Annotated in this window: 108 protein-coding genes (2 of these 108 running past the window's edge); 59 read left to right on the top strand and 49 right to left on the bottom strand. The window is 71.7% G+C overall.

Translation table 11 applies throughout. The annotated features are described in order from the left end of the window. From hrcA to ABZV77_RS28085, 17 genes are all read left to right on the top strand, one after another. Positions 1 to 84, top strand: the final stretch of a protein-coding gene (gene hrcA / locus ABZV77_RS28165) for a heat-inducible transcriptional repressor HrcA (protein WP_356262397.1). The gene continues 933 nt to the left of window position 1, outside the view; the window shows 84 of its 1,017 coding nt (coding positions 934-1,017); its start codon lies off the left edge, out of view; its stop codon occupies positions 82 to 84. Next, positions 85 to 1,224 (top strand): molecular chaperone DnaJ, encoded by a 1,140-nt coding sequence (gene dnaJ, locus ABZV77_RS28160; RefSeq protein ID WP_356262395.1) that lies wholly within the window; start codon positions 85 to 87, stop codon positions 1,222 to 1,224. Between the two features lie 156 nt (positions 1,225 to 1,380). Further along, positions 1,381 to 2,454 carry a nitronate monooxygenase gene (locus tag ABZV77_RS28155; protein ID WP_356262393.1) on the top strand — a complete coding sequence of 358 codons (1,074 nt, stop codon included), beginning with the start codon at positions 1,381 to 1,383 and terminating at the stop codon, positions 2,452 to 2,454. After that, the gene (locus ABZV77_RS28150) at positions 2,451 to 3,194 is read left to right on the top strand and encodes a 16S rRNA (uracil(1498)-N(3))-methyltransferase (RefSeq protein WP_356262391.1); all 744 of its coding nucleotides are present in this window, start codon (positions 2,451 to 2,453) and stop codon (positions 3,192 to 3,194) included. Before ABZV77_RS28155 ends, ABZV77_RS28150 begins: the two co-directional genes overlap by 4 nt. Before the next feature lie 21 nt (positions 3,195 to 3,215). Next, positions 3,216 to 3,608 carry a VOC family protein gene (locus tag ABZV77_RS28145; RefSeq protein ID WP_356262389.1) on the top strand — a complete coding sequence of 131 codons (393 nt, stop codon included), beginning with the start codon at positions 3,216 to 3,218 and terminating at the stop codon, positions 3,606 to 3,608. Between the two features lie 165 nt (positions 3,609 to 3,773). Continuing rightward, positions 3,774 to 4,349, top strand: a complete 576-nt coding sequence (locus tag ABZV77_RS28140; RefSeq protein WP_356262387.1) for a hypothetical protein — start codon at positions 3,774 to 3,776, stop codon at positions 4,347 to 4,349. An 81-nt stretch (positions 4,350 to 4,430) separates the two neighbouring features. Next, on the top strand, positions 4,431 to 7,733 hold the full coding sequence (locus tag ABZV77_RS28135) for a S41 family peptidase (protein ID WP_356262384.1): 3,303 nt from the start codon (positions 4,431 to 4,433) through the stop codon (positions 7,731 to 7,733). Between the two features lie 86 nt (positions 7,734 to 7,819). Next, the gene (locus tag ABZV77_RS28130) at positions 7,820 to 8,173 is read left to right on the top strand and encodes a histidine triad nucleotide-binding protein (protein WP_356262382.1); all 354 of its coding nucleotides are present in this window, start codon (positions 7,820 to 7,822) and stop codon (positions 8,171 to 8,173) included. Between the two features lie 15 nt (positions 8,174 to 8,188). Further along, on the top strand, positions 8,189 to 9,094 hold the full coding sequence (locus ABZV77_RS28125; RefSeq protein WP_356262380.1) for a ribonuclease Z: 906 nt from the start codon (positions 8,189 to 8,191) through the stop codon (positions 9,092 to 9,094). A gap of 31 nt (positions 9,095 to 9,125) precedes the next feature. Then, positions 9,126 to 10,127 carry an adenosine deaminase gene (locus ABZV77_RS28120; protein WP_356262377.1) on the top strand — a complete coding sequence of 334 codons (1,002 nt, stop codon included), beginning with the start codon at positions 9,126 to 9,128 and terminating at the stop codon, positions 10,125 to 10,127. 168 nt (positions 10,128 to 10,295) lie between these two features. Continuing rightward, on the top strand, positions 10,296 to 11,483 hold the full coding sequence (locus tag ABZV77_RS28115) for a macrolide family glycosyltransferase (RefSeq protein WP_356262374.1): 1,188 nt from the start codon (positions 10,296 to 10,298) through the stop codon (positions 11,481 to 11,483). 59 nt (positions 11,484 to 11,542) lie between these two features. Further along, on the top strand, positions 11,543 to 12,847 hold the full coding sequence (locus ABZV77_RS28110) for a glucarate dehydratase family protein (protein ID WP_356262371.1): 1,305 nt from the start codon (positions 11,543 to 11,545) through the stop codon (positions 12,845 to 12,847). A gap of 54 nt (positions 12,848 to 12,901) precedes the next feature. Continuing rightward, the gene (locus ABZV77_RS28105; protein WP_356262369.1) at positions 12,902 to 14,005 is read left to right on the top strand and encodes a PfkB family carbohydrate kinase; all 1,104 of its coding nucleotides are present in this window, start codon (positions 12,902 to 12,904) and stop codon (positions 14,003 to 14,005) included. A 136-nt stretch (positions 14,006 to 14,141) separates the two neighbouring features. Then, positions 14,142 to 15,158 carry a PhoH family protein gene (locus ABZV77_RS28100; protein WP_356262366.1) on the top strand — a complete coding sequence of 339 codons (1,017 nt, stop codon included), beginning with the start codon at positions 14,142 to 14,144 and terminating at the stop codon, positions 15,156 to 15,158. Between the two features lie 12 nt (positions 15,159 to 15,170). Then, on the top strand, positions 15,171 to 15,668 hold the full coding sequence (gene ybeY, locus ABZV77_RS28095; RefSeq protein ID WP_356262363.1) for an rRNA maturation RNase YbeY: 498 nt from the start codon (positions 15,171 to 15,173) through the stop codon (positions 15,666 to 15,668). 4 nt (positions 15,669 to 15,672) lie between these two features. Next, a complete protein-coding gene (locus ABZV77_RS28090) occupies positions 15,673 to 16,983 on the top strand; it encodes a hemolysin family protein (protein ID WP_356262360.1) in 1,311 nt (436 codons plus the stop codon). After that, a complete protein-coding gene (locus ABZV77_RS28085; RefSeq protein ID WP_356262357.1) occupies positions 16,980 to 17,336 on the top strand; it encodes an MmcQ/YjbR family DNA-binding protein in 357 nt (118 codons plus the stop codon). The genes ABZV77_RS28090 and ABZV77_RS28085 overlap by 4 nt, the downstream gene beginning before the upstream one ends. A gap of 205 nt (positions 17,337 to 17,541) precedes the next feature. On the opposite strand, the gene ABZV77_RS28080 is transcribed toward ABZV77_RS28085, so the two are convergent. Further along, positions 17,542 to 17,673 carry a hypothetical protein gene (locus ABZV77_RS28080; protein ID WP_356262354.1) on the bottom strand — a complete coding sequence of 44 codons (132 nt, stop codon included), beginning with the start codon at positions 17,671 to 17,673 and terminating at the stop codon, positions 17,542 to 17,544. Positions 17,674 to 18,095: 422 nt separating this feature from the next. Here ABZV77_RS28080 and ABZV77_RS28075 point away from each other — a divergent pair, with 422 nt between their 5' ends. Continuing rightward, on the top strand, positions 18,096 to 18,995 hold the full coding sequence (locus ABZV77_RS28075) for a helix-turn-helix transcriptional regulator (protein WP_356262351.1): 900 nt from the start codon (positions 18,096 to 18,098) through the stop codon (positions 18,993 to 18,995). Between the two features lie 61 nt (positions 18,996 to 19,056). Continuing rightward, positions 19,057 to 19,368, top strand: coding sequence for a DUF397 domain-containing protein (locus ABZV77_RS28070; protein ID WP_356262349.1), 312 nt, complete (start codon positions 19,057 to 19,059; stop codon positions 19,366 to 19,368). Positions 19,369 to 19,402: 34 nt separating this feature from the next. On the opposite strand, the gene ABZV77_RS28065 is transcribed toward ABZV77_RS28070, so the two are convergent. Further along, a complete protein-coding gene (locus tag ABZV77_RS28065; protein WP_356262346.1) occupies positions 19,403 to 20,839 on the bottom strand; it encodes an MFS transporter in 1,437 nt (478 codons plus the stop codon). Between the two features lie 91 nt (positions 20,840 to 20,930). On the opposite strand from ABZV77_RS28065, the gene ABZV77_RS28060 reads away from it, so the two are divergent. Both ABZV77_RS28060 and ABZV77_RS28055 read left to right on the top strand, forming a co-directional pair. Next, complete coding sequence (locus tag ABZV77_RS28060; RefSeq protein ID WP_356262343.1) at positions 20,931 to 21,836, top strand: helix-turn-helix transcriptional regulator; 906 nt, start codon at positions 20,931 to 20,933, stop codon at positions 21,834 to 21,836. Between the two features lie 26 nt (positions 21,837 to 21,862). Then, positions 21,863 to 22,216 (top strand): cytidine deaminase, encoded by a 354-nt coding sequence (locus ABZV77_RS28055; protein WP_356262340.1) that lies wholly within the window; start codon positions 21,863 to 21,865, stop codon positions 22,214 to 22,216. A 265-nt stretch (positions 22,217 to 22,481) separates the two neighbouring features. On the opposite strand, the gene ABZV77_RS28050 is transcribed toward ABZV77_RS28055, so the two are convergent. Together ABZV77_RS28050 and ABZV77_RS28045 are read right to left on the bottom strand one after the other, a co-directional pair. Beyond that, on the bottom strand, positions 22,482 to 22,820 hold the full coding sequence (locus ABZV77_RS28050; RefSeq protein WP_356262337.1) for a P-II family nitrogen regulator: 339 nt from the start codon (positions 22,818 to 22,820) through the stop codon (positions 22,482 to 22,484). Beyond that, entirely contained in the window at positions 22,817 to 24,115 is a 1,299-nt protein-coding gene (locus tag ABZV77_RS28045; RefSeq protein WP_356262334.1) for an ammonium transporter, read from the bottom strand. The genes ABZV77_RS28050 and ABZV77_RS28045 overlap by 4 nt, the downstream gene beginning before the upstream one ends. A 184-nt stretch (positions 24,116 to 24,299) precedes the next feature. Here ABZV77_RS28045 and era point away from each other — a divergent pair, with 184 nt between their 5' ends. Beyond that, positions 24,300 to 25,253 (top strand): GTPase Era, encoded by a 954-nt coding sequence (gene era, locus ABZV77_RS28040; protein WP_356262332.1) that lies wholly within the window; start codon positions 24,300 to 24,302, stop codon positions 25,251 to 25,253. A 15-nt stretch (positions 25,254 to 25,268) separates the two neighbouring features. On the opposite strand, the gene ABZV77_RS28035 is transcribed toward era, so the two are convergent. From ABZV77_RS28035 to ABZV77_RS28020, 4 genes are all read right to left on the bottom strand, one after another. Next, the gene (locus ABZV77_RS28035; protein ID WP_356262329.1) at positions 25,269 to 26,507 is read right to left on the bottom strand and encodes an MFS transporter; all 1,239 of its coding nucleotides are present in this window, start codon (positions 26,505 to 26,507) and stop codon (positions 25,269 to 25,271) included. Further along, positions 26,504 to 27,883 (bottom strand): GH1 family beta-glucosidase, encoded by a 1,380-nt coding sequence (locus tag ABZV77_RS28030; RefSeq protein WP_356262326.1) that lies wholly within the window; start codon positions 27,881 to 27,883, stop codon positions 26,504 to 26,506. The genes ABZV77_RS28035 and ABZV77_RS28030 overlap by 4 nt, the downstream gene beginning before the upstream one ends. 107 nt (positions 27,884 to 27,990) lie before the next feature. Beyond that, positions 27,991 to 28,257 (bottom strand): protealysin inhibitor emfourin, encoded by a 267-nt coding sequence (locus ABZV77_RS28025; protein WP_356262323.1) that lies wholly within the window; start codon positions 28,255 to 28,257, stop codon positions 27,991 to 27,993. Between the two features lie 63 nt (positions 28,258 to 28,320). Further along, positions 28,321 to 29,397: a M4 family metallopeptidase gene (locus ABZV77_RS28020; protein ID WP_356262321.1), complete on the bottom strand. Its 1,077-nt coding sequence runs from the start codon at positions 29,395 to 29,397 to the stop codon at positions 28,321 to 28,323. 291 nt (positions 29,398 to 29,688) lie between these two features. On the opposite strand from ABZV77_RS28020, the gene leuA reads away from it, so the two are divergent. From leuA to ABZV77_RS27990, 6 genes are all read left to right on the top strand, one after another. Next, positions 29,689 to 31,419 carry a 2-isopropylmalate synthase gene (leuA, locus tag ABZV77_RS28015; RefSeq protein ID WP_356262318.1) on the top strand — a complete coding sequence of 577 codons (1,731 nt, stop codon included), beginning with the start codon at positions 29,689 to 29,691 and terminating at the stop codon, positions 31,417 to 31,419. 170 nt (positions 31,420 to 31,589) lie between these two features. Then, positions 31,590 to 32,321 (top strand): TerB family tellurite resistance protein, encoded by a 732-nt coding sequence (locus ABZV77_RS28010; RefSeq protein WP_356262315.1) that lies wholly within the window; start codon positions 31,590 to 31,592, stop codon positions 32,319 to 32,321. A gap of 13 nt (positions 32,322 to 32,334) precedes the next feature. Further along, on the top strand, positions 32,335 to 32,592 hold the full coding sequence (locus ABZV77_RS28005; RefSeq protein WP_356262313.1) for a hypothetical protein: 258 nt from the start codon (positions 32,335 to 32,337) through the stop codon (positions 32,590 to 32,592). Between the two features lie 120 nt (positions 32,593 to 32,712). Then, positions 32,713 to 34,812: an MMPL family transporter gene (locus ABZV77_RS28000; protein ID WP_356262311.1), complete on the top strand. Its 2,100-nt coding sequence runs from the start codon at positions 32,713 to 32,715 to the stop codon at positions 34,810 to 34,812. A 71-nt stretch (positions 34,813 to 34,883) separates the two neighbouring features. After that, positions 34,884 to 36,140, top strand: coding sequence for a histidine kinase (locus ABZV77_RS27995; RefSeq protein ID WP_356262309.1), 1,257 nt, complete (start codon positions 34,884 to 34,886; stop codon positions 36,138 to 36,140). After that, positions 36,137 to 36,814, top strand: coding sequence for a response regulator transcription factor (locus tag ABZV77_RS27990; protein ID WP_356262306.1), 678 nt, complete (start codon positions 36,137 to 36,139; stop codon positions 36,812 to 36,814). The genes ABZV77_RS27995 and ABZV77_RS27990 overlap by 4 nt, the downstream gene beginning before the upstream one ends. Positions 36,815 to 36,818: 4 nt before the next feature. On the opposite strand, the gene ABZV77_RS27985 is transcribed toward ABZV77_RS27990, so the two are convergent. Together ABZV77_RS27985 and ABZV77_RS27980 are read right to left on the bottom strand one after the other, a co-directional pair. Further along, positions 36,819 to 38,057: an MFS transporter gene (locus tag ABZV77_RS27985; protein ID WP_356262303.1), complete on the bottom strand. Its 1,239-nt coding sequence runs from the start codon at positions 38,055 to 38,057 to the stop codon at positions 36,819 to 36,821. A gap of 45 nt (positions 38,058 to 38,102) precedes the next feature. Next, the gene (locus ABZV77_RS27980) at positions 38,103 to 38,696 is read right to left on the bottom strand and encodes a malonic semialdehyde reductase (protein WP_356262301.1); all 594 of its coding nucleotides are present in this window, start codon (positions 38,694 to 38,696) and stop codon (positions 38,103 to 38,105) included. Between the two features lie 175 nt (positions 38,697 to 38,871). Between ABZV77_RS27980 and ABZV77_RS27975 the strand changes: the two genes are divergently transcribed. After that, entirely contained in the window at positions 38,872 to 39,378 is a 507-nt protein-coding gene (locus tag ABZV77_RS27975; protein WP_356262298.1) for a MarR family transcriptional regulator, read from the top strand. 37 nt (positions 39,379 to 39,415) lie between these two features. Here ABZV77_RS27975 and ABZV77_RS27970 read toward each other — a convergent pair whose 3' ends face one another. The 5 genes from ABZV77_RS27970 to ABZV77_RS27950 are packed head-to-tail and all read right to left on the bottom strand — an operon-like array spanning position 39,416 to position 46,049. Beyond that, a complete protein-coding gene (locus ABZV77_RS27970; protein ID WP_356262296.1) occupies positions 39,416 to 40,351 on the bottom strand; it encodes a dihydrodipicolinate synthase family protein in 936 nt (311 codons plus the stop codon). After that, positions 40,348 to 41,394: an ABC transporter ATP-binding protein gene (locus ABZV77_RS27965; protein WP_356262294.1), complete on the bottom strand. Its 1,047-nt coding sequence runs from the start codon at positions 41,392 to 41,394 to the stop codon at positions 40,348 to 40,350. Before ABZV77_RS27965 ends, ABZV77_RS27970 begins: the two co-directional genes overlap by 4 nt. Continuing rightward, positions 41,391 to 43,436 (bottom strand): dipeptide/oligopeptide/nickel ABC transporter permease/ATP-binding protein, encoded by a 2,046-nt coding sequence (locus ABZV77_RS27960; RefSeq protein WP_356262291.1) that lies wholly within the window; start codon positions 43,434 to 43,436, stop codon positions 41,391 to 41,393. The genes ABZV77_RS27965 and ABZV77_RS27960 overlap by 4 nt, the downstream gene beginning before the upstream one ends. Then, on the bottom strand, positions 43,433 to 44,392 hold the full coding sequence (locus ABZV77_RS27955; protein ID WP_356262288.1) for an ABC transporter permease: 960 nt from the start codon (positions 44,390 to 44,392) through the stop codon (positions 43,433 to 43,435). The genes ABZV77_RS27960 and ABZV77_RS27955 overlap by 4 nt, the downstream gene beginning before the upstream one ends. 28 nt (positions 44,393 to 44,420) lie before the next feature. Then, positions 44,421 to 46,049: an ABC transporter substrate-binding protein gene (locus ABZV77_RS27950; protein WP_356262285.1), complete on the bottom strand. Its 1,629-nt coding sequence runs from the start codon at positions 46,047 to 46,049 to the stop codon at positions 44,421 to 44,423. A 160-nt stretch (positions 46,050 to 46,209) separates the two neighbouring features. Between ABZV77_RS27950 and ABZV77_RS27945 the strand changes: the two genes are divergently transcribed. Further along, positions 46,210 to 46,938 (top strand): FadR/GntR family transcriptional regulator, encoded by a 729-nt coding sequence (locus ABZV77_RS27945; protein WP_356262724.1) that lies wholly within the window; start codon positions 46,210 to 46,212, stop codon positions 46,936 to 46,938. Between the two features lie 10 nt (positions 46,939 to 46,948). On the opposite strand, the gene ABZV77_RS27940 is transcribed toward ABZV77_RS27945, so the two are convergent. After that, positions 46,949 to 49,039, bottom strand: a complete 2,091-nt coding sequence (locus ABZV77_RS27940; RefSeq protein WP_356262282.1) for an NB-ARC domain-containing protein — start codon at positions 49,037 to 49,039, stop codon at positions 46,949 to 46,951. Between the two features lie 219 nt (positions 49,040 to 49,258). On the opposite strand from ABZV77_RS27940, the gene ABZV77_RS27935 reads away from it, so the two are divergent. Beyond that, positions 49,259 to 50,416: a PP2C family protein-serine/threonine phosphatase gene (locus tag ABZV77_RS27935; protein WP_356262279.1), complete on the top strand. Its 1,158-nt coding sequence runs from the start codon at positions 49,259 to 49,261 to the stop codon at positions 50,414 to 50,416. Here ABZV77_RS27935 and ABZV77_RS27930 read toward each other — a convergent pair. Next, positions 50,391 to 51,335 (bottom strand): LysR family transcriptional regulator, encoded by a 945-nt coding sequence (locus tag ABZV77_RS27930; RefSeq protein WP_356262277.1) that lies wholly within the window; start codon positions 51,333 to 51,335, stop codon positions 50,391 to 50,393. The two genes, ABZV77_RS27935 and ABZV77_RS27930, sit on opposite strands and share 26 nt — an antisense overlap. Positions 51,336 to 51,437: 102 nt before the next feature. On the opposite strand from ABZV77_RS27930, the gene ABZV77_RS27925 reads away from it, so the two are divergent. Both ABZV77_RS27925 and ABZV77_RS27920 read left to right on the top strand, forming a co-directional pair. After that, positions 51,438 to 52,697, top strand: coding sequence for an MFS transporter (locus ABZV77_RS27925; protein WP_356262274.1), 1,260 nt, complete (start codon positions 51,438 to 51,440; stop codon positions 52,695 to 52,697). Positions 52,698 to 52,810: 113 nt separating this feature from the next. Further along, on the top strand, positions 52,811 to 54,088 hold the full coding sequence (locus ABZV77_RS27920) for an aminotransferase class I/II-fold pyridoxal phosphate-dependent enzyme (RefSeq protein WP_356262271.1): 1,278 nt from the start codon (positions 52,811 to 52,813) through the stop codon (positions 54,086 to 54,088). A gap of 27 nt (positions 54,089 to 54,115) precedes the next feature. On the opposite strand, the gene ABZV77_RS27915 is transcribed toward ABZV77_RS27920, so the two are convergent. Further along, positions 54,116 to 55,348, bottom strand: coding sequence for an FAD-dependent monooxygenase (locus ABZV77_RS27915; RefSeq protein ID WP_356262268.1), 1,233 nt, complete (start codon positions 55,346 to 55,348; stop codon positions 54,116 to 54,118). 85 nt (positions 55,349 to 55,433) lie between these two features. On the opposite strand from ABZV77_RS27915, the gene ABZV77_RS27910 reads away from it, so the two are divergent. Continuing rightward, positions 55,434 to 56,015 (top strand): TetR-like C-terminal domain-containing protein, encoded by a 582-nt coding sequence (locus ABZV77_RS27910; RefSeq protein ID WP_356262265.1) that lies wholly within the window; start codon positions 55,434 to 55,436, stop codon positions 56,013 to 56,015. 271 nt (positions 56,016 to 56,286) lie between these two features. Here the strand turns inward: ABZV77_RS27910 and ABZV77_RS27905 are convergent, their stop codons facing one another. The 4 genes from ABZV77_RS27905 to ABZV77_RS27890 form a co-directional block, all read right to left on the bottom strand. After that, positions 56,287 to 57,759, bottom strand: a complete 1,473-nt coding sequence (locus tag ABZV77_RS27905; RefSeq protein WP_356262722.1) for a PH domain-containing protein — start codon at positions 57,757 to 57,759, stop codon at positions 56,287 to 56,289. A 92-nt stretch (positions 57,760 to 57,851) separates the two neighbouring features. Then, positions 57,852 to 58,403 carry a PH domain-containing protein gene (locus ABZV77_RS27900; RefSeq protein WP_356262262.1) on the bottom strand — a complete coding sequence of 184 codons (552 nt, stop codon included), beginning with the start codon at positions 58,401 to 58,403 and terminating at the stop codon, positions 57,852 to 57,854. A 54-nt stretch (positions 58,404 to 58,457) separates the two neighbouring features. Continuing rightward, entirely contained in the window at positions 58,458 to 59,135 is a 678-nt protein-coding gene (locus ABZV77_RS27895; RefSeq protein ID WP_356262259.1) for an AIM24 family protein, read from the bottom strand. A 14-nt stretch (positions 59,136 to 59,149) separates the two neighbouring features. Further along, positions 59,150 to 59,668, bottom strand: coding sequence for a class I SAM-dependent methyltransferase (locus ABZV77_RS27890; RefSeq protein WP_356262256.1), 519 nt, complete (start codon positions 59,666 to 59,668; stop codon positions 59,150 to 59,152). Between the two features lie 109 nt (positions 59,669 to 59,777). Between ABZV77_RS27890 and ABZV77_RS27885 the strand changes: the two genes are divergently transcribed. After that, positions 59,778 to 60,554: a helix-turn-helix transcriptional regulator gene (locus ABZV77_RS27885; RefSeq protein ID WP_356262253.1), complete on the top strand. Its 777-nt coding sequence runs from the start codon at positions 59,778 to 59,780 to the stop codon at positions 60,552 to 60,554. A 66-nt stretch (positions 60,555 to 60,620) separates the two neighbouring features. Beyond that, positions 60,621 to 61,442, top strand: a complete 822-nt coding sequence (locus tag ABZV77_RS27880; RefSeq protein WP_356262251.1) for an isocitrate lyase/phosphoenolpyruvate mutase family protein — start codon at positions 60,621 to 60,623, stop codon at positions 61,440 to 61,442. Here ABZV77_RS27880 and ABZV77_RS27875 read toward each other — a convergent pair. The 3 genes from ABZV77_RS27875 to ABZV77_RS27865 all read right to left on the bottom strand — a co-directional run bounded on the left by ABZV77_RS27875 (position 61,436) and on the right by ABZV77_RS27865 (position 63,106). Further along, positions 61,436 to 61,825 carry a hypothetical protein gene (locus ABZV77_RS27875; RefSeq protein ID WP_356262249.1) on the bottom strand — a complete coding sequence of 130 codons (390 nt, stop codon included), beginning with the start codon at positions 61,823 to 61,825 and terminating at the stop codon, positions 61,436 to 61,438. The genes ABZV77_RS27880 and ABZV77_RS27875 overlap by 7 nt on opposite strands. 181 nt (positions 61,826 to 62,006) lie before the next feature. Then, positions 62,007 to 62,291: a DUF397 domain-containing protein gene (locus tag ABZV77_RS27870; RefSeq protein WP_356262246.1), complete on the bottom strand. Its 285-nt coding sequence runs from the start codon at positions 62,289 to 62,291 to the stop codon at positions 62,007 to 62,009. Then, complete coding sequence (locus ABZV77_RS27865) at positions 62,273 to 63,106, bottom strand: helix-turn-helix transcriptional regulator (protein WP_356262244.1); 834 nt, start codon at positions 63,104 to 63,106, stop codon at positions 62,273 to 62,275. Before ABZV77_RS27865 ends, ABZV77_RS27870 begins: the two co-directional genes overlap by 19 nt. A 336-nt stretch (positions 63,107 to 63,442) precedes the next feature. On the opposite strand from ABZV77_RS27865, the gene ABZV77_RS27860 reads away from it, so the two are divergent. The 3 genes from ABZV77_RS27860 to ABZV77_RS27850 all read left to right on the top strand — a co-directional run bounded on the left by ABZV77_RS27860 (position 63,443) and on the right by ABZV77_RS27850 (position 65,592). Continuing rightward, positions 63,443 to 63,670, top strand: a complete 228-nt coding sequence (locus ABZV77_RS27860; protein ID WP_356262241.1) for a hypothetical protein — start codon at positions 63,443 to 63,445, stop codon at positions 63,668 to 63,670. A 293-nt stretch (positions 63,671 to 63,963) separates the two neighbouring features. Then, a complete protein-coding gene (gene recO, locus ABZV77_RS27855) occupies positions 63,964 to 64,716 on the top strand; it encodes a DNA repair protein RecO (protein WP_356262239.1) in 753 nt (250 codons plus the stop codon). A 54-nt stretch (positions 64,717 to 64,770) separates the two neighbouring features. After that, entirely contained in the window at positions 64,771 to 65,592 is an 822-nt protein-coding gene (locus ABZV77_RS27850; protein ID WP_356262236.1) for an isoprenyl transferase, read from the top strand. A gap of 108 nt (positions 65,593 to 65,700) precedes the next feature. Here the strand turns inward: ABZV77_RS27850 and ABZV77_RS27845 are convergent, their stop codons facing one another. From ABZV77_RS27845 to ABZV77_RS27830, 4 genes are all read right to left on the bottom strand, one after another. Further along, positions 65,701 to 66,102, bottom strand: a complete 402-nt coding sequence (locus tag ABZV77_RS27845) for a transcriptional repressor (RefSeq protein WP_356262234.1) — start codon at positions 66,100 to 66,102, stop codon at positions 65,701 to 65,703. Between the two features lie 71 nt (positions 66,103 to 66,173). Next, entirely contained in the window at positions 66,174 to 67,064 is an 891-nt protein-coding gene (locus ABZV77_RS27840) for a metal ABC transporter permease (protein ID WP_356262232.1), read from the bottom strand. A 13-nt stretch (positions 67,065 to 67,077) separates the two neighbouring features. Continuing rightward, positions 67,078 to 67,863, bottom strand: coding sequence for a metal ABC transporter ATP-binding protein (locus tag ABZV77_RS27835; RefSeq protein ID WP_356262230.1), 786 nt, complete (start codon positions 67,861 to 67,863; stop codon positions 67,078 to 67,080). A 32-nt stretch (positions 67,864 to 67,895) separates the two neighbouring features. After that, on the bottom strand, positions 67,896 to 68,852 hold the full coding sequence (locus ABZV77_RS27830; protein WP_356262228.1) for a metal ABC transporter substrate-binding protein: 957 nt from the start codon (positions 68,850 to 68,852) through the stop codon (positions 67,896 to 67,898). Between the two features lie 198 nt (positions 68,853 to 69,050). Between ABZV77_RS27830 and ABZV77_RS27825 the strand changes: the two genes are divergently transcribed. Continuing rightward, on the top strand, positions 69,051 to 70,433 hold the full coding sequence (locus ABZV77_RS27825; RefSeq protein ID WP_268771120.1) for a glycine--tRNA ligase: 1,383 nt from the start codon (positions 69,051 to 69,053) through the stop codon (positions 70,431 to 70,433). A 92-nt stretch (positions 70,434 to 70,525) separates the two neighbouring features. After that, positions 70,526 to 70,738 carry a hypothetical protein gene (locus ABZV77_RS27820; RefSeq protein ID WP_306332954.1) on the top strand — a complete coding sequence of 71 codons (213 nt, stop codon included), beginning with the start codon at positions 70,526 to 70,528 and terminating at the stop codon, positions 70,736 to 70,738. Here the strand turns inward: ABZV77_RS27820 and ABZV77_RS27815 are convergent. Beyond that, the gene (locus tag ABZV77_RS27815) at positions 70,671 to 71,555 is read right to left on the bottom strand and encodes a helix-turn-helix domain-containing protein (protein WP_356262226.1); all 885 of its coding nucleotides are present in this window, start codon (positions 71,553 to 71,555) and stop codon (positions 70,671 to 70,673) included. The two genes, ABZV77_RS27820 and ABZV77_RS27815, sit on opposite strands and share 68 nt — an antisense overlap. 78 nt (positions 71,556 to 71,633) lie before the next feature. Between ABZV77_RS27815 and ABZV77_RS27810 the strand changes: the two genes are divergently transcribed. Genes ABZV77_RS27810 through ABZV77_RS27800 form a run of 3 tightly spaced genes read left to right on the top strand, consistent with a single transcriptional unit; the run spans position 71,634 to position 73,106 of the window. Beyond that, positions 71,634 to 72,059: a hypothetical protein gene (locus ABZV77_RS27810; protein ID WP_356262223.1), complete on the top strand. Its 426-nt coding sequence runs from the start codon at positions 71,634 to 71,636 to the stop codon at positions 72,057 to 72,059. Between the two features lie 46 nt (positions 72,060 to 72,105). Further along, a complete protein-coding gene (locus tag ABZV77_RS27805; protein WP_356262220.1) occupies positions 72,106 to 72,753 on the top strand; it encodes a class I SAM-dependent methyltransferase in 648 nt (215 codons plus the stop codon). A gap of 38 nt (positions 72,754 to 72,791) precedes the next feature. Further along, positions 72,792 to 73,106 (top strand): DUF1330 domain-containing protein, encoded by a 315-nt coding sequence (locus tag ABZV77_RS27800; RefSeq protein ID WP_356262217.1) that lies wholly within the window; start codon positions 72,792 to 72,794, stop codon positions 73,104 to 73,106. Here the strand turns inward: ABZV77_RS27800 and ABZV77_RS27795 are convergent. The 4 genes from ABZV77_RS27795 to ABZV77_RS27780 form a co-directional block, all read right to left on the bottom strand. Next, positions 73,103 to 73,690: a TetR family transcriptional regulator gene (locus tag ABZV77_RS27795; RefSeq protein ID WP_356262214.1), complete on the bottom strand. Its 588-nt coding sequence runs from the start codon at positions 73,688 to 73,690 to the stop codon at positions 73,103 to 73,105. The two genes, ABZV77_RS27800 and ABZV77_RS27795, sit on opposite strands and share 4 nt — an antisense overlap. Before the next feature lie 24 nt (positions 73,691 to 73,714). Next, positions 73,715 to 74,731, bottom strand: a complete 1,017-nt coding sequence (locus ABZV77_RS27790; RefSeq protein ID WP_356262211.1) for an aldo/keto reductase — start codon at positions 74,729 to 74,731, stop codon at positions 73,715 to 73,717. 48 nt (positions 74,732 to 74,779) lie between these two features. Then, complete coding sequence (locus tag ABZV77_RS27785) at positions 74,780 to 76,243, bottom strand: MFS transporter (protein WP_356262720.1); 1,464 nt, start codon at positions 76,241 to 76,243, stop codon at positions 74,780 to 74,782. Positions 76,244 to 76,356: 113 nt separating this feature from the next. Continuing rightward, complete coding sequence (locus ABZV77_RS27780; RefSeq protein ID WP_356262208.1) at positions 76,357 to 77,793, bottom strand: MFS transporter; 1,437 nt, start codon at positions 77,791 to 77,793, stop codon at positions 76,357 to 76,359. A gap of 95 nt (positions 77,794 to 77,888) precedes the next feature. Between ABZV77_RS27780 and ABZV77_RS27775 the strand changes: the two genes are divergently transcribed. Together ABZV77_RS27775 and dusB are read left to right on the top strand one after the other, a co-directional pair. Beyond that, positions 77,889 to 78,821 carry a helix-turn-helix transcriptional regulator gene (locus ABZV77_RS27775; RefSeq protein WP_356262205.1) on the top strand — a complete coding sequence of 311 codons (933 nt, stop codon included), beginning with the start codon at positions 77,889 to 77,891 and terminating at the stop codon, positions 78,819 to 78,821. Between the two features lie 31 nt (positions 78,822 to 78,852). Beyond that, positions 78,853 to 79,992, top strand: a complete 1,140-nt coding sequence (gene dusB, locus ABZV77_RS27770) for a tRNA dihydrouridine synthase DusB (RefSeq protein ID WP_356262203.1) — start codon at positions 78,853 to 78,855, stop codon at positions 79,990 to 79,992. A 6-nt stretch (positions 79,993 to 79,998) separates the two neighbouring features. Here dusB and ABZV77_RS27765 read toward each other — a convergent pair whose 3' ends face one another. Together ABZV77_RS27765 and ABZV77_RS27760 are read right to left on the bottom strand one after the other, a co-directional pair. Next, positions 79,999 to 81,270 (bottom strand): cytochrome P450, encoded by a 1,272-nt coding sequence (locus tag ABZV77_RS27765; RefSeq protein WP_356262200.1) that lies wholly within the window; start codon positions 81,268 to 81,270, stop codon positions 79,999 to 80,001. Between the two features lie 30 nt (positions 81,271 to 81,300). Continuing rightward, a complete protein-coding gene (locus tag ABZV77_RS27760; RefSeq protein ID WP_356262718.1) occupies positions 81,301 to 82,644 on the bottom strand; it encodes a glutamine synthetase family protein in 1,344 nt (447 codons plus the stop codon). Positions 82,645 to 82,872: 228 nt separating this feature from the next. On the opposite strand from ABZV77_RS27760, the gene ABZV77_RS27755 reads away from it, so the two are divergent. Then, positions 82,873 to 83,664 (top strand): acetoacetate decarboxylase family protein, encoded by a 792-nt coding sequence (locus tag ABZV77_RS27755; protein WP_356262197.1) that lies wholly within the window; start codon positions 82,873 to 82,875, stop codon positions 83,662 to 83,664. Positions 83,665 to 83,724: 60 nt separating this feature from the next. Here the strand turns inward: ABZV77_RS27755 and ABZV77_RS27750 are convergent, their stop codons facing one another. Further along, positions 83,725 to 85,197, bottom strand: a complete 1,473-nt coding sequence (locus ABZV77_RS27750) for an APC family permease (protein WP_356262194.1) — start codon at positions 85,195 to 85,197, stop codon at positions 83,725 to 83,727. A gap of 207 nt (positions 85,198 to 85,404) precedes the next feature. Here ABZV77_RS27750 and ABZV77_RS27745 point away from each other — a divergent pair, with 207 nt between their 5' ends. After that, on the top strand, positions 85,405 to 85,983 hold the full coding sequence (locus tag ABZV77_RS27745; RefSeq protein WP_356262191.1) for a MarR family winged helix-turn-helix transcriptional regulator: 579 nt from the start codon (positions 85,405 to 85,407) through the stop codon (positions 85,981 to 85,983). Positions 85,984 to 86,401: 418 nt separating this feature from the next. Here the strand turns inward: ABZV77_RS27745 and ABZV77_RS27740 are convergent, their stop codons facing one another. Continuing rightward, positions 86,402 to 87,181, bottom strand: a complete 780-nt coding sequence (locus ABZV77_RS27740; protein ID WP_356262188.1) for a gamma-glutamyl-gamma-aminobutyrate hydrolase family protein — start codon at positions 87,179 to 87,181, stop codon at positions 86,402 to 86,404. Positions 87,182 to 87,416: 235 nt separating this feature from the next. On the opposite strand from ABZV77_RS27740, the gene ABZV77_RS27735 reads away from it, so the two are divergent. Genes ABZV77_RS27735 through ABZV77_RS27715 form a run of 5 tightly spaced genes read left to right on the top strand, consistent with a single transcriptional unit; the run spans position 87,417 to position 92,101 of the window. Beyond that, complete coding sequence (locus ABZV77_RS27735) at positions 87,417 to 88,877, top strand: aldehyde dehydrogenase family protein (protein ID WP_356262186.1); 1,461 nt, start codon at positions 87,417 to 87,419, stop codon at positions 88,875 to 88,877. Further along, complete coding sequence (locus ABZV77_RS27730; protein ID WP_356262183.1) at positions 88,870 to 89,793, top strand: 3,4-dihydroxyphenylacetate 2,3-dioxygenase; 924 nt, start codon at positions 88,870 to 88,872, stop codon at positions 89,791 to 89,793. The genes ABZV77_RS27735 and ABZV77_RS27730 overlap by 8 nt, the downstream gene beginning before the upstream one ends. Beyond that, complete coding sequence (locus tag ABZV77_RS27725; RefSeq protein WP_356262180.1) at positions 89,790 to 90,656, top strand: fumarylacetoacetate hydrolase family protein; 867 nt, start codon at positions 89,790 to 89,792, stop codon at positions 90,654 to 90,656. Before ABZV77_RS27730 ends, ABZV77_RS27725 begins: the two co-directional genes overlap by 4 nt. A gap of 41 nt (positions 90,657 to 90,697) precedes the next feature. Continuing rightward, positions 90,698 to 90,886, top strand: a complete 189-nt coding sequence (locus ABZV77_RS27720) for a ferredoxin (RefSeq protein WP_356262177.1) — start codon at positions 90,698 to 90,700, stop codon at positions 90,884 to 90,886. A 6-nt stretch (positions 90,887 to 90,892) separates the two neighbouring features. Then, a complete protein-coding gene (locus ABZV77_RS27715; protein WP_356262175.1) occupies positions 90,893 to 92,101 on the top strand; it encodes an FAD/NAD(P)-binding oxidoreductase in 1,209 nt (402 codons plus the stop codon). Between the two features lie 52 nt (positions 92,102 to 92,153). Here ABZV77_RS27715 and cyaB read toward each other — a convergent pair whose 3' ends face one another. Beyond that, positions 92,154 to 92,723 (bottom strand): class IV adenylate cyclase, encoded by a 570-nt coding sequence (gene cyaB / locus ABZV77_RS27710; RefSeq protein WP_356262715.1) that lies wholly within the window; start codon positions 92,721 to 92,723, stop codon positions 92,154 to 92,156. A 14-nt stretch (positions 92,724 to 92,737) separates the two neighbouring features. Next, positions 92,738 to 93,595, bottom strand: coding sequence for a helix-turn-helix domain-containing protein (locus ABZV77_RS27705; RefSeq protein WP_356262173.1), 858 nt, complete (start codon positions 93,593 to 93,595; stop codon positions 92,738 to 92,740). 164 nt (positions 93,596 to 93,759) lie between these two features. On the opposite strand from ABZV77_RS27705, the gene ABZV77_RS27700 reads away from it, so the two are divergent. Next, a complete protein-coding gene (locus ABZV77_RS27700) occupies positions 93,760 to 94,290 on the top strand; it encodes a hypothetical protein (RefSeq protein ID WP_356262170.1) in 531 nt (176 codons plus the stop codon). Between the two features lie 167 nt (positions 94,291 to 94,457). Here the strand turns inward: ABZV77_RS27700 and ABZV77_RS27695 are convergent, their stop codons facing one another. The 3 genes from ABZV77_RS27695 to ABZV77_RS27685 form a co-directional block, all read right to left on the bottom strand. After that, a complete protein-coding gene (locus ABZV77_RS27695) occupies positions 94,458 to 95,717 on the bottom strand; it encodes a hypothetical protein (RefSeq protein WP_356262167.1) in 1,260 nt (419 codons plus the stop codon). A gap of 76 nt (positions 95,718 to 95,793) precedes the next feature. Beyond that, positions 95,794 to 96,135: a transposase family protein gene (locus ABZV77_RS27690; RefSeq protein WP_356262712.1), complete on the bottom strand. Its 342-nt coding sequence runs from the start codon at positions 96,133 to 96,135 to the stop codon at positions 95,794 to 95,796. 241 nt (positions 96,136 to 96,376) lie between these two features. Next, the gene (locus ABZV77_RS27685) at positions 96,377 to 96,922 is read right to left on the bottom strand and encodes an N-acetyltransferase family protein (RefSeq protein ID WP_356262165.1); all 546 of its coding nucleotides are present in this window, start codon (positions 96,920 to 96,922) and stop codon (positions 96,377 to 96,379) included. Between the two features lie 103 nt (positions 96,923 to 97,025). Between ABZV77_RS27685 and ABZV77_RS27680 the strand changes: the two genes are divergently transcribed. Beyond that, the gene (locus ABZV77_RS27680) at positions 97,026 to 97,901 is read left to right on the top strand and encodes a LysR family transcriptional regulator (RefSeq protein ID WP_356262162.1); all 876 of its coding nucleotides are present in this window, start codon (positions 97,026 to 97,028) and stop codon (positions 97,899 to 97,901) included. Between the two features lie 570 nt (positions 97,902 to 98,471). On the opposite strand, the gene ppdK is transcribed toward ABZV77_RS27680, so the two are convergent. Together ppdK and ABZV77_RS27670 are read right to left on the bottom strand one after the other, a co-directional pair. After that, on the bottom strand, positions 98,472 to 101,207 hold the full coding sequence (gene ppdK, locus ABZV77_RS27675) for a pyruvate, phosphate dikinase (RefSeq protein ID WP_356262160.1): 2,736 nt from the start codon (positions 101,205 to 101,207) through the stop codon (positions 98,472 to 98,474). A gap of 427 nt (positions 101,208 to 101,634) precedes the next feature. Beyond that, positions 101,635 to 102,885 carry an ROK family protein gene (locus ABZV77_RS27670; protein ID WP_356262157.1) on the bottom strand — a complete coding sequence of 417 codons (1,251 nt, stop codon included), beginning with the start codon at positions 102,883 to 102,885 and terminating at the stop codon, positions 101,635 to 101,637. A 215-nt stretch (positions 102,886 to 103,100) separates the two neighbouring features. Between ABZV77_RS27670 and ABZV77_RS27665 the strand changes: the two genes are divergently transcribed. Further along, positions 103,101 to 104,495: a hypothetical protein gene (locus ABZV77_RS27665; protein ID WP_356262709.1), complete on the top strand. Its 1,395-nt coding sequence runs from the start codon at positions 103,101 to 103,103 to the stop codon at positions 104,493 to 104,495. Next, entirely contained in the window at positions 104,492 to 106,456 is a 1,965-nt protein-coding gene (locus ABZV77_RS27660) for a glycogen debranching N-terminal domain-containing protein (protein WP_356262154.1), read from the top strand. Before ABZV77_RS27665 ends, ABZV77_RS27660 begins: the two co-directional genes overlap by 4 nt. 9 nt (positions 106,457 to 106,465) lie before the next feature. On the opposite strand, the gene ABZV77_RS27655 is transcribed toward ABZV77_RS27660, so the two are convergent. The 3 genes from ABZV77_RS27655 to ABZV77_RS27645 are packed head-to-tail and all read right to left on the bottom strand — an operon-like array spanning position 106,466 to position 109,504. After that, positions 106,466 to 107,326, bottom strand: coding sequence for a carbohydrate ABC transporter permease (locus tag ABZV77_RS27655; RefSeq protein WP_356262151.1), 861 nt, complete (start codon positions 107,324 to 107,326; stop codon positions 106,466 to 106,468). 4 nt (positions 107,327 to 107,330) lie between these two features. Next, positions 107,331 to 108,242 carry a sugar ABC transporter permease gene (locus tag ABZV77_RS27650; RefSeq protein WP_356262148.1) on the bottom strand — a complete coding sequence of 304 codons (912 nt, stop codon included), beginning with the start codon at positions 108,240 to 108,242 and terminating at the stop codon, positions 107,331 to 107,333. Continuing rightward, positions 108,239 to 109,504, bottom strand: coding sequence for a sugar ABC transporter substrate-binding protein (locus tag ABZV77_RS27645; protein WP_356262145.1), 1,266 nt, complete (start codon positions 109,502 to 109,504; stop codon positions 108,239 to 108,241). Before ABZV77_RS27645 ends, ABZV77_RS27650 begins: the two co-directional genes overlap by 4 nt. A 236-nt stretch (positions 109,505 to 109,740) precedes the next feature. Between ABZV77_RS27645 and ABZV77_RS27640 the strand changes: the two genes are divergently transcribed. Both ABZV77_RS27640 and ABZV77_RS27635 read left to right on the top strand, forming a co-directional pair. Then, the gene (locus ABZV77_RS27640; RefSeq protein WP_356262142.1) at positions 109,741 to 110,313 is read left to right on the top strand and encodes a hypothetical protein; all 573 of its coding nucleotides are present in this window, start codon (positions 109,741 to 109,743) and stop codon (positions 110,311 to 110,313) included. 198 nt (positions 110,314 to 110,511) lie between these two features. Continuing rightward, a complete protein-coding gene (locus ABZV77_RS27635; protein WP_356262139.1) occupies positions 110,512 to 110,949 on the top strand; it encodes a group III truncated hemoglobin in 438 nt (145 codons plus the stop codon). A gap of 40 nt (positions 110,950 to 110,989) precedes the next feature. Here ABZV77_RS27635 and ABZV77_RS27630 read toward each other — a convergent pair whose 3' ends face one another. Continuing rightward, a protein-coding gene (locus ABZV77_RS27630) for an oxidoreductase (RefSeq protein WP_356262136.1) crosses the window boundary here: on the bottom strand, positions 110,990 to 111,188 show its 3' portion. The gene runs 728 nt beyond the window's last position; 199 of the gene's 927 nt are visible here — the last part of the coding sequence; the start codon falls outside the window, past its right edge; its stop codon occupies positions 110,990 to 110,992.

Below are 111,188 nucleotides of genomic sequence, written 5' to 3'. Positions count from 1 at the left end.
CCGACCCGCATGGACTATCCGGGAACGATGGGAGCAGTACGCGCAGTGGCACGTTACGTCGGACAGATCCTGGCGGAGTCGTAAGTGGCCACGGACTACTACGCCGTACTCGGCGTGCGCCGCGACGCTTCCCAGGACGAAATCAAGAAGGCCTTCCGGAGGCTGGCGCGAGAGCTTCACCCGGATGTGAATCCGGATCCGAAGACTCAGGAGCGCTTCAAGGAGATCAACGCCGCGTACGAGGTGTTGTCGGACCCGCAGAAGAAGCAGGTCTACGACCTCGGCGGCGACCCCCTGTCCCAGGCGGGCGGCGGCGGAGGCGCGGGTGGCTTCGGCGCCGGCGGCTTCGGCAACTTCTCCGACATCATGGACGCGTTCTTCGGGACGGCGTCGCAGCGCGGGCCCCGCTCGCGCACGCGCCGTGGCCAGGACGCCATGATCCGGCTGGAGATCGACCTCGACGAGGCCGCCTTCGGGACCACCAAGGACATACAGGTCGACACCGCTGTGGTGTGTACGACCTGCAGTGGTGAAGGTGCCGCGCCCGGTACCTCCGCCCAGACGTGTGACATGTGCCGCGGCCGCGGTGAGGTGTCGCAGGTCACCCGGTCCTTCCTCGGCCAGGTCATGACCTCACGGCCCTGCCCGCAGTGCCAGGGCTTCGGCACGGTCGTGCCGACGCCCTGCCCGGAGTGCGCCGGTGACGGCCGCATCCGGTCGCGCAGGACCCTGACCGTGAAGATCCCCGCAGGTGTCGACAACGGCACGCGGATCCAGCTCGCGGGCGAGGGCGAGGTCGGCCCCGGCGGCGGTCCCGCCGGTGACCTCTACGTCGAGATCCACGAGCTGCCGCACGCCGTCTTCCAGCGGCGCGGCGACGATCTGCACTGCACCGTCACCATTCCGATGACGGCGGCGGCGCTCGGCACGAAGGTGCCGCTGGAGACGCTGGACGGTCTCGAGGAGATCGACATCCGGCCCGGCACGCAGTCGGGGCAGTCCGTCCCGCTGCACGGGCGGGGCATCACGCACCTGCGCGGCGGCGGCCGGGGCGACCTCATCGTGCACGTCGAGGTCCTCACGCCGACGAAGCTCGACCCCGAGCAGGAGCGGCTGCTGCGCGAGCTGTCGAAGGCGCGCGGCGAGGAGCGGCCCACGGGGCAGTTCCAGCCGGGCCAGCAGGGGCTGTTCTCACGCCTGAAGGACGCGTTCAACGGGCGGTAGCGCCTTGAGCGGTGGTCTTTGGCCCCCGGCGACGGATTCTTCCGGCGCCGGGGGCTTCTCGTTTGTCTGCGGGTCGTGGGGGCTGGTCGCGCAGTTCCCCGCGCCCCTTACGGGGCACGATTCGGCGGGTGGAGTGGACCGTGGCACGATGCCGTCATGTCCTCCGCACTGACCGATCTCTGCCGCTGTCCGATCGTGCAGGCCCCCATGGCGGGCGGTGCCTCCGGCCCCCGGCTGGCCGCGGCCGTCGCCGAGGCCGGGGGGCTCGGGTTCCTCGCCGCCGGGTACAAGACCGCCGACGGGATGTACCAGGAGATCAAACAGGTGCGGGGCCTCACCTCGCGGCCCTTCGGCGTCAATCTCTTCATGCCGCAGCCCGACTCCGCGGACCCCGCGGCCGTCGAGGTCTACCGCAACCAGCTCGCCGGTGAGGCCACCTGGTACGAGACGGAGCTCGGCGACCCGGACAGCGGACGCGACGACGGGTACGACGCCAAGCTCGCGATCCTGCTCGACGATCCCGTGCCGCTCGTCTCCTTCACCTTCGGCTGCCCGACCCGTGACGTCCTCGACTCCTTCGCCCGCGTCAACACGCTGACCGTCGTCACTGTCACCACTGCGGAGGAGGCCCAGACCGCCCAGTGGGCCGGGGCCGACGCCGTGTGCGTGCAGGGCATCGAGGCGGGCGGACACCAGGGCACCCACAAGGACAACCCCGAGACCGACGGCGCCGGGATCGGGCTGCTCTCCCTCATCACGCAGGTCCGCGAGACCGTGCAGATCCCGATCATCGCGGCCGGTGGCCTGATGCGCGGCGCGCAGATCGCCGCGGTGCTCGCGGCGGGCGCGGACATGGCGCAGCTCGGCACGGCGTTCCTCGTCACCCCCGAGTCGGGCGCGAACCCCCTGCACAAGCAGGCCATGACCAACCCGCTGTTCGTGCGGACCGAGCTGACCCGGGCGTTCTCCGGGCGCCCCGCGCGCGGCCTCGTCAACCGCTTCATGCGCGAGCACGGCCCGTACGCGCCCGCCGCCTACCCCCAGATCCACCACCTCACCAGCGGCCTGCGCAAGGCCGCGGCGAAGGCCGGTGACGCACAGGGCATGGCGCTCTGGGCCGGGCAGGGCCACCGCCTCGCCCGTGAGCTGCCCGCCGGACAGCTCGTCGAGGTCCTCACCGCCGAACTGGCCGAGGCGAAGGCGGCGTCGGCGGCGGAAGGCGCGGCATGACCGCCCCCGTCTTCGTCGTCGAGGACTTCACCGCGGGCGGCGACGGACACTACGTACTCGACGGGCCCGAAGGGCGGCACGCCGTCTCCGTGAAGCGGCTGCACGCCGGTGAGGACGTCGTCCTGACCGACGGCGCCGGACGGTGGGCGCACGGCGTGGTGGTCGCCGCCGAGGGCAAGGACCGGCTCGTGGTGGCGCTGGACGCGGTGGCCGAGGAGGCCGCCCAGTCGCCCCGCATCACCGTCGTGCAGGCCCTGCCCAAGGGCGACCGCGGCGAGCTCGCCGTGGAGACCATGACGGAGACCGGCGTCGACGCCGTCGTGCCGTGGGCCGCGTCGCGCTGCATCACGCAGTGGAAGGGCGACCGCGGCCTCAAGGCCCTCGCCAAGTGGCGGGCCACCGCGCGCGAGGCGGGCAAGCAGTCGCGCCGGGTCCGCTTCCCCGAGATCGCCGACGCCGCGTCGACCAAGCAGGTCGCCGCGCTCCTCGCGGGCGCCGACTTCGCGGCGGTCCTGCACGAGGAGGGCAGCAGCGACCCGCTGGCCACGGCGGACCTGCCCGCGGCCGGGCACATCGTGCTGGTGGTCGGGCCGGAAGGGGGCGTCTCCCCGGCGGAGCTCGCGGTGTTCGCCGAGTCGGGTGCGAAGCCGTACCGGCTCGGGCGTAGCGTGTTGCGCACGTCGACCGCCGGGACCGCGGCGACGGCGCTGCTCCTCGGACGCACCGGCCGCTGGTCCTGACCGAACCCCCCGGGGGATGCGTTGGAACTCGCCCAGGTCCGTCTGCTCGTCGCGGACTTCCCTGCCTGCTACCGCTTCTACGGCGAAGTCCTGGGCCTGAAGCCCCAGTCGGGCGCCCAGGACGGACCGTACGAGAAGTTCGGCTTCACCGTCGGCTCGGCGGGCATCGCGCTGCAGGACCGGGCGATGATGGCCGGGCTCCTCGGCGAGCTGGCCGACGCGGCGACCGGGCACCGTTCGCTCGTGGTGCTGCGGGTCGATGACCTGGACGCGTACTGCGAGGAGATCGTCGGGCGCGGGGCGGTCCTCGCGCACGGGCCCGCGCCGATGACGGAGCGCATGCGGGTGGCCCATCTCAAGGATCCCGAAGGCAATCTGGTCGAGTTGCAGGAGTGGCTGCTGCTGCGCACCTGAGCCGTTTCCGGCCGGGGGGACCCGGTGGACAGATGGCCGCAAGCGGTCTACCGCACGGGCGTGCGCGGTGGCACTCTGCCGCCTATGGGGGCATTGAGGCGGTTACGTGGCCGGGTGTCGGGGATACGGATGCCGAGGACACGGGTGTTGGGGACACGGCGTTCGATGATCCTGTACGCCGTCGGGCTTGCCGGTGCCACCGCGCTGGGAGTCACCGCGTGCGAGCCGGTGGACGGAGGGATGAACACCTCCGCCGTCGCGCTCACCACGGACGAGATGGGCACCAAGGAGCTGGAGCGGCAGGGGGTCGACGTGGCCTGGCTCAGCTGCACCGCCAGCTTCGAGGACAAGGTCACGCCGAGCAGCGGGTCCGACAACACCCAGTCCGTGGTCAAGGTGGACTGCCAGGGCGAGACCTCCGACGGCACGGACATCACCATCAGGGGCCGGGTGTACTCCGTCGTCGACGGGGCCTGTGTACGCGGCAACCTCACCGCCAAGGTGGGGGACAAGGAGTGGTTTCGCGTCGACGTCCTGGGCAACTGCGAGTCCGGCAACGGTGACGGGAACGGCGACGGCAACGGGAACGGAAACGGTGACGGCGGGCACGACGGGGGCGGCCAGCCCTCCACCCCGCCCTCCCACGAAGAGCCCGCCCCCGCGCCCACCACGACCGTCACGGTGACCGCCCCGCCGGACCCGCCGCCCGCCCCGACCTGCAACTGTCTGCCGGGCAAGTGATCCCCGTGCCGCGCGGACCGGCCCCGGGCAAGAGATCCAAACCACTGTCGGCCCGCCCGGAGCCTGCCTAGGCTGGGCGGTGTGACACAGACTGCGTACCTTCGGTTCCCGCACATCCACGGCGAGTTGATCACCTTCACGGCTGAGGACGACGTCTGGGTCGCGCCCCTCGACGGGGGCCGGGCCTGGCGGGTCAGCGCCGACAACATGCCCGTGAACCACCCCCGGATCTCGCCCGACGGCACGACCGTCGCCTGGACCTCCACGCGCGACGGAGCCCCCGAGGTGCACATCGCGCCCGTCGACGGCGGTCCTTCCAAGAGGCTGACGTACTGGGGGAGTTGGCGCACCGCCGTGCGCGGCTGGACCCCCGGCGGACAGGTCCTCGCGGTCAGCACGACGGGAGAGGCCTCACTGCGCCGCAGCTGGGCCCGGGCGGTGCCGCTCGACGGCGGCCCCGCGGCCACGCTCCCGTACGGCATCGTGGGCGACGCCGCGCACGGCCCCGACGGCCGGGTCCTGCTGCTCTCCGCCCCGATGGGCCGCGAGGCGGCCTGGTGGAAGCGGTACCGGGGCGGCACGGCGGGCAAGTTGTGGATCCGGCACGCCGAAGGGGCCGGGGCGGGCCCCAGTGGTGAGGGGACGCCGCACGGTGACGGAGAGGCCCACGACGGCGAGGCCCACGACGGCGAGGAGCCCCGCGCGGGCGGCCCGGCTCCCTTCGTACGCGTACACGAAGGGCTCGACGGCAACATCGAGTATCCGCTCGTCGTCGGCGAGCGCATCGCCTTCCTCTCCGACCACGAAGGCGTCGGCGCCCTCTACTCCTCCCTGCCCGACGGGTCCGACCTGCGCCGCCACACACCGCTCGACCACTTCTACGCGCGGCACGCGGCCACCGACGGCACCCGCGTCGTCTACATGTCCGCCGGTGAACTCTGGCTCCTGGACGACCTGTCGGACGCCGAGCCGCGCCGCGTCGACGTGCGGCTCGGCGGGCAGCGCACCGATCTGCAGCCGCATCCCGTGGCCGCCGCCCGTTGGTTCGGGGCCGCCGCACCCGACCACACCGGACGCGGCAGCGCCGTCTCCGTGCGCGGCTCCGTGCACTGGGTGACGCACCGCGAAGGCCCCGCCCGCGCGCTCGCCGCCGAGCACGGGGTGCGCGCCAGACTGCCCCGCACCTTCCGCGTACAGGGCGAGGAGCACGTCGTCTGGGTCACGGACGCCGAGGGCGACGAGGCCCTGGAGTTCGCCCCCGCCACCGGCCCCGCGCCCGGCGCCACCCCGCGCAGGCTCGCCGCCGGGCAGCTCGGCCGGGTCCTCGGCCTCGCCATGGCCCCGGACGGCTCCCGCGCCGCCGTCGCCTCGCACGACGGCCGGGTGCTGCTCGTCGAGCGCGAGAGCGGCGAGGTCCGCGAGGTCGACCGCAGCGACGACGGCGAGGCCACCGGGCTCGTCTTCTCGCCCGACTCCGCCTGGCTCGCCTGGTCGCACCCCGGGCCGCGCCCACTGCGCCAGCTCAAGCTCGCCAACACCGCCGACCTGTCGGTGGCCGAGGCGACCCCGCTGCGCTTCCGCGACTACGCGCCCGCGTTCACCCTCGACGGCAAGCACCTCGCGTTCCTCTCCGCCCGCGCCTTCGACCCGGTCTACGACGAGCACGTCTTCGACCTCGCCTTCGTCGGCGGCTCCCGGCCGTACCTGATCACGCTCGCCGCGACCACGCCGTCCCCCTTCGGGCCGCAGCGGCACGGCAGGCCCTTCGACACGCAGGACGGCGCGGAAACGCCCGACAGCGAGGGCGCCCCCGTCACCCGCATCGACTTCGACGGACTCGCCGACCGCATCGTGCCGTTCCCTGTCGAGGCCGCCCGCTACAGCACGCTGCGGGCCGCGAAGGACGGCCTGCTCTGGCTGCGGCACCCGGTGCGCGGCGTCCTCGGCGCCTCCCGCGCCACCCCGCACGACCCGGATCCGAGGACCGAGCTGGAGCGGTACGACTTCGCGCAGCACCGCGTCGAGGAACTCGCCGCGGACGCCGACCACTTCTCGGTCACCGGTGACGGCAAGCGGATCCTGCTGTGGACCGACGGCAAGCTGAAGGTCGTGCCCAGCGACCGGCGGGCCTCCGGCGACGAGGACAGCGACTCGAACATCACCGTCGACCTCTCCCGGATCCGCCACACCGTCGACCCGGCCGCCGAGTGGCGCCAGATGTACGACGAGACGGGCCGCCTCATGCGGGACAACTTCTGGCGCCCCGACATGGGCGGCGTCGACTGGAGCGCCGTCCTTGAGCGCTACCGCCCCGTCCTGGCCCGCGTCGCCACCCACGACGACCTCGTCGACCTGCTCTGGGAGGTGCACGGCGAGCTCGGCACCTCGCACGCCTACGTCACACCGGGCGGCGGCGGGGGCGGGATGCACCGGCAGGGGCTCCTCGGCGCGGACCTCTCGCGCGGCGAGGACGGCCTGTGGCGCATCGGCAGGATCCTGCCCTCGGAGACGTCCGACCCGTCCGCGCAGTCGCCGCTGGCCGCTCCCGGCGTCGCGGTCCGCACCGGCGACGCGGTCATCGAGGTCAACGGCCGCTCCGTGGACCCGGTCACCGGACCGGGGCCGCTGCTCGTGGGCACCGCGGGCAAGCCCGTCGAGCTGACGATCTCGCCGTCCGGCGGCGGCGACGCCCGGCACGCCGTGGTGATCCCCGTCGACGACGAGGAGCCGCTGCGATACCACGCCTGGGTCGCCGACCGGCGGGCGTACGTCCACGAGCACTCGGGGGGCCGCCTCGGCTACCTCCACGTGCCCGACATGCAGGCGCCCGGCTGGGCGCAGATCCACCGCGACCTGCGCGTCGAGGTCGCCCGCGAGGGCCTGGTCGTGGACGTCAGGGAGAACCGCGGCGGGCACACCTCGCAGCTCGTCGTGGAGAAGCTGGCGCGCCGCGTCGTCGGCTGGGACCTGCCCCGGGGCTCGCGCCCGCTCAGCTATCCGATGGACGCGCCGCGCGGCCCGGTCGTCGCCGTCGCCAACGAGTTCTCCGGCTCCGACGGCGACATCGTCAACGCCGCGATCAGGGCGCTCGGCATCGGGCCGGTGGTGGGCACGCGCACCTGGGGCGGCGTCATCGGCATCGACAGCCGCTACCACCTGGTCGACGGGACGCTGGTGACGCAGCCGAAGTACGCGTTCTGGCTGGAGGGCGAGGGGTGGGGCGTCGAGAACCACGGGGTCGACCCGGACGTGGAGGTCGTCACCACCCCGGACGACTACGCGGCGGGCCGCGACCCGCAGTTGGACGAGGCGGTCCGCATCGCGCTGGCCGCGCTGGCGGAGAACCCGGCGAAGACGGCCCCGGAGCTGCCGGGCGCGGAGTGACCCCCCAGACGACCTTGCCCCGGCCCGCAGGGACGCGGCCGATAGCATGCCGAACGTACTGATCGTTCCGTTCTAGGAGGCGGCCCATGGCGGGCGAAGCGCAAAGCGACTGCCTGTTCTGCAAGATCGTCGCGGGTGAGGTGCCCGCGACCGTCGTCCGGGAGACCGAGACGACCGTGGCCTTCCGCGACATCAACCCGCAGGCGCCGACCCACGTCCTGGTGATCCCCAAGGTGCACTACCCGGACGCCGCGTCGCTCGCCGCCGCCGAGCCGACGGTCGCCGCGGACGTGCTGCGGGAGGCGGGCGAGGTCGCCGCCGAGGAGAAGGCCGAGAGCTACCGCATCGTCTTCAACACGGGGTCCGGCGCGGGCCAGACCGTCTTCCACGCGCACGCGCACGTCCTGGGCGGCCGCGGCCTCCAGTGGCCGCCCGGATAGCGGGGACCGTCCTCCTTGTCCGCACGTGAACTGGTGGTGCTCGGCACCGCCAGCCAGGTCCCCACCCGGCACCGCAACCACAACGGCTACGTCCTGCTTTGGGACGGCCAGGGCATCATGTTCGACCCCGGCGAGGGCACGCAGCGCCAGATGCTGCGCGCCGGGGTCGCCGCCCACGACCTGCACCGGATCTGTGTGACGCACTTCCACGGCGACCACTCCCTGGGCCTGGCCGGGGTGATCCAGCGCATCAACCTCGACCGGGTCCCGCACCCCGTCACCGCCCACTACCCGGCGTCGGGACAGCGCTTCTTCGACCGGCTGCGGTACGCGACGGCCTACCGCGAGACCGTGCGGCTCACCGAGGCTCCGGTCGCCGCGGACGGTCCCCTGGACGTCACCCCTTCGTACACCCTCGACGCGATGAAGCTCTCCCACCCCGTCGAGTCGTACGGCTACCGCCTCACCGAGCCCGACGGGCGCCGGATGCTGCCGAAGCTGCTCGCCGAGCACGGCATCAAGGGGCCGGACGTCGGACGGCTGCAGAAGGAGGGCAGCCTCGGCGGCGTCACCCTCGAAGAGGTCAGCGAGGTCCGGCGCGGCCAGCGGTTCGCCTTCGTGATGGACACCCGGCTCTGCGACGGCGTGCACGCGCTCGCCGAGGGCTGCGACATGCTCGTCATCGAGTCGACGTTCCTCGACGAGGACGAACAACTGGCCACCGACCACGGCCACCTGACCGCGGGCCAGGCCGCCCGCGTCGCCCTGGACGCGGGCGTGCGCCACCTCGTCCTCACCCACTTCAGCCAGCGCTACCCCGACCCGGACGCCTACGAGAGACAGGCCCGCGCCGCCGGTTTCGACGGTGAACTCACCGTCGCCCGCGACCTGTTGCGCGTCCCCCTGCCCAAACGCACCTGAGTACCACCACAGAACTGAGCGAGACCGCACCATGCCGATCCCCAAGGCCGAACTCCACCTCCACATCGAAGGCACCCTCGAACCCGAGCTCGCCTTCGCACTCGCCGCGCGCAACGGCGTCGAGCTGCCCTACGCCGACACCGAAGAGCTCCGCAAGGCCTACCTCTTCGACGACCTCCAGACCTTCCTGAACCTCTACTACAGCCTCATGGCCGTGCTGCGCACCGAGGCCGACTTCGAGGAACTCGCGGACGCCTACCTCGCCCGCGCCGCCGAACAGGGCGTCCGGCACGCGGAGATCTTCTTCGACCCGCAGGCGCACACGGCACGCGGCGTCCCCATCGGCACCGTCGTCGAGGGCCTCGCCCGCGCCCTGGACCGCAGCGAGGAGCGGCACGGCATCTCCACGCGCCTCATCATGTGCTTCCTGCGCGACAAGTCCGCCGACTCCGCGCTGGAGACGCTGACGGCCGCCGAGCCCCACCTCCACCGCATCATCGGCATCGGCCTGGACTCGGCCGAGGTCGGCCACCCGCCCGCCAAGTTCCGGAAGGTGTACGAGGCGGCCGCCGCCCGCGGCCTGAGGCTCGTCGCCCACGCGGGGGAGGAGGGCCCGCCCGCGTACATCACGGAGGCCCTCGACATCCTCGGCGTCGAGCGCATCGACCACGGGCTGCGCTGCATGGAGGACCCGGCACTGGTGGAGCGTCTGGTCCGCGACCGCGTCCCGCTCACGCTCTGCCCGCTCTCCAACGTCCGGCTGCGCACCATCGACGTCCTGGCGGACCACCCGCTGCCGCAGATGCTGGACGCCGGACTCATGTGCACGGTCAACTCCGACGACCCGGCCTACTTCGGCGGGTACGCCGACGACAACTTCCTTGCCGTGCGCGAGGCGCTCGGACTCGACGAGGAGCGGCTGCGCACCCTGGCCAGGAACTCCTTCGAGGCGGCCTTCCTCGACCGGGACGCGGCGGACGAGGCGCTGCGGGCGCGGTACATCGCCGAGGTCGAGGCTTATTCGTTCGACTGACCGTCGGCGCCGGGGTTAGGGTCCCGGCATGGACTCCTTCGCGCAGATCTACGGCTGACACGGCCCTTTCGGCCCCCGCCCGCCCCGCATGCGTCACCGACCGTGCCCGGGGCCGAGGCGTGGGGCCGCCGTGTCCTCATCCGTAGCTTCTGCACCAGGAGAACTCCCATGTCATCCCGACCCTCACGCCGCCGTGCCCATATCGCCATGGTCGGCGTCCCGATGGTCAGCCACGTGCTGCCCGGCCTGGAGATCATCCGTGAGCTGGTGGCGCGCGGCCACCGCGTGACGTACGCCAACGACCCCGCGACCGCCGGTCTCATCGAGCCCACGGGCGCCGAACTCGTCGCGTACACCTCGACGCTCCCGTTCCGCGACAACATCTGGCCCGAGGACCCGATCGAGGCCAGCGCCCTCTTCCTCGACGACGCGATGGCGGTGCTCCCGCAGCTCCACGCGGCGTACGACGACGACCCCGCGGACCTGTATCTGTACGACATCGGCGCGTACGTCGCCCGTGCGCTCGCCGAGGCGCAGGGGCGGCCCGTCGTGCAGCTGTCGCCGACCTTCGTGGCCTGGGGCAGCTATCAGGAGGAGGTCGGCGCGCACCTCGCCCAACTGCCGGGCGCCGACGCCCTGGAGGCCCGGTTCAAGGAGTGGCTCGCCGGGTGCGGGGCCACCACGCTGGACGTCGGGGAGTTCTCCGGCGTGCCGCCGCGGGCCCTCGCCACCATCCCGCGGGCCATGCAGCCCCACGCCGACACCGTCGACCCCGCGCGGGTCGACTTCGTCGGGCCCTGCCTCGGCGACCGTGCGCGGCGGGACACCTGGACGCGGCCCGCGGGCGCGGAGAAGGTGCTCCTGGTCTCGCTCGGTTCGGCGTACACCGTGCAGCCGGAGTTCTACCGGCAGTGCGTGGCCGCGTTCGGGGACCTGCCCGGGTGGCACGTCGTGCTGCAGATCGGCAAGCACGTGGATCCCGCGGAGCTGGGCGGCGATGTTCCGCGGAACGTCGAAGTCCGTTCCTGGGTGCCGCAGGTGGCCGTGCTTGAACAGGCCGATGCCTTCGTCACCCATGCGGGCATGGGCAGCAGCGGTGAAGGCCTCTTCGCCGGTGTGCCGATGATCGCCGTGCCGCAGGGCGCGGAGCAGCCGATGAACGCGGACCGGCTGGTGGAGCTCGGGGTGGCCCGCCGCGTCGACACGGCGGACGCGACGGCGCAGACGCTGCGTTCGGCGCTGCTCGGGCTGACCTCCGACCCCGATGTCGCCCGCAGGTCCGCCGAGTTGAAGGCGGCGGCCCGCGCCGAGGGCGGGGCCCGGCGTGCGGCTGACCTGATCGAGGCGGAGCTCTAGCACTCCGCGGGCGTGCGCACCATTGACGGTCAACGTTCGCGTACCTAGTCTCCGTTCTCATGTATGGACAGAGTCTCGTCATCGCGGACGTCCGTCTCACGCCCGTCCTCGTCGCCGATCCGCCGCTCCTCAACACCCAGGGCGTGCATCAGCCCTACACCCCCCGCCTGATCATCGAGGTGGTCACGGCGGGGGGTGTGACCGGAATAGGGGAGACGTACGGGGACTCGAAGTACCTGGAGCTCGCCCGGCCCCTCGCCGGGCGGCTCGTCGGGCACGACACGTCCGATCTGAACGGGCTGTTCACACTCGCGGACGACGTGGCCGTGGACGCCGCGCGGGTCGACGACTCCGTGGACGTCGGCGGTCTGCGCGGCGTGCAGACCGCCGACAAACTGCGGCTCTCCGTCGTCTCCGGCTTCGAGGTCGCCTGCCTGGATGCCCTCGGCAAGACCCTAGGGCTGCCCGTCCACGCGCTGCTCGGCGGCAAGGTGCGCGACGCCGTGGAGTACAGCGCGTACCTGTTCTACAAGTGGGCCGGGCATCCGGCGGGTGTCGCGAGCGAGCCGGACGAGGGGTGGGGCGCCGCGCTCGACCCCGCCGGGATCGTCGCCCAGGCCCGGCTCTTCACCGAGCGGTACGGCTTCACCTCCTTCAAGCTCAAGGGCGGCGTCTTCCCGCCCGACGAGGAGGCGGCCGCGATCCGCGCCCTGGCCGAGGCGTTCCCCGGCAGGCCGCTGCGGCTCGACCCCAACGGCGCCTGGTCCGTGGAGACTTCGCTGAAGGTCGCCGCGGACCTCGGCGACGTACTCGAATACCTGGAGGACCCCGCGCTCGGCACCCCCGCGATGGCGGAGGTCGCCGCGGGCACCCGGGTGCCGCTCGCCACGAACATGTGCGTGACGACCTTCGAGGAGATACCGGAGGCCTTCGCGAAGAACGCCGTGCAGGTGGTGCTCTCCGACCACCACTACTGGGGAGGGCTGCGGCGCACCAGGGAACTGGCCGCGGTCTGCCGGACGTTCGGCGTCAGCGTATCCATGCACTCCAACACCCACCTGGGGATCAGCCTGGCCGCGATGACCCACGTGGCGGCCACCGTCCCCGGCCTGGAACACGCCTGCGACTCGCACTACCCGTGGCAGGCCGAGGACGTCCTGACCTCCCGGCTGCGGTTCACCGGAGGGAAGGTCGCCGTCACCGACACCCCCGGCCTCGGCGTCGAACTCGACCGCGACAAGCTCGCCGCCCTGCATGCGCGCTGGCTCGACGACGACTTCCGGGCGCTGCGGGAGCGCGACGACGCGGCGGCGATGCGGGTGGCCGACCCGGGATGGACGACTCCGGCCGTGCCACGCTGGTAGGTCCACGGCCGGTAACCGCGAGCCCCGACAGGCATCGTCCGTTACGTTGCCTGCATGGTCGTACCCGTACAGCCCACCGTCGACCCGCTGAAGGCGGCCCGCAGAGCCGGGGATCCGGCCTGCGACGTCTACCTCACCGGCACGGTCTTCCTCGACATCATCTTCACCGGGCTCGACTCCGCGCCGGTGCGCGGAACCGAGTCCTGGGCCCGCGGCATGGGGTCGAGCCCCGGGGGCGTCGCCAACATGGCGACCGCCCTCGCCCGCCTCGGCCTGCACACGTCGCTCGCCGCGGCCTTCGGGGACGACCACTACGGCGAGTACTGCTGGGACGCCCTCGAACAGGGGGAGGGCATCGACCTGACCCCGTCACGCACCGTGCCCGGCTGGCACTCGCCGGTGACCGTCTCCATGGCGTACGAGGGCGAACGCACCATGGTGAGCCACGGCCACGAGCCGCCGCCGGACGCCGACGCGCCGGACGGGGGCGCCCCGGAGTGCCCGCCACGCGCGCGTGCCGCCGTCGCCTCCCTGACGCCCGGCACCCGCGCCCCCTGGATCGCGCAGGCCGCGCGCAGCGGCACCCGGATCTTCGCCGACGTCGGCTGGGACGACACCGGGCGGTGGGACCTGGCGGGCCTCGCCGACCTGGAGCACTGCGAGGCGTTCCTGCCGAACGCGGAGGAGGCGATGCGGTACACCCGCACGTCCTGCCCGCGCGCGGCGGCACGGGCCCTCACCGAGCACGTGCCGCTGGCCGTAGTGACGCTCGGCTCGGAGGGGGCGTACGCGGTGGACGGCCGGACCGGCGAGACGGCAGAGGTGCCCGCCATCGAGGTCGAGGCGCTCGACCCCACCGGCGCGGGAGACGTCTTCGTCGCCGGATTCGTCACCGGGACGCTCGCGGAGTGGCCGCTCGCCGACCGGCTCGCCTTCGCGGGCCTGACGGCGGCGCTCTCCGTCCAGGAGTTCGGCGGCTCCCTGTCCGCGCCGGGGTGGGCGGAAGTGGGCGCGTGGTGGCGCCGGATCCGCGAGTTCGACGACCAGGACCCCCTGGCGCTGCGGCGCTACGCCTTCCTGCAGTCCCTGCTGCCGGCCGCGAGCCGCCCGTGGCCGCTCCGCAGGGCCGTGCCGACGATCGGCTTCCGGTCCGCGTAGCGGAAAGAGCCGGGAGCGAGGGGTGGAAAAGGCCTACGGCCAGTACCGTGCCGCGTCGTACTCTTGGGGGAGCAAGGCTGTCGAGCGGCCACCAAGCCCCGCACGAGGAGGATGAGCAGGCCTTCAGAGCCGGCCCATGACTCAGACACCCACGACTCACACCGACGCGCAGGACCGGGCCCGAGCCCACTTCACCGTCCCGGCCAACCATCCGATGGTGACGGTTCTCGGCTCCGGCGACGCCCTGCTGCGGGTGATCGAGAAGGCCTTCCCGGCGGCCGACATCCACGTCCGGGGCAATGAGATCAGCGCCGTGGGCAGCGCCCACGAAGTCGCCCTCATCCAGCGCTTGTTCGACCAGATGATGCTGGTGCTCCGCACCGGTCAGCCGATGACGGAGGACGCAGTGGAACGCTCGATCGCCATGCTGAGGGCGGACGAGAACGGCAACGGCACGGAGGAGACCCCTGCCGAGGTCCTCACGCAGAACATCCTCTCGTCCCGCGGCCGCACCATCCGCCCCAAGACCCTGAACCAGAAGCGGTACGTCGACGCGATCGACAAGCACACCATCGTCTTCGGGATCGGCCCGGCAGGTACGGGAAAGACGTACCTCGCCATGGCCAAGGCCGTGCAGGCCCTGCAGTCCAAGCAGGTCAACCGCATCATCCTGACCCGCCCCGCGGTCGAGGCGGGCGAGCGGCTCGGCTTCCTGCCCGGCACCCTGTACGAGAAGATCGACCCGTATCTCCGCCCGCTCTACGACGCCCTGCACGACATGCTCGACCCGGACTCGATCCCGCGCCTGATGGCCGCGGGCACCATCGAGGTCGCCCCGCTCGCGTACATGCGCGGCAGGACGCTGAACGACGCGTTCATCATCCTCGACGAGGCGCAGAACACGAGCGCCGAGCAGATGAAGATGTTCCTGACCCGGCTCGGCTTCGACTCGAAGATCGTCATCACCGGTGACGTCACCCAGGTCGACCTGCCCGGTGGCACCAAGAGCGGTCTGCGCGAGGTGCAGAAGATCCTCGACGGCGTGGAGGACATCCACTTCTCGCGGCTCACCTCCCAGGATGTCGTCCGGCACAAGCTGGTCGGCCGTATCGTCGACGCGTACGAGAAGCACGACAGCCGCGACGGGAAGTAGACCAGCACCACCATGTCGATCGACGTCAACAACGAATCCGGAACCGAGGTCGACGAGCAGGCGATCCTCGACATCGCCCGCTACGCACTCGCGCGGATGCGCATCCACCCGCTCTCCGAGCTCTCGGTGATCGTTGTGGACACCGACGCCATGGAGCAGCTGCACATCCAGTGGATGGACCTGCCGGGGCCGACGGACGTCATGTCCTTCCCCATGGACGAGCTGCGGCCGCCCATGAAGGACGACGACGAGCCCCCGCAGGGCCTCCTCGGCGACATCGTGCTCTGTCCCGAGGTCGCCACCCAGCAGGGCAAGGACGCCCCGACGGAGCACTCCATGGACGAGGAGCTCCAGCTCCTCACCGTCCACGGCGTGCTCCACCTGCTCGGGTACGACCACGAGGAGCCCGACGAGAAGGCCGAGATGTTCGGCCTGCAGGCCGCGATCGTCGACGGCTGGCGCGCGGAGAAGGGCCTGACCGGCCCGTCCCCGGCGCCCACGGTCTCGTAGCGCCATGAATCCTCAGCTGATCGCGGGCGCGGTCGCCCTGGTCGTCGTGGCCTGGCTCGCGGCGTGCGCCGAGGCGGGCATCGCCCGGGTCTCCAGTTTCCGCGCGGACGAGGCGGTCCGCTCCGGGCGGCGCGGCAGCGCGAAGCTCGCGCAGGTCGCCGCCGACCCGACGCGCTATCTCAATGTGGCGCTGCTCGTGCGGGTGGCGTGCGAGATGGCCGCGGCGGCCCTGGTGACGTACGCCTGCCTCCAGGAGTTCACCGAGACCTGGCACGCCCTCGCCGTCGCCATCGGTGTGATGGTCCTGGTCAGCTATGTCGCCGTGGGGGTCTCCCCGCGCACGATCGGCCGCCAGCACCCGCTGAACACGGCCACCGCCGCGGCCTACGTCCTCCTGCCGCTCGCCAGGATCATGGGCCCGATCCCACCGCTCCTGATCCTCATCGGCAACGCGCTCACGCCCGGAAAGGGCTTCAGGCGCGGCCCGTTCGCGTCCGAGGCCGAGTTGCGCGCGATGGTGGACCTCGCCGAGAAGGAGTCCCTGATCGAGGACGAGGAGCGCCGCATGGTGCACTCCGTCTTCGAGCTGGGGGACACGCTGGTCCGCGAGGTCATGGTGCCCCGCACCGATCTGGTCGCCATCGAGCGCTTCAAGACCATCCGGCAGGCGCTCACGCTCGCGCTGCGCTCCGGCTTCTCGCGGATACCCGTGACGGGCGAGAGCGAGGACGACATCGTCGGCATGGTGTATCTGAAGGACCTGGCCCGCAAGACGCACATCAACCGCGACAGCGAGTCCGAGCTGGTGTCGACGGCGATGCGCCCGGCGACCTTCGTGCCCGACACGAAGAACGCGGGCGATCTGCTGCGGGAGATGCAGCAGGAGCGCAACCACGTGGCCGTGGTGATCGACGAGTACGGCGGCACGGCCGGGATCGTGACGATCGAGGACATCCTGGAGGAGATCGTCGGTGAGATCACCGACGAGTACGACCGGGAGCTGCCGCCCGTCGAGGAGCTGGCGGACGACGGCTGCTACCGCGTGACGGCGCGGCTCGACATCGGCGACCTCGGGGAGCTCTTCGGGTTCGACGAGTTCGACGACGAGGACGTGGAGACCGTCGGCGGCCTCCTCGCCAAGCGGCTCGGCCGGGTCCCGATCGCGGGGGCCTCCGCGGTCGTGGCGCTGCCGGACGGGCGGGAGCTGAAGCTCACCGCGGAGTCCGCGGCCGGGCGCCGCAACCGCATCATGACGGTGCTCGTGGAGCCCGTCGGCGCCGAGGCGGGCGCGGAGAAGGCGGGGGAGACCGGGTGACGCCCGAGGGCCTGCGCGCGTTCTGTCTGTCCTTCAACGACGCGGTGGAGGACTTCCCCTTCACACCGGAGACGTCGGTCTTCAAGGTGGCCGGGAAGATGTTCGCGCTCTCGGCCCTCGACGGGCGCCCGCTCACGGTCAACCTCAAGTGTGAGCCGGACATCGCCGACCGGCTGCGGGCCGCGCACCCGGAGATCGTGCCGGGCTGGCACATGAACAAGCGCCACTGGAACACGGTGACGGTCGACGGCGGGCTTCCCGACCGGCAGGTCCGGGAGCTCATCGAGGATTCGTACGACTTGGTGGTCGCGGGTCTGCCGCGGGCGGAGCGGCTGCGGCTCGACCGCCCCTGAGGGGCGCGCGCGGCCGGGAGTGCTTCCGGCGAAGTGTCCCAACAGGCCCTCGCCATAGGGGTGGTGGGACAGGCAGAATGGAGTGACAGGCGGATCCGAAACGCTCCCACTCCGGGCTGCCGGCCAAGGAACTCGGAGTGGAAACGTCTGTGCGATGGCGTCCGCCGCAGCTGGTCCCGGTCTCGAGCCGGGGCCAGTTCGCGTTTCACACGTGAGGCAGGATCCACCTGTCGATGATCTCCTGGACCATCATCAAGAGGCTCACCCACTGGGCCGTCTGTGCGACCCGTTCGGTCCACGTGCGGATGGTGCGGCGCCCGTCAGGCTTCTCGGCCATCGGGCTGTACTCCTTCCTGGTTCCACGCAAGTCGTGGGTACCGCGGCGAGCCACGAACGGGTGGCGCCAGGAAGGGGGAAATCAGCGGTCGACGGCACTCGATGGAGTGACTCCGTGCCGAAACGGCTCCGTTCTCAACCTCCTTGCGGCGGCGGTCAGTTGAGCAAGCTACCCTCTGCCATATCGTAGCCCGGACGTCGCGACATGGGTAGTACTGTCGGACACATTGCGCATCGAAGGCTCGCCAAGTGCGATATAGCTACTCGGCAACTGTCGGCCTCGGTCCGCCCCTGCGGTTGCGCGTCCAAGTGGTTCGGGGTCCCCTGGCAGTGGCGTGAACTGTCGTCCCGGAAGGTCTCGATGAGTAAGCTGCTAGTCTGCTATGTTGCACCTCGCACGGTCCGGTTGGAGGTGGAGCCATCATGAGCGCGCCAAGTGCGGCACTGCAGCGGCTGCGGCTGCGCACCGAGCTGCGAAAGGCGCGGACCGCCGCGCGGCTCACTCAGCGACAGGTCGCCGCGAAGATGGAGTGGAGCCCCTCCAAGTTGATCCGGATCGAGGCCGGCGAAGTCGGCGTCTCCGTCAACGACTTGCGGCCCCTCCTGGATGCGTACGGGATCCGTGACCGCCGCAAGATCGAGGAGCTCCTCGATCTGGCACGGGGCAGCCGGAAGATGCCGTACGCCGAGTACCGCGACCTGTACAGCAAGGAGTTCTTGCAGTTCCTGGCGCTGGAGTCGTCCGCGTCGATCGTGCGGGCGTACAACTCCCTGCAGGTGCCCGGCCCTTTGCAGACCGAGGAGTACGGTCGCGCGATCATGCGGGCGTACGACAAGGGGATCGACGACGAGGCGATCGAGCGGGCCATCGAGGTGCGGCTCTCCCGCCAGGACACGCTGACGTCGGGCGACCGCGAGATCTTCTACATCCTCGACGAGTCGGTCGTGCGCCGGCAGGTCGGCGGACGCGGCGTCATGCGGGCCCAGTTGGAGCGGCTCGCGGAGCTCGCCGCCCTGCCGAAGGTGAACATCCAGATCCTCCCGTTCAGCGTCGGGGCGCACCCCGGAATCCAGGGTCCCTTCACGCTCTTCGAGTTCGAGGCGGACGAGATGCCGGACTCGCTGTATCTGGAGAACCCGCGCGGCGACTCCTACACCACCACCGCTCCCGAGGAGAGCGGGCGTTACCTGGAGCGGTTCTGGGAGTTGGAGGACCTCGCCGTCAAGGAACGCAACGTGGACATGCTGAGGGTGCTGGCGGCGCGGGCCGAGGAGGGAGCCGACGAACTGGAGCGGCTGCTGACGCCCGCCGAGGCGGCCTGACGCCCCATCAGTCACGCTTCTCGCAAGGGACCTTGGCGCGAAAGCAGTCGTTCATATCTGTATGACGCGCCGTTATCCTGGAAGAGGTGCTACGTCCCTCTGCACCAGCCGTGCTGGGCCGGCTGGCCTTCCGCACCCGGGGTGGAGGAGAAGCGTGGTCAGTACATGGGCATGGCGCAAGAGCAGTGCGAGCGGGGATCCTCGAGAAGACTGCGTGGAAATCGCCTGGACCGGCAGGACGGTCCTCATCCGTGACTCCGCGCGCCCCCGGGGCGCGGTCGCCGTGGTGAGCCCGGAGGCCTGGGTCGTCTTCCTCTCCTCGGTCGTCCGAGCCTCGATTCCGACGCGTGACGTGACGACGGCCCGGCCCTGACGGGACCGGGCCGGGTCGCACCGACTCGCGGGGCTCACGCGCGCTTGCGTCGTCCGCCGAGTCCCACCGCCACCGCGGCGGCCGTCGCGAGAACCACTGCGGCGTCTATCGCGAGGACCGTCCGCGTGCCGGTGAGGAGATCGGAGTTCGTCGTCGCGAGGACGCCGAGCACCGGGATGCCGATGGTCAGGCCCACCTGCTGGGTGGAGGTGACCAGACCCGTCGCCAGGCCCTGCTCCTCGTCGGGCACGCCCGACGTCACCGTCACGCCGTACGAGACGATCGCGCCCAGGTGGAACATGCTCGCCACCGAGACCGCGGCCGTGGCGAGCCACACCGACCAGCCGCCCTCGCTGATGCCGAGCAGCGCGGCCCCGAGGAGGCCCTGTCCGACCAGCGAGGCGACCAGCGTGCGGCGTGCGCCGAAGCGGCCGATGACCCTGGGTGCGTACACACCGGCGACCACCGAAAGGACGCCCTGCACGCCGAAGACCAGACCGGTCTCGAAGGCCGAGAGGCGCAGGACCTCCTGGAAGTAGAGGGTCAGCACGAAGACGACCGTCGACATCATCGAGAACGTGACCAGACCGCCGAGGTTGCCCCACGCCACGGTGCGGCGGCGCAGCATCGGCAGCGAGACGAGCGGGGATGCGGCGCGCGACTCGACGTATCCGAAGACCGCGAGCAGGAGCACGCCCGCCACCAGCGTGACGATGACGTCCGTGCCGCCGAAGCCGCGCTGGGCCGCCGTGGAGAGGGCGTAGATCAGGGCGAGCAGGCCGCCGGTGACCGTGACGGCGCCGGGGATGTCCAGGCGCGGGCGGTCCGGGGTGCGGGACTCGGGCAGCAGGCCGGGCGCCAGCGGCAGCACGATCAGCGCGAAGAGGGTCAGCAGGCCCATCGTGGAACGCCAGCCGAGGGTGTCCGTGAGGACGCCGCCGAGCACCATGCCGACCGTGAAGCCGAGCGAGAGCAGCGTGCCGGAGATGCCGAGCGCCCGGTCGCGCTGCGGGCCCTCGGGGAACGTGGTCGTCAGGAGGGACATGCCGGTCGGCACGATGGCCGCCGCGCCCACGCCCTGCAGCGCGCGCCCGGCCAGGAACGACGCCGGGTCCCACGCGAACGTGGCGAGCAGCGAGGCCAGGCCGAAGAGCGCGAGACCGGCGAGGAACAGCTTGCGGCGCCCGAAGAGGTCGCCGGTCCTGCCGAAGAGGAGCAGGAAGCCGCCCGAAGGCAGCGCGAAGGCGGTCACCGCCCACTGCAGTGCGGAGTGGCTCATGCCGAGGTCGGGGCCGAGCACGGGCAGCGCCACGTTCAGGACGGAGAAGTCCAGCGCGACCATGAACTGGGCGGCGCAGAGCACGAAGAGGACGAGCTTGTCGCGGGTGGAGAGCTTGGGGCCGTGCGGCTGCGGCTGCGGAGCCGGTGGCGCGGTCTGGGGGGACGGGGCAGTGGTGGTGTCGATCGCCATGGTCAAGAGCTTGCGTCGGCCGGAATAGACGTGGGGAGCGGGAACTTATGCTGGTGGTCGGAACACCAGTCAGGGCTTGGGGGAGCGCCACATGGCAGCAGCAGTGCCGGTCACGTCGGACACGGACGCCTCGAAGGCGCGTCGGCTCGGGGAGCTCCGGGAGTTCCTGATGAGCCGCCGCGCACGCGTCAGCCCCACGGAGGCCGGGCTCCCCGACGGTGGCGCCCGCCGACGCACGCCGGGCCTGCGCCGCGAAGAGGTCGCCGTGCTCGCCGGGGTCGGGGCCTCCTGGTACCAGTGGCTGGAGCAGGGCCGCGACATCTCCGTGTCGCCGCAGGTCCTGGACTCCGTGGCGCGCGTCCTGAAGCTGAGCGGCGCCGAGCGGCGCCATCTGTACGTGCTGTCCGGGCTCAACCCGCCGCGGCCCGAGGTCGCCAGGGACGACCAGGCGATGTGCGAGGGGCTGCACCGGCTCATCGACACCTGGATGCCGCAGCCCGCGCACATCATGGACGCGTACTGGAACTGCGTGATGTACAACGACGCGGCCGCCTCCGTGCTCGGCATGCGCTCGGAGACCGCCGAGAACTGCCTGCTCACCTTCTTCACCGACCCCATCTACCGTGCCCGCGCGAAGAGCTGGCAGCTCAACGCGCCGCAGGTCGTGGCGATGTACCGGGCCGCGTGCTCGGAGCACCCCGACGACGACGGCTTCGCCGCGGTGATCGCCGAGGCGAAGTCGGTGAGCCCGGAGTTCGTGGAGCTCTGGGAGCGGCGGGACGTCCTGCCCGGCGGGCAGGTCGCCAAGGAGATCGAGCACCCGGTGGTGGGGGCGCTGTTCCTGGAGTCGACGCAGCTGAAGGTCCCGGCCAGGCCCGACCTCACGATCGTGCTGCACACGCCGATGCCGCACGCCGAGGCGGACACCGCGGGGAAGCTGGCCTGGCTGGCCTCGCCCGAGGGGCGGCGCGGGTCGATCTATCCGGTGGCGGTGTAGCGGAGGCTGCTCCGTATGCTCGGGGCATGACTGAGAGCACCGCGCTGGACCCCGAGGACCGCAAGATCGTCACCCTGGCCCGTTCCGCACGGGCCCGCAACGGGGTGCCCGAGGGGGCGGCTGTGCGGGACGAGACGGGGCGTACGTATGTGGCGGGGACCGTTGCGCTGGACTCGCTTCAGCTGTCCGCGCTGAGGACTGCGGTGGCGATGGCGGTGGCGTCCGGGGCGGAGTCGCTGGAGGCGGCGGCGGTCGTCTCCGGGGCGGAGGCGCTCTCCTCGGAGGATCTTGCCGCTGTGCGGGACCTCGGTGGGGCCGGGACGCCGGTGTTTCTCGCGGGGGCGGATGGTGAGGTGCGGGTGCGGGGCGAGGCGGGGTGAGGTTCTGGCCTCCGGCGGTTCTTCCCCGATCCCGCCCCTTCCCGAAACCGGGGCTCCGCCCCGGACCCCGCTCCTCAAACGCCGGAGGGGCTGAAAGCTGAAACCCGTGCCGGAGGGGCTGAAAGCTGAAACCCGTGCCGGAGGGGCTGAAAGCTGAAACCCGTGCCGGAGGGGCTGAAAGCTGAAACCCGCGCCGGAGGGGCTGTGAAAGCTGAAACCCGCGCCGGAGGGGTTGAAAGCTGGAGTCACCGGTCCGTTCGGTGGCTTACACCGCGTCCGGGCCCCGTTCGCCCGTCCGTACCCGCACCACCGTGTCCACGGGGACCGACCACACCTTGCCGTCGCCGATCTTTCCCGTGTGCGCCGCGCGGACGATCGCTTCGATGGCCGGGTCCGCGTCCAGGTCGGTGACCACGACCTCGATGCGGACCTTGGGGACCAGGTCGACCTGGTACTCCGCGCCCCGGTACACCTCGGTGTGGCCGCGCTGGCGGCCGTAGCCGCTGGCCTCGGTGACCGTCAGGCCCTGCACACCGAGTTCCTGGAGCGCCGACTTCACCTCGTCCAGGCGGAACGGCTTGATGATCGCGGTGATCAGCTTCATGCGGCGGGGCTCCCCTTCTTGACCGATGCGGAGCCCACGGGGCTCGCCAGGACGCCGTGATCGTAGGCGCTCTCGGCGTGCTGTGTCTGGTCCAGGCCCGTCAGCTCGTCCTCGGCCGGTGCCCGGAAGCCCATCAGTTTGTCGATGGCCTTTCCGAGGGCGTAGGTGACGATGAAGGTGTACGTCGCCACCACCGCGACCGCCACCGCCTGCCTGCCCAACTGCGCCGCGCCGCCGCCGTGGAGGAGCCCCTCCGGTCCTTCCGTCATCGTGGCCGTCGCGAACAGGCCGATCAGCAGCGTGCCGACGACCCCGCCCACCAGGTGCACGCCGACGACGTCGAGCGAGTCGTCGTAGCCGAGGCGGAACTTCCACGCGACCGCGTACGAGCAGACGACACCCGCGGCGAGACCGATCACCGCCGCGCCCAGGATGTCGACGACCCCGCACGACGGGGTGATCGCGACGAGCCCCGCCACCGCGCCCGAAGCCGCGCCGAACGTGGTGGGGTGCCCGTCCCGCTTCTGCTCCACGAAGAGCCAGCCGAGCAGGCCCGTGCAGCCGGCAACCAGGGTGTTGAGGAGGGACGCCGCGGCGAGGCCGTTCGCGCCGAGCGCGGAGCCGCCGTTGAAGCCGAGCCAGCCGAACCAGAGCAGGCCCGCGCCCATCAGGACCATGGGGAGGTTGTGCGGACGCATCGCCTCCTTCCTGAAGCCGATGCGCGGTCCGAGGACCAGACACAGGGCCAGGCCCGATGCGCCCGACGCGATCTCCACGACCAGGCCGCCCGCGAAGTCGAGGGCGCCGAGGGAGCTCGCGATCCAGCCGTCGGGACCCCACACCCAGTGCGCCACGGGAACGTATACGACGAGGGTCCAGACCGGTACGAAGACCAGCCAGGCCGCGAACCGGGTGCGGTCCGCGATCGCCCCGCTGATCAGCGCCGCCGTGATGACGGCGAAGGTGAGCTGGAAGGTGGTGAAGAGGAGGGTGGGGACCGTGCCGGTGAGCGAGTCCGGGCCGATGCCCGCCATGCCGAGGTGGTCGAGGCCGCCGATCAGGCCCGCGAAGGTGTCGTCGCCGAAGGCCAGGGAGTAGCCCGCGAGCAGCCAGACCACGGTGACCAGGGCGATCGAGACGAACGACATGAGCAGCATGTTCAGGACGCTCTTCGTGCGGACCATGCCGCCGTAGAAGAGGGCGAGGCCCGGCGTCATCAGGAGGACGAGCGCGGTGGCCGCGAGCAGCCAGGCGGTGTCGCCCGTGTCGAGGTGGGGGGCGGCGGAGGTCGTCATGGGGGGAGAGCGTCACGGGTGCGCGTTTCGTATCGGGCACCCACGGGTTTCCGCCGTGTTTCGTGTTGCGGAGGGGTTCGGAGGGGTTTCCGTGTGCTCATCGGTCCCGGCTTCCGGGCGTGTGCCGTGGGTCCGTGGGCCGGTCGGTGCGGCGGGGCTCCGGGGATCAGGGACAATGGGCGCCATGAGCGTTCGTACCCCGTCATCAGCCGAGCCGTCCGAGGCCGCCCACCGCGCCGGCTTCGCCTGCTTCGTCGGCCGCCCCAACGCGGGCAAGTCCACCCTCACGAACGCTCTGGTCGGCAAGAAGGTCGCGATCACCGCGAACCAGCCGCAGACCACGCGGCACACCGTGCGCGGCATCGTGCACCGCCCGGACGCCCAGATGATCCTGGTGGACACCCCCGGCCTCCACAAGCCGCGCACGCTGCTCGGCGAGCGGCTCAACGACGTCGTGCGCACGACGTGGGCCGAGGTCGACGTGATCGGCTTCTGCCTGCCCGCGAACGAGAAGCTCGGCCCCGGCGACCGGTTCATCGCCAAGGAGCTCGCCTCCATCAAGAAGACGCCGAAGATCGCGATCATCACCAAGACCGACCTGGTCGACAGCAAGACGCTCGCCGAGCAGCTCATCGCCATCGACCAGCTCGGCAAGGAGCTCGGCTTCGAGTGGGCCGAGATCGTGCCGGTGTCGGCCGTCGGCGACCAGCAGGTCGGGCTGCTCGCGGACCTCATCGTGCCGCTGCTGCCCGAGGGCCCCGCGCTCTACCCCGAGGGCGACCTCACGGACGAGCCCGAGCAGGTCATGGTCGCGGAGCTGATCCGTGAGGCGGCGCTCGAGGGCGTGCGGGACGAGCTGCCGCACTCCATCGCGGTCGTGGTGGAGGAGATGCTGCCCCGCGAGGACCGGCCCGCGGACAAGCCGCTGCTCGACATCCACGCGTTCGTCTACATCGAGCGGCCCAGCCAGAAGGGCATCATCATCGGCCCGAAGGGCAAGCGCCTCAAGGACGTCGGCATCAAGTCCCGCAAGCAGATCGAGGCGCTGCTTGGCACGCCGGTCTTCTTGGACCTGCACGTGAAGGTCGCCAAGGACTGGCAGCGGGACCCGCGCCAGCTGCGCAAGCTCGGATTCTGAGGCGCCGCCGCCCCGCTACTTCACCCCTCTGATCCGCGTCACCAGCACCGATCCCGCCGCGCCGACCACCGCCGCCGTCAGGTACAGGGCGCGGTAGCCGCCCAGGTGGGTCACGATCGGGGCCGCCAGGACGGGGGCCGCGACCTGGGGCAGGGAGTTGGCGATGTTGATGATGCCGAGGTCCTTGCCGCGGTCCGTGGCGGTGGGCAGGACGTCCGTCATCAGGGCGAAGTCCACCGACGTGAAGACGCCGAAGCCGATGCCGAGCAGCGCTGCCGCGACGATCGCGCCCGGCCAGGTCTGCCAGAGGGCGAGCAGGCCCGTCGCCGCCGCCATCACCGCCCCCGACCAGATCACGAAGGGCTTGCGGCGGCCCACCCGGTCCGACCAGGCGCCGCCCACCACGACCGTGGCGAGCATCGTGGCGCCGTTCACGGCCGTCAGGATCAGCACGCCCGCCTCCGGGTCCGCGCGGTCCAGGCGGTCGCGGAGGAAGTAGAGAAGGTAGAGCAGCACCAGCGAGTTGCTGACGTTGATCAGGAAGCGGGTCAGCCACGCCCAGGCCAGGTCCGGGTGGCGGCGCGGGCTCAGCCGGAAGCCCGCGAGGAACTCCCGCCGGGACCACGGCGGCCGGTAGGACCCGGCCAGGCGCAGGTCCCGGTGGCGTACGACGTAGGGCAGGACGCCGGTCAGGGTGAAGACCGCGCAGGCCGTGTATCCCGCGACCGTCCCGCCCACCGCCGTCGCGAGCCCCGTGCCGACGACCACGCCGAGCAGCTGCGCCGCGCCGAGCCAGCCGCCCACCGAGCCCCGCTGCAGCCGCGGCACGCGGTCCGGCACGGCGGCCGTCACCGCGGCGAACGCGGCGTTCAGGGTGAGCTGGACCAGGCACCAGCCCGCCGTCAGCCACCACACCGAGTCCGCCGCGGAGAGCAGCAGGAGCGAGGCCGCGCCGCCCGCCGCCCCCGCCACGATCCACGGCGTGCGCCGCCCCCAGCGGGACGTGGTGCGGTCCGAGAGCGCGCCGAAGACGGGGTTCGCGGCGAGGGAGACGACCGCGCCGATGCCCGTCACCCAGGCGAGCACGGTCTCCTTGGAGGTGCCCGCGGGCGCGAGGTCCTCTGCCTGGACGGCGAGCAGGATCTGCAGCGGGCCGTACCAGCCCACCCAGATCGCCCCGTTGGCGACCGAGAGCGCTGCCGTCCAGCCGCGGCCGACCCGTTCGGTCGGCTCCCGCAGCGCGGTGGTGGTCATGGGCGCCGCGCCGACAGGGCCTCGCGCAGCCAGTGGTACGACGCCTTCGGGGTGCGCACCTGCGTGGTGTGGTCGACGTGGACGAGGCCGAAACGCTGCCGGTAGCCCTCCGCCCACTCGAAGTTGTCGATCAGCGACCAGACGAAGTAGCCGCGCACGTCCACGCCCGCCGCCATCGCCCGGTGCAGTGCCCGCAGATGGCCGTCGAGGTAGGCGATGCGGTCCTGGTCGTCGAGTCCCTCGTACGAGCAGCCGTTCTCGGTGATGACGAGGGGCGGGAGCCGGTCGCCGTAGCGGTCGCGGAAGGCGGTGAGGAGTTCGGGGAGGGCTTCGGGGACGACCGGCCAGCCGAAGTCCGTGACCGGATAGCCCTCGATCTGCCGCGGGGAGAAGGGGAGTTCGGGCGGGATCGTGATGCCCGCGAACTCGGTGGCCGTGCCCCCGGGGAGCGGTGCCCCCACCTTCGTCGGCTGGTAGAAGTTGATCCCGTACCAGTCGAGCGGCTCGGAGATGACCGACAGGTCGGAGCCGAGGTCGTCCGACGGCATCAGCTCGCCGATGCCCTCCGGATAGCGGCCGAGGAGCAGCGGGTCCGCGAAGAGGCGGTTGAGGAGCAGGTCGTAGAAGTCCGCGGCGCCCGTGTCGGCCACGGCGTCGGAGGCGGGCCAGGTCGGGCCGTGCGAGTTGGCGATGCCGATGTCCCGGGCCCCGGCCGCGCGCAGCGCCCGTACGGCGAGGCCGTGCGCGAGGAGCTGGTGGTGGGCGACGGGCAGCGCGCCGAAGAGGAGCCGTTCACCGGGGGCGTGCTGGCCGAGCGCGTGGCCGAGCAGGGTGTGTTCCGCCGGTTCGTTGAGGGTGATCCACTTGGTGACGCGGTCGCCGATGCGGGCCGCGACGACGGCCGCGTACTCGGCGAACCGCTCGGCGGTGTCCCGGTCCAGCCAGCCGCCCTTCTCCTGCACGGCAAGCGGGGTGTCCCAGTGGAAGAGGGTGGGGACGGGCCGGATGCCCGCCGCGCACAGTTCGTCGACGAGGCGGTCGTAGAAGTCCAGGCCCGCCGGGTCCACCTGGCCCGCCCCGGTGGGCAGCACGCGCGGCCAGGAGACCGAGAAGCGGTACGCGTCCACGCCGAGGTCGCGGACGAGCGCCACGTCCTCGCGGTAGCGGTGGTAGTGGTCGCAGGCGACCGCGGCCGTCGAGCCGTCCTTCACGTTCCCCGGCACGGCCGTGAACGCGTCCCAGACCGAGGCGCCGCGCGCGTCGGCGGCGCCCTCGATCTGGTGGGCCGATGTGGAGACGCCCCACAGGAAGTCGCGGGGGAACTCGGGGAGCCTGGGGAACGGGGGGATTGCCGGTGTCGCCGCACTCGCTGCCATGGGCGGGATCTTCCGTACCGTCGAGTACGGAAGTCAATGGGCGTGCGCGGAAAAGGTGAACAATCCTCAGGTTCGCTGTTCCTCAGGTTCGCCGGTCCTCAGGCTCCCTACGCACCCTCCTTCAGCACCCGCGAGATCAGTTTCCGCTGCGGCTCCGTCAGCCGCGGGTCCGAGCAGTACACCGTCTGCTCGTCCACCGTCAGCTGGTAGTTGAAGCCGTCCGGCACCCCTATCGGCGGGGCGCTCCGTCCCTCCGCCACGGCCTGTTCGGCCAGGGCGTGCCACTCCGGGGCATCGGCCAGCTGCGAGGTGTCCACCTCGGCATGCCGGTCGATGCCCGCGAATCCTCCGGTCCGCTTCACCTGGATGCGCATGGGTCCTGTCTACTCCACCGGGCGGGCGGCCGGTAGCACGTCATCGGCCGGTCATCCGAACCGTCAGTCGGTCGCCGGGACCTTGACCGTGGACCAGGCGTCGATGACGGCCTTGAGCTCGTCCCCGTCGCCGTACTTGGCGCGCGCGGCGGCGACCGTCAGCTTCGCGAAGTCGGTGAAGGACGCGTCCTGTGCCAGCTCGCCACCGGTCAGCACGGCGTACCAGATCTGTCCCGCCCGCTCCCACGAGTGACCGCCGAGGGCGTCGGCGGTCAGGTAGAACGCGCGGTTGGGGATGCCGGAGTTGATGTGCACGCCGCCGTTGTCGCGGCCCGTCCTGACGTAGTGGTCCATGTCGGCGGGCTGCGGGTCCTTGCCGAGCACGTCGTCGTCGTACGCCGTGCCGGGCTCCTTCATGGAGCGCAGCGCCTTGCCGGTGACGCGCGGGGCGAGCAGCCCGGCGCCGATCAGCCAGTCGGCCTCCTGGGCGGTCTGGCCGAGCGTGTACTGCTTGATCATCGATCCGAAGACGTCCGCCATCGACTCGTTCAGGGCGCCCGGCTGGCCGAAGTACGTGAGGTTCGCCGTGTACTGCACGACGCCGTGGGTGAGCTCGTGGCCGATGACGTCAACGGGGATGGTGAAGTCCAGGAAGATTTCGTTGTCGCCGTCGCCGAACACCATCTGCTCGCCGTTCCAGAAGGCGTTCCCGTACTCCTCGCCGTAGTGGACCGTCGCGTTCAGCGGGAGGCCGCTGCCATCGATGGAGTTGCGTTCGTATGCCTTCTGGTAGAGCTCGAAGGTCGCGCCGAGGCCCGCGTACGCACGGTTGACGGTGGCGTCCTTGCCGGGCTTGTCGCCCTCGCCGCGCACCTTGCGGCCCGGGAGCTCGGTACGGTGCTTGGCGTCGTAGATCGTGCGGTGCGGCTTGCCCGCCGCGGCCTCCTTGGGCGCGGAGACGCTGGGTGCGCCGATGACGGTCGTCAGGCGGCGGTGGGTGCGCTCGATGGCGTCCCGCTCCAGCGTGCGGCGGGCGGGCGAGGCGAGCGCGGGGTCCTGGTTCTGGGCGAGCGTGTCCAGGACGTGGGGCGGGACGATGGTGCAGAAGACGGGCTCGAAGCCTCGTGGGTTGACGGTCATGGCGGCAATGTGGCACTGGGTCATGCCGCTGTCACTACCTGCAACCATGATTGCTGAAATAGAGGGATTGATCACCACTAGGGGTTTATCCGGCCACGGTCCCGCATACTGATACGGGCCCGCGCACAGAGGGCGGCTCGGCTAGGCTGCGGCACATCATGCGATTCGGGTTGCTTCTCCTTAGCTGCCGCGGCGAGGGCCTGTAGACGAGGCCGACCCCCTCCCCGCGGAGTTCGGCGTTGCGCTAAGACCGTCGGCCGTCCTTCAGGACACTCCCGAGGAGCCCCGCACATGCCGAACTTCCAGCGCCCCACTTCCATGCCGATCCACAAGTACGGGCAGTACGAGCAGGTCGACATCCCCGACCGCACCTGGCCGGACCAGCGGATCACGGTCGCTCCCCGCTGGCTCTCCACGGATCTGCGCGACGGCAACCAGGCGCTGATCGACCCGATGTCCCCGGCCCGCAAGCGCGCCATGTTCGACCTGCTGGTCCGCATGGGCTACAAGGAGATCGAGGTCGGCTTCCCCTCGTCGGGCCAGACGGACTTCGATTTCGTACGGTCGATCATCGAGGACGAGAACGCGATCCCCGAGGACGTGACCATCTCCGTCCTGACCCAGGCCCGCGAAGAGCTCATCGAGCGCACGGTGGAGTCCCTGAAGGGCGCCCGGCGCGCGACGGTCCACCTCTACAACGCGACTGCGCCCGTGTGGCGCGATGTCGTGTTCCGCGGCTCGCGCGACGCCGTGAAGCAGATCGCCGTCGACGGCACGCGCCTGGTCATGGAGTACGCGGACAAGCTGCTCGACGACCGCACGACCTTTGGCTACCAGTACAGCCCCGAGATCTTCACCGACACCGAGCTGGACTTCGCCCTGGAGGTCTGCGAGGGCGTCATGGACGTCTGGCAGCCCGACGCCGACCGCGAGATCATCCTCAACCTGCCCGCCACGGTCGAGCGCTCCACGCCTTCGACCCACGCGGACCGCTTCGAGTGGATGTCCCGCAACCTGTCCCGGCGCGAGCACGTCTGCCTCTCCATCCACCCGCACAACGACCGCGGCACCGCGGTCGCCGCCGCCGAGCTGGCCGTCATGGCGGGCGGCGACCGCGTCGAGGGCTGCCTGTTCGGCCAGGGCGAGCGCACCGGCAACGTCGACCTGGTGACGCTGGGCATGAACCTCTTCTCGCAGGGCGTCGACCCGCAGGTCGACCTCTCCGACATCGACGAGGTCCGCCGCGTGTACGAGTACTGCACGCAGATGGAGGTCCACCCCCGGCACCCGTACGCGGGCGACCTGGTCTACACCGCCTTCTCCGGCTCCCACCAGGACGCCATCAAGAAGGGCTTCGACGCGATGGAGGGCCGGGCCGCGGCCGACGGCAAGACCATCGACGACATCGAGTGGGCCGTGCCGTACCTGCCCATCGACCCCAAGGACGTCGGCCGGTCCTACGAGGCCGTCATCCGCGTCAACTCGCAGTCCGGCAAGGGCGGCATCGCGTACGTCCTCAAGAACGACCACAAGCTGGACCTGCCGCGCCGCATGCAGATCGAGTTCTCCAAGATCATCCAGACGAAGACGGACGCCGAGGGCGGCGAGGTCACGCCCGGCGCGATCTGGAGCGTCTTCCAGGACGAGTACCTGCCGAACCCCGGGAACGCCGAGGCGCAGTGGGGTCGTATTCAGGTCAAGAACGGCCAGACGACGACCGACACCGACGGCGTCGACCGGCTGGCCGTCGAGGCCACGCTGGACGGCGAGGACACCGTGCTGACCGGCTCCGGCAACGGTCCGATCTCCGCGTTCTTCGACGCGCTGCAGGGCATCGGCATCGACGTACGCCTCCTGGACTACCAGGAGCACACGATGAGCGAGGGCGCGTCCGCGCAGGCCGCCTCGTACATCGAGTGCGCGATCGGCGACAAGGTCCTCTGGGGCATCGGCATCGACGCCAACACGACGCGTGCCTCGCTGAAGGCCGTCGTCTCCGCCGTCAACCGCGCGGCGCGCTAGTCCGCCGACCGTTTCTGCCCGGCCCCGTCCGCCCCTCCGGCGGGCGGGGCCGCGTCATCTCCCGGCCATGTCGGGCTCGCTCTCCTGTGCGAGGTGCTGACGCCACATCATCGATGTGGCTAACATCACGCCAACGCGGCAATGCAGCCGGGGAGTTACGGAGGTGCGTGATGCTGCCAGATCGGGAACGAAACGGTCGGAATGCCTGCATCCCCGTCAAGTCTGTCTCGCGCGGGCGGGCGCTGTGCAGGCGCATGGTCGGCATGAACACGGCCTGGGACGCCGTCGGCGACGGCGAATTCTTCTGCCCGGCCTGCGGCGGCGACCGCAACTACCAGCGCCTCACGGGCCGGCGCCGCTTCGTCCTGCTCGGCCTGCCCGTCGTGCCGCGCGGCACCCGCGGCCCCGTCATCCAGTGCGCCGCCTGCCAGGACCTGTTCGACCCGGACGTCCTGGACCACCCCACCACCACCCGGCTCTCCGCGATGCTCCGCGACGCCGTGCACACGATCGCCCTCGCGGTCCTCTCCGCGGGCGGCACGGGCTCGCGCACGGTCCTCGAAACGGCCGTCTGCGCGCTGCACGGCGCGGGCTACGACGACTGCACCGAGGAGCAGCTCGTCGCCCTCGTCGACGCGCTCGCCACCGACGCCGGACGCGCCACCGAGCCCGACTGCGGCCCCGGCCTCGCCATCGAACTCCACGAGGCGCTCGGCCCCCTGGCCCCGCACCTCGCCCCCGCGGGCCGCGACGCCCTGCTCCTCCAGGGCGCCCGCATCGCGCTCGCGGACGGGCCCTACACCCCCGCCGAGCGCGATGTGCTCAGCACGGCAGGGTGCGCGCTGACAATCTGCTCGGAGGACGTGACGCGCCTCCTGGCGACGGCGCGGACGCCTTCCTGAGCCGAACTCCGGCGTGCGTGTGCACAAGGACGGGGTTCGCTGGGCGGCCGTGATCTCCTGGACGCCGGCCCAGCGGGACCGGTGGGCGGCCAGTGCCCTGCGCTGCTCCGGCCGCAGGCGCGAGGCGCTCACCGCCCTGCGGGAGCTCGCCGCCGACTACGAGCGCCGCCTGCACTGCCCCGACCACACCTGGACCCGGCAGGCCCGCACCAGCCACGCCTGCGCCCTGCAGTGGTCCCTCCGCGTCCTGCGCGTACTCCGCGGGGAGTAATCCCGGCCGCCCGCCTCCCCGAGCCGTATCCCCCAACTCGGCCCCCAGCCCGACGGATCGGGCGCCCGGCAGCGGAAAGGTGGGGCGTGAACCTGTCACCTCTGCCGAAGGGGGCCCGTCATGGGGGCCGAACAGACCAAGGACGCACCGGTGCGGCGGCGGCGTGCCGTGCCCTGGGTGCTTCTGGGGCTGTGGATCGTCGTGCTCGCGGTGGCCTCGCCGTTCGCGGCGAAGCTTGCCGATGTGCAGAAGGACCGAGCCGTCGACTACCTGCCGGCGAGTGCCGGGTCGACCGAAGTCGCGAAGATCCAGGAGCAGTTGCCCGGCGGCGAGGCCACCGAGCTCGTGCTCGTCTACCACCGGGACGGGGGGCTGACCGCCGCCGACCGCAAGGCCGCGGCGGATCAGGTCGGCGAGATAGCGGGCGCCCACAAGCTCGTCGGGAAGCCCGCGGCCGTGCCCTCCAAGGACGGCACCACCCTCATGTACCCCGTGGCAAGCACCGAGCCCGGGCAGGACGAGGACAAGCGGGACGCGCTGGTCAATGATGTGCGGGACATCGCGCGCGGTGAGGGCGGGCTGAGCGTCGATGTCGGCGGGGCGGGGGCCCTCGACACCGATGCGAGTGAGGTCTACAACTCGCTCGGCGGGCCGCTGCTCTACACCACCGCGGGCGTTGTCGCGCTCCTGCTCATCCTTATTTACCGCAGTCCGTTCCTGTGGCTCGTGCCGCTCGCCGTCGCGGGTGTCGCCGACTATCTCGCGATGGGGGTCGCGTACGGGCTGAACCAGGCCTTCGGGACGTCCGTCACCGGGCAGAGCTCGGGCATCATGACCATCCTCGTGTTCGGCGCGGGGACCGACTACGCGCTGCTCCTCGTCTCCCGCTACCGGGAGGAGCTGCGCAGGGTCGAGCGGCCCTACGACGCCATGGTCGCCGCCCTGCGCGGCTGCGGGCCCGCCGTGCTCGCCTCCTCCGGGACCGTCGCCGCCGGACTGCTCTGTCTGCTCGCCGCCGACCTCAACAGCAGCCGGGGCATGGGCCCGCTCGGCACCGTCGGCGTGCTGTGCGCGCTGGTGACCATGCTGTCGCTGCTGCCCGCCGTGCTCGTACTGCTCGGCAGGCGGGTGTTCTGGCCGCTCGTGCCCGCCTTCGGGAGCGTGCCCAAGCAGCGCCGCAGCCTCTTCGCCGCGATGGGTAGCTCCGCGGGACGCAGGCCGCTCACCGTGCTCGCGAGCGGAGCCGTCCTGCTCGGTGCGCTGGCCATCGGCGCGCTGAACCTGCCGGGCGCGCTCAAGCAGGAGGACTCCTTCACCAAGACGCCCGAGTCGGTGTCGGCCATGGAGACCCTCGCCACCGCCTATCCCGAGCAGGGCACCCAGCCGATCACGGTGATGACGCCGGACGGCCGGGCCGACGACTCGCTGGCGCGGATACGGGACACCGACGGCGTCGGCCGTGCGGAGCGGGGACGTACCGCCGGAGGCTGGACCGAGATCTCCGTGACCGCGACCTCCGCGCCCGAGTCCGCGGGCGAGACCGCGACCATCAAGGCGCTGCGCGACGGGCTCGACGACTCGTACGTGGGCGGCGCGAGCGCACAGCAACTGGACCTCCAGGACACCAACAACCGCGACCGGAACATCGTCGTGCCCCTCGTCCTCGGCGCCGTCCTGCTGGTCCTCGTCGCCCTGCTGCGCAGCGTCGTCGCGCCGCTGCTGCTGCTCGCCGCGGTCGTCGCGGTGTGGGGCGCCTCGCTCGGCATCGCGGGGCTCGTCTTCGAACCGCTCTTCGGGTTCGAGGGCACCGACCCGGGCCTCGGGCTCCTCTCGTTCGTCTTCCTCGTCGCACTCGGCGTGGACTACGGGATCTTCCTGATGCACCGGATGCGGGAGGAGTGCCTCAACGGCGCCGAACCGGGAGCGGCCGCGCTCACCGCCCTGCGCACCACCGGCGGCGTCATCGCCTCCGCGGGACTCGTCCTCGCCGCCACGTTCGCCGTGCTGACCAACATGCCGCTCGTCCAACTCGTCGAGCTGGGCTTCGTCATCGCCGTCGGCGTGCTGCTCGACACGTTCCTGGTCCGCACATATCTGGTGACGAGCGCGAGCGTGGCGCTCGGCAGGAAGGTGTGGTGGCCGGGTCCGCTGTCCCGGCCCGCCGCGCCGACCACGCCAACGGCCCCTGAGGCAGAGCCCGTCCGGGTCTCCTCGCCTTGAGCCGGACCTCCAGGATGCCCAGGGTGCCCCTCCTCTCCCGGAGGGGCACCCGCGTGCCGGAAGATGGAGCGGTGGAATTTCCCGAGACCGGCCGGGGCGCGGAGCGCGGCTCCGTCCGACGCAACCTCATCGAGCGCGTCCTCGGCCCGGCCGCGCCCGGCCAACGGCTGCGCACGGACGCCCTGTTCGCCCTGGCCATGGCCGTCAGCGCCGTCGTGATCGTGCAGGTCGTGCGGGACAACGGCCATGCGCCGGACGTGCCGGGCTGGGCGCTGCTGCTCGTCGCCCACGTCGCCATCGTGTGGCGGCGGCGCGCCCCGATACGCGTCATGGCCGCCCTGATGGTCATCCTGCTGGCCTACCACTCCCTGGACAACAACCACACCGCGCCCATGGCGGTGTCGATGGCCGCGCTGTTCACCGTGGCCTCCCGCACCAGGCCCCGCAACACGGCCCTCATCGGTGTCGGCGTCATGGGCATCATGCTGGGCGTGAAGTTCCACGAAGGCATGGCCGAGGGAGCGCAGTCGCTGCGGATCTCCGGCTGGATCGTCGCCTTCCTGCTGCTCGGCGTGTACGTGCGCATCCACCGGCAGTACGTCGCCTCCGTGGTGGAGCGGGCCGAGCGCGCGGAGCGCACGCGCGAGGAGGAGGCCCGCCGCAGGGTCGCCGAGGAACGGCTGCGGGTCGCCCGCGACCTGCACGACCTGCTCGCGCACAGCATCACGCTCGTCGGCGTCCAGACGTCCGTCGCCGCGCACGTCCTGGCCGCCTCCCCGGACCGCCTGGACCGCACCGCCGTGGCCAAGGCGCTCGACGACGTCGCCGACACCTGCCGCTCGGCCCGGGGCGAACTCCGCGCCACGTTGCAGGTGTTGAGGTCCGGAGCCGACGACGGGTCCGACGAGGCGCGCGGGCCGCTGCCCGGCCTCGACGGCCTGCCCGACCTCGCCGACGCGGCCCGCACCGCGGGCGCCCGCGTCGAACTCGCGGTGGCGGACTGCCGGGCACCGGCCGCCGTGGGCGCCGCCGCCTACCGCATCGTGCAGGAGGCGCTCACCAACGTCGTACGGCACGCAGGGCCCGGCAGCACCGTGCGGGTGTCGGTGCGCACGCAGGACGCGGCGCTGTGCGTGCGGGTCGCGGACGACGGCACCGGCGGCCGGGGCCGGGAGCGGGACCACGCGGCGGGGTTCGGGCTCCTCGGGATGCGGGAGCGGGCCCGTACGGTCGGCGGCACCCTGGACGCGGGGCCGCGGCCCGAAGGGGGTTTCATGGTGTCGGCCGTGCTGCCGCTCGCGCCCGTGTCCCTGGGAGGTCTGTCATGACGGTGCCCATCCGTGTGCTGCTCGCCGACGACCAGACGCTGGTTCGTGCCGCGTTCGCGATGCTCGTCGACTCGGCGCCCGACATGGAGGTCGTGGGGCAGGCGGGCACGGGGCGCGCGGCGGTCGACCTGGCCCGCTCCGAACGCGCCGACCTCGTCGTCATGGACATCCGCATGCCCGATCTCGACGGCATCGAGGCGACGCGGCTGCTCGCGGCCGACGAGGACCTGGCGGGGGTGAAGGTCCTGATGCTGACCACGTACGACACGGACGAGCACGTCGTCGACGCGCTGCGCGCGGGCGCGTCAGGATTCCTGGTCAAGGACACCAGGCCCGCCGAACTCCTGGACGCCATCCGCACGGTGGCGGCGGGCGACTCGCTCCTCTCGCCCGGTCCCACCGCCCGGCTGATCGCGCGGGTGCTGCGGGCGCCGGACGCCGGGCTGCCCGTCACCGGTGGGCCCGAAGGGCTCTCGGAGCGGGAGCGGCAGGTCCTGCGGCTCGTCGCGCGCGGCCTGAACAACCAGGAGATCGCCGACACGCTGGGCCTCAGTCCGCTGACCGCGAAGACGCACGTCAGCCGGATCATGGGGAAGCTGGCCTCCCGCGACAGGGCCCAACTGGTCATCATTGCCTACGAGTCGGGGCTGGTCGCGCCGGGATCCGTGGTCTAAGGCCCTAGCTCAGGGCTATCGCGGCGGCGACGGCCGGGCCGAAGGCGCCGCCCAGCTGGTAGCAGAGGCTGAACAGGCCGATGGCGGTGGGGCGTTGCGCGGCGGGCGTGGCCGCGGTCGCGTACACCGCGAGCGTCGCCTGGCCCGCGCTGGTGGTGAAGACGGCCAGGGCCGCGACGAGCAGGAGCAGCGGCGCCCAGGGGGTGAGCGCGGCGGTGAGCGGAGCGGCCGCGCCGAAGGCGAGCAGGATCGTCAGGACACGGGGGCGGGTCATCCGGGCCGCGGCGGCGGCCAGCGCCATGGAGAGCGCCGACCCCGCGAGGAGGGCGACGAGCTGACCGGTGCCGATCGTGGCGGACGACCAGTCGGTGCGGTCGCGCAGCAGCTGCGGGACGGTGAAGAGCAGCGCGAAGTACGAGGTCGCGAGGGTGCAGGCGAGCGCGGCGGAGAGGACGAACGCGCGGGAGCGCAGGAGCGCGGCGGGCACGAAGCCGGTGGGGCGGGACCTGATGTGCAGGGCCAGGAGCACGGCCGACACCACCGCGGCGGCGATGGCGGGCAGCGGCCACCGGGGGACGAGCACCAGCGCGGTCGCCGTCAGGACGAGCAGGGCGGCGCCCCGGCCGTCGAAGGGCGTGGGGTGGTGCGGTGCCGACAGGTCGGCGCGGCGCACGACCGCGGGCACGGCGAGGAGGGCGACCGCGCCGACGGCCAGGGACACCCGCCAGGACGCGGTGCTCGCCAGCGTCGAGCCGAGCAGCGGCCCGACCGCCCCGAGCGTGCCGAAGCCCGCGGTGATCACGCCCATCCGGCGGACCGAACCCGCCAGGCTCATGGCCGCGGTGATCAGGCCCGCACCGCCCGCGGCCTGCGCCGCCCGGCCCGCCATGGCCAGCGGCAGCCAGGGCGCGACGGCGAGCACCGCGGTGCCGGTCACGATCAGGGCGGCACTCAGCTTGAGTGCGGCGCCGAGGCCCCGGCGCCGCAGCAGGCCCGCCATCAGCGGGGTGCCGACGGCCATCGCCCAGGCGAAGACGGTGACGAGCCAGGTCGCGTCGGCCGTGCGGACGCCGAGCGAGTGCGCCATGTCGGGCAGGATCAGGACGGGGCTGTTGCCGCCCGCGGCGACCGGCGCGGCGAGCAACGCCAGCCAGATGGCGTGGACTTGGCGGCTCGGGGTGACGGTCGTGGGCCGGGCCTTCGGCGGGGTGGCGGGGTGTGCTTGGAGGGCGGTCGGGGACATGGCGGCGGCTCCGGGAGGTGGCAGGGCGGGGCGGGCGGTGGTGGCTCAGACGGTGGTGACGACCTGGTCGTACGAGAGCCGCGGTGAGCGCGGGAACCAGGCGTCCGGGCCCGGGCGGCCGATGTTCACGACCATCAGCGGGGTGTGGTCGTCGTCGAGGAACTCCTTCTGCACGCCCGGGAAGTCGAACCCCGTCATCGGCCCGGCGGCGAGCCCCGCCGCGCGCACGCCGAGGATGAAGTAGGCCGCCTGGAGCGTCGCGTTGAGGTGCGCCGACTCCTCGCGGACCGGACGCTCGGCGAAGAAGAGGTCCTTGGCCTGCGGGAAGTGCGGGAGCAGCGCCGGGAGTTCCTCGTGGAACTCGTTGTCGGCGGCGAGGATCGCGACGAGCGGGGCCGCCAGGGTCTTCGCCCGGTTTCCCCCGTCCATGAGCTCCCCGAGCCGCTCGCGGCCGTCGGCCGAGCGGACCAGGACCACGCGCAGCGGCGACTGGTTGTAGGCGGTGGGTGCGTACTTGACCAGGTCGTAGACCGCCTGGAGCCGTGCCTCGGTGACGGGCTCGGCGGTGAAGGTGTTGGCGGTGCGCGCCTCGCGGAAGAGGAGGTCCTGGGCGGCGGGGTGCAGGGCCAGCTCGGACATGGGGAGCTCCTGTCGTTCAGTCTCGACAATCTCAACACTGAGATAAAAGCAGTCGACTCTCCCAGGGTCAAGTATCTCGAATCTAAGAGATCTAAGATTGAGAGACTCGAAACTAAGAGGATCACCGCTGATAGGGTCCCCGCTGAGAGAGTCCGTACCGAGAGGAGTGACGGCGATGAGCGATGCCGTGGACGCGGTCATCGGCCAGTGGGGCACCGAGCGCCCCGACCTGGTGGACGGCCTCTGGCCGGTCGAGCTCTTCGGGCGCATCCAGCGCATGGGCGTGCTGGTCGACAGGACGGTCAAGGCCACGGCCGCCCAGCACGGCCTGGACGTCGGCGAGTTCGACGTCCTCACCACGCTGCAGCGCTCCGGGCCGCCCTACGCCCTCACCGCAGGCACCTTCCTCAAGGCCTCCATGGTGTCCTCCGGCACGATCACCAACCGCATCGACAAGATGGAGGCCAAGGGCCTGGTCGTACGGGTGCGCGACGGAGCGGACCGGCGCACCGTCAAGATCCACCTCACCGAGCGCGGGCACGAGGTCACCCGGGCCGCCTTCGCCGACCACTTGGAGAACTACGCGCGGCTGCTCGCCGACGTGGACCGCGAGCTGGTCGAGAAGGCCGCCGACGGGCTCCGTCAGGTGATGGAAGCGCTCGGGGACACGTCCATCAAGTAGGCCCCGGCAGGGCTTTCAAGCAACCCCCGGCAGGGCTCTACAGCAGCCCGGCCGTCGCCAGGTGCTTGCCCACCCGCTCGGTCTCCGCCGCCGACAGCGGGATCTGCGGCTCCGCCGTCGCCGGGCAGTCGATCACCCCGCGCAGGTGCAGCGCCGCCTTGAACGCGCCGAGCGCCGCGGAACTGCCGCCCATCCGCCCCGTATCGCCCACCGCCACCATCCCGAACAGCCCGCACAGCCGCTCCTGTTCGGCCCGCGCCCGCGCCCAGTCACCGTCCCGGCAGGCGCGGTGGAGGCGCACGTACCCCTCGGGGTCGACGTTCCCGAGGCCCGGCACGACGCCGTCCGCGCCCATCGCGAGCGCCGAGTCGACCGTCACCTCGGACCCCGTGAGGACACCGAACCCCGCGAGCCCCGGCGCCGCCCGCTTGCCGAGGACGACGCGCCGGAAGGCGCCCTCGTCGCCGCTGGAGTCCTTCAGGCCCGCGAGCACACCGTCTCCGGCCAGCTCCAGAACCAGCTCCGCGGGCAGCTTCGAGTGCACGGCCATCGGAATGTCGTACGCGACGACGGGCACCGCGCAGCCCCGCGCGACCAGCCGGAAGTGGCGGGCGATCTCGGCCGGGTGGGTCCGGGTGTAGAAGGGCGCGGTGACCACGACCGCGTCCGCGCCCGCCTCGACGACGGCCCGCGCGCGGTCGAGCACGCGGGGCGTCGTCATGTCGATGGCGCCCGCGAGCACGGGCAGTTGCCCGCCCACGTGCCGGACGACGGTGTCGACGACGAGCGCGCGCTGCCGGTCCGTCAGATACGCGACCTCGGAGGTCGAGCCGAGCAGGAACAGCGCGTCGACGCCGCCCGTGACCAGATGGTCGACGAGCCTGGTGAGGGAGGAGATGTCCACCTCGCGGTCCGGTGTCAGCGGGGTGCAGACGGGCGGGACGACACCGGTCAACGGAGTGGGAATGGTCATGGGTGCTCCCTGGGGGTGGCGGTGGCCGTGGCGGCGGCCCGGGTGACGAGGTCGTGCGTGGACTGTCCCTCCTCGACGGGGTGGAAACACCGGAACCGGTGTTCCGCGCCTGCGGACCGGATGTCCGGCATGGCGGTGGCGCACACCTCGTCCGCCTTCCAGCAGCGGGTGCGGAACGGGCAGCCGCTCGGCGGGCGGGTCGCCGACGGCACGGGACCGACGAGCGGGATCGGGTCGATGGGGTCGAGCAGACCCGGCGTGGCGGAGAACAGGGCGCGGGTGTACGGGTGCCGGGCGCGGTCCAGGATCTCCCCGGCCGGTGACTCCTCGACGATCCGGCCCAGGTACATCGTGACGACGCGGTCGCTCATCCTGCGTACGGTCTGGATGTCGTGGGAGACGAACACGAGCGCGAGACCCAGGCGCTCCTTCAGATCGAGGAGCAGATTGAGGATCTGGGCGCGGACGGACACGTCGAGGGCGCTCGTCGGCTCGTCGGCGACCACCAGGTCGGGTTCGAGCGCGAGGGCGCGGGCGATGGCGACGCGCTGCCGCTGACCGCCGGACAGCTGTCCCGGCAACCCGTCGGCGAGGCTCCCGGGCAGGCCGACCAGCGCCATCAACTCCCGTACCCGCTCGTCCCGTTCCTTCGGAGTGCCGCGTTTGTGTACGTCGAGGGGGTCCCGGAGGATCCGGCTCACCGGGAGGCGGCGGTTCAGGGCCGTCGAGGGGTCCTGGAAGATCATTCCGGTGCGGGTGCCGATGGAGGTCCGCCGTTCGGCGGGCGGCATCGTCCACAGGTCCCGGCCGCGGAACGACACGGTTCCCGCGGTGGGCCGCTGCGCGCCGACGAGGACCTTGGCCAGGGTCGACTTGCCGCAGCCGGATTCGCCGACGACGCCTACGGTCTCGCCGGGGGCGAGGGCCATGTTCGCCTCGGTCAGGGCGTACACGCTGTCCCGGGAGAAGAGGCCTCCCGAGCGGGCCCTGTGCACTACGTGCACGTTGTCCAGTTCCACGATGGGGGGCTTGGGGGGTGTCATTTCGGCTCTCGCTCCGTCGTGGCTTGTCGCGCAGTTCCCCGCGCCCCTGAAGCGCCCCCCGGGGGCGCCCCCAGGGCGGTCGTCGGTTCCGCCGGGTGGTGGCAGGCCGTGGCGTGTGCGGGTGTGCCTGCGAGCTCTGGTGTCGTATCGCGGCACACCTCGCTCGCCAGCGGGCAGCGGTCCGCGAATCTGCAGCCCGCCGGGAAGTCCGCGGGGGAGGGCACCACGCCCTTGATCTGCGTGAGGCGCTGCGCCGCCGACTCCAGCGAGAGGACCGAGCCGAGCAGTCCGCGGGTGTAGTGGTGTGCGGGGGACTCCACCAGGTCCGCCGTCACGCCCGTCTCGACGATCTGTCCGCCGTACATCACCACCACCCGGTCGGTGACGTCGGCGACGAGCGCGAGGTCGTGCGAGACGAGGATCAGCGCGAAGCCCCGCTCCTCGCGCAGCCGCAGCAGGAGCTGGATGATCTGCGCCTGCACGGTGACGTCCAGTGCGGTCGTCGGCTCGTCGGCGACGATCAGCCGGGGGTCGCGGGAGAGGGCCATGGCGATCAGGACGCGCTGGCGCTGGCCGCCGGAGAGTTCGTGCGGATAGCTGCGCAGGGTGCGTTCGGGGTCGAGGCCGACCTGTTCGAGGAGTTCGGCGGCCGTGCGGCGGCCGCCTCGGCGTACGACCTGTTTGAGCTGCGCGCGGACCGTCATCGCGGGGTTCAGCGACGACAGGGCGTCCTGGTAGATCATCGCCATGTCGTGGCCGAGCAGCCTGCGCCGGGCGCGCATCGGCAGGCCGGTCAGCTCCTGCCCGGCGAAGGTGACACGGCCGCCGACCCGGGCGCCCTTGGGCTCCAGGCCCATCACGGTGAGCGCGGTCAGCGACTTTCCGCAGCCCGACTCGCCGACCAGGCCGAGGACTTCGCCGGGCCGCACGTCGAAGCTGATTCCGTCGACGATGTCCACGCCCCCGTGGCGCTGCGGGAAGGAGATGGTCAGGCCGGTGACGTCCAGGACAGGATCGCCCGTGGGGAGGGGGCGGGCGCGGGAGCGGAGGCGGTGGGCCGCCTGGGGCAGGCCGGGCAGTTCGAGGACGTGGCCGCTGCCGGGCTCGGGGGCCTCCAGGCGGTCCTGGGTGCGGGCCGCGCCCGTGACGTCCCGCCCCGAAGGCGCCGCCCACGCGTCGGACACGCCCTCGGAGAGGACGTTCAGGGCAAGGACGGTGATCAGCATCAGGAGTCCGGGGAAGACCGTCGCCCACCAGCCGCCGATCAGGACCATGTTCTTGCCGTCGGCGATGACGCTGCCCCAGGACGGGTCGGGCGGCCGCACGCCCGCGCCGATGAAGGAGAGCGAGGCCTCGAAGACGATGGCCTCGGCGACCTGCACCGTGCAGAAGACCAGGATGGGCGCCGCGCAGTTGACGGCGACGTGGCGGATCAGGATGTGCGGGGTGCGGGCGCCGACGATGCGTTCGGCGACGACGTAGTCCTCGCCGTACTGGTCCAGGACGTTGGCCCGTACGACACGCGCCACGGGCGGTGTGAACAGGAAGGCGATGGCGCAGATCAGGACGGTGATGCCGCCGCCGAAGACCGCGACGAGCACGGCGGCGAGCGCGATCCCGGGGAACGCCATGACGACGTCCAGGCAGCGCATCAGCGTCTCGTCGACGGCCTTGCGGGAGGTCGCGGCGACCGCGCCGATGACGGCGCCCGCGACGAGGGCGAGCAGCGTGGCGCCGAGCCCGATGGCCAGCGACCAGCGCGCCCCGTACATCAGCCTGCTGAGGATGTCGCGGCCCAGGCTGTCCTGGCCCATCCAGTGGTCGGCGGAGGGGGCGCCGGTGCCGCCCACCTGCGGCTGCTGGTCGAGCGGGTCGTGCGGGGCGAGCAGCGGCGCGAAGAGTGCCACCAGGACGACGAGGGCGACGACGCCGACCGCGACGCGGGACAGGACGGGGAGCTTGCGCAGGGAGCGGAGCCGGATGCCGGGGACGGACAGGCGTTCGGCCAGTGCGGTGCGCGAGCGGCGCGGGACGTGGGTCAACTCGTCTCCCTCAGGCGTGGGTTGACCAGCAGGTAGAGGATGTCGATGACGAGGTTCACGACCACGAAGCCGACGGCGGTGGTGATGACGACGCCCTGCACGACGGCCGGGTCGCCGTTCTTCACGGCGTCGATCATCAGCTTTCCCATGCCGGGCAGCGAGAAGATCGTCTCGATGACGACGGCGCCGCCGAGCAGATAGCCGACGCGCAGACCGAGGACGGTGAGCGGGTTGATGAGGGCGTTGCGCAGGACGTTGCGGCCCACGACGACGACCGGCGGCAGACCGTTGCCGACGGCCGTGCGGACGTAGTCCTTGTCGAGCTCCTCGACCACGGCGGTCCTGATGATGCGGGTGAGGCCCGCCGCCACGGGCAGCGAGAGCGCGAGGGCGGGCAGCGTCATCGTCTTGAGCCAGCCGGTGAAGGAGTCGGCGGGGTTGATGTAGCCGCCGGTCGGGAACCAGCCGAGGTCCACGGCCAGGTACTGGATCATCAGCAGCGCCAGCCAGAAGCCGGGGGCCGCGACGCCGGTCAGGGAGACCACGCGGATCAGCTGGTCCGGAAGGCGGTCGCGGTAGATCGCCGCGGTGATGCCGAGGGTGAGGGAGAGCACCACGGCGATGCCGAGGCCCAGGAAGGTGAGCTGCATGGTGAGCGGCAGCGCGGTGGCGATCTGGTCGACGACGGAGGAACGGTTGAGGACGCTGATGCCCATGTCGCCCTGGAGCAGGTCGCCCACGAAGGCGGCGTAGCGCACGGGCAGCGGGTCCAGGAGGCCGTTCTCCTCCCGGAACCTGTGGAGCTGCTCGGGGGTCGGATTGGCGCCCTGGAAGAACGCGGACGCCGGGTCGACGTCCGAGAAGCGCATCACGAGGAACACGAAGAGCACGATCCCGAGCAGCAGCGGGACGAGCAGGACGACACGGCGGGCCAGGATTCTGAGGACGGCTGTCACGGCGTACGACTCCTGAACTGGTGCTCTGTCATACCCACTTGGCCTGCAGAAGATTGATCCCCGGATACGGCTGGGCCTTGACGCCGGTGATCTTCTCGGGGTCCCAGGCGGTCATCAGCTCGTTGTGCACGACCGGATAGAGCACGGCCTGTTCGGCCACGGTGTCGATGTAGTCCTGGATCATCGCCCGCTTCTTGGACGCCTCGGGCTCGCGGGTGGCCTGGTCCATGTCCCTGAAGAGCTTCTTGGCGACAGCGTTGTCGGCCCAGCGCGCGTAGCCCATCCAGATGTTCTCGGGGCCGTAGTTGTAGTGCATGATCAGATCGGCGTCGAGGCCGAACTGGTTGGGGTTGGAGGCGGCCGCAACGATCTGGAAGTCCTTCTTCTGGTCCAGTTTGGTGAAGACGGCGGTGGTCTCCTGCGGGTCGAGGGTGACCTCGACGCCGAGCTTCTCCCAGCCGTCCTGGATGGTCGGCAGACAGTCGACGATCCAGCTCACGTTCACGGCCATGAGGTTGATCTTCAGCCCGTCGACCCCGGCGGCCTTCAGGAGCTTCTTCGCCTTCGCCAGGTCGTAGCCGTAGACGGTCTTGGCGGGCCGGTAGGAGGGGTTGGCCTCGTTGAGGAAGGACGTCGAGGCCCTGCCGTGGCCCTTGAGGGCGGCCTGGATCATCTTCTCGCGGTCTATGGCGTAGTGCAGGGCCTGGCGGACGCGGACGTCGTCGAACGGCTTGTGCGCGGTGTTGAAGAGCAGGAAGAGGTTGTTCATCCCGGCGCCGCCCTCGACGGTCATCCCGCCCTTCTTGAGCTGCTCGATGTTGGCGTACGGGATGTTGTCGGAGATCTCCGCCTCGGGGCTGCTGCCGGAGATCTTCGCGACGCGCGGCGCGGCGTCCACGATGGTCAGCCAGTTCATCTTCTTGAACGCGGCCTTGCGCGGGCCGTTGTAGTCGTCGAAGGCCTCGAACGTCGTGTTCGACTTCGGGTGGTGCGCGGCCATCTTGTACGGTCCCGAGCCCACCGTCTTCCCCTTGGTCGCCTCGTCCCAGGCGCCCGGCTTCGAGAAGACGTGCTTCGGCATGATCTTGGCGAGGGAGAGGCGGGCGGCGCCGTCGGGGAAGGGGAACTTGAGGATCAGCTCGACGGAGGTCGCGTCGGTCTTCCTGACCTCTTTGAGCCAGCCCTCGAAGAAGCCCTTGGCGAGGGTCTGGGTCTTCGGGTCGAGGATCCGTTCGAAGACGAACACCACGTCGTCCGCGGTGACGGGCTTGCCGTCGTGCCACTTGGCACCCGGGCGCAGCGTGAACTTCCACGTCGTCGCCTTCAGGTCGGCCGGGATCGCGGTGGCGAGCGCCGCGTACGGCTCACGGCTGATCGGGTCCGTGCCGAGCAGGCCCTCGTAGATGTGCTCGTTGCCCGCCATCGCGAAGGCCGACGCGGTCTGGGTCGGATCCCAGCTCCCGTCGTTCCCGTAGCCGATGACGGCGGTGAGCGTCGCGCTGCCGCCCTGGCCGCCGTCTCCGGTCTCGTTGGTGGACTCGGGCCCCGAGGAGCAGGCGGAGAGCGTGGAGGTGACGGCCGCGGCCGCGCCCAGCGCACCCGTGTACTTGAGGAAGGACCGGCGGTCCGGCGCGGTCCTAGGGATCAGATCACTCACGGTGTGTCTCCCTTGCCTCCCTGAGAGGTCCCACGTCCTACGTCGTGGGTGGCGTGGCGACCATAGGAGCGGCGGGGGACCCGGTCAAGGGAGCGCGCAGGGATCCGATCGGGACGAAGTCGTGCCGGAGGTGGGACGTGGGATGTCCGACGTGTCTACGATGGCGCACATGGCTGAGGAGCCGATCCGAGAGCGGCGTGTGAGCGGTCAAGTGCGGCGTGAGGTCGTCGAATTGATCCTGGAAAGAGGGCTGCGGCCGGGCGCGCCGCTGCCCACGGAGACCGAGCTGATGGCCGCGCTCGGCGTCAGCCGCAACTCCGTGCGGGAGGCGCTCAAGGCCCTCCAGGCCCTGGACATCGTGGAGATCAGACACGGCCACGGGACCTATGTGGGGCAGGCGTCGCTCACCCCGCTGGCCGACGGCCTGACCTTCCGGGCGCTCGTCAGGCTCCGCGACGACACCCGGGCCCTGGTGGAGATCCTGGAGCTGCGCGAGGTCCTGGAGGAGGGGCTGATGCGGCGCGTCGCCGGGGCGCTCGGCGAGCCCGAGCTGTCCCGTCTGGAGCTGCTGGTGCGCGGGATGGAGGAGGCGGCGGCCGCGGGCACGGCCTTTCCCGACCTGGACCGCGAGTTCCACGAGACGCTGTACCGCCCGCTCGGCAACGAACTGGTGCCGCAGCTCCTCGGCGCGTTCTGGCACGTCTTTCACCGGGTGGCGGGGGTGCGGGGCTGGGCGAGCGACCCGGCGCCCGAGCTGACGGTGGCCAGGCACCGGGAGATCGTGGCCGCGCTGCGCGCGAACGACGCGGGGCGCGCGCAGCGGGCGATGGCCGACCACTTCCGGGGGATCGGGGCGCGGGCGGGGCAGGGGATGCGGGGGGTGGGGTAGCGGACGGGGGCTACTCTCCGTCGTCCCCCGGAGGGGCGGCGAGGGCGTAGACGAGGCCTTCGGCGGTGCCGGTCTCCAGGCCGGAGCGGTACTCCTCGTCGTACGCGGTGTCGCCGATGGACGTCCTGATCGCGCGCTCGGACTCGGCGCGGGCGGCGATCAGCTCGGGCATGCCCAGCTGGGACGGGCCGATGGCCTGCCACATGCGCTGGCTGATGCCGAGCAGACGCGCCGCGTGCCTGCCCCGGTCGGCCGCGGCGGACGCCGAGGCCAGCACGTCGATGGCCATGACGGCGCCGACGTTGTCGTGGAGCAGCGCCTTGCCCTCCAGTGCCCTGCGGGCGTGGCACGCGGCCTCGGCGGGAAGGCCGAGTCCGGCGGACGCCAGGGCCCGGGTGTACCCGGCCCAGGCGCCCATCCACCGTTCGCCGAGCCGCTCGGTCCTGGCGCACAGTTCGTCGGCGTGGCCGGCCGCGTCGGCGAAGTCGCCGCGGTGGACGTGCACGAACGCGCGCGTCACCTTGAGCAGGAGCCAGGCCTCGGGGAAGGGGCCCGTCAGGTCCGGGAGGTCCGGCGCCGTGTCGAGCAACGCGATGGCACCCTCCTGGTCTCCTTGCAGGGTCAGCGCGGCGACTTCGAGGTAGACGGCGGCGTGGGCGCCCGGGGCATCGGCGCCGCCGAGTGTTCCGCGCAGCGCGTGCGCGAGCCGTCGCACGGTGTCGAGGTCGCTCTGCACGATGGCCACGAGAGCGCAGGCCCACTGGGCCCTGGCGCGCTCGGGGCCCGGCTCGGCACACAGGTCGAGCGCCCGTCCCAGATAGTGCCTGCCCTCCCGGGGGAACCCGCAGGCGAACCAGAAGAACCACAGCGCCCCGCCCGTCTCCAGCGCCGCGCGGCCGTCACCGCGCGACAGAGAGAACTCCAGCGCCGTACGGAGGTTGGCGTGGTCGGCGGAGAGCCGTGCGGCCCAGGCGACCTGGCGCGGCCCCAGCCACTCGGCGTCGGCCCGCAGCGCCAGGTCGCGGTAGAAGTCCCGGTGCGCGCACCGCGCCCGGTGCTCCTCGCCCAGCTCGCGCAGCCACTGCGCGCCGAACTCCCGCACCGTGTCCAGCATGCTGAACCGCGCGGTGCCCGCGTCGTCCACCCGGCAGCGTACGAGGGACTTGGCCACCAGGCCGCCCAGGACCCGCACGACCTCACCGGCCCGGAGCGGGCCGCCCGCGCCCACGGCCCGGGCGCCGTCCGCCTGGAAGCCGCCGCTGAACACGGAGAGCCGGGCCCACAGCAGCCGCTCCAGCGGCTCGCACAGCTCATGGCTCCAGCCGATGGTGGTGCGCAGGGTCTGGTGGCGCGGCGGGGCGGTGCCAGGGCTCCCGTCCCGGACGGTCAGTGCCTCGAAGCGGTGCTGCAGCCGTTCGGCGAGCTCCTCGACGGAGAGGCCGGGCAGCCGGGCCGCCGCCAGTTCGATGGCGAGCGGGATGCCGTCGAGGCGTTGGCAGACGGTCGCGGCCGAGGTCCGCCGTGCCCCGTCGAGCGACAGGCCGGGGGCCGACGCGGCCGCCCGGTCGGTGAAGAGCGTCAGCGCGTCGCCGGACAGGGCCGCCGTGTCCGCGTCCGCGGGCGGATGTGCCACCGACAGGGGATCCACCTCGAAGCACCGCTCGCCGAGCATGCCGAGGGGCTGTCGGCTGGTGACCAGGACGCGCAGCCCCGGGGCGGCGTCGAGCAGGGTCCGCACCATGTCGGCGCACGCCGCGACGAGGTGCTCGCACGAGTCGAGCATCAGCAGCAGCTCTTTGTCGGCGAGCCACTGGGTGACGACTTCCTCGGCGGACCCGCCGATCCGGTCGGCCAGGCCGAGCTCCTCCAGGAGGACCTGCGCGAGCAGGGACGGTTCCCGCAGCGGGGACAGCTGGGCCAGATGCACCCCGTCGGCGAAGTGTTCCGCCGCCTGCCGGGCGGCGCGCAGCGCGAGCCGTGACTTGCCCACACCGCCCACGCCGGTCAGCGTCACGATGCGGTCGGACTCCAACAGGGAACGGACGGCGCGCAGTTCGCCCGAACGGCCGACGAAACTGGTCGTCTCGGAGGGGAGATTCACGTCGCACAGTGTGCTCCCCTCCGGTGCCGCGGGGCCGCGATTGCCCCGAGATTGACCCGACATGAGTGACGCCTTGGGCAGGGCGCGCAAAAGTCGGCACGAGGAGATCATCACCGGTCATCGGCCTGCCTGCTCCGGACAACAGGTCGTGCAGCCCCGGACTTTCGGCCATAGTGGCCGTTCACTGCGCGGGGTTACGGAGAGTCAGGAGGCCTGCCCATGGCCATCCTCAAGGGGTGGCGTGAGCGATGGAGGGCCTGTGCCGATCGCGCACTGCCCTGGGCCGTCTGCTCCGCCCTCGCCGCCCCTGGCGCGCTCGCGGGGCTCTGGACGCCCGCGGCGGCCACGCTGCTCCTCGCCCCGCTGGCGGCCTGTGTGCGGTTCGGTGTCCGGCAGACGGCCGCCGTGGCCTGCGGGACCGTGCTGCTCGCGCCGACGATCTGGGCGGCGCACGGCTTCGCCGCCTCGCCGCACTTCTTCCTGGACTTCCTCGCCCTGTCGGCGGGCGGCGCGCTCACCGTCCGTGCCGCCGCCCGGCACGCGTCGGACACGGCCGCCCTGGCCTGCGTCACCGAGGTGGCGCGGGCGGCGGAAGGGGCGATCCTGCGCCCCGTCGCCACCCACCTCGGCGGGGTGGAGGTGTGCACGCAGCACCACTGCCCCGTCCAGGGGGCGACGGTCGGCGGCGACGTGTACGACGTCGCGCACACGCCGTACGGCCTCCGGGTGCTGATCGGGGACGTGTGCGGCCACGACCTGGCGACGCTGCGGATCACGGCCGAGGTCATCGGCGCCTTCCGCGACCAGGTCTACGTCACTCCTGACCTCTCCGACCTGGTGCGGACGGTGGACGCCCGGATCTCCGCGGTGCTCGGCCCCGAGGACTTCGTCACCGCGCTCTTCGCCGAGTTCACGCCCGGCGAGGTGCGGATCGCCAACTGCGGGCACCCGGCGCCGCTGCGGGTGGGCCAGCGGACCAAGCTGCTCGAACCGCCGGAACACGCGCCGCCGCTGGGGCTCGGTCCGGCGCCCACGGTGCACCGCGCCTGGCTGCAGCCCGGCGACCGGGTGCTGTTCTACACGGACGGGCTCAGCGAGGCCCGCGACGCGAGCGGCACCGACTTCCCGCTGCTCGAAGGGGTCTCCCAGGCGCTGGGGGAGCCGCTGCCCGCCGACGCGCTCGACGCGCTGTACGCACGGCTGACCGGGCACACGAAGGAGCCGCTGACCGACGACGTCGCGTTCGTGCTCTGCCAGCCCGCCGAGCGGCCGTCCGTCCTGGGGGAGGCGGGCTCGTGCGGTCCTGCGGGGCGGGGTATCGGGGCGGGCGGGGGCCATGTGCCGAGCCCGGTCAGGGGCGCACGCCCTCGCTGTTGATGACGGGACCCAGCTCCCGCGCCAGCGCCACCGCGAGCGCGCGGAAGATCCGCACCTCGGGGTTCTCCTCGTCCGCGCGCACCGCGAGATAGCTGCTCTCCCACGGGGCGTCGAGCACCGGCACGAAGACGGCGCCCGGCCACGCGTAGTAGCGGGCGAAGGACTTCAGCCCCGACCCCGCCGCCCGGCCCGTGATCACCCCGGTCAGCACCTCCTGCGGGGTCACCGCGAAGTCCGTGCTGCGGCGCTGGGCCTCCTCGCCGAAGTAGAGGTAGTCGGTGAAGGTGCGCGGGGTGTGGCCGGGCACGCGGACGAAGGGCAGCCCCGCGATGTCCGCGACCGTCGCGCCGCTCACCCTGGCCTCCGCAAGCGGGGAGCCCGCGGGGACGACCACGATGCGCTGCTCCGTCGTCAGGACGTCGGCCACCACTCGCGCGTCGTCGGGCCCCGGGCGTACGAAGGCCACGTCCACGCGGTCCTCCGTCAGCGCCGTCACGTGCTCCGTGAAGTCCAGCTGGCGTATCTCCACCCGGACGTCGGGACGGGCCCGCCGGTAGGCGTTGATCGCGGCCGGGGTGAGCTCGGCCGAGCCGTGGCCCATGATGCCGACCCGCAGCGGCCGGTCCACCGCGCCCGTGCCGAGGCGGAGGGCCTCGGCCATGTCGTCCACGGCGGCGTTCGACGCGGCGAGCAGGACGCGGGCGTGACCGGCCAGGCGCACGCCCGCGGGGGTGGGCACCACCGGGCTCGCGCTCCGGTCGACGAGGAGGGCGCCAAGGTCCGTCTCCAGTCGGCGGACGTGCTGGGTGACGGCGGGCGGCGAGAGGAAGAGCCGGGCCGCGGCCCGGCCGAAGTGTCCCTCCTCCACCACCGCGAGGAACGACGACAGAAGTCGTAGATCGAGCGGTGCGGAGGACATGCGTATCAGCGTAGACCCGGAGGTCAGCGGCGTGCGCGCCGTCTTCACGAATCGTGAACGCGGGCGACGCGCGGGCGCGCGGAGCGCCTACAACTGGGCGTCATGAGCATTACCACCACCCCGCCCGTCCGCCCCTTGCGGCGGGCCGCTCCCACCCCTCCCCGCCGCTACGGGCTGCGGGCCGCCTGGATCATGATGGCCTCCGGCTGGAGCGCCAACCAGTTCTCCGCGCTGCTCGGCGCCTACCGCTCCGAGCTCGGTCTCTCCGAGTCCGCCGTCACCGGTCTCTTCGCCCTGTACGTCGTCGGGCTCATCCCCGGCCTCCTGGTGGGCGGCCCGCTGGCCGACCGCGTCGGACGCCGCCCGGTCGCGCTGACGGCCCTCGCGCTGAACCTGCTCTCCACGGGCGTGCTGATGCTGGGGGCGGGGGCCACGGAGTGGCTCTGGCCGGGGAGGTTCGTGACGGGGGTGAGCGCGGGGGCGCTGCTGGCGGCGGGCAGCGCGTGGATCAAGGAACTGTCCTCGGCACCGCACGCGCCGACCGGGGCCAGGACGACGTCGACCGCGTCGCGCCGGGCGGGCCTGTTCGTCTCGGCGGGCTTCGCCTCGGGCGGCCTCGCGGCGGCACTGATCGCCCGGTGGGCACCGGCGCCGATGGTCACGGCGTACCTACCGCACGTGCTGCTGGCGGCGGGGGCGTGCGTGGCTGCGCGGACGGCGCCGGAGACGGGGGCCGGGAGCCATGAGCCGAGCAGCGACGCCAAGAGCGACCTCAAGAGCGGCATCAACGCCGCCACCGGCACCGGACCGCGCTTCCGCCGTGGGATCCTCCCCGTCGCCCCCTGGGTCTTCGCCGCCCCCAGCGTCGGGTTCGTGACGTTGCCCGGGCTTGTGCACGGAGGGCTCGTCTACACCGGTGTTGCCACCGCCCTCGTGCCCGGCACCGGGCTGCTCGTGCAGCCTCTTGCCCGGCGCGTGGCGAAGCGGCATCGGCTGGCGACCGCCGTTGTGGGGCTGCTCGTCGTCACCCTCGGCTTCGGGGTCGCCGCGCTCGCCGCCGGGAGCGGGAATTCCGCCTTGGCCCTCGTCGCCGCCGTGGTCCTGGGCGCGGGCTACGGCTTCGTACTCACGTACGGGCTCACCGAGGTCGCCGTCCTCGCGCCGCCGCACCGGCTCGCCCGCCTCACCGCGTACTTCTGGACGGCCGCGTACGTCGGGATGTTCGCGCCGTACGTGGTGACGCTGCTGTCCGGAGCGGTGCCGCCCCCGGCCCTGCTCGGCGCGGCAGCCGTCCTCGCGGCCCTCTCCTGTGTGCTCCTGATCACCCTCCACGCACGGCGTCCGAGCCCCCCGCGGGGGTAGCAGCGTGGCGGAGCCGCGGTCTCGCGGTGCGGTCGCGCGCGCCGCGTACCCGCACCGCTTTGTATCCTCGGCAGGCTCCACCCACCGAAGACGCACCTGCGAGAGGCACCACGATGACCACCGAGCTGAGCCCCGACGCCCCGGCCCTGGACGGGCTGCTCGAGCAGGCGCGCAAGGACTACGACGCCCTCGCAGGGCGCGGGCTCTCCCTCGACCTGACCCGGGGCAAGCCCGCGCCCGAGCAGCTCGACCTCGCCGAGGACCTGCTGAGCCTGCCCGGCGGTCGGCACACCGCGGCCGACGGCACCGACGTGCGCAACTACGGCGGGCTCCAGGGGCTCCCCGAGCTTCGGGAGATCTTCGCGGAGCTGCTGCAGGTGCCCGCGGGCCAGCTGCTCGCGCTCGGCAACTCCAGCCTGGAGCTGATGCACGACTGCCTCGTGCACGCCCTCCTCGGTGTGCTGCCCGGCGCCGGGTCCCGCTGGGCGGACCAGGAGCGCATCGCGTTCCTGTGCCCCGTGCCCGGCTACGACCGGCACTTCGGCCTCTGCGAGCGGTTCGGCATCGACATGATCCCCGTGCCGATGACGGCCGAAGGCCCCGACATGGACGAGGTCGAGCGGCTCGTCGCGGAGAACCCCGCGGTCAAGGGCATCTGGTGCGTGCCCAAGTACAGCAACCCCGACGGCGTCGTCTACAGCGACGAGACCGTGGCGCGCCTGGCCGCGATGCCCACCGCCGCCCCTGACTTCCGGATCTTCTGGGACAACGCGTACGCCGCCCACCACCTCACCGACGAGCCCGCCGAGATCGCGGACCTGCTGGCAGCCTGCGCCGCCGCCGGGCACGAAGACCGCACGTTCGTCTTCGGCTCCACCTCGAAGATCACCGCCGCGGGCGCGGGCGTCGCCTTCTTCGGCTCGTCACCCGCCAACATCAAGTGGCTGCTTGCCAACAACCAGAAGCGGTCGATCGGCCCCGACAAGGTCAACCAGCTGCGGCACGTCATGTTCCTGAAGGACGCCGACGGCGTACGCGCCCACATGGAGCGCCAGCGCGCCCTGCTGCAGCCCAAGTTCGAGACCGTCGCGCGGATCCTGGAGTCCGAGCTCGGCGGCACCGGCCTCGCGACGTGGACGTCCCCCAAGGGCGGCTACTTCGTGACCCTGGAGGTCCCGGACGGCTGCGCCAAGGAGGTCGTGCGCCGCGCCGCCGCCGCGGGCATCGTGCTGACCCCGGCCGGGGCGACCCACCCGCACGGCAACGACCCCCGCGACGCCGTCATCCGCGTGGCACCCAGCTACCCGCGCCCGGAGGAGCTGGAGGCGGCCATCAAGGGCCTCACCACGTGCGTCCGCCTCGTCGGCTACGAGCAGCAGGCCGCCCGCTAGGGCCGCCCGACAGGGCCGCCTGGCCGCTCAGGCGGCCGGGCTCGTCCGGGGCTCGCCCACGGGGGCGCCGCTGCGGCCGTGCTCGGAGTCGGCGAAGGCCTTGCGGACGAGCGGGCCCGCGGCCTTCGACTGGAGTGCGCGCATCACCAGCGCGTTGACCCGGATTCCCAGCGCGGACTTGGGTGCCATGGACGCGACCCGGCCGGGCGGCAGTTGCTGCGCCGACGCGGTCCTGGGCCGCATGGTCCGCTCGAAGGCGGCCAGCGCGGCGGGCGTCCGCGAGGTGTCACCGGGCGCGCCCGCGGCGCGCAGCGCGGCCGCCAGCTCGGCGGCGCCGCGCAGGGCGAGGGCGGTGCCGAGTCCGCTGAGCGGGCTCGCGCACCAGGCGCTGTCGCCGAGCAGGACGATCCGGCCGGTGCTCCAGCACGGCACGTGCACCTGGTCGAAGGTGTCCAGAGCGAAGTCGTCGGCCTGCCGGGCCGCGGCCAGGAACTCGGCGGTGCGCCAGCCGACACCGGCGAACGTCCGCTCCAGCAGAGCGAGCTGGGCCTCGCGGTCGTGCCGCGAGGGCAGCGTGTCGGCGGCGAAGGTCAGGCCCACCTCCTGCTGCCCGGGGTGGCCGGGGCGGGCCTCGACGCCGCGGCGGCCGGGTGCGTTGTGGGTCAGGAACCAGCCGTCGAGGGACGGCGTCCCGGGCCGCTCGGTGAGCGTGAACCAGGCGTGGGCCAGGCCGAGGGGCCTGCGATAGTCCTCCTCCGGTCCGAACCGCAGCGCGCGGACCCGTGAGTGCGCGCCGTCGGCGCCGACCACCAGGTCGAACGTCTCCTGCGTGCCGCTGCGGAAGCGGGCGAGCACTCCTGCCCCGGTGTCCTCCAGCGCCTCCACGGTCTCGCCGAACCGGTGCGTCACGCCCGGCCCGGCCGCCTCGTGAATGATCCGGGCGAGGTCCGTGCGCAGCAACTCCTCATGGGACACGTAACCCCGCCCGTCGAACGCCTCCACCGGCATCTCGGCCAGACGCCGCTCCCGCGCGTCGATCCAGGCCGCGCCGCGCTGCGGCACCAGGCAGTCCAGCGCCTGCTGGAGCAGTCCGGCGCGCTCAAGGACCTCCCGGCTGTCGCCGCGCAGGTCGACGGTCTGGCCGCCCTTGCGCAGGGCCGGTGCGATCTCCGCGACGGTGACCTTCCAGCCGTCCCTCTCCATGAGCAGCGCGAGTGTGTCCCCCGCGATTCCAGCGCCGACGACGAGTGCGTGAGCCACGACATCCTCCCTCATGCGAATGTTTCGCATTTAGAGTAGCCATGCCGACGGCCCTAATGCAAGAGTTTCGCGATAGGGTGAAGTGGTGACGCAAGCATCAGGGACAGCCCGCCCCGGCGGCCGTACCGCCCGCACCCGTGAGGCCGTGCGCGCGGCCACCCGCGAGCTGCTGGCCGAATCGGCCGACGGCACCGTCGACATCGCGGAGGTGTCGGCCCGCTCGGGCGTCCACCTCGCCACCATTTACCGCCGCTGGCGCAGCGCCGACGGCCTGATCGTCGACGCGGTGGTGGACGAGCTGGGCACGCGGTCGCCGCTGCCCGCCACCGGCGACCTGCGGGCCGATCTGCAGGCCTGGATCACCAAGCTGCTCGGCGACCTGACCGACCCCGGCCAGCTGGCCTTCTTCCGGGCCCTGCTCCGGGCCGGCGGCGAGGGGCAGGATCCGCGGATCTTCGCCGAGCCCCGCATCCAGCAGATCCAGGCCACCCTGGACGCCGCCGGTGCCACCGTGCTGACCTGGATGGACATCTTCGAACTGGTGCTGGCACCGGCCTATGTGCGGGCGCTGCTCGCCCTGCCGATGGACCCGGCGACCGAGGCCGCGCGACTGGTCGACAACGTGCTGGCGGTCAGGGCGGCGCGCGAGCGCGAAGCGGCGGAGTGAGCGTGCGGCCGCCCGCCGACGGACGGGCCGGGTACGGCGGACGGGCCGGGCATGGCGGACGGGCCGGGTGCGGCGGACGGGCCAGGCATGGCGGATGGGCCAGGCATGGCGGACGGTTCGGGTACGGCGGACGGGCCGGGCAGGGCGACCAGTGTTCACGCCGGTCCCTGGGCGCAGGGTCGCGGAATCTCGTTCATCGCCAGGGCGGGCAGGTCTCCGCCCGCCCGCCGCGAGCGGGCCGCGGCCACGATGCGGTCCGGCGAAGGCTCGCTCAGGGAGCGGTGCGATCCCGGCGTTCCAGGAACGGGGCGAGCAGTCCCGGCACCGCTCGCTCCGCGAACTCAAGACCCTCTGCTTCCCCCACGTCGTACGCCGCGTACGCCTGCGCGCCCGCGGCCGTCGTCGCGCTCAGCGTCACCAGGCCCGCCCGGCGCTGCAGCACGGACTGCTTGACGGTCCAGCCGATGACCCCGCCGCGCCGCAGCGCCACCGTGGAGCGGCGCAGGGTCCCGGACCGCACGACCAGATAGTCGGCGTCCAGCGCGTGCCCCAGGCTGCGGTACGCGTCGCAGGCGAGCGCCACCGCGACCGGCACAAGCACCACCGCCGTGCCCGCCCCCAGATACGTGAGCACCCGCACGTCGAGAAGCGCCCCGAGCAGCACCAGGACCAGCGCGGGCGCCAGCGCCGCCGACACCGCCCAGCGGATCCGGCGGGCCCGCGCCGCCCGCGGATGCGGCGCCAGCTTCGTCGCCGTGGGCGTCACCGGCTCCCGCAGGACCTGCGCCGCCACCTCGTCGGCGAGCCGTCGCGGCGCGGCGGGCAGCAGCGTGCTCGGCCCCGCCTGGTCCTCCTCGTCGCGCCGGGACAGGCCCGTGGCCACCGCGTCCACGCGGGCCGCACCCGACAGCCGCAGGCCCAGCGGCTCCACCAGGTCGACACCGCGCAGCCGTGCCTCCTCCAGGGAGATCGAGCGCGTCGTGAAGAGCCCGCGCCGCACCCGCAGCGTTCCGCCGGGCTCCCGCTCCAGGCGGTAGTTCCACCACATCTCGATCCAAAGACCGAGCGCCCCCACCGACCCGGCGGCAAGACCGATCGCGATCAGCGCGAGCACCATGCCCGTCACGGACATCCCGCGGAACACGTCACCCACCCACTCGATGACGTCCTCCTGCACCCCGAACCACTCGCTGACCTGCATCACCGCGCCGCCCGCCGCGGCGGCGAGCGCGGAGGTGACGAAGGACAGCGGGGCGTACCGGATCCAGCGCGGGTCGAGGGAGGCGAGGGTGCCCTGCGCGTCCGACGCGCCGCCCGTCGCGGCCCGGCTCAGCAGCTCGCGCCGCAGCCGTTCGCCCTCCGCCCTGCGGACGGGCCGGAGTTCGAGGGTGGCCTCCTGGCCCCCGCTCTGCTCGCCGGTGCCTATCCGGACCTCCACCAGACCGAGGAGGCGCAGCAGCGGGTGGGCGACGAGGTCGACGGAGCGGATGCGTTCGCGGCTGAGGGAGCGGTGCTTGGCGAAGAGGATGCCGCTGCGCAGCTCGGCCCGCTCGGGGCCGACGCGGTAGCGGCTGTGGCGCAGCCGCAGCGCGTCGAGGCCGACGCCGCTCGCGATCAGGAGCAGGCTCAGGCCCACCGCCCAGGCGATCACGGGCCCCATGGCCACCCAGCCCTGGAAGCTGAGGGTGATCGGCAGGCCGATGGCGGTCACCACACCGCCCGTCATCTGGACGGTGACGAGCAGCGAACGCCGGTCGAGCCGCCGCCAGTCGGCATCCGCGTCGACCTCGGGGGCGGTGCCCGCACCTGTCGACGGTTCGGCCGCCGCGACCCCGCTCACGTCGCGTCCCCCGGCGTCGCCTGGGTGACGAGCGCCAGCCGCTCGGCGAGTTCCGCGGCGGTCGCGTGGTCGAGCCCCTTGACCTTCAGGGCGCCCCGCGCGGACGCCGTCGTCACGGTCACCGTGGTCAGTCCGAAGACCCGCTGGACGGGCCCGCGCATCGTGTCGACGGTCTGCAGCCGCGACATCGGCGCGATCCGCCCCTCCATCCAGAAGAACCCGGTCCGCACGTACACCGCGTTGTCGGTGACCTCCCAGCGGTGGACCTTGTACCACCACAGGGGCAGCAGCACCCCGACGAGCAGCCCCGGCACCGCGATGACCACGGCGGGCAGCAGCAGCCAGAAGCGGGCGGGTGCAATGAGGGCGCCGAGCAGGCCGAGGACCGCCACGGGCGCGGCCACCGTCAGCAGCAGCTGCGTGCGCCACCAGGCGACGGCACGGCGGTCCAGGGGATTGCGCGGCGGCCGCAGCCGCACGCCGTCCCTGTCGCCCCCCTGGCCTCCTCGTTCGCCTCGTTCTCCGCGGTCTGCTTGGTCAAGAACCATGAGACGAAAGGTACTTGTTGCCGGTCGAGGCCCGCTCAGCGCGGTGGTGCGCGGTCAGTGCTGCTGCGCCTTCTGCGGCGTCGCCTCGCTCGGCCGCACGATGACGTGCCCCTCGCCCTCCAGCTTCAGCTGCACGGCCTCGCCGGAGCCGCCGCGGATCATCGAGCCGATCGACTGCGAGCGGTGCAGGGTCGTGGTGAGCTGGGCGGTCCAGCCGACCACCGCGTCCGTGTCGACGTACACGGGCTCCTTCGGCGAGACGGGGATCACCAGCGGCGTGCCCTCACACACCAGGCCGAGGCGGCCCGCGCCGGTGAAGACGCTGTTGAACAGGCCGCCGCCGGTCATGCCCGCGCCCTTCACGGTCTTGATCTCGTACGAGAGGGTCGCGTCGAAACAGAGGACGTTGCGGCCGTTGACGGTGAGGACGTCGCCGGGCTCGACGTCGACGATGAAGCAGTTCTGCGCCTCGTGCGCGAACCACGCCTCGCCTTGGCCGCGCACGGCCATCAGCGGCAGCCCTTCGCCGGTCACCGCCCGCTTGAGCATGCCGCCGACGCCCTGGCTCTTCCGCTCGAACTGGAGGTTGCCGCGGTAGGCGATCATCGCGCCCTGCCGGGCGTGCATCTCGCCGTTCACCGCATACTTGATGGACTTGGCGCTCTGGAGGGTCATGCCGGGCACGTGGGCGGGCTGGGCCATGTGGTCGCTGGAGAACAAGTCACTCTTCATGCCCACATCTTGGGCTACGCCTTGTGCGCGCGGAAGCGCAGCGCCCCACTCCGTGGATGCAGATCGACGGCCACTTCCGTGAAGCCCGCGGCCTTCAGCCGGTCGGGGAGTCCCGTCGGGGAGACCGTGTTCCGGGTGTCGCGGATGTGCAGCAGCCGGAAGGCGAGGCTCGGCTGGCCGTCGCTGCCCGCGAAGACGCCGCCGGGGCGCAGCACGCGGAACGCCTCGGCGAAGATGCGGTCCTGGAGCTCGTCCGTCGGGACGTGGTGCAGCATCGTGAAGCAGACGACGGACGAATGCGCCTCGTCCGGCAGCGGCATGGCCGCCCCGTCCGCGTGCAGGATCCGCGCGCGGTGTCCCCAGCGCCGCTCCAGGAGCCGCGCGGTCTCCGCGTCGATCTCCACGGCGGTGAGGCGGGGCGTCAGCTCGACGAGCGCGCGCAGATTGGCCCCGTACCCGGGCCCGATCTCCACGACGTCATCGCCCAGTTCGACACTCTCAAGTGCCCAGGGCAGCACGTGTTCCTCGACCATCCGCGCCCATTTCTCGGAGCTGCAGAATTTCCGGTGAGCGAAGTTCATCGGCATACGTCGACGCTAGGTCCGGCCCGCCGGGGGCCACCACGGGCTAGGCTGCCGACCCATGTCGCGGAACGGACAGCCGCCCGCGGGCCCGAGCGCCCTCACCGCGCTCTTCATCGGCGACTTCCCCATGCCGCGCGGCCACGCCCTTCCCCCGCACCAGCACACGGATCACCAACTCGCCTGGCCCGTAAGGGGACTGCTGCGCTTCCGTACCGGCCGGGGCTCCTGGCTGCTCCCGCCCTCCCTGGCCCTGTGGATCCCCGCAGGCCTGCCGCACGCGCCGGAGTCGGAGGGCGACGCGGTGCTCGGGAGCCTCTATCTGCCGCCGTCGGGCTGCCCGCCGACCACGGCCTGGGCGGAGCCGACCGTACTGGCCGTCGGCCCACTGCTCCGCGCGCTCCTCGACCACCTCGTACGCGACGACTTGGCGCCGCAGGCCCGCGCCCGCGCGGAGGCGGTCCTCTTCGACGTGCTGCGCCCGGTGCCCGTGACGGACGTGTCCGCGCCCGAGCCGACGGATCCGCGCGCCCGCGAGGTCGCCCGCGCGCTGGCCGCCGACCCGTCGGACGGCCGCACGCTGCGGGAGTGGGGCAGCCGGGTCGGCGCGAGCGAACGGACCCTGGCGCGGCTCTTCGTGACCGGGACGGGCCTCGCCTTCGGCCAGTGGCGCGAACGGCTGCGCATGCGCGCCGCGATGCCGCTCCTCGCCGAGGACCTGCCCGTCGAGTCGGTGGCCCGGCGCGTCGGCTACGCGTCGGCCAGCTCGTTCGCCGCAGCCTTCCACCGAGTCGTCGGACTCACGCCCCGGCAGTACTTTCCCGTCCACGAGGAGTGACGGGCCCCCCACCGTGCCGCGCACGCTTCGGTCCGCGCCGAAGCGTCGCGCCCGTACGGTCGTGTCATGACACTTCGGTACGAGGAGTTCCGCGACCTGCACCACCGCGCAGGGGTGCCTCTGGTCCTGCCCAACGCCTGGGACCACGCCTCGGCTGCCGCGCTCGTCGCCGCGGGGTTCCGTGCGATCGGGACGACCAGCCTGGGCGTGGCCGCCGCCGCGGGGCTGCCGGACGGGACGGGCGCCGCCCGCGCCGAGACCGTACGGCTCGCCCGTGGGCTGGCCCGCACCGACGCCCTCGTCACCGTCGACATCGAGGGCGGCTTCAGCGACCGGCCCGAGGAAGTCGCCGCTCTGGTCGGCGAGTTGGCGGGCGTCGGTGTCGTCGGCGTGAACATCGAGGACGGCCGCCCCGACGGCACCCTGCGCGATGCGGAGCACCAGAGCGAGATCCTCCACGCCCTGCACGAGGCCGTGTCCGGGCGCCTCTTCGTCAACGCCCGCACGGACACGTACTGGCTGCCGGACGCCGGACAGGCGGCAAGCACGCGTGAACGGCTCACCGCCTACCAACGGGCGGGTGCTGACGGGGTGTTCGTGCCCGGACTGCGGGATGTGCACGCCACCGCGGAACTGGCCGCGGGGCTCGACGTCCCGCTGAACGTGCTGCACGCGCCGGACGGTCCCTCCGTCGCCGAGTTCGCCGCGGCGGGCGTCCGGCGGGTCAGCACCGGGTCGCTGCTGTTCCGCGCGGCGCTGGGTGCGGCGGTGGCGGCGGCCGCGTCGGTGGCCCGGGGCGTCCCGGTGCCGGCCCGCGTCCCGTCGTACGCCGAGACGCAGGCCCTGTCCGATGCGGCTGCCGTGGGGAGGTCGGCTCCGGGTCAGTAGGCGACCTTGCCCGTTCCGTTGTTGCCGCCGGAGAACTCCAGGTAGAACTCCCACCCGTTCGGCACGTCGTCGTCGAGCACCTTCCACTGGCCCGCCTTGGCGTACTGGTAGTCCCCGCAGCCGTGGCGGTAGCAGATCTTGACGTGCCGGTTGTAGTTCACCTTGATGTTGATGTCCGCGCAGTTGCTGGTGGTCCTGGCCCAGGCGGTACCGGCGGGCCAGATCGCCGTGCTGCCGTCGCCCACGGCCGTGTAGTTCTTCGCGCTGCCGTAGCAGGACTGGATCTGGGCCCCGGCCTTCGGCACGTCGGCGCTCGCCGTCGCGGCGGTCGCGGCGGCCATTCCTCCCCCGAGCAGGACGGCGGTCATAGCGATCGGAGCCATGCGTGAACGTATGCGCACGAGTGTTTCCCCCGTTTCATCCGTGGTCGTCGGCGTGGTCGCCGACGAGCGGAGAAGTTACGCGGGGGAGAGTCGGGACACGTCAACCCATGGGTGTCGATGAGGGGTAAACCTGGGCGTTAGGCGGGTGGTGGGGTAAACCACGGGGGCAGTGGACTCCCGGTCAGCCGTCACTAGACGCGGCATGCGCCACGAACGCGGACCAGGCGGTGGCGCCGATCACCAGGGCGGGGCCCTGGGGAACCTTGCTGTCCCTGACGGGCACGACGCCCGGGACTCCGTCGGCGACCTCGACGCAGTTGTCGCTGTCATCGCCGCTGCTGTAGCTGCTCTTGCGCCAGCGGGCGGCGCCCACGAAGTCGTGAGCGACCTCGACGCAGCTGCCGCCTTCGCCGTTGCTGTAGCTGCTCTTGCGCCAGCGGGCGTTGCTCAGGTCGTACTCGCGCATCGTCTGTAGTCCTCCGCCGCCGATTCGATCAGGGCGAGGGACGCCTCCGGCGACAGTGCGGCACCCCTGAGCAGATCGTATGCGCGCTGCGCGCGCATCACCACTGCCGGTTCGTCGACGAGAGTTCCCGAAAACGACGTCTCTGTATAGGCGGTTGGCGGTGCGTCCTCGAACCCCATGAGCGTCAGCATCCCGCCCATCGTGGCGTGCGCCCCCGCGGCGTAGGGGAGTACTGCCACCAACACCTGCCGCTCCCGCATCAGCGTCGCCACGTGGTCCAGCTGCTCGGCCATCGCCGCCGAACCGCCCACCGGGATGTACAGCACGTTCTCGTGCAGGACCACCCAATACTCGGGCCTCGTAGCGTCCTTGAGGATCCCCGCCCGCTCGAGTCGCCCAGCGACGATCTCCTCCACGTACGCGTCCGTGACGAACGGGTTGGCCGCGAGCGTCACCGCTCGCGCATAGGCGGCGGTCTGCAACAGGCCCGGGATCAGTGTCGGCGCGAACTCGCAGATCCGCGTCGCCAGCTCCTCCAGCTCCACGACCGCCGCGAAGTAATCCGCGTACCGTTTGTCATCGATCAGCTTCCGGCACATTCGCTCGAAAAAGCCATCGGTTTGTAGCACCTCATCAATACGTTGAGCCACATCAAGCTGAGGTTTTCGAATGGCCTGCTCGAACTGGCCGATGTAGCCACCGGAAACAAAGACCCGCACCCCCAGGGCCGACTGGCTGAGCCCCGCGTCCTCGCGCCTCCGCTTCAGCTCCGCGCCGAAGAACTCCCACGCCGCCTGCCTCGAACCATTGGCCATGGCCAACCGCCTTTCGCTGCCTCGCAGTTGTAGAGGACAGACTCCTGCCGAGTGTAGGTGGCGTGCGTCACCGTAGGGGCGAGAAGAGTGAAATTCGGAGGCAAAGGGGAGCCACGTGAAGGCGGACGGAAAGCATCACGCAGTGGCATGTATCGAACAGGCGGAGGACACCGTGAAGGAATTGCGCGCCGCACTCGCACGGGTGGGAATTACCTTGCCGTCATTGAGGATCGACCCCGCGTCAGAGGCGCGGGAAGCCCCGTGTCCGAGGGTCGAATTGGGAGGTTGTTCCGTCGATGTGGCGGCGCGTCTGGCCGCCGCGCTGAGGAGTGCGCCATGAACCTTCCGCTGAACCTGCCCGTAGGGGCGTACGTCGTGGACACCCGCAGTGGACGCGTGGGCCGCGTCATGGGCCACGAGGGGCCGTACGTCCAGCTGCGCCCCTACGGAGGCGGCCGTGAGTGGGACTGCACCCCGGAGGCCGTCCGCACCGCGACGACCGCGGAGCGGCTGCGCGCGGCGACGGCGTACGCGAACGCACGGAGCCGGGGCGAGGTGCCTTGAGGATCAGCCGTACCAGGTGATGTCAGGACCAGTCGGTCACAGACCGGCCTCCGCTTCCGCCGCGTCGCGAATGCGGCGGATCTCGGCGATGGCGTCCGTGGGGTCCTGCTCGGCCGCGTTCACCAGCCCTTCCAGTTCGCGCAGGGGGGCCAGGCTCCGCGTCTGCTGGGCGTTCGTCGTCGTTTCGAACAGGTGCTGGGTGAGCGCGGGAACCCGGCTGGGTTACGAGGCGAACGCGCCCCGGATGCGCACCCGGGCCCTGCGACCCGTCTGCGTACGCGAGAATGGACCCCATGAGCCTGTTCCGCGACGACGGCATCGTGCTGCGCACCCAGAAGCTGGGTGAAGCGGACCGCATCATCACCTTGCTCACGCGCGGTCACGGACGCGTGCGGGCCGTCGCGCGTGGGGTGCGGCGGACGAAGTCGAAGTTCGGGGCGCGGCTGGAGCCGTTCTCGCACGTCGACGTGCAGTTCTTCGCGCGGGGGAGCGAACTGGTCGGGCGCGGGCTGCCGTTGTGCACGCAGAGTGAGACCATCGCTCCGTACGGTGGCGGCATCGTCACGGACTACGCGCGCTACACGGCCGGGACGGCCATGCTGGAGACCGCCGAGCGGTTCACGGACCACGAGGGCGAGCCCGCGGTGCAGCAGTATCTGCTGCTCGTCGGCGCGCTGCGCGTGCTGTCCCGGGGCGAGCACGAGCCCCACCTCGTCCTCGACGCCTTCCTGCTCCGCTCCCTCGCAGTGAACGGGTACGCGCCGAGCTTCACCGACTGCGCCAAGTGCGGCATGCCGGGACCGAACCGTTTCTTTTCGGTCGCCGCGGGCGGCTCGATTTGCGTCGACTGCCGGGTGCCCGGCAGCGTCGTCCCGTCGGCGGAGACGCTCACGCTTCTCGGCGCGCTGCTCACCGGCGACTGGGAGACGGCGGACGCGTGCGAGGCGCGGCACGCCAGGGAGGGCAGCGGGCTTGTTTCCGCCTATCTGCACTGGCACCTGGAGCGCGGACTGCGCTCTTTGCGGTACGTAGAGAAAAGTATGTGAGCAGCAGTATGTGAACAGCAGTGTGTGAACAGCTAGGTAGGAGAGAGACCCCCCATGGCACGACGCGGAATCCTCGGACGGTCCCGCCGCGAGTACCAGCTGCCCGAGCCCCACCCCTCGGGCGCGCGACCGCCGAAGATCCCCGGCGAGCTGGTCCCGCAGCACGTGGCGATCGTCATGGACGGCAACGGACGCTGGGCGAAGGACCGCGGCCTGCCGCGCACCGAGGGCCACAAGGTCGGCGCCGAGCGCGTCCTCGACGTACTGCAGGGCAGCATCGAGATGGGCGTCGGGGCGATCTCGCTCTACGCCTTCTCCACCGAGAACTGGAAGCGGTCGCCGGAAGAAGTGAAGTTCCTGATGAACTTCAACCGCGACTTCATCCGCAAGACCCGCGACCAGCTGGACGGCCTGGGCGTGCGGGTGCGCTGGGTGGGGCGGATGCCCAAGCTGTGGAAGTCGGTCGCGAGGGAGCTGGAGATCTCCCAGGAGCAGACCAAGGACAACGACAAGCTGACCCTGTACTTCTGCATGAACTACGGCGGCCGCGCCGAGATCGCGGACGCGGCGCAGGCCCTCGCGGAGGACGTGAAGGCGGGGCGGCTCAACCCGTCCAAGGTCAACGAGAAGACGTTCGCGAAGTACCTGTACTACGCGGACATGCCGGACGTCGACCTCTTCCTCCGCCCGAGCGGCGAGCAGCGCACCTCCAACTACCTCCTCTGGCAGAGCGCCTACGCCGAGATGGTCTTCCAGGACGTCCTGTGGCCGGACTTCGACCGGCGCGACCTGTGGCGCGCCTGCCTCGAATACGCCTCTCGCGACCGCCGCTTCGGCGGGGCGATCCCGAACGAGGAGCAGATCGCCAACAGTTAGCGGACAGCGGACAGCGGACAGCGGACAGCGGACAGCGGACAGCGGACACGGCATGCGAGAGGGCCCGCCCGTCGGAATGACGGTGCGGGCCCTCTCGCGTACGTACGCCTACTTGTTCGCGCACTCCTGGCACGTGCCGAAGATCTCCACCGTGTGCGCCACGTTCACGAAGCCGTGCTCCGTGGCGATCGCCTCGGCCCACTTCTCGACCGCGGGGCCCTCGACCTCGACGGCCTTGCCGCAGACGCGGCAGACCAGGTGATGGTGGTGGTCGCCGGTCGAGCAGCGGCGGTAGACCGTCTCGCCCTCATTGGTGCGCAGGGCGTCGACCTCGCCCGCGTCGGCCAGGGACTGGAGGGTGCGGTAGACCGTGGTCAGACCGACCGAGTCGCCCTTGTGCTTGAGCATGTCGTGCAGCTCCTGCGCACTGCGGAACTCGTCCACGTCGTCGAGTGCCGCGGCCACCGCCGCACGCTGGCGGGTCGACCTGCCTCGAACCGGGGCTCCCACGGTTGCCTCCTCGCGTCTGCGCTCTGGTCTGGGCCTGCCGGGCCATTGTGCCAGGTCGGCCTGGACGCAGGTCAGGTCTTGGCCACCGACTGGGCCGGTACCGAGCACTCCGCGGGATCCCCGGCCGCCTCCGCCGCGGCGGCCGCCCGCGCTCTGCGCCTGGCCAGCGGCGTCGCGAGGATGGTGAGGGCGATGAAGACGCCGATGGTGAGCAGCACGATCGTCGCGCCGGGCGGCACGTCCTGGTAGTACGACGTGACCGTGCCGCCGAGCGTCACCGCGATGCCGATCGCCACCGAGACCGCGAAGGTCGCCGCGAAGCTCCGGGTGAGCTGCTGGGCGGCCGCCACCGGCACCACCATCAGCGCGGAGACCAGGAGCAGGCCCACGACGCGCATGGCGACGGTGACGGTGACCGCCGCGGTGACGGCGGTGAGCAGGTTCAGGGCACGGACCGGGAGGCCCGTGACGCGTGCGAACTCCTCGTCCTGGCTGACCGCGAAGAGCTGGCGGCGCAGGCCCACCGTGACGAGGACCACAAAGGCGGCCAGCAGGCAGATCGCCGAGACGTCCTCCTCGGAGACCGTCGAGAGCGAGCCGAAGAGGTACGACTGCAGGTTCGCGTTCGAGCCACCGGGGGCGAGGTTGATGAACATGACGCCGCCCGCCATGCCGCCGTAGAACAGCATCGCAAGCGCGATGTCGCCGCGCGTCTTGCCGTACCAGCGGATCAGCTCCATGATCACGGCGCCGACGATCGCGACCGCCGTCGCCATCCACACGGGAGACGTCGAGAGCAGGAAGCCGAGGCCGACGCCGGTCATCGCGACGTGGCCGATGCCGTCGCCCATCAGGGCCTGGCGGCGCTGGACGAGGTAGATGCCGACGGCGGGCGCGGTGATGCCGACCAGGACGGCGGCGAGCAGGGCCCGCTGCATGAAGGCGTAGTTGAGGAGTTCCATGACTCTTGCGTCCTCAGGTGAGCAGGCCGGTACGGACCGGCTCCGCGTCGGCGGTGTGCGGGTGGACGTGGTCGTGGCCGGGCAGCGCGTGCTGGCCGACCGCGCGCGGAGGCGGGCCGTCGTGCAGGACGCAGCCGTCGCGCAGGACCACGGCACGGTCGATCAGGGGCTCCAGGGGACCGAGCTCGTGCAGGACGAGCAGCACGGATGCGCCGCCCGCGACCTGCTGGCGCAGGGTGGCCGCGAGGACCTCCTGGCTGGCCAGGTCGACGCCCGCCATCGGCTCGTCCATGATCAGCAGCTCCGGCTCAGAGGCCAGTGCGCGGGCGATGAGGACCCGCTGGTGCTGGCCGCCGGAGAGGGCGTTGACGGAGTCCTTGGCGCGGTCGGAGAGGCCCACCAGGTCGATGGCGCGGGCGACGGCCTCGCGGTCGGCCTTGCGCATGATCCCGAGGCGGGCGCGGGAGAGCCGCCCGGAGGAGACGACCTCGTTGATGGTGGCGGGGACGCCGCCCGCGGCGGTGGTGCGCTGCGGGACGTACCCGACGCGGGCCCAGTCGCGGAAGCGGCGGCGCGGGGTGCCGAAGATCTCGACCTCGCCGCCGGTGACGGGGACCTGCCCGATGACCGTGCGCACGGCCGTGGACTTGCCCGAGCCGTTGGCGCCGAGCAGGGCGACGACCTCGCCGCGCCCCACGGTGAGGTCGATGCCGCGCAGCACGGGGCGCGAGCCGAGCTCGGCCGTCACCTTGCGCAGGGATATGACGGCTTCGCCAGTGTCGTCGTGCTTGCTGCTCATGGCTCGTCCCTCCGTAGCCGCGGGGGTGGGGGTCACTTGGCGCCCAGGGCCTTCTGCAGTGCCTTGAGGTTGGACTCCATCACCTGGATGTAGTCGTCGCCCTTGGAGTCGTCGGTGATGCCCTCGATCGGGTCGAGCACATCGGTCTTGAGGTCCGCGTCCTTGGCGAGGGTCTTCGCCGTCTTGTCGCTGACGAGCGTCTCGTAGAAGACGGTGGTGACGCCGTCGGCCTTCGCCATCTTCTGGAGGTCCTTGACGCGCTTGTTGCTGGGCTCGGCCTCGGGGTCGAGCCCGCTGATGGCCTCCTCGGTGAGGCCGTAGCGCTCGGCGAGGTAGCCGAAGGCGGCGTGGGTGGTGATGAAGACCTTGGAGTCGGTCTTCTTCAGGCCGTCCTTGAAGGACGTGTCCAGGCCGCCGAGCTTCTTCACGAGCTTCGCGGTGTTCTTCTTGTACGTCTTCGCGTGGTCCGGGTCGGCCTTCTCCAGGGCCTTGCCGACGCCCTCGGCGACCTCGGCGTACTTCACCGGGTCGAGCCAGATGTGGGGGTCGGCGCCTTCGTGGGAGTGGTCGTGGCCGTGGTCGTCGTGCTCATCGGCGTGCCCGCCGACCTCGTTGCCGTGCTTCTCCATGCTGGTCAGCGAGGCGGCGTCGACCTTGGTCTTGATGCCGGACTGGTCGATGGCGTCGTCGACGGCGGGCTGCAGGCCCTTGAGGTAGAGGGCGACGTCGGACTCTTCGAGCTCCCCGCGCTGCCGGGCGGAGACGTCGAGGTCGTGCGGCTCCTGACCGGGCTCGGTGAGGGTGGTGACGGAGACGTGGTCGCCGCCGATCTGCTCCGCGAGGTACTGCATGGGGTAGAACGACGCCACCACGTCCAGCTTGCCGTCCTTGTCGTCCGCGGCGGACGTGGAGCAGGCGGTCAGCGCCGTGAGGCCGAGGACCGTGGCGGAGGCAAGGGCGGCGGTGGGTATGAGGCGTCGTACGTTCATGACACTCATTTTCAACAAATATGGAAACGATTGTCAACAAGGCCTCCGTGAGGGCCTGCGCGGGGACGTGCGCGAGGACGTACGCGGGGAACCGATTTGATTAGGGGGGTAAGGCCGCCGGTAACCTGAAGCATTCGCTCCCGAAGCCGCTGCTCCGGCAGTACTTGCTTCGTCCGCCGTCGTAATGAAGAGAGCACCGTGGCCGCCGACAAGATCGACACCATCGTCAGCCTCAGCAAGCGCCGTGGCTTCGTTTTCCCCTGCAGTGAGATCTACGGCGGTCAGCGCGCCGCCTGGGACTACGGACCGCTGGGCGTCGAGCTGAAGGAGAACCTCAAGCGCCAGTGGTGGCGCTACATGGTCACCTCGCGCGAGGACGTTGTCGGTATCGACTCCTCGGTGATCCTGGCGAGCGAGGTCTGGGAGGCCTCCGGCCACATCAAGACCTTCTCCGACCCGCTCACCGAGTGCCTCTCCTGTCACAAGCGCCACCGCGCCGACCACCTGGAAGAGGCCTACGAGGCCAAGCACAACCGCCCCCCGGCCAACGGTCTCGCGGACATCAACTGCCCCAACTGCGGCACCAAGGGCCAGTTCACCGAGCCCAAGCAGTTCTCCGGCATGCTCGCCACGCACCTCGGCCCCACGCAGGACAGCGGCTCCGTCGCCTATCTGCGCCCCGAGACCGCGCAGGGCATCTTCACCAACTTCGCCCAGGTCCAGCAGACCTCGCGCCGCAAGCCGCCGTTCGGCATCGCGCAGATGGGCAAGTCCTTCCGCAACGAGATCACGCCCGGCAACTTCATCTTCCGGACCCGCGAGTTCGAGCAGATGGAGATGGAGTTCTTCGTCAAGCCGGGCGAGGACGAGAAGTGGCAGGAGTACTGGATGGAGCAGCGCTGGAACTGGTACACCGGCCTGGGCCTGCGCGAGGAGAACATGCGGTGGTTCGAGCACCCGAAGGAGAAGCTCTCCCACTACTCCAAGCGCACCGCTGACATCGAGTACCGCTTCCAGTTCGGCGGCAGCGAGTGGGGCGAGCTTGAGGGCGTCGCCAACCGCACCGACTACGACCTCGGCGCGCACTCCAAGGCGTCCGGCCAGGACCTCTCGTACTTCGACCAGGAGGCCGGCGAGCGCTGGACTCCGTACGTCATCGAGCCCGCGGCGGGCGTCGGCCGCACGATGCTGGCCTTCCTCCTCGACTCCTACATCGAGGACGAGGCGCCCAACGCCAAGGGCAAGCTGGAGAAGCGCACGGTCATGCGCTTCGACCACCGCATCGCCCCGGTGAAGGTCGCGGTCCTGCCCCTCTCGCGCAACCCGGAGCTGTCCCCGAAGGCCAAGGGCCTCGCCACGGCCCTGCGGCAGAACTGGAACATCGAGTTCGACGACGCGGGTGCCATCGGCCGCCGCTACCGCCGCCAGGACGAGATCGGCACGCCGTACTGCGTGACGGTCGACTTCGACACCCTCGACGACAACGCGGTGACGGTGCGCGAGCGCGACACCATGAAGCAGGAGCGCGTCTCCCTCGACCAGATCGAGGGCTACCTCGCGACGCGTCTCGTGGGCTGCTGACGCTCGTAAGCCTGTACGTGCGCTGAGGCGAGCCACGGGAAGCCCCCGGTTCCGGGTTATGGAACCGGGGGCTTCTGTGCACACTGATGCGCATGCTTCCAAAGACCACGAGCAAGGTCAGGCGCTGGGACCAGCACGGGCGCGAGCACGTCGTCGAGGTCCAGAAGGCGGGTGCGCAGCGGCAGTTGAGCTGTGGGACGTGCGGATGGAGCAGGAAGGCGCAGTTCCTGCCGTGGCTCAAGGCCGAGGAACACCTGACGGAGGAGCATCAGGCGACGGTGGATCCGTCGGCTCCGGCGTCGTAGCGGGGCCGTGGGGCGTCTGTACGAGGATTGACGCGTCCTGGGGCCGCGGGGTGAGCAGCAGCGTCATGCCGTACGTCCGCGGGGTGCGCTCGCCCTCCGGCGTGAGCTCGACGGTCCGCGAGGCGAAGTCGCCCACTGAACGGCACGCCCACCAGGCCGCCAGGTCGGGCCGCACGGAGTCGAGCCGTCCGGTGAGCCGTCGGAAGCTCTCGTCGTCGGGGCTGCGGTCCGCGCGGGTGCGCAGGTGCCGGTAGAGCTCCGTGGCGACGGACTCCCAGCCGGGCAGCACGCGCTGGTGCGGGGCGTCCCCGACCAGCAGGAGCAGCAGATTGCGCCGGTCCTCGGGAGTGCGGGCGGGGTCGGGCCACACGGCCGTGTACGCGCGGTTCCAGGCGAGGATGTCCAGGGCGGGGCCGAGGAGCAGCGCCGGGCTGTCGGGCCAACTGTCCAGCATGGCGCGGAGGTCCGGGTCGTACGAGGCGGTCCTGTCCGCCGCGGCGGGGGCGAACCCGGCGAGGGCCAGCGCGTGCCGATGGGCGTCGGCGTCGAGGCGCAGCGCGCGGGCGACCGCGTCGAGGACCTGCCGGGAGGTGTCCACGCGGCCCTGCTCCAGCCAGGTGTACCAGGCCACGGAGACGCCGGAGAGCGCGGCGACCTCCTCGCGGCGCAGCCCTTTCGTGCGGCGGCGGGCGGTGCTCGGGAGTCCGACTTCGGCGGGGGAGAGGTGCTCGCGGTAGGCGCGCAGGAACCCGCCGAGCTGCTGCCGGAGGGCGGTTGCGGTGCTCTCCCGGGGCTCTGTGATCTCCGTGGTGGCCATGACCCCAGCCTATGACCTGGACTAACCCCCATGAATGCCTGGCTGGTTGAGGTGCTGGTCGGCCACGAGGCTTGACCCATGACTGAGACACCGACGATGTGGCGCCGCCGCAACGACTCCACGGACCTGCCCGAGCCCCGCCCCCTGATCCGCGTCTACACAGGACCCGGCACGCTGGACGCCGTCGCGGCCTCCTACGAACGCCTGCTCGGCACGGAGCGGGACATGTGGTTCGCGTACCCCGAGAAGGGCCTCAACCTCGCGGTGGTCGGCGCCTTCCTCCTGATCGAGGGCGCGGAGGAGACCCTGGCCCCCTTCCGCGCCACGCACGGCACGCTGCTGGTCGACTCGGCGCAGAAGTACCTGGACCGCCTGGCGGCGGAGGGCGCGACCATCACGGACCCCCTGATCAAGGTCCCCACGGGCTCGGGCTTCACGGCCCGCCACCGGGACGGCACGCTCATCGAGTACGTGGAGCACCGGCCGACGGCGGAGGGGCTCTAGCGGCCGGTGGGGGGTGACTGTCAGAGGCACCCCCTAGGGTCCGCCCGTGACTACTTCCTCCACTCCCTCCACCTACCTCACCGACACGGCGGACGCCTACGACGCGATTGCCACGGTGTACGCCGGGATGGCCCGGGACGACCTCCACGGCCCGTCCCTGGACCGCTCGATGATCACGGCGTTCGCCGACCACGTCCGGGCCGACGGCGCGGGGACCGTCGCCGAACTGGGCTGCGGCCCCGGCCCGGTGACGGCCCTCCTCCGTGACCTGGGCCTGGACGCCTTCGGCGTCGACCTGTCCCCGGCGATGATCGACCTGGCCCGCGAGGCCTACCCGGACATCCGCTTCGAGGTCGGCTCCATGGACGCCCTGGACCTGCCGGACGCGGCCCTCTCCGGCCTCGTCTCCTGGTACTCGGTGATCCACACGCCGCCGCGGGAACTGCCGCCGTACTTCGAGGAGTTCCATCGGGTCCTCGCCCCCGGGGGCCACCTCCTGCTCGCCTTCTTCGAGGCGGAGGGCGGCCCGCTCACCCCCTTCGACCACAAGGTGACGACGGCGTACCGCTGGCCGATCGACGACCTCGCGGGGCTGGCGGCGAAGTCCGGCTTCAAGGAAATCGGCCGGATGCTCAGGGAGCCCGGGGAGGGCGAGCGGTTCCGCAGGGGGCACCTGCTGATGCAGAAGGAATGACGCAAGAGGAATGACGCAAGAGGAATGAGGACCGGAAAGTGCCTGCTTACGCGATAGTCACCATCGATGTGCTGGACGAGGAGGCGGCGTTGGCCTACGCGCAGGTGGCCCAGAGGTCGATCCTCGACCACGGCGGCCGCTACCTGGTGGCGGGCCCCACCCCCGAGCCGGTCGAAGGCACGTGGGACTCCTCCCGGCTGGTGGTCCTGGAGTTTCCGGACATGGCCCGGCTGGAGGAGTGGTACGACTCCCCGGAGTACCGCGAGGCCCGCCGGATCAGGGAGGGCAAGGTCCGGGTGGCGCTGCTGTTCGCCGAAGGGTCGCCCCCCGAGGGCTTCTCCCTGCCGGTTTAGGGGCGAAGGCCGCGCAGGGTCAGGTCGAGCACCGCCTCGAAGGCGGTCTCGATGCCGGGGCGGGACCAGTGCGCGGCGTAGGACGGGTCGTGGAAGCGGCTCGTCGCGTCGAAGACGGCGCGGGCCGATGTGGCGGGGTCGGCGGAGGCGAAGTCGCCGCCGGTCACGCCCTCTTGGACGATCGCCGTCAGCTGGCCCGTGAGGTCGGCGATGTGGGCGTCGACCACGTCGCTGTTCTCGTCGACCAGCACCGAGTACGTGGCGAAGAGCTCGGGGTCGTCGCCCGCCTTGTGCTGCTTGGCGGCGAAGAGGCCCGCGAGCCAGTGGCGGAGCTTCGTCTCGGGGGGCTCGGTGCCGGTGACGATCGTCGAGAGCGACTGCGACGTACGGTCCAGCCAGCGCCGCGTCACCGCGCCGCGCAGCTCCGCCTTCGTGCCGAAGTGGCGGTACACCGTGCCGTGGCTCACCCCGAGGGCGCGGGCCACGTCGACGACGGTGGCCTTGGCCGCGCCGTGCCTGCGCAGCACCTCCTCGGTCGCTTCGAGGATGCGCTCGGGGGTCAGGGGCGCCGCGGTTGCTGCCATGGCTAGACCGTACCCGTGGGCGGATCAGTGCTCGCTGTCGAGGTGTGCCATCTGGGAGTCCGGGTAGCGTGCCCCGGCCGCCGCGCCTGCGGGGACGGCCGCCTCGATCGCCGCGAGGTCCGCCTCGTCGAGCGTCACGTCGAGCGCGCCGAGCGCCTCGGTAAGACGGTCCCTGCGGCGGGCGCCGACCAGCGGCACGATGGCCGCGTCGTGCCGGGGGCCCTGTGCGAGCACCCAGGCGATGGCGGTCTGCGCGACGCTGACGCCCTTCTGCTCGGCGATCTTGCGCAGGGCGTCGACCAGGTCGAGGTTGCGGTCGAGGTTCTCGCCCTGGAAGCGGGGGCTCATCGAGCGGAAGTCGTTCGCGGCCAGCTTGCGGTCGCGGGTGAAGTGGCCGGAGATCAGGCCGCGGGAGAGGACCCCGTACGCCGTCACGCCGATGCCCAGCTCGGCGGCGGTCGGCAGGATCTCCGCCTCGATGCCGCGCGAGATGAGGGAGTACTCGATCTGCAGGTCGGAGATCGGGGCGGTGGCCGCGGCGCGGCGGAGCGTGTCGGCGCCGACCTCGGAGAGGCCGATGTGCCGGACGTGCCCCTTCTCGACCAGTTCCGCGATGGCGCCCACCGTCTCCTCGACGGGCACGTCGGGGTCGATGCGGGCGATGCGGTAGACGTCGATGTGGTCGACGCCGAGACGCTGGAGGGAGTACGCGGCGAAGTTCTTGACCGCGGCCGGGCGGCCGTCGTAACCCGACCAGCCGCCGTCCGGGTCGCGCAGGGCGCCGAACTTGACGCTGGTCAGCGCCTGTTCGCGGCGGGCGGCCGGGGCGGTGCGGAGGGCCTCGCCGATCAGCATTTCGTTGTGCCCCATGGCGTAGAAGTCGCCGGTGTCGAGGAGCGTGACGCCCGCTTCGAGGGCGGCGTGGATCGTCGCGATGGACTCCGTACGGTCCGCGTCTCCATAGAGCGCGGACATTCCCATGCAGCCGAGGCCGAGGGCGGAGGTCCGGGGGCCGTTGTTTCCGAGAGTGAGAGTGCGCATGCCTCCACCATGACATGACAGATGACAGATTTCAATATCTGTCATCTGTCATCTGTCATTCGCCACCGGAGGGGGCGGCGCCGCGTGTTCGTCGGCCTCCGTCGTCAGGCGCTCCGCCGTCCTCCTCGCCGTCTCCCGCGCCCACCGCCCGCTCGTCACCGCCCCAAGCACCAGCACCGCGAGTCCGCAGCCCGCGATGATCCACCAGGCGGGACGGCTCGCCTGGGTGAAGTCCTTCGCGTACGAGGAGGAGGCGACGCCCGACGCCAGGACCGCGCCGATCACCGCGACGCCGAGGGTCGTGCCGATCTGGCGGCTGGTGGAGGCGACCGCCGCGGCGACGCCCGCCTGGGTGCGCGGCATCCCGGAGACCGCGGTGTTGGTGATCGGCGCGTTCACGAAGCCGAAGCCGAGGCCGAAGAGGACGTAACCGATCAGCCGCGTGCCGTCGGACGCCGCCGCGTCGAACGCGGCGAACAGGACGCCCGATGCCGTCATCGTCACCCCCGCGATCAGCAGCGGGATCCGCGGGCCCCGGCCGCCCACCAGACGGCCCGACAGCGGCCCGCAGACCAGGGCCATCGCCGCGATCGGCAGCATCCACAGGCCGGCGTGCAGGGCGTCGAGGCCGAGTACGTCCTGGAGGTAGAGCGTCGAAAGGAAGAGGAAGCCGCTGAGCGCGGCGAAGGCGCAGACCGCGATCACCGTCGCCCCGCTGAACGGCGCCGACCGGAAGAAGCGCAGGTCGATGAGGGGCTCGGCGCGGCGCGGCTCGTACCGGAGCAGTCCGGCCAGGCCGAGCGCCGCCGCACCCGCGAACCCGAGGATCAGCGGTGACGTCCACCCGGCGCGGGGCGCCTCGATGATCGCGTACGTCAGCGCGCCGAGCAGCACGATCACGAGGAGCTGGCCCACCGGGTCCGGGCGGCGCGGCTTCGGGGCGCGGGACTCGGGGACGTACCGCAGGGTCAGGAAGAGCGCCGCGAGGCCCACCGGCAGGTTGACCAGGAAGATCGAGCGCCAGCCCACCGAGTCCACGAGCACCCCGCCGACCAGCGGGCCCGCCGCCAGCGAGATGCCCGCGACGCCGCCCCAGACGCCGATGGCGCGAGCCCGTTCGCGCGGGTCGGTGAAGGTGTTGGTGATGATCGACATCGCGACCGGGTTGAGCATGGAGCCGCCGACGGCCTGCACCATGCGGAAGACGACGAGGAGTTCGAGGCTGGGGGCGAGCGAGCAGAGCACCGAGCCGAGGGTGAAGATCACCAGGCCTGCCACGAAGATCTTGCGGCGGCCGATCCGGTCGGCGGTCGACCCCGCCAGCATCAGGAGCGAGGCGAGGACCAGCGTGTACGCGTCGACCGTCCACTGCATGCCCGAGACGCTCGCGTCGAACTCGCGCTGCAGGGTGGGCAGCGCGACGTTCAGGACCGTGTTGTCGAGGGTGACGATCAGCAGGCTCGTGCAGCAGATCGCGAGGACGAGCATCCGCCGACGGTGGTCGAGGCCCATGTGGGGGGCGACGCCCTCGCGGTGGTTGAGTTCATCGGGCATCTTTCGACGGTAGTCCGCCCGGAGGTCCGGGGCCCGGCCGCGCCGGGGGTGGCGTACGGGACCGGACCTGATCAGGCCATCCGCCGCGGCAGCCGCAGACTCAGCGCCGCAAGGCCGAGCAGCCCCGCGAGCTGCACCCCGAGCGCGGTCACGAACGCGTCCCGCATGCCGAGGCCGGGCACCAGCGACAGGAAGAGCGAGCCGACTGTCGCCACGCCCACGGCCAGGCACGACTGCTGCACGGTCGCCGCGAGACCGCTGCCCGCGCCCGCCCGCGCGGCGGGCACGGCCGCCAGCGCGACCCGGTAGTAGAGCGCCAGCTGGACGCCCTGGCCGAGCCCGCACAGCAGCAGCCCTGGGGCGAGCGCCAGGGGGCTCAGGGCGGACCACGGCGCCGACCACAGCATCGTCAGGCCCAGCACCGCGAGGCCCGCGGCGTGCACCAGGGCCGCCCGGGTCATCGCACGGCTGCCCCAGCGGCGCACCAGACGCGGCACGAGCAGCGCGGCCGGGATCTGCGTGAGGCCCATGGGAATCACGGTCAGGCCTGCCTTCAACGCCCCGTAGTGGAGGCCCTGTTGGAGGACGATCGCGAAGCCGAACATGAAGCCGCTGAACCCGACGAAGATCGGCAGGCCGAGGACCAGGCTCTTGCGCACGCCGGGCTCCCGCAGCAGCGACGGGGGCAGCAGCGGGCTGCCGCCGGTGCGCTCGGCGCGGCTCTCCACGGCCCCGAACGCCCAGCCGAGCAGCGGCGCCGCGACCAGCAGGAGCACGGACCACAGCGGCCAGCCCGTCGCCCGCCCCTCCGTCAGCGGCAGCAGGAGCGCGGTCAGCGCCCCGGCGAACAGGACGGTGCCGAGGACGTCGCCCCGCGCGGGCCGCTCGGCGCGGCTGTCGGGCACCGTGCGCACCCCGACGAGCAGGGCCGCCACGGCGACGGGCACGTTGACGAGGAACACCGCGCGCCAGCCGGTGCCGCCCGGGTCGGCGGCGACCAGGGCGCCGCCGAGGGCCTGGCCGAGCAGGCCCGCGACCCCGCTCACGGCGCCGTACAGGGCGACGGCCCGCGCCCGGCGCTCGCCCCGCGTCGTCGCGTGCAGGGTGCCGAGGACCTGCGGCAGCATCAGCGCGGACGCGGCGCCCTGCGCCACCCGCGCCCCGACCAGCCACCACGCGCCGGGCGCGAGCCCGCAGGCCAGCGAGGTCAGGCCGAAGGCGGCCACGCCCCACAGGAAGAGCCTCCTGCGTCCGTACGTGTCGCCGAGCCGACCGCCGAGGACGAGCAGCACGGCGTACGCCACCGCGTACCCCGCGACGACCATCTCCAGCGTGGCGGGGGAGGCGTGCAGGTCGCGCTCGATGCTGGGCAGGGCGACGTTGACGATGAAGAAGTCGATGCTGGAGAGGGAGGCGCCGAGGAGGAGGGTGAGCAGGCCGAGGGGGGTGAGGGCGGGCGCGGTACTTGTGGGGGACTTGTCGGTGCTGGTCGGGAGAGTCACGTACATGACGATGTTCCTGCTCCCAGGGGGGTACCAGAGCCTCCTTATCCTGGTACCAGGCGAACCTGGAAACAGGCTGAGCGATGGCGCAGCCTAGGCCTGTGACCGATACCGCGCCGATCGACGCCACGCAGGCCGACACCGCCCCCGCCGACATCCGCCGCCAAGAGCTCGCCGCGTTCCTCCGCAGCCGCCGCGAGCGCGTCACGCCCGAGCAGGTGGGCCTGGTCCGCGGCAGCAGGCGCCGCACGCCGGGGCTGCGCCGCGAGGAGGTCGCGCAGCTGTCGAGCGTGGGCGTCACCTGGTACACGTGGCTGGAGCAGGCCCGGTCCATCAAGGTGTCCGCGCAGGTCATCGACGCCATCGCGCGGGCGCTGCTCATGGACCCCAGCGAGCGCGCGCACCTCTTCGCGCTCGCCGGGGCCATCGACACCCGCCCCGAAGCGGAGTGCAACGCCCTCTCCGCTGAGGTCCGGCGGCTGCTGCGCCGCCTCGCGCCCTACCCGGCCACCGTGCAGAACGGCCGCTACGACGTCCTCGCGCACAACCGCTCCTGGAACCACGTCTTCGGCGACTTCGACGCCATGCGGCCGCGCGACCGCAACTGCCTGTGGCTCCTCGCCACCAGCGAGAGCTGGCGGGAGACCTTCCTCGACCGGGACGAGATGCTGCGCGACCTGATCGCCAAGTTCCGGGGCTCCATGGCCGAGCACGGCGCCGAGCCCGCCTGGAAGGAGCTGCGCGACCGGCTCGTCGGGGCGTCCGCGGAGTTCCGCGAGCTGTGGGAGCGGCACGAGGTGGCGACGATGTCGCCGCACGTCAAGCGCTATCAGCACCCGCAGGTCGGGCTGCTCCGCCTGGAGCACCGGATGATGTGGATGGCCCCGCTGATGCAGGCGTACCGGCTGATCGCGTACGTCCCCGCCGACGACGCGACCGAGGAGCGCCTGGAGCGGCTCGCGGAGCTTTCGGCGGCGGACGGGACCGTCGTACGAGGAGGGTGGGACGGCCGCTCGGGGAGTGAGGGACAATAGAGGGTCCCGTCGTCCGTCCCGGAGATCATTGATGCCGTCCCAGCCGCAGCCCCTGTCGATCGGCCCGCACACCGTGCAGCCGCCCGTCGTGCTCGCCCCCATGGCGGGGATCACGAACGCGCCGTTCCGGACGCTGTGCCGGGAGTTCAGCGGCGGCAAGGGTCTCTTCGTCAGCGAGATGATCACCACCCGCGCCCTGGTGGAGCGCAACGAGAAGACGATGCAGCTGATCCACTTCGACGAGACGGAGAAGCCCCGCTCGATCCAGCTGTACGGCGTGGACCCGGCGACCGTCGGCAAGGCCGTCCGCATGATCGCGGAGGAGGGCCTGGCCGACCACATCGACCTGAACTTCGGCTGCCCCGTCCCCAAGGTGACCCGCAAGGGCGGCGGCTCCGCCCTCCCGTACAAGCGCCCGCTGCTGCGCGCGATCCTCCGCGAGGCCGTCAGCGGCGCCGGGGACCTCCCCGTCACCATGAAGATGCGCAAGGGCATCAACGACGAGCACATCACCTTCCTCGACGCGGGCCGCATCGCGGTCGAGGAGGGCGTGACGGCCATCGCCCTGCACGGCAGGACGGCCGCGCAGCACTACGGCGGCACGGCCGACTGGGACGCCATCGCCCGCCTCAAGGAGCACGTGCCGGAGATCCCGGTCCTCGGCAACGGCGACATCTGGTCGGCGGCGGACGCGGTCCGCATGATGAACGAGACGGGCTGCGACGGCGTCGTCGTGGGCCGCGGCTGCCTCGGCCGCCCCTGGCTCTTCGGCGACCTGGTCGCCGCCTTCGAGGGCACGGGCGCGCCCAAGGCGCCGGACCTGCGCGAGGTCTCGAAGGTCATGCTGCGCCACGCGACCCTGCTCGGCGAGTGGATCGGCGACGAGGCGCGCGGCGTCATCGACTTCCGCAAGCACGTCGCCTGGTACCTGAAGGGCTTCGCGGTCGGCTCGGAGATGCGCAAGCGCCTGGCGATCACTTCGTCCCTCGCCGAACTGGCGGACGGGCTCGGCGAGCTGGACCTGGACCAGGCGTGGCCGGTCGGCGCGGACGGCCCGCGCGGCCGTACGTCGGGCAACAACCGGGTCGTCCTCCCGGACGGCTGGCTGAAGGACCCTTACGACTGCGCGGGCATCAGCGAGGACGCGGAGCTGGACACGTCGGGCGGCTGAGCGGGGCTACGCCAACGTCACCGTCACCGGCAGTTCCTTGATCCCGTTCACGAAGTTGGACCGGACACGCCGCACCTCACCGGCCACGCGGATGTCCGCCAACCTCGGCAGCAGCTCCTCGAACATGATCCGCATCTCCAGGCGGGCCAGGGAGTTGCCCAGGCAGAAGTGCGGGCTGCCCTTGCCGAAGGTGACGTGGTCGTTGTTCTCGCGGGTGACGTCGAAGCGGTACGGATCGGGGAAGACGTCCTCGTCGCGGTTGCCGGAGGCGAACCACAGCACCACCTTGTCGCCCGCCCTGATCAGCTTGCCGCCGAGCTCGACGTCGCGGGTCGCCGTCCGCCGGAAGTGATAGACGGGTGAGGCCCACCGCAGGCACTCCTCGACGGCGTCCGGGATGAGCGAGGGGTCGCGGACGAGCCGCGCACGCTCCTGCGGATGCTCGATGAGCGCGAGCATGGAGTGCGAGATGGCGTGCCGGGTGGTCTCGTTCCCCGCCACGACGAGCAGCAGGAAGTAGTTGTCGAAGTCGGTGGGGGAGAGCGGCACCCCGTCCTTGGGCGAGCTGTTCACCAGCGCGCTCACCAGGTCGTCCCCGCTGCCGCCCCGCCGCCGGGCGGCCAACTCCCGCCCGTACGCGAAGACTTCGAGGGAGGCGGGCGACCTGAAGGGCAGATTGCGGTACTGGTCGCTCTCCGCGCTCTCCAGGAGCACATCGGCGTAGTCGGGGTCGGTGTTGCCGATGATGCGGTTGCCCCAGTCGATGAGCTGCTGCGTGTCCTCCTCGGGGACGTCGAGCATGCGGGCGAGCACGTTGATGGGGAAGTCTGCGGAGACCTCCCGCACGAAGTCGAAGGTGCCGAGCGGCAGGGCCGCATCGAGGGTGCGCGCGGTCAGCCCGCGCAGGAACGTCTCGTACGTCGCGACGGCGCGCGGCGTGAACCGCTTCTGCAGGATGAGCCGCATGGCGCGGTGCCGGAGCCCGTCGGTCTCCAGGAGGGACCGGCGCAGGGCGATGTAGTCGTCGTCCACCTCCTCCAGGTTGGTGAACATCTCGGAGGTGAAGGTCTCGGGGTCGCGGTCGACGCGCACGATGTCGGCGTGCCGGGTGACCGCCCAGAAACCGGAGTTGGGCGGGGGTTCGGGCTGCCAGTGGACGGGGTCCTCGCGGCGCAGCACGTCGAACATCCGCCAGGGCAGCGCGCGGTCGGTGAACCGGTCGTTGTCGGCGAGGTCGACGTCGGCGAGGGAGAGGGGCAAAGCGGCGGCCGTACGCATGAAACGCACTCCTAGCGAGGTCAGATGAGATCAGATGAGGAACGCGTACTCGCCGAACTCCCAGTCGGTGACGGCGTGTTGATAGCGCTCGATCTCGTTGCGCTTGTACGTCAGGAAGGCGCGGGTGAAGCCGTCGCCGAGGAGGTCGGTGAGCGCCTCGTCGGCCTCCAGCGCGTCGAGGGCCTCGGGGAGGGTGCCGGGCAGGCGGGGCGCGGCGGTCTCGTCGTAGCCGTACCCCTCCAGCGGGGCGGGCGGGTCGGGTGTGTCGCGCAGGCCGAGCAGGACGGCGGCGACGGTGCCCGCGACGAGGAGGTACGGGTTGGCGGAGGCGTCGCCGAGGCGCAGCTCCAGGCGGGTGCCCGCGCCGCGCTCGGGCGGGATGCGGACCATGGCGCTGCGGTTGTCCAGGCCCCAGTCGATCAGCCAGGGGGCGAGGGTGTCGGGCCCGAAGCGCTTGTAGGAGTTGACGGTGGGGTTTAGCAGGGCGGCGAGCGCGGGCGCGTGCCGCAGGACGCCGCCGATGGCGTGCCGGGCGGCGGCGGAGAGCCCGCCCTCGCCCTGCGGATCGTCGAACACGTTCCGCCCGTCGCCGTCGACCAGCGACAGGTGCACGTGGAACCCCGACCCGCCGAGTCCGTTGAACGGCTTGGCCATGAAGGTGGCGAGGCGGCCCTCGTGGCGCGCGGTCTCCTTGACGGCGGCCTTGAAGAAGAAGGCGCGGTCGGCGGCGTCCAGGGCGTCGGAGTGGTGGAGGTTGATCTCGAACTGCCCGCCGTCGAACTCGTGGTTCCCCGCGATGGCGCCGATGCCGAGCGAGTCCAACTGCCGCAGGGTGCGCAGCAGATGACCGTCCGGGTCGCCGCGCCGCCCGGCGCTGTACACGTTCCCGGTGGCGCCGCCGTAGGGGGTCCAGCCGGACGCGGCACCGGGGGAGGCGTCGCACAGGAAGTACTCGAGCTCGGGGCCGACGACGGGGGAGAGGGCGTCGTCGCCCGTGCACTCGCCGACGCGGGCGAGCACCCGGCGCAGCACGGCGCGCGGCGACTCCGGGGCGGGTTCGCCGGTGAGGGGGTCACGGGTGTCGCCCAGGCACCAGGCGACGCCCGGCTCCCAGGGCAGCGGCTTCAGGGTGTCCAGGTCGGGGTGGACGCAGACGTCGGGCAGCCCCGCGTCGAGTCCGCCCGCGACGGGGACGACGTCGCCCCGGGGGGTGGTGTGGTAGACGGCCCGGCAGAAGGAGAGGCCGTGTCCGCAGGCGCTCGGCAGGTGGTCGACGAGGACGTCGCGGCCGCGGTCGGCGCCGATGAGGTCGGGGTAGACGACGCGGACCACGTCCGTGTGGTTGGCGCGCAGTTCCTCGACGGTCCCGGCAATGTCTGGTGCGCTCGCTTCACTCACCCGTGGTCAGCCTCTCTGCGGGGTGGAGCGGGACGGTGTCGCCGTCATGTTGTTCGACAGTTGTTTGACCTCAAACGGTATGGCGGGGTGGGGGGTTGTGCAAGGGGTCGCGCACCCTGTGCGGCGGGGGGCGTGACCGCCCGTGACATCGCGGCGGTCCCGGCGTATCGTACGGGCCCAAACGAAGAGTGAAGGGGCCTGGTCATGACCGGAGTTCAAGGATTCCTTCCGCCCAAGAGCGCGACCGGAAGAGCCGCCATCGTGCCCGCACCGCCCTGGCACTACTCCGGCGACCTCCTCACCGTCGAGTACCGCACGGACCCGGCCCGGGTCCGCGAACTCCTCCCCGAACCACTGGAGACGGCCCCCGACGACCCCGGCGCCGTCGCCCTCATCTGGGCCGACTGGCAGTCCTGCGGCGCCGACATGACGGAGCTCCTCGACCCCGTCCGCGCCCAGTACAAGGAGTGCTTCGCGGTCGTCCGCTGCGCCTACCGCGGCCGTACCTACTCCCGCTGCGTCTACATCTGGGTCGACAAGGACTTCGCCATCGCCCGCGGCAACCACCAGGGCTACCCGAAGAAGCTCGGCTCCATCCACCTCACCCGGCCCCATCCCTACGGCCCCGCTCCCCGCATCGAGCCCGGCGCGGTCTTCGGCGCCACGCTCGCCGCGGCCGACCGCCGCCTCGCCCAGGCGGTGGTGACCCTGCGCGAGCCCTCCGGGACCAACGGCTTCGTCAACGCCCACCCCATGGCCCACCACCGCCAGCTCCCCGCCATCGACGGCAAGGGCCTCGCCCTCGACGAGCTGATCGCCTCGGGCGCCGCCGCCTTCGAGGGCGGCGAGGCGTGGCGGGGTGACGCGGACCTCACCCTCTTCGAGGCGCCCACGGAGGAGCTGGCCGCCCTGACGATCGACGAGCCGATCGGCGCGTACTACCGCCAGGTGGGCGTCACTTGGGACGGCGGGACTCTGCTGGAACGGGGCCTTTAGCGGCGGAGGGCCACCCGTTCTCCGGGCTGCTGCCCGTCCCCCTCCCGCACTGCTAATCGCTTAATCGCTCCCCGCCTTCGACCCGATGCCTGCGTACGCAGCCGGTCGCGCCGCCCGCAGCCACAGCCCCCACCCGCACCCCGCCGCCGCGGCGGCGAGGATGAGGCCCGGCAGGATCCACCGCAGCGGGTTGTCCGACGAAACCCCCAGCTGGACGCTGAAGTTGGTGAGTGCGAGCCAGAAGATGACGGCGAGCGCGGCGCCCGAGAGGAGCGGCGCGATCAGCCGGTGCCACAGCGGCTCGGTCAGCTCGGGGCGGTGCCTGAAGTACGCGACGACCGACGCGGACGTGGCGAACAGGAGCAGGATCACGCCGAGCGCGCCGAGGTTGGTCAGCCAGGTGAAGACGTCGGCCACGGGGTCGCGTCCGGCCAGCGCGAAGATGCCGATCACGATGACGGTGACCGCGGTCTGCAGCAACGAGCCGCGGTGCGGCGAGGTGTGCCGGGGGTGCAGCATGCCGAGCCCGCGCGGCAGCACACCCTCCCGGCCCAGCGAACGGACGTACCGCGCAACGGCGTTGTGGAAGGAGAGCAGCGCCGCGAGCAGACTCGTGATCAGGAAGAGCTGGGCGTAGTCGGAGAAGACCGTGCCGAGGGTCGAGGAGCTGAGGGTGAACATCATCTGCGGTCCCTCCTCGGCCGCGACCCGCGTCGCCTGGTCCGTGCCCGCGCCGGTCACCATGGCCCACGCCGTGGCCGCGTAGAAGACACCGATGAGCCCGACGGCGATGTACGTGGCCCGCGCCACGGTCCGGCGCGGATCCCGGCACTCCTCGCTGTACAGCGCGGCCGACTCGAACCCCATGTACGCGGCGAACACACAGCACAGCGCGACGCCGAGCGAGCCGTCCGTGGCGGCGCCCCAGGTGAGCGGCGTGGTCGAGACGCCCTCCGGGGCGTGCGTGAACTGGCCGATGTCGAAGACGAGCACGGTGCCGAACTCCAGGACGAGCAGCACGGCGAGGACGCGCACCCCCACGTCGACCCGCCGGTAGCCGAGCGCCCCGACGACCGCCGTGCACGCCAGCACGAGGACCCACCAGGGGATCTCCACGCCGGTCCGGGCGTCGATGAACTCGGCGGTGGTGGCGCCGAAGAGGCCCGCGATGCCGATCTGCATCGCGTTGTACGACAGCAGCGCGACGAAGGCCGCGCCCACGCCGGGGGTGCGGCCGAGCCCCTGCGCGGTGTACGCGTAGAAGGCTCCGGCGCCGGTGATGTGTCTGCTCATCGCCGCGTACCCGGCGCTGAACAGGCCGAGGACGACGGCTATCAGGAGGTAGAGCAGCGGTATCCCGAGGACGCCCGTGACGGCGAGGGACTGCGGGACGCCGCCCGCGGCGACGGTGAGCGGCGCGGACGCGGCCACGACGACGAAGACGATGCCCGCGACGCCGATGCGGCGTTCCGGGGCGGCGGGGGCGGGGAGGGGTGGTGCGGGCGAGGCTGAGCCTTGATGGTCGAGAGCCATGCCGGGCCTCCGGGGAGGGGAGGGCGCATCCATGCGGGACGCGTTATCGTTTGAGCCCGTACGAACTTGAATGGCGCCGATGGTACGGACGCCCCGGTGCCCGGGCAAGAGGCCTCAAGAGGACTTGGCAGACTGAAGACCCGAGCCACTACCGACGACGGACCACCACCGCACCACCACCCCACAGGAACAGGGAGACACACGGACGTGACGGGCAACCGCTCCATCCGCGACACCGAGAAGGCGGTCAGGGCCAAGCTCGGCGGCACGCCCGTCGAGTACGAGCAGATGGCCGCGGTGTCGAACATCTACCGCGCGGCCGCGGCCGTCCGTCAGCACTTCGAGAACTCCGTCCTGCGCGGCGCCGAACTGACGTGGACGTCGTTCGTCGTGCTCTATGTCGTCTGGATCTGGGGCGAGATGGAGACCCGGTACGTCGCCGAGGAGGCCGGTATCTCCAAGGGCACGCTGACGGGTGTCGCCCGCACGCTCATGGGCCGCGGCCTGATCGAACGCCGCGGCCACCCCGACGACGGCAGGCTCGTCCTGCTCCGGCTCACGGACGAGGGCGAGCGCCTGATGGGCGAGGTCTTCCCCGCCTTCAACGCCGAAGAGGCCTTCGTCACCGAGGGCTTGACGGACACGGAGTGCGAGACGCTCGCGGACCTGCTGCGCAAGATCGTCGTACGGACGGAGGAGAAGGGCGACGACCGCAGGCAGAACCTCCTGAACGGCGCGGCCCCGACCCCCCGCCGCAGCGGCCGCAAAACCAAGCCCACCCTCTGACCCGACCCTGGCACTCACCGGGCTCAGCCCTCGCCGGGCTCACCTCTCTCCCGGCTCAGCTCTCGCCGGGCCGCACTCCTCGCCCGACCGGACCTCTCGCCCGGCCGGATCTCTCGCCTGGCCGCGCCCCTCGCCTGGCCGCGCCCCTCTCCCGGCCGCACTCCTCGCCTGGCCGCACTCCTCGCCTGGCCGCGCCCCTCGCCTGGCCGCACTCCTCGCCTGGCCGCACTCCTCGCCTGGCCGCGCCCCTCGCCTGGCCGCACTCCTCGCCTGGCCGCGCCCCTCTCCCGGCCGCCCCCCTCACCTGGCCACGCCCCTCACCTGGCCGCGCCCCTCACCCGGCCGCACTCCTCACCCGGCCGCCCCCTCACCTGGCCGTCCTCCTCACTCGGCCGCGCCTGTCTCCCGGCCGCCCCTCTCACCCAGCCGCCCCCCTCACCCCCGCCTCCCACTCCACGGCCGCCCGCACCAACCCCCCGAACAACCCCTGCTGCCCCGCGTCCACCGCCGCCGTGTCCTCCGGATGCCACTGCACCGACGCGAACCAGCCCTCCCCGTCCGGGAGTTCGAGCGCCTCGATCGTGCCGTCGGCTGCCCATGCCGTGGGGACCAGGCCACGGCCGGGGAGGTCCACGCACTGGTGGTGGTAGCAGGACGCCTCCGTCTTCGCGGCACCCAGCAGGCGTGCCACCGTGGAGCCCGCGGCCACCCGCACCGGATGCACCTTGTGGCGGTGCTCCGATTCGGGGCCGCCCATGTCCTGCCGCAGCGTGCCGCCGAGGGCGACGTTCACCACCTGCATGCCGCGGCAGACCGCCAGCGTCGGCAGGCCGCGGGCCAGTGCGCAGTGGGCGAGGGCGAGGTCGAAGGCGTCCTGCGCGTCGTCGACGTCGTACACGGTGCCGTGCACGTCCGCCCCGGCCGCGTACCGCCAGGGCGCGACGTCCCCGCCGCCGGGGAGCAGCAGTCCGGCGCAGCGCGCGAGCCGTGCGGCGGCCTCGTCCGGCTCCCCGGGATGCATCATGAACGGCTCGCCGCCCGCGCGGAACACGGCGTCGGCGAGGGCGCGCGCGGTGACGACGGCGGCGTAGCGCAGGGCGGAGGTCGTGGCGGCGTACCGCTGGGGGAGGGCGATCAGGGGGCGGGGGAGCGGAGGGCGGGCGCGAGGCGCGGGCCGGGGCATCGGCGGCATCGGCATGGCGGACTTCCGGAAGCAGGCCTGTCGTTCGGGTTGTCGTTTGGGTTCAAACAATATCTCAACGTCGCGGCCCCTACGAGGGGTTGACCCCGCACCGGGCCCCTCCTAATGTTGTTTGGGTTCAAACGAACTGGAGGCAGTGATGGCTCCTCCCGCCCCCGTCCCCGCATCCCCGGGGACACCACACACAGGCGCCCCACACACGGACGCACCACACACGGCGACCGTCGCCGCCGTGCCCGTCGACACCCGGCACTGGATCGGCGGCGCCCGCGTCGCCTCCCCGGCCACCTTCACCGACCACTCGCCCGTCGACGGCGCCCCGCTCGCCGAGATCGCCCGCGGCGCGGCCGCCGAGGCCAGGGCCGCCGTGGCCGCCGCGGACGCCGCGTTCCCCGGCTGGGCCGCGACACCCCCGGCCGAGCGCGCCCGGCTGCTGCACGCCGTGGCCGACGGGGTCGACGCCCGTGCCGAGGAGCTCGCCGCCGTCGAGACCGCCGACAACGGCGCCCTGCTCCGCTCGCACCGCCGCGGCGTGCTGCCCCGCGTCGCCCACAACTTCCGCTACTTCGCCGACCGCCTCCTCGCCCTCACCCACGACGACTTCGACACCCGCGGCCACACGAACCACGTCACCTGGGACCCGGCGGGCCCCGCCGTCCTCATCACGCCGTGGAACGCCCCGCTGATGCTGGCCACCTGGAAGATCGCCCCGGCGCTCGCCGCGGGCGACACCGTCGTGCTCAAGCCCGCCGAGTGGACCCCGCTGACCGCCTCGCTCCTCGCCGACATCACGCACGAGGCGGGGCTGCCGCCCGGGGTCTTCAACGTCGTGCAGGGGTACGGCGACGAGGCAGGGGCGCCACTCACCGCCGACCCCGCCGTGCGCCGCATCAGCTTCACCGGCTCGGTGCCCACCGCCCACCGCATCGCCGCGGCCGCCGCCGCACGCCTCGTCCCGTGCAGCTTCGAACTCGGCGGCAAGTCACCGCTGCTCGTCCTCGCCGACGCGGACCTCGACCTCGCCGCCGACCTCGCCGTGGAGCAGTACGACAACGCGGGCCAGGTCTGCCTCGCAGCCACCCGCATCCTCGTCGAGGAGTCCGTGCGCGACGCCTTCCTCGGCCGCTTCCTCGACCGGGTGGCGAAGCTGACCCAGGGCGACCCGCGCGACGAGGCCACCGACATCGGACCGAACATCCACCCCCGGCACGTCGACCGCGTCGACGGATTCGTGCGCCGCGCCCTCGCGGCGGGCGCGGAAGCCGTCGTCGGCGGCGCCCGCAACACCGCACTCGACAGCGCCCTGGGCGGGCAGTACTACCTCCCCACCCTCCTCACCGGCGTCGACCAGGACTCCGAGATCGTCCAGGAAGAGGTCTTCGGCCCCGTCCTCACCCTCCAGACCTTCCCCGACGGCGACGACGACGAGGCGGTGCGCCTCGCCAACGGCACCCGCTTCGGCCTCGCCGCCACCCTCGCCGCGGGCGACCGCGACCGCGCGGCACGCATCGGCGCGCGGCTCGTCGCGGGCACGGTCTGGGTCAACTGCTTCTACGTACGCGACCTCTCCGCACCCTTCGGCGGCTCACGCCGGTCCGGCGTCGGGCGCGAGGGCGGCGACTGGTCCTTCGACTTCTACTGCGACCTGAAGAACACGGTGACCGCAACGAAGGGCTGGGCCGACCATGGGTGAAATAGTCGGAGCGGGCCTCCTGGCCCACGTCCCCACCATCGTGCTGCCCGAACCGGTCCGCAAAGAGCTCAACGAAGGCCGCGAGATCAGCCTCGTCCCCGGCCTGCGCAAGCTGCGCGCCGACGTCTTCGAGACGCTCGACTACGACACCGTCGTCGTCCTCGACTCGCACTGGGCGACCACCGTCGAGTTCGTGGTCACCGCACACCCGCGCCGCGCAGGCCTCTTCACCTCCGAGGAGCTGCCGCGCGGCATGTGCCGCATGCCGTACGACTATCCGGGCGACCCCGAACTCGCCGCCTCCGTCGCCCGTTTCGCGGAGAAGCACGACACCTGGATCACCCCGATCGACGACCCCTTCCTGCCCGTGTATTACGCCACGATCAACCTGTGGACGTACCTGGGCCACGGCCTCCCCGAGAAGAAGTGGGTCTCGATCGGGGTCTGTCAGACCGGTGACGCCGAGGACCACCTGCGGCTCGGCCGGGCGCTCGCCGACGGCATCGGCGCGCTCCCCGGGCGCAAGGTCCTGCTCATCGCGTCCGGCGCCCTCTCGCACACCTTCTGGCCGCTGCGCGAACTGCGCGCCCACGAGTCCAGCGACCCCGCCCACATCCGTACGCCCGAGGCCCGAGCCGCCGACCTCAGGCGCATCGAGTGGTTCGAGCGCGGCGACCACGCGCAAGTCCTGCGCACCATGCCGGAGTTCCTCACCCACAAGCCCGAAGCGCGCTTCGGCCACTACCTGATGATGATCGGCGCTCTGGGCGAGGAGCGCTGCACCGCCGCGGGGCGCGCCTACAGCGCGTACGAGAACTCCATCGGCACGGGCCAGATGCACCTGTGGTTCGACCGCCCGGCGACCGGGTGGACCGGCACGGGCGCCGACACCGACCCGAGCGAGGCGACGGCATGAAGGCGCACAGGGCGACCACCATCGAGTACCGCCGCGTCCTCCTCGACGGGGCAGCCGTCCAGGTCGTGCGCGAGGGCGACGAGCTGGTCGCAGCCGACGGGCGCCGCCTCAAGACGTCCGAGGCGCACCACTTGCCACCCGTGCGCCCGTCCAAGGTGATCGCCGTCCACCTCAACCACCGCAGCAGGGTGACGGAGTTCGGGGTCAAGCTGCCGCCCGCGCCCACCTACTTCCACAAGCCGATCTCCGCCCTCAACAGCCACGGCGGCGCCGTCGTGCGCCCCGAAGGCTGCAAGTACCTCAACTACGAGGGCGAGATCGGCATCGTCATCGGCCGCACCTGCCGCAACGTGGCGCCGGACGAGGCGGGCGCGTACATCGCGGGCTACACCGTCGCCAACGACTACGGCCTGCACGACTTCCGCGACACCGACGCCGGTTCGATGCTCCGCGTCAAGGGCTCCGACACGCTCTGCCCACTCGGCCCCGGCCTCGTCACCGGCTGGAACTTCCACGGCAAGTACCTGCGCACCTACGTCAACGGCGAGCTCGCGCAGGACGGTTCGACCGACGAGATGCAGTGGGACATGCACTACCTCGTCGCCGACATCGCCCGCACGATCACTCTGGAGCCGGGCGACGTCCTGCTCTCCGGCACACCCGCGGGCTCCCGCCCGGTCCGTCCCGGCGACGTCGTCGAGGTCGAGGCCGAGGGCCTGGGACGCCTCACCAACCACATCGTCACCGGCCCGACGGCAGTCCGTGCCGACGTCGGGGCCCAGCCCACCGAGTCCGAGGAGGTCCTCTCCACGGCCCTCGGCGGCGACTGGGAGTTCCGCGGCGTCAGAGCACCGCGCCGCTGAGAACTGTTCCACCCAACATGCACAGCAGAGGAGTCAGACCCATGAGGGTGATCGTCGACCTGGACGTCTGCCAGGACCACGGGCAGTGCGTCTTCGCCGCGCCGGACATCTTCCGGCTCGACGGCGAGGGCCACCTCGCGTACGTGGACGCGCCCGACGAGGCGCTGCGCGCCGATGTCGAGGACGCCGCCGACGTGTGCCCGCTGCAGGCGATCCGGGTCGAGGGCTGAGACGCCGTGGAACGGACCGGGCGGGCCGGGATCGCCGTCGTCGGCGCGTCCCTCGGCGGCCTGCGCTCCGCCGAACAGCTCCGCGCCGCGGGCTGGCAAGGCCCGATCACCCTCTTCGGCGACGAGCTCCACCTCCCCTACAACAGGCCCCCGCTGTCCAAGGGGGTGCTCGCGGGCGCCGCACCCGCGTCCGGCACGGAACTGCGCAGGCGCCCGAGCATCGAGGACGTCGAGTGGCGGCTCGGCTCGGCCGTAGCCGCCGCCGACCTCGCGGCGCGCACGCTCACACTGACCGACGGATCGGTCCACATGTACGAGGGTCTGGTGGCCGCGACGGGGGTGCGGCCACGCAGACTCCCGATGCCCGGGGGCCCGCCCCGGCACGTCGTCCGCACACTGGAGGACTCGGCGGCCCTGGCCGTCGGCCTGGCGGCGGGCGCCCGGGTGCTCGTGATCGGATCGGGTTTCATCGGCTGCGAGGTGGCGGCCACGGCGCGCACGGCGGGCTGCGCGGTGACCGTCGTAGCGCCGGAGGCGGAGCCAATGATTCTCGCGGTGGGCCCGCACCTGGCACGGGCGCTGCGAAGCCGCCACGAGGCGCGGGGCGTCCGCTTCCGGATGGGCCGCCTGGCCGCGGAATTGACGCCTGAGGGCGCGGTGCTTGACGACGGCACGGAACTCCCCGCGGACCTGGTGGTAGAGGCGGTCGGCTCACTCCCCAACACGGAATGGCTGACGGCGACCGCGGGCCTGGACCTGACCGACGGCATCCTCTGCGACGCCCACCTGCGCATAGGCGGCATCCCGCACGCGGTGGCGGTCGGCGACGTCGCCCGCTTCCCGAACCCGCGCTACGGCCCCGTGCCCCGTCGCGTCGAACACTGGTCGGTCCCCGGCGACACGGCCCGCCACGCGGCCCGCACCCTGATCGCCGCCCTCACGGGCACCCCCCGCGACCCGGCCCCCTGCGCCCCCCTCCCCTCCTTCTGGAGCGACCAATACACCCTGCGCCTCCAGTCCTTCGGCCAGCCCGCACTGGCCGACCGCTGCGAACTCCTGGAAGGCGACCCGGACGCCCCCGAAGGCGACCTCCTCTACGCCTACTACCAGGGCCCCCGCCTCATAGGCGTGGCGGCACTGGGTGGCCCGGCGGCAACGGCAGCGGCGGCCCGCCACCGCGCCCACCTCATGACGCTGCCGGAGCCGGTGACCTGACCCGGCACAGGTATGCCAAAGGGGCAGCACCTCTGCACGGGGTGCTGCCTCGTTACCTGATGACGTCTGACCGTCGTTGCTGTGCGACAGCGTCTGTGTATGTCCCGCGTGTCAGATCAGCATCGCTGATGCCCAGGTCGGCCAAGACGGCACGGATGTCGCTCAGGGCCTCAGCCACGGCACCCTCGTCGACGAGGGTCTCCAGCTCAAGGAAGGTGCCGTCGATCTCCGGCACGCGTACCAAAGTGGCCAGCATCTGCCGACCGCACGCCTCGAACCCGTAGTTGCGGCACTGCTTCTCGAACGCGATGGCCTCGACGTACCCGAGCCCTCGCAGGATGGCGTGTGCCGCCTCCGCGTTGTCGACGTCCGTCTCGTGCTCCGGCTTGGACCCGGACGCCGCGTCGACTGCGGCGGCTTTGAAGGTGAGCACGGTACGAGTGCTGTCCTCCCCGTGGATCGTACGTACCCGTAGTTCTTCGTCGGCCGCGGCGAGGGGCCCGTCGGGCCGGTCGTAATACGTGTCCCGGTACACCTCGCTGCGCGCCCGCGCCCGCTCGTCCAACCGCGTCAGCACAGTCTCCGGTTCCCGGACCCACGCCTTCAGCTCGGCCTCGATCACGTCCTGCTCACCCCTCACACCGTGCGCTGTGCCCCTGCCAGGATCGCGTCGAACATTCGCCGGAACCCGCGGAAGAGTGGGCCGTGCGGTGTCGCCATGACCTTGTACGTGGCCGAGGTATGCCCTTCCCAACCCGTGTCGAATGCCCCCACAAAGAGGGTGTCGTCGGCGCGGATCAGGCGCCAGGTCGGCAGCATCCCGTACCGGAACGCGGTTACGTCGCGTCCCTCGGCCTGCAACTCCCGTAGCCGGGCCTCCGCCAGCCGTACTCCGCCCGCCAGGGACTCGGGTGACTCGCCGATCTCGACGGCCCGTTGTTTCAGGGCCTCGCTGTCAGGGTCGAGCAGTGCGACGCGAACGCGGAGCCCTGTGCCGCCCTGCTCACGGGGCAGGCAGGCAGAACGCAGGAGGCTGTCGTTCAGGCCGATCAGGCCCAGGCCCCGCACAGCAAGGACATCCAGTTCCTTGGCACGGCCCGCGTTCTCCCGGATCTCCTCGGCGGCTGACGCCTGTTCCGCATAGACGCGGACGACCTCGGGGAACGCCGCGAGATCGAACGCGGCGCCGTCCCGCTTCCTCTCGCGGTTGGCTGCGAGGCCGAGCAGATGACGTGCGTCGTCGGGCATCAACAGTCCCTCGGCGATGCGCTCGTACACAGCCAGGCGAGACACCTCCCGGCGGCCGTTGATGACCTCGTTGACGCGAGCCTGCGTCATACCAGCCGCCGCGGCGATACGGGCTTGGCTGGCACCGGAGTACTGCTGCACGAACCGGAAGACAGCACCCATGTCCCGCGCGCGGAGAGCTTCACGGACCTCGGCCCGCTCCCAAGCGCGGTCGGGGAGAGCGATTGGCCCGATGGCGGTCGACATGGCGCGGCCCCCGTATCCGGAAGTGGATGGGAAGTCATCCCACGGTGAGATTACCGCTGGGGGATCGCTTCGACACCGTCTGTCACAAGAAGCTGGCCAGACCGATAGAGCCCTGACAGTTGCGTGACCGGCTTCAGGGCATGGCCGACTGACCAGGAGCCGACATGAGCGAGATGACGGGCAGCGACCTGAGCGCCCGCAGCGCGGAAAGTGCCGCATCCCCGCGGCTGATGGGCGCGGCCTTCGACTGGCTGGCGCGGGCTCAGCAAGAGCCGCGCCAGGCCCAACAAGCCTGGGCGGAACAGGGCATCGCCTTGTTGCCGCTCGGGACGAGGTTCAACACGGTGTGCCTGCCCGCCCGGCTCGTGCACTCGGCGGTCGGAACCGATGACCTGGGGTCGGTGACCGCGACGCTGGCCGAACTACTCAACGGCCCGGTGATCCACAATCACCCGCAGCACCAGTACTACGCACTCGTCGACTGCGCGCCCACCCTGCGCTGGACGCGGGAGTACGGCGAGGCGCCGATGCTGGGGGTGGGCCACTTCCTGACCGTCCCGGCGTCCGACCTCCGAGGCCCGACCGGCCTGTACTGGGCAGTACTGCCCCGCATCGTCGGAGACCTGTGCCCCGTGCCATCCGTCGCCGCCTTGGTGCACATCGCCCGGAGCGACGCGCGAGGGAGGCAGCGGTGATCCCGCCCGAGGCGACCACGGAGCAACGGCAGGCACAGCGGGCGTACGGGGATCTCCTCGCCCACTTCGACGACTGTGCCCCCTGCCGGATCGAGGACTACTGCGAGGTGGGGGAGCGCCTGCGCCGCACGCACCGGGCCACTCGCGCCGCGCTGTGGGTCACCAGGTCACCTGACCGGGGCGGTCCACCCGTCGACGATGTCCAAGATCGTGCCCAGCGTGCGGATGGGGAAGTACTCGCGGCCCCGCGCGGACTTCTCACCGGCGTCCCGCATGGCGGCGATGCACATGTTCTCCAGCTTCCGCGCCTCGGGGTTGCCTTCGATCAGGCGGACGACGTGATCGAACCCGTCACGCTCGTGCTGGGAAAGGCGCAGGCGCGGGTTGCCGGAGGTGATGCCGAACTTCACGACGTCGTTGATGTCATCCGTGACGACGTAGAAGACGTCCCATGACTTGCCTGCGCAGGTACGGCATATACCGCCCCCGGCGCGCACATTGCTCGGTGTGGGCGTGCCGGTGTGTCCCTTGGCGCACCGCACCCGGTGCGGCCTGTCCTTGCCGAGCCACGTGGGTTCGAGGACGGCCCCTCCCAACGCGGTGACACGTGCGCGGAAGGCGGCCTCGGCCGTCTTGGGATCCTTCCCGGCGCAGACACGGCAGATGCCCTGCCCCTGCTGGACACTGGCCGGCCACGGAGCGCTCAGGTGCCCCTGGGCGCAACGGACTCGGTGCGGTGTGGTCGCCCCGAGCCACACGGGCTCCAGGACAACGCCCCCCAACTCCGCGATGCGAGCCCGGAAGTTCGCCTCGGCGACCTGCGGATCGCGCCCGGCACAGGCACGACAGATGCCGTCCCCGCGCCGCACCTGTGCCGGTCTGGGTCGGCACTCGTGCCCGGCGGCGCACTGCACCCGGTGCGGTTCGTTCGCGCCCAGGTACACCGGCTCCAGGAGCCTGGCGCCGATCTTCGCGAGGTTGTCCCTGAAGGCCGCCTCACTCGCCCGACTGTCGTTCCCGGCGCAGGTGGAGCAGATGCCGCACCCCTGCTGCACATGACTAGGCCTCGGGGTGCACAGATGACCGTTGACGCAACGAGCGCGGTGAGCCTGATGGTTGCCGAGCCACTTCTCCTCCAGAACGACCCCGCCCAGCGCGGCCACACGGGCCCTGAACGCCGTCTCGGCGTCCAGGGAGCGCATGTCTGCGACACAGGTGCGGCAGATGCCGTGCCCCTGCTGGACGTTGGACGGGAACGTGGCGCTCTCGTGCCCTGCCGCGCACCGCACACGATGCGGCTTCCTGCTGCCCCGCCACTCCTCTTCGAGGACTTCACCCCCCAACTCGGCGATGCGCGCCCGGAACGTCGCCTCGGCCCGCATGGACGGCGCGGACTGCTTCCTCGAAGTCTTCGCGACCCTCACCATCGGGCGGCCCCCCACACAGATCTCCCCATAACCGGTGATCTTTCCACGGCCCACTGACAGTGAGCCTTTTCCAACTTCAAGTTGAGCTGGCCAGATGGAGAGTGAGGACGGCCTGGACGAGTCTCGTGATTCGGGTTGTCGAGCAGCGCGATGGCTTGCTCGACCAGTGCTCGGACTTTCGCGTGGGACTGGTTGACGGCTTGCTGACCGGCGGGGGGCTGTCCCATCGGTCGCGGTAGGGATGGCGGACGCTGCTGCCTGCGCCCTGGTGGCCCCTGTCCGCCCAGCAGTTGATGCCGGCCCGGGCGAGGGCTTCGATGACGCCGTGTTCACGTGCGGCCCGGACGTCATGGACAGCACCGGCCAGGGCCGGTGAAGCCCAGAGCAGGCGTCCTTTGGGGTCGGCTATGACCTGCACGTTCATCGCCGGGCGGTCGGCGAGGAAGCGGAGGGCAGAGCTGGACACGTTGACCCCGGACGGGCACAAACCTGCGAAGCCTCTGGTGGAGACGGTCCTCTTGGCGGGAAACCGACTTACCAGGGCTTTCACCTGTCTGTCACGCCAACTGACCGAGCGGCTCAACAGGTTGGGGAGAGACCACCTGCCCAGCCGCTCGTTGGCGGCACCGGGTCCTTCGAAGCCGCGATCACGGAACCAGTCAGCTCTGGTCCGTTCCCGGGAACGGAGTGGACTGCAGGCGTTGCATCCACAGGGAGCTCAGGTACTGGCCCTTCTTCACGGCGTACTCGTGGAAGGTTCCGATTTCGGCGAAGCCGAACTTGCGGTGCAGGGCCACCGACGCGTCGTTCGGCAGGGCGATGCCGGCGAGGGCGACATGCACCGGTTCGTCGGCCAGGAGGCCGAAGAGCGCACGGTAGAGGGCGGTTCCCAGCCCCCGTCCTCTGCTGTCCTCGCCGAGTCCGATGCTCACCTCGACCGTTTCCCGGAAAGCGTCCTGATCGCGGTAGCACTGGCTGCAGGCATAACCGAGAACCTGGTTGCCGCGCCGGGCGACGAGCATCCGGTACGGACCCGTCTCCGCGAACTGAGCGAACCAGTCCTGCCGCTCCTCCAGGCGATGCGGTCTGGTGGCGAACCGGGCGTGCGAGGTCGCGGCCGTGTGATTCTGGATGGCGACGATCCCGGGCAGATCGTCCGTAATCGCGGGGACGAGTTCAACAGCGGCCTCGTAAATCTCGTGCACGAGAGGCTCCTCACCTCACGGGGGATGTCACACCGGCACGCTATGGCCGCCGTCGGCCACATAGAACCCCATGATCCGAAGGCACTGGCCATAGGCTGCACCTATGGCCCTGGAACTCGCGGACCTGCGCGTCTTCGTCACCGCCGCATCCGTCGGCTCGTTGTCCGCCGCAGCACGTGAGCTGCGCGTCGCGCAACCGTCCGTCAGCGAGCGGCTGCGCCGACTGGAACGGCTCGTCGGTCAGCCACTGCTCGACCGCTCCAGCCGAGGAGTGTCGCTGACGCCCGCGGGGGAACGGCTGCTGCCCCACGCGGAACGGTGTCTGGATCTGGCGGCCCGAGCCCTGGACATTGCACGGGAGGACGACACCCAGGGCACCCTGCACGTGACCACCCACGCCAGCTACGCACCGCTGGCCGTCCCCTTCGTCATCGGTGCCCTGCAGCCGCTCAGATACGCCGTCGTGGTCGACGACCAGCACAGTCAGGACGCACTCCAGCGGGTGGCCTCGGGCGCGACCGACATCGCCATCACACTGCCGATGCCGCACGCTCACGAGGTACGGCTGCACACGTTCCACAGTGAGCCAGTCATCGCGGTCTGTCACCCGGACCACCCGCTCACGGCGCGCCCCTGCGACACGGCAGGACTGAGCGGCCATCCCCTCGCCGTGAACCTCTGGGGCAGCGGTGCTCAGCTCTTTCACGAACTGCTCCTGGACGCCCCCACCCGCGCGCATCAGCTCTACCGCATCAGTTCCGCCGAGACGGCAGCCGATCTCGCGCGCTCCGGGCAGGCCGTCGCCGTCCTCACCCGCGCCACGGTCGAACGTGACCTCGCCGCCGGCGTCCTGGTCGAACTCGACGTGAGCGACATGCCCGAATGGCACGTCCACCTCATGGCAGCCCACCACCGCGAACGCGCCGCCGAGCCCGCCATCGCTGCCGTGATCAACGCCCTGGGCCACCCCAAGTCCTGACCCACCGCCCCCACGGACACCACCACGCGGGAAACACCCTGCCCCCACGCATCACCAGCCTCGTCCAAACCGTTCTCACTCTGCACCTGACCAGCTCTGACTGAAGTGGGAAAAGGCTCAGTCCGTGAGGTGCTCGATGACGTACGAAGGGGCAGCACGCGCGCATCGGGCGTACGAGCCGACTTCTGGACTCAGGAGGTCGCCTCCGCCCATAACTGTCGACTACGACTTAATCAACGGTCGGCGTATTCGCCGAGCCTTGCTAAGGAAGTCACCTGGCCCCGTTGTCACTACCACCCCGAAGCGCACCTTCCATGTAAATGTGCGCGCGCTCGGACGCCGCCCAGGGACGCCCCTGAGCACCTCACCTCCCCAGCCCCCTCGCCCAACCGCCCCCCAAACGACAAAAGAAGGGACGACACCCCCGCACAGGGTGTCGCCCCTTCATCGTGAACCGGAACCGCCGCCGCATCGGTACTGAGGGTCGGGGACACCGCGGCGGTCCCGGGGTCTGGTTGCCGGTGGGTTGCCGGTAGACCATCGGTGGTCTACCGGCAGAGCACCGGCGCGCTACCGGTGGTCGCTCCCCGTGGAGTGGGAAGCCGCGCGACCCGCCTCCAGGCGGGCCACCGGGATGCGGAACGGGGAGCAGGAGACGTAGTCCAGGCCCACCTCGTGGAAGAAGTGCACCGACTCGGGGTCACCGCCGTGCTCGCCGCAGACGCCGAGCTTGAGGTCGGGGCGGGTCTCGCGGCCCGCCTTGACCGCGTCGCGGACCAGCTTGCCGACGCCGTCCTTGTCGATCGTCTCGAAGGGGGAGACGCCGAAGATGCCCTTCTCCAGGTAGGCCGTGAAGAACGAGGCCTCCACGTCGTCGCGGGAGAAGCCCCAGACCGTCTGGGTGAGGTCGTTCGTGCCGAAGGAGAAGAACTCCGCGGCCTCCGCGATCTGGTCGGCCGTGAGGGCCGCGCGCGGGAGTTCGATCATCGTGCCGAGCGCCAGCTTCAGCTCGACGCCGGTCGTCTCGACGACCTCCGCGATGACCTGCTCGGCCTCCTCGCGGACGATCTCCAGCTCCTGGACGGTGCCGACGAGCGGAATCATGATCTCCACGCGCGGGTCGCCCTTGGCGGTCTTCCGCTCGGCCGCGGCCTCGGCGATCGCACGGACCTGCATGGTGAAGAGGCCGGGGATGACCAGGCCGAGGCGTACGCCGCGCAGGCCCAGCATCGGGTTCTGCTCGTGCAGGCGGTGGACCGCCTGGAGCAGGCGCAGGTCGTTCTCGTTGGCGTCCTTGCGGGACTCGGCGAGGGCGACGCGGACCGAGAGTTCCGTGATGTCGGGGAGGAACTCGTGCAGCGGCGGGTCCAGGAGGCGGACCGTGACCGGGAGGCCGTCCATCGCCTCGAAGAGCTCGACGAAGTCCCGCTTCTGGAGGGGGAGGAGTTCCTTGAGGGCGTCCTCGCGGGTGTCGTCCGCGTCGGCGAGGATCAGCCGCTCGACCATCTCGCGGCGCTCACCGAGGAACATGTGCTCGGTGCGGCACAGGCCGATGCCCTGGGCGCCGAAGCGGCGGGCGCGCAGGGCGTCCTCGGCGTTGTCGGCGTTGGCGCGGACCCGCAGGCGGCGTACGCGGTCCGCGTAAGCCATGACGCGGTGCACGGCGGCGACCAGCTCGTCGGCGTCGTCGGCGCCCGCGTGCATGCGGCCCTCGAAGTACTCGACGACGGGGGAGGGGACCACCGGCACCTCGCCGAGGTAGACCTTGCCCGTCGAGCCGTCGATGGAGACGACGTCGCCCTCCTCGACGACGGTGTCGCCCACCGTCATGCGGCGGCGCTTCGTGTCGACCTCCAGGTCCTCCGCGCCGCACACACAGGTCTTGCCCATGCCGCGGGCGACGACCGCCGCGTGGGACGTCTTGCCGCCGCGGCTGGTCAGGATGCCCTCGGCCGCGATCATGCCGTCGAGGTCGTCGGGGTTGGTCTCGCGGCGGATCAGGATGACCTTCTCGCCCGAACGCGACCACTTGATGGCGGTGTACGAGTCGAAGACCGCCTTGCCGACCGCGGCACCCGGTGACGCGGCGATGCCGCGGCCGAGCTGCTCGACCTTCGCGGACTCGTCGAACCGCGGGAACATCAGCTGCGCGAGCTGGGCGCCGTTGACGCGCTGCAGCGCCTCGGCCTCGTCGATCAGGCCCTGGTCCACGAGCTGCGTCGCGATGCGGAAGGCCGCACCGGCGGTGCGCTTGCCGACGCGGGTCTGCAGCATCCACAGCTGGCCGCGCTCGATGGTGAACTCGATGTCGCACAGGTCCTTGTAGTGCGTTTCGAGGGTCTCCATGATCTGCATGAGCTGGTCGTACGACTTCTTGTCGATCTGCTCGAGATCGGCGAGCGCGACCGTGTTGCGGATGCCCGCCACCACGTCCTCGCCCTGCGCGTTCGTCAGGTAGTCGCCGTACACGCCCTGGTGGCCGGAGGCCGGGTCGCGGGTGAACGCGACGCCCGTGCCGGAGTCGGGGCCGAGGTTGCCGAAGACCATCGAGCAGATGTTGACCGCGGTGCCGAGGTCGCCGGGGATGCGCTCCTGGCGGCGGTAGAGCTTGGCGCGGTCGGTGTTCCACGACTCGAAGACCGAGCGGATCGCGAGGTCCATCTGCTCGCGCGGGTCCTGCGGGAAGTCACGCCCGGCCTCGGTCTTGACGATCTTCTTGAACTTCGTGACCAGCTTCTTGAGGTCGGCGGCCTCGAGGTCGGTGTCGACCGTGACCTTCTTGGCGGCCTTGGCCGCCTCGAGCGCGTCCTCGAAGAGCTCGCCGTCGACGTCCATGACGGTCTTGCCGAACATCTGGATGAGGCGGCGGTAGGAGTCCCACGCGAAGCGGTCGTCGCCGGACTGCTTGGCGAGCCCGGTGACCGACTTGTCGGAGAGGCCGATGTTCAGGACCGTGTCCATCATGCCCGGCATCGAGAACTTGGCGCCCGAGCGGACCGAGACGAGCAGCGGGTCGTTCGCCTGACCGAGCTTCTTGCCCATGGTCTTCTCGAGGGCGTCGAGGTGCGCACTCACCTCGTCACGCAGCTCGACGGGCTCGTCACCGCTGTCGAGGTACGTCTTGCAGGCCTCGGTGGTGATGGTGAAGCCCGGAGGGACGGGCAGCCCGAGGTTGGTCATCTCGGCGAGGTTCGCGCCCTTCCCGCCGAGAAGGTCCTTGAGCTCCTTGTTGCCCTCGGTGAAGTCGTAGACGAACTTCACGCTCTCGCTCGTGTGAGCTACGTGGGGATCTTTGTTTTCCGACACGGGTCTCGACTCCTCGAGAGCTCGGTGGCTGCCCTGACGGCGAGGAACATACCCAGATCGAAGGCACCTGGGTACGTCCACTTGTGCGTCATGCGGCCGTAACCACCCGTCCGCCGCTAGATCGAAAGTGACTGAGCGGTAGCCGAGGAGGACGGTATTCGTTCAAGTCTTGAAGGCTCAGCCCTCCCAGCACCCACAAAACGCTCAGATGAGCGGAGTAGACTCAGATGTGAGTTCACCTCATGAATGATCGAGCAGTGGCACTGAGTGCCACCCCTTGGAGAAGTGCAGTCGCCCACGAAGCGCTCATCTGAGCGCAACCCCCATCAGGGGTGGCGAGAATCACGCCGTTTGAAGCGGCCGGATGTCAGCATCCGGACCCCGTGACGGACGTCCGGCCGGTCCCGGAGGACGCCTCGCCGACCCGCTACACGCCCAGCGCGACGAGCCGCTCCTCCACCCGCTCCGGCGCGTACAGGTGCTCGACCACCAGCGTTGCCGCCCCGACCAGCGCCGCGCGCTCGCCGAGGCGCGAGGTGACGACCTCCAGATGAGCGGTGGAGCGGGGCAGCGCCCGCTGGTAGAGCAGTTCGCGGACGCCGGTGAGGAAAGGTGTTCCGGCCAGATCTCCGGCGATCACCAGAACGCCCGGGTTCAGGAGGGTCACAACGGTCGCAAGCACCTCGCCGACGTGCCGCCCGGCCTCCCGCGCGAACCCGACGGCGGTGGGGTGCCCCGCCTCCAGAAGCCCCCGCACGTCCCAGCCCGACTCCGCGGCGACCCCCGCCTCCGTCAGCCTGCGGGCCACCGCCCGGCCGCCCGCCACCGCGGCCAGGCAGCCGTAGGACCCGCACCTGCAGAGCGCGTCCGCACCCGCCGGCACCCGGATGTGCCCGATGTCGCCCGCGCCCCCGTCGATGCCCCGGTAGACGTCGCCGCCGACCACCACGCCCGCCCCGATCCCCGTGGAGACCTTGACCAGGGCGAAGGCCGAGCAGTCCGGATAGTGGGTGCGCTGTTCCCCGTACGCCATGAGGTTGGCGTCGTTGTCGACGAGGACCGGCACCTCGGCGGGCCCGCCGGTCCGCTCCGCGAACGCGCGGCGCAGCCGTCCCCGTATGTCGTAGCCGTCCCAGCCCGGCATGATCGGCGGCTGCACGACGCGCCCCGTCTCGCTGTCGACGGGCCCCGGCACGGCGAGCCCGATGCCGCACACGGACCCGGCCGGACGCCCCGCATCGCGCAGCAGCCCGGCGAAGCGGACGCCCAGCTCGCCGAGGACCGCGTCGGGCCCGTCCTCGACGGAGAGGGGCGCCGCGTGCTCGGCGAGGATCTCGCCGCCGAGGGTCAGCAGGGCGGTGCGGGCGTGCCGAGTCTCCAGGTCGGCGGCGAGGACGACGGCGTGGGCGTCGTCGAACTCGAGGCGGATCGCGGGCCGCCCGCCGAGTGGCGACCCCACCGGGCCCCCGGCCCCCTCCCGCAGCCACCCCGCACGGAAGAGCCGGTCGAGCCGCTGCCCGACCGTGGCCCGGGACAGGCCCGTGGCCTGCTGCAGGGCGCCGCGGGTGGTGGCGCGGCCGCTGCGCACCAGATGGAGGAGGTCTCCGGCGCCCTCGGCCCGCAGGTGGCTCCGCGTCCCCGGGCGTGCCCCGGCCCGCCCCCGATGTCCCGTCGTCATGCGCCCTCCCGCGCTCCTGTGCCTCTTGTGCGCCCCAACTCGACACCACACACTGGGTTTTGCGTATCGAGCAGACGTAACTCTAAGGTGGAAAGCACCGAACTGACAGGGCGCTGCCGAAGCGCTCGCAGGGCGCCGAGTCTCCCGGGGAGAATCGCGTGGACCGCAGTACGACCACCCGGCCGTCCGCCTCCCGCGCCGCCGCGTCGCGGCGCGTGCTGCGGGAGCGGGCGGCCGCGGTGCTCCGGGCCAACTGGACGGGGACGTCCACCGTGCCGTCCCGTGCGCTCTATCCGCACCAGTGGTCCTGGGACTCCGCGTTCATCGCGATCGGGCTCCGCCATCTCTCGCCACTGCGCGCCCAGTTGGAGCTGGACACGCTCCTCGCCGCCCAGTGGGGCGACGGCCGCGTCCCGCACATCGTCTTCGACGACACCGTCCCGCCCGGCGCGTACTTCCCGAGCCCCGACTTCTGGCGCTCCACGACGGCGGGCCGCGCCGCGGGCGCGCCCGCGGCCGTCCAGACCTCGGGCATCGTGCAGCCGCCGGTGCACGCGCTCGCCGCCTGGCTGGTGCACCGCGCCGACCCCGGCCTGTCCAGGGCCCGCTCCTTCCTCGCCCGCGTCCACCCGCGCCTGGCCGCCTGGCACCGCTACCTGCTGTCCGCGCGCGACGCGGGCGGCGCGGGACTCGCCGCCGTGCTGCACCCCTGGGAGCAGGGCATGGACAACAGCCCTTGCTGGGACGCCCCGTTGAGCCGCGTCGAGCCCGCGGAGCCGGGGGCTTTCCGCCGCGCGGACCTGGACCACGGGGCGCCGGAGGACCGGCCGACGGATGCGGACTACGGCAGGTACGTGCGGCTCGCGGCGGAGTACCGGGACCGGGGGTACGCGGACGGCGGCGGCCTCGGCGCCTTCGCGGTCGAGGACCCCGCGTTCAACGCGCTGCTGATCGCCTCGGAACGCGCGCTGGCACGCATCGAGGACGAGCTGGTCATGGAGGCAGGCCGCGAACGGACCACATACAAAGCTCAGTTGGAGAAGCGCGCTCGCGAGCGTCGCGAGCGCTCCGAGGCGCTGACCGAGGCCCTGGTCGCTCGCCTCTGGGAGCCGCGGCGCGAGCTCTTCCTCTGCCGCGATCTGCGCGCCCCGGGCCCCGACGGAGAGCTCGTCCCCGAGCGGGGCGTCACCGGCCTCGTCCCCCTCGTACTGCCCGCGCTCCCGCCCGGCACGGCCGCCGCGCTGGTGCGCACCGCGTGCGGCCCGCACTTCGGCCTCGGTGGGCCGTCGCGGCTCGTGCCGAGCTATGACCTGAAGGGGCCCGCGTTCGACCCTCGGCGGTACTGGCGCGGGCCCGCCTGGTTCAACACCAACTGGCTCGTGGTGAAGGGCCTGCGGCTGCACGGCGAGCACGAGCGGGCCGACGGGCTGCGGGACGCGCTGCTCGACGCGGCGGTGACCTCGGGATTCGCCGAGTACGTCGATCCGCGCACCGCCCGGGGGAGCGGCGCGCGCGGCTTCGGCTGGACCGCGGCGCTGGCGCTGGATCTGCTGCACGACGACGGCCGGACCGAACGGGGCGGGCTCCCGGAAGAAGAGGTGTGGGCATGAGCGATCGGCATCGACTCCTGGTGCGGGGACGGACCTTCGTGGCCGTCGGCGCGGGCGGCGACATCAGCGGCGTCGACTCGGCGCGCGGCGCCGCGGCGGGCCCCGGCGGCCTGTTCGTGCGGGATGCGCGGCACCTGAGCCGCTGGCAGCTCACCGTCGACGGGGCGGTGCCCGAGACCCTCGCCCCGGTGGCGGCAGCGGCCGACGCGGCTGACGCGGCGCGCTGCGTCCTGGTGCCGCGCGGTGGCCGCCAGGAGCCGCCCGCGTACACGCTCTTCCGCGAACAGGCCGTCGCCGACGGGGTGTTCCTGGAGACGCTCCGGTTCCTGAGCAATCGGCCGGTGCCGACCCGGGTGGCGCTCGCGCTGACCGTGGACGCGGACTTCACCGACCAGTTCGAGCTGCGCGCCGACCACCGCACGTACGCGAAGCCGGGCGCCGTCAGGTCCCGGCTGCCGCTCGACGGGGGCGAGGGCGTCGAGTTCACCTACCGGCGGGGCGAGTGGTGCTCCCGTACGACGGTGACCGCCGACCCTGCGCCGGACGGCATCGAGGAGACAGGCACCGGCGCGCGACGTCTCGTATGGACCCTGGAGCTCGACGCCCATGGATCCCTGGAGGTGGCACTGCGTGCCGTGGCGCGGCCGCACGGGGAGCCCGAGCCGCACGCCCCGCGGTCCCCGGCGGAGGCCGTGCGCCAACTCGCCGCCATCGAGGAGGAGTACACGTCCGACGTGGTGCTGCCCACCACCTGGCCCGAGCTCGCGGCGGCCTGCGCGCACGGCCTCGCGGACCTCGCCGCGCTGCAGGTCCCGGCGCGGGGTCCGGACGGGGAGGAGCTGCGGGTGCCCGGCGCCGGGGTGCCGTGGTTCCTCACGCTGCTCGGCCGCGATGCCCTGCTGACCTCTCTCTTCGCCCTGCCCTATCTGCCGGGTCTGGCGGCCGCGACGCTGCCCGCACTCGCCGCGACGCAGGCCACGGAGGCCGTGGACGGCGCGGTCGCCGAGCCGGGCAAGATCGCCCACGAGGTGCGGCACGGCGAGCTCGCGCACTTCGGCCAGGTCCCGTTCGGCCGCTACTACGGCTCGGTCGACGCGACGCCCCTCTTCCTGGTGCTGCTCGGCACATACACCGAACAGACCGGCGACACCGCGCCCGCCCGCCGCCTGGAGACGCACGCGCGGGCCGCCGTCGGCTGGCTGCTCGACCACGGCGGGCTGGCCTCCCGCGGCTACCTCGTCCACCGCCCGGACGCGGGCGGCCTCGCCAACCAGAGCTGGAAGGACTCGCCCGGCGCGATCTGCTCGGCCGACGGCAGCGGCGCGTCGGGGCCCGTCATGGCGGCGGGCGCGCAGGGCTATGCGTACGACGCCCTGCGGCGCACCGCCCGGCTCGCCAGGACCGTCTGGTCCGACAAGGTGTACGCGGATCTGCTCACGCAGACCGCGGCCGACCTGCGGGACCGCTTCCGGCGCGACTTCTGGATGCCGGAGCACGGCTTCCCCGCGCTCGCGCTCGACGGCGAAGGCCGCCAGGTCGACGCGCTCGCCTCGGACGCGGGCCATCTGCTGTGGTCCGGGCTGCTCGACGAGGAGTACGGGGAGACGGTGGGGCGGCGCCTGCTGGAGCCCGACTTCTTCTCGGGCTGGGGCGTACGGACGATCGCGGCCGGTCAGCCCGCATTCCATCCTCTCGCCAGTCACCGCGGCTCGGTATGGCCGCACGACAACGCCCTGATCGCCCTCGGCCTGGCCCGCTACGGCCTCCACGACGAGGCCCGCGCCCTGGCCCGGGGCCTCGCCGCCGCGGCCACGGCGGGCGACGGCCGCCTCCCGGAAGTACTCGCCGGTTACGACAGGGAGGCGTATCCGGTGCCGATGCGGTATCCGCACGCGTGCCTGCCCGAATCACGGTCGGCGGCGGCGCCGTTGGCGTTGCTGGCCGCGGTGGGCGGGGCGTAACTAACCCCCTCAGTCGTCGATCCCCGACCTCTCCACCCCCGCCACGATCCACCGCTGGAAGAACAGGAACACCACGAGCAGCGGCACGATCGACACCGCCGCCGCGATGAACAGCACGTGCAGGCGGATGACCTGGGACGTGGTGAACGTGGCCAGGGCCACCTGGACCGTCCAGGCGTCGCGGTCCTGGCCGATGACCAGGGGCCACAGGAAGGAGTTCCACGCGCCGATGAACACGATCGTGCCGACGGCCGCGAAGACGGGGCGGGAGTTGGGCACGACGACCCGCCAGTACGTGCGCCAGTAGCCGAGCCCGTCCACGCGCGCCGCGTCCTCCAGTTCCCGGGGGAAGCCCAGGAAGTACTGGCGGAAGATGAAGCAGGCGAAGGCGGAGAACAGGGTCGGGACGATCAGGCCGCGCAGGGTCGAGACCCAGCCGAGCGACGAGACGAGGACGAAGCTCGGTACGAAGGTGACGGCCGCCGGGACCATCATCGTGCCGAGGATCGCGTAGAAGACGTGGTCGGCGTAGCGGTAGGGGATGCGGGCCAGGCCGTACCCGGCGAGGGAGGCGAGGAGGAGCGTGCCGAGCGTCGTCGCGACCGCGATCAGCGACGAGTTGAGCAGGGCGCGTGCCATCGGCACCGTCGGGTCGTCGAAGAGCTCGGAGACGTTCGACCAGTGCAGCGTGGAGGGGAAGAACGTCCAGTCGGGGGAGGTGATGTCGTCCTCGGACGCGAGGCCGTTGCGTACGAGGAGGTAGAAGGGGATCAGGAACAGCAGCGCGAGGGCGATGAGCAGCACGACGCGCAGTGCTCGGCCCGCTCTGACCAGGGAGTCGTCCGTGGACCTGTTCGGGGGTGCGGTCATGGGGTCAGTCCTCCTTCCTGCCGAGGCCGAACCAGCGCGCCTGGCCGATCGTCACCACCGCGATGATCAGCGCGAGGAGCACCGCGCCCGCGCTGCCGAGTCCGAGGTTCTGCTCCCGGCCGAGCGCCGTGTAGTAGAGGTAGACGAGCGGCGGCCGGGCGTGCGGCGGATAGCCGCTCGAGGTCGAGAGCAGGTTGTAGAACTCGTCGAAGGCCTGGAAGGCGTTGATGACGAGCAGCAGCGTGACGGCGACGGAGGTCGCGCGCAGCTGGGGCAGTGTGATGTGGCGCAGGACCTGCCAGCCGGGCCGGGCGCCGTCCACCGCCGCCGCCTCGTAGAGGGTGGGGGAGATCCGCTGGAGGCCCGCCAGGAACAGGATCATGTAGAAGCCCGCCTGGAGCCAGAGCCGCACGGTGACGATGACCAGCCAGTACCAGGGCGGATCCGTGGTCGAGAGCCAGGCGGTCTGGTCGGCGCCGAACCAGCCGAGGACGGTGTTGGCGAGCCCGAACCGCACCCCGTTGAAGATCGACAGCTTCCAGATCATCGCCGCCACGACGTAACTGCACGCCGCGGGGAGGAAGAAGACGGAGCGGAAGAACGCCTGGGCGCGGCGCAGGCGGTTCACCATCAGCGCGAGCGCGAGCGACAGGACGAAGGTGGTGGGCACGATGAACGCCGAGAAGACCGCGAAGGTGACGAGGCTGTCGGTGAACGCGTCGTTCCGCAGCATCGAGGCGTAGTTGTCGAAGCCGATGAAGTCGTCGGGCGAGACGGTGTTGTGGGCGTCGAAGAAGCTGAGGTACACGCTCCAGCCGAGCGGCACGTACGTGAAGAGGATCAGGCCCAGCGCGAAGGGGCCGACGAAGACCCAGAACCACAGGGTGCGGTTCTGGGTGCCGAGGAGCCTGCTCACGACTTCTTCTTGACCCGGTCCAGCTCCGCCCGCACCTTGCGCACGACGGATTTGAGCTCGCTCGCGGGGTTCGCGCCGGACTTGATGATCCGGCTCAGCGCGTCCTGGTACGCGGTGCGGCTTGCCGGTGTCCACAGCAGCGGCTCGGAGTAGCCGTAATCGGTGGAGTAGCGCACCGCGTCCGCCGCCGCGCCCTCCTTCAGCTTGCCGGCCTTCTTCGCGAGGGAGAGCCTGGCGGGGATGTGGAAGCCGTAGGAGAGCGCGAAGTCCTCCTGGTACTCCGTCCCGTCGATCCACAGCCACTTGAGGAAGTCCTTCGCCGCCTCCTTGTGGTCGCTGCGGGCGCTCACCGCCGCGCCGTACGACCCCACGGGCAGCGACGGTCTGCCGTTCGGGCCGTCGGCGGGCAGCGCCAGTACGCCGAAGTCGTCGCCCAGTTCCTTCTTCACGGCGGGCAGCGCCCACAGACCGCACCACTGCATCGCGGTCAGCTCCTGGACGAACGCCGACGGGTCCGACCAGTCGGCGGGCGCGCCGAGCAGCAGCGACTTGTCGGCGTACAGCTGGTGCAGCTTGCCGAGGGTGCGGGCGGCCGCCGGGTCGTCGAAGCCGACCTCCCCGTCCTCGGTGACGGCGCTCAGGCCCGCCGCGTACAGGGGCGTGATGCCGAGGGCGCCCGCGCCGCCGTCGTTGCCGAGGAAGAGGCCCTTCACGTCCTTCGTGGTGAGCGCCTTCGCCGCGTCGACCAGCTCGTCCAGGCTCTTCGGCGGCCGCACGCCCGCGTCGTCGAGCAGGCTCTTGCGGTAGTAGAGCAGATGCATGTCGACGACCTGCGGGACCGCCCAGATCTTCCCGTCGTGGGTCTTGGGAGCCAGCACCGCCGGGTTGAAGTCGTCCTTCACCCCGTCGAACAGGTCGGTGAGGTCGACGACCTGGCCGTTCAGGATCTGGTCCAGGGACGGGCCGTTGACCTCGAAGACGTCGGGCCCCGAGTCGGTGAGGAGCGCCGCCGCGGTCTGCTCGTCGTAGTTGCCGGGGCGCCACTGGACGCTGACGTTCGCCTTCTTGTACGCGGCGGCGTACCGCTTCACGGCCTGCTCGGTGCCCGCCTCGCCGTACTGGTGGTACCACTGCGCGAGCTGCGGGCCCTTGCCGCCCGAGCCGCCGCCGTCGCGCCCTGTGTTGGACCCGCACGCGGTGAGCAGTCCGAGCGCGGCGCCCGTCGCACCCGTCCCGAGCAGTGTCCTGCGGCTGATGGCCATGCTGGTCGTCCCCCTGGGTGACGTAGGTGTGTGCCGGGCCCAACGATCAACCATGCAGAGGGATTACGACAGGGGTGTTGCGGCCGAGTGTCGGCCCGTCAGTGCTCCGTGAAGCCGTCCGGACTCCGTGTCCGGCTCCGTGAATCCGTCAGCACTCCGTAAAGGCGGGCCCATCGCGTGTATGCACCACGTCAAGGGGGACGACGTGGCGCGGCGGACGTTCTACGGTGCCGCACATGGGACACAACAGGACGAGACAGGGCGACGCGCGGTCCGTGGCGGGAGGGCCCTACGGGCGGGAGACGCCGGACGCGACCCTCTCGGACCGCAGCTGGGCGCCCGACGTGCGGGCCGCCGTCTTCTGCGCGGTCGCGCTCTTCGGGCTCGTACTCCTCATCGACTGGGCCAACGGCACGCTCAGCCCGCTCCGCGTCTGTCTGTGGGTCCCGCTCTCCGGGCTGCTCTATCTGGTGCTGCATCCCGTACGGGTGACGGCGGGGCCCGGCTGGCTGGCCGTGCGGGGCCTCGGCCGCCGCAGGCACGTCTGCACCTGCCTGCTCACCGCCGTGCGGTACAGCGAGGGCGTCGCCGCGCGCCTCGTCCTGAGCGACTCGCTGGGCAACCGCGTCGAGCTCGACCCGCAGCTCCTCGTCGACAACCCGCTGCTCCTGCACCGCCTCGACACCGGCGCCCGCTTCGCCCTTGAGGCCGGGCTGCTCAGGACGGGCCGCACCGAACTGCAGCGGCTCATCGAGCGCGCCGACAACGCGGTGGCGAAGGGCGTCTTCGAGGCGTCGGACCTGTACTGAGCGGGACCTTCGGCCCTGGGAGCGGCCGAGCGTGCGGCGGACCGTGGAGACATGGACGCCCCGCACCTTCCGCACCTTCCGCACGCCCCGCGCATCCCGCAGAGCCCGCGCCCCCCACGCGCTCCGCGCGCCTCGTACACCCCGGGAATCCCGCATTCCGTCGACGCCCCACCCGCAGCCCGTGCCACAGTCGTACGTGTGGACATCGCTTCCCGCGCCGACCTCGATGCGCTGCTCCGCCGCTTCTACACGGCGGCCTTCGCCGACCCGCTGATCGGCCCCTTCTTCACGGAGATCGCAGGCACCGACCTCGACGTGCACCTGCCGCGCATCACCGACTTCTGGGAGCGTGCGCTCTTCCGCTCCGCCGACTACCGCCGCAACGCGTTCGCCCCGCACGCCGCGCTGCACTCCGCCCGCCCCCTCACCGCCGAGCACTTCGGCCGCTGGGTACAGCTGTGGCACGCCACGGTGGACGGTCTGCACCAGGGGCCGAACGCGGAGCGCGCGAAGGCGCAGGGGGAGCGGATCGCGGTCGCCATGCTGCGTCGCCTCGGCGGCAAGGACGCGCCGACCGCGGGCGAGGGCCCGGGGTTCGTCCCGCTGGTGGCGCTTGAGCTGCGCAGGGCGGCGTAGCGGCCCAGTGTCCCTGGGCCAGCTCAGCCCTTGAGCCAGCTCAGTCCTTGAGCCCCTCGTACCGCACGCCCGTCAGCCCCTCGGACGCCGCCCAGAGCCGCTCCCCGGCCACGTCGTTCAGCGTCCACTTCGCCCGCCAGGACCGGGCGGGCGCCCCGCGGAGCCCGAGCGGGCCCGGGCCGGTGAACGAGTCGGGCCGCACGCGGGGCGCCGTGGCCGCGTACAGCGTGGGCAGCGCG

This window comes from Streptomyces sp. NPDC004732, from assembly GCF_040609235.1.
Lineage (GTDB): Bacteria > Actinomycetota > Actinomycetes > Streptomycetales > Streptomycetaceae > Streptomyces.
Note: the sequence above shows the minus strand (reverse complement) of the source record. Positions and strands in the feature narration are given on the sequence as shown.

What these genes read in the sequence shown, in the direction of transcription:
- ABZV77_RS28155 (WP_356262393.1), top strand. Translation starts at nt 1,381, where the DNA reads ATGTCCTCCGCACTGACCGATCTCTGCCGCTGTCCGATCGTGCAGGCC.
- ABZV77_RS28150 (WP_356262391.1), top strand. Translation starts at nt 2,451, where the DNA reads ATGACCGCCCCCGTCTTCGTCGTCGAGGACTTCACCGCGGGCGGCGAC.
- ABZV77_RS28140 (WP_356262387.1), top strand. Translation starts at nt 3,774, where the DNA reads ATGATCCTGTACGCCGTCGGGCTTGCCGGTGCCACCGCGCTGGGAGTC.
- ABZV77_RS28130 (WP_356262382.1), top strand. Translation starts at nt 7,820, where the DNA reads ATGGCGGGCGAAGCGCAAAGCGACTGCCTGTTCTGCAAGATCGTCGCG.
- ABZV77_RS28120 (WP_356262377.1), top strand. Translation starts at nt 9,126, where the DNA reads ATGCCGATCCCCAAGGCCGAACTCCACCTCCACATCGAAGGCACCCTC.
- ABZV77_RS28115 (WP_356262374.1), top strand. Translation starts at nt 10,296, where the DNA reads ATGTCATCCCGACCCTCACGCCGCCGTGCCCATATCGCCATGGTCGGC.
- ABZV77_RS28110 (WP_356262371.1), top strand. Translation starts at nt 11,543, where the DNA reads ATGTATGGACAGAGTCTCGTCATCGCGGACGTCCGTCTCACGCCCGTC.
- ABZV77_RS28105 (WP_356262369.1), top strand. Translation starts at nt 12,902, where the DNA reads ATGGTCGTACCCGTACAGCCCACCGTCGACCCGCTGAAGGCGGCCCGC.
- ABZV77_RS28100 (WP_356262366.1), top strand. Translation starts at nt 14,142, where the DNA reads ATGACTCAGACACCCACGACTCACACCGACGCGCAGGACCGGGCCCGA.
- ybeY (WP_356262363.1), top strand. Translation starts at nt 15,171, where the DNA reads ATGTCGATCGACGTCAACAACGAATCCGGAACCGAGGTCGACGAGCAG.
- ABZV77_RS28090 (WP_356262360.1), top strand. Translation starts at nt 15,673, where the DNA reads ATGAATCCTCAGCTGATCGCGGGCGCGGTCGCCCTGGTCGTCGTGGCC.
- ABZV77_RS28080 (WP_356262354.1), bottom strand. Translation starts at nt 17,673, where the DNA reads ATGGCCGAGAAGCCTGACGGGCGCCGCACCATCCGCACGTGGACCGAA.
- ABZV77_RS28075 (WP_356262351.1), top strand. Translation starts at nt 18,096, where the DNA reads ATGAGCGCGCCAAGTGCGGCACTGCAGCGGCTGCGGCTGCGCACCGAG.
- ABZV77_RS28070 (WP_356262349.1), top strand. Translation starts at nt 19,057, where the DNA reads ATGACGCGCCGTTATCCTGGAAGAGGTGCTACGTCCCTCTGCACCAGC.
- ABZV77_RS28065 (WP_356262346.1), bottom strand. Translation starts at nt 20,839, where the DNA reads ATGGCGATCGACACCACCACTGCCCCGTCCCCCCAGACCGCGCCACCG.
- ABZV77_RS28060 (WP_356262343.1), top strand. Translation starts at nt 20,931, where the DNA reads ATGGCAGCAGCAGTGCCGGTCACGTCGGACACGGACGCCTCGAAGGCG.
- ABZV77_RS28055 (WP_356262340.1), top strand. Translation starts at nt 21,863, where the DNA reads ATGACTGAGAGCACCGCGCTGGACCCCGAGGACCGCAAGATCGTCACC.
- ABZV77_RS28050 (WP_356262337.1), bottom strand. Translation starts at nt 22,820, where the DNA reads ATGAAGCTGATCACCGCGATCATCAAGCCGTTCCGCCTGGACGAGGTG.
- ABZV77_RS28045 (WP_356262334.1), bottom strand. Translation starts at nt 24,115, where the DNA reads ATGACGACCTCCGCCGCCCCCCACCTCGACACGGGCGACACCGCCTGG.
- era (WP_356262332.1), top strand. Translation starts at nt 24,300, where the DNA reads ATGAGCGTTCGTACCCCGTCATCAGCCGAGCCGTCCGAGGCCGCCCAC.
- ABZV77_RS28035 (WP_356262329.1), bottom strand. Translation starts at nt 26,507, where the DNA reads ATGACCACCACCGCGCTGCGGGAGCCGACCGAACGGGTCGGCCGCGGC.
- ABZV77_RS28030 (WP_356262326.1), bottom strand. Translation starts at nt 27,883, where the DNA reads ATGGCAGCGAGTGCGGCGACACCGGCAATCCCCCCGTTCCCCAGGCTC.
- ABZV77_RS28025 (WP_356262323.1), bottom strand. Translation starts at nt 28,257, where the DNA reads ATGCGCATCCAGGTGAAGCGGACCGGAGGATTCGCGGGCATCGACCGG.
- ABZV77_RS28020 (WP_356262321.1), bottom strand. Translation starts at nt 29,397, where the DNA reads ATGACCGTCAACCCACGAGGCTTCGAGCCCGTCTTCTGCACCATCGTC.
- leuA (WP_356262318.1), top strand. Translation starts at nt 29,689, where the DNA reads ATGCCGAACTTCCAGCGCCCCACTTCCATGCCGATCCACAAGTACGGG.
- ABZV77_RS28010 (WP_356262315.1), top strand. Translation starts at nt 31,590, where the DNA reads ATGCTGCCAGATCGGGAACGAAACGGTCGGAATGCCTGCATCCCCGTC.
- ABZV77_RS28000 (WP_356262311.1), top strand. Translation starts at nt 32,713, where the DNA reads ATGGGGGCCGAACAGACCAAGGACGCACCGGTGCGGCGGCGGCGTGCC.
- ABZV77_RS27990 (WP_356262306.1), top strand. Translation starts at nt 36,137, where the DNA reads ATGACGGTGCCCATCCGTGTGCTGCTCGCCGACGACCAGACGCTGGTT.
- ABZV77_RS27985 (WP_356262303.1), bottom strand. Translation starts at nt 38,057, where the DNA reads ATGTCCCCGACCGCCCTCCAAGCACACCCCGCCACCCCGCCGAAGGCC.
- ABZV77_RS27980 (WP_356262301.1), bottom strand. Translation starts at nt 38,696, where the DNA reads ATGTCCGAGCTGGCCCTGCACCCCGCCGCCCAGGACCTCCTCTTCCGC.
- ABZV77_RS27975 (WP_356262298.1), top strand. Translation starts at nt 38,872, where the DNA reads ATGAGCGATGCCGTGGACGCGGTCATCGGCCAGTGGGGCACCGAGCGC.
- ABZV77_RS27970 (WP_356262296.1), bottom strand. Translation starts at nt 40,351, where the DNA reads ATGACCATTCCCACTCCGTTGACCGGTGTCGTCCCGCCCGTCTGCACC.
- ABZV77_RS27965 (WP_356262294.1), bottom strand. Translation starts at nt 41,394, where the DNA reads ATGACACCCCCCAAGCCCCCCATCGTGGAACTGGACAACGTGCACGTA.
- ABZV77_RS27945 (WP_356262724.1), top strand. Translation starts at nt 46,210, where the DNA reads ATGGCGCACATGGCTGAGGAGCCGATCCGAGAGCGGCGTGTGAGCGGT.
- ABZV77_RS27935 (WP_356262279.1), top strand. Translation starts at nt 49,259, where the DNA reads ATGGCCATCCTCAAGGGGTGGCGTGAGCGATGGAGGGCCTGTGCCGAT.
- ABZV77_RS27930 (WP_356262277.1), bottom strand. Translation starts at nt 51,335, where the DNA reads ATGTCCTCCGCACCGCTCGATCTACGACTTCTGTCGTCGTTCCTCGCG.
- ABZV77_RS27925 (WP_356262274.1), top strand. Translation starts at nt 51,438, where the DNA reads ATGAGCATTACCACCACCCCGCCCGTCCGCCCCTTGCGGCGGGCCGCT.
- ABZV77_RS27920 (WP_356262271.1), top strand. Translation starts at nt 52,811, where the DNA reads ATGACCACCGAGCTGAGCCCCGACGCCCCGGCCCTGGACGGGCTGCTC.
- ABZV77_RS27900 (WP_356262262.1), bottom strand. Translation starts at nt 58,403, where the DNA reads ATGGTTCTTGACCAAGCAGACCGCGGAGAACGAGGCGAACGAGGAGGC.
- ABZV77_RS27895 (WP_356262259.1), bottom strand. Translation starts at nt 59,135, where the DNA reads ATGAAGAGTGACTTGTTCTCCAGCGACCACATGGCCCAGCCCGCCCAC.
- ABZV77_RS27890 (WP_356262256.1), bottom strand. Translation starts at nt 59,668, where the DNA reads ATGGTCGAGGAACACGTGCTGCCCTGGGCACTTGAGAGTGTCGAACTG.
- ABZV77_RS27885 (WP_356262253.1), top strand. Translation starts at nt 59,778, where the DNA reads ATGTCGCGGAACGGACAGCCGCCCGCGGGCCCGAGCGCCCTCACCGCG.
- ABZV77_RS27880 (WP_356262251.1), top strand. Translation starts at nt 60,621, where the DNA reads ATGACACTTCGGTACGAGGAGTTCCGCGACCTGCACCACCGCGCAGGG.
- ABZV77_RS27875 (WP_356262249.1), bottom strand. Translation starts at nt 61,825, where the DNA reads ATGGCTCCGATCGCTATGACCGCCGTCCTGCTCGGGGGAGGAATGGCC.
- ABZV77_RS27870 (WP_356262246.1), bottom strand. Translation starts at nt 62,291, where the DNA reads ATGCGCGAGTACGACCTGAGCAACGCCCGCTGGCGCAAGAGCAGCTAC.
- ABZV77_RS27865 (WP_356262244.1), bottom strand. Translation starts at nt 63,106, where the DNA reads ATGGCCAATGGTTCGAGGCAGGCGGCGTGGGAGTTCTTCGGCGCGGAG.
- ABZV77_RS27860 (WP_356262241.1), top strand. Translation starts at nt 63,443, where the DNA reads ATGAACCTTCCGCTGAACCTGCCCGTAGGGGCGTACGTCGTGGACACC.
- recO (WP_356262239.1), top strand. Translation starts at nt 63,964, where the DNA reads ATGAGCCTGTTCCGCGACGACGGCATCGTGCTGCGCACCCAGAAGCTG.
- ABZV77_RS27850 (WP_356262236.1), top strand. Translation starts at nt 64,771, where the DNA reads ATGGCACGACGCGGAATCCTCGGACGGTCCCGCCGCGAGTACCAGCTG.
- ABZV77_RS27840 (WP_356262232.1), bottom strand. Translation starts at nt 67,064, where the DNA reads ATGGAACTCCTCAACTACGCCTTCATGCAGCGGGCCCTGCTCGCCGCC.
- ABZV77_RS27835 (WP_356262230.1), bottom strand. Translation starts at nt 67,863, where the DNA reads ATGAGCAGCAAGCACGACGACACTGGCGAAGCCGTCATATCCCTGCGC.
- ABZV77_RS27830 (WP_356262228.1), bottom strand. Translation starts at nt 68,852, where the DNA reads ATGAACGTACGACGCCTCATACCCACCGCCGCCCTTGCCTCCGCCACG.
- ABZV77_RS27820 (WP_306332954.1), top strand. Translation starts at nt 70,526, where the DNA reads ATGCTTCCAAAGACCACGAGCAAGGTCAGGCGCTGGGACCAGCACGGG.
- ABZV77_RS27815 (WP_356262226.1), bottom strand. Translation starts at nt 71,555, where the DNA reads ATGGCCACCACGGAGATCACAGAGCCCCGGGAGAGCACCGCAACCGCC.
- ABZV77_RS27810 (WP_356262223.1), top strand. Translation starts at nt 71,634, where the DNA reads ATGACTGAGACACCGACGATGTGGCGCCGCCGCAACGACTCCACGGAC.
- ABZV77_RS27795 (WP_356262214.1), bottom strand. Translation starts at nt 73,690, where the DNA reads ATGGCAGCAACCGCGGCGCCCCTGACCCCCGAGCGCATCCTCGAAGCG.
- ABZV77_RS27790 (WP_356262211.1), bottom strand. Translation starts at nt 74,731, where the DNA reads ATGCGCACTCTCACTCTCGGAAACAACGGCCCCCGGACCTCCGCCCTC.
- ABZV77_RS27785 (WP_356262720.1), bottom strand. Translation starts at nt 76,243, where the DNA reads ATGGGCCTCGACCACCGTCGGCGGATGCTCGTCCTCGCGATCTGCTGC.
- ABZV77_RS27780 (WP_356262208.1), bottom strand. Translation starts at nt 77,793, where the DNA reads ATGTACGTGACTCTCCCGACCAGCACCGACAAGTCCCCCACAAGTACC.
- dusB (WP_356262203.1), top strand. Translation starts at nt 78,853, where the DNA reads ATGCCGTCCCAGCCGCAGCCCCTGTCGATCGGCCCGCACACCGTGCAG.
- ABZV77_RS27765 (WP_356262200.1), bottom strand. Translation starts at nt 81,270, where the DNA reads ATGCGTACGGCCGCCGCTTTGCCCCTCTCCCTCGCCGACGTCGACCTC.
- ABZV77_RS27755 (WP_356262197.1), top strand. Translation starts at nt 82,873, where the DNA reads ATGACCGGAGTTCAAGGATTCCTTCCGCCCAAGAGCGCGACCGGAAGA.
- ABZV77_RS27750 (WP_356262194.1), bottom strand. Translation starts at nt 85,197, where the DNA reads ATGGCTCTCGACCATCAAGGCTCAGCCTCGCCCGCACCACCCCTCCCC.
- ABZV77_RS27740 (WP_356262188.1), bottom strand. Translation starts at nt 87,181, where the DNA reads ATGCCGATGCCGCCGATGCCCCGGCCCGCGCCTCGCGCCCGCCCTCCG.
- ABZV77_RS27730 (WP_356262183.1), top strand. Translation starts at nt 88,870, where the DNA reads ATGGGTGAAATAGTCGGAGCGGGCCTCCTGGCCCACGTCCCCACCATC.
- ABZV77_RS27725 (WP_356262180.1), top strand. Translation starts at nt 89,790, where the DNA reads ATGAAGGCGCACAGGGCGACCACCATCGAGTACCGCCGCGTCCTCCTC.
- ABZV77_RS27720 (WP_356262177.1), top strand. Translation starts at nt 90,698, where the DNA reads ATGAGGGTGATCGTCGACCTGGACGTCTGCCAGGACCACGGGCAGTGC.
- ABZV77_RS27705 (WP_356262173.1), bottom strand. Translation starts at nt 93,595, where the DNA reads ATGTCGACCGCCATCGGGCCAATCGCTCTCCCCGACCGCGCTTGGGAG.
- ABZV77_RS27700 (WP_356262170.1), top strand. Translation starts at nt 93,760, where the DNA reads ATGAGCGAGATGACGGGCAGCGACCTGAGCGCCCGCAGCGCGGAAAGT.
- ABZV77_RS27695 (WP_356262167.1), bottom strand. Translation starts at nt 95,717, where the DNA reads ATGGTGAGGGTCGCGAAGACTTCGAGGAAGCAGTCCGCGCCGTCCATG.
- ABZV77_RS27680 (WP_356262162.1), top strand. Translation starts at nt 97,026, where the DNA reads ATGGCCCTGGAACTCGCGGACCTGCGCGTCTTCGTCACCGCCGCATCC.
- ABZV77_RS27670 (WP_356262157.1), bottom strand. Translation starts at nt 102,885, where the DNA reads ATGACGACGGGACATCGGGGGCGGGCCGGGGCACGCCCGGGGACGCGG.
- ABZV77_RS27660 (WP_356262154.1), top strand. Translation starts at nt 104,492, where the DNA reads ATGAGCGATCGGCATCGACTCCTGGTGCGGGGACGGACCTTCGTGGCC.
- ABZV77_RS27655 (WP_356262151.1), bottom strand. Translation starts at nt 107,326, where the DNA reads ATGACCGCACCCCCGAACAGGTCCACGGACGACTCCCTGGTCAGAGCG.
- ABZV77_RS27645 (WP_356262145.1), bottom strand. Translation starts at nt 109,504, where the DNA reads ATGGCCATCAGCCGCAGGACACTGCTCGGGACGGGTGCGACGGGCGCC.
- ABZV77_RS27640 (WP_356262142.1), top strand. Translation starts at nt 109,741, where the DNA reads ATGGGACACAACAGGACGAGACAGGGCGACGCGCGGTCCGTGGCGGGA.